The 115,343-nt window shown below is 71.7% G+C and carries 101 protein-coding genes, 4 tRNA genes and 1 pseudogene (2 of these 106 cut by a window edge); 52 read left to right on the top strand and 54 right to left on the bottom strand.

The window, feature by feature from the left end; translation table 11 throughout:
- Positions 1-454, top strand: partial view of a TSUP family transporter gene (locus tag IE140_RS06930; RefSeq protein WP_150197339.1) — the 3' portion only. 338 nt of this gene lie to the left of the window's left edge; the window shows 454 of its 792 coding nt (coding positions 339-792); the start codon falls outside the window, past its left edge; the stop codon is at positions 452-454.
- A gap of 18 nt (positions 455-472) precedes the next feature.
- On the opposite strand, the gene IE140_RS06935 is transcribed toward IE140_RS06930, so the two are convergent.
- The 4 genes from IE140_RS06935 to IE140_RS06950 form a co-directional block, all read right to left on the bottom strand.
- Positions 473-1,105 (bottom strand): class F sortase, encoded by a 633-nt coding sequence (locus IE140_RS06935; protein WP_093441837.1) that lies wholly within the window; start codon positions 1,103-1,105, stop codon positions 473-475.
- Between the two features lie 172 nt (positions 1,106-1,277).
- The gene (locus IE140_RS06940) at positions 1,278-1,823 is read right to left on the bottom strand and encodes a GVDTG sorting domain-containing protein (protein WP_032761984.1); all 546 of its coding nucleotides are present in this window, start codon (positions 1,821-1,823) and stop codon (positions 1,278-1,280) included.
- A 384-nt stretch (positions 1,824-2,207) separates the two neighbouring features.
- Positions 2,208-2,669, bottom strand: a complete 462-nt coding sequence (locus IE140_RS06945) for a DUF5990 family protein (RefSeq protein WP_032775995.1) — start codon at positions 2,667-2,669, stop codon at positions 2,208-2,210.
- 46 nt (positions 2,670-2,715) lie between these two features.
- Positions 2,716-3,519, bottom strand: a complete 804-nt coding sequence (locus tag IE140_RS06950) for an aminotransferase class IV family protein (protein WP_150193514.1) — start codon at positions 3,517-3,519, stop codon at positions 2,716-2,718.
- A gap of 73 nt (positions 3,520-3,592) precedes the next feature.
- On the opposite strand from IE140_RS06950, the gene IE140_RS06955 reads away from it, so the two are divergent.
- The 3 genes from IE140_RS06955 (at position 3,593) to IE140_RS06965 (ending at position 5,125) form a co-directional block, all read left to right on the top strand.
- A complete protein-coding gene (locus IE140_RS06955) occupies positions 3,593-4,219 on the top strand; it encodes an NADPH-dependent FMN reductase (RefSeq protein ID WP_150193515.1) in 627 nt (208 codons plus the stop codon).
- An 85-nt stretch (positions 4,220-4,304) separates the two neighbouring features.
- Positions 4,305-4,646, top strand: coding sequence for a divalent-cation tolerance protein CutA (gene cutA / locus IE140_RS06960; RefSeq protein WP_109178431.1), 342 nt, complete (start codon positions 4,305-4,307; stop codon positions 4,644-4,646).
- Between the two features lie 11 nt (positions 4,647-4,657).
- Positions 4,658-5,125 (top strand): gamma-glutamylcyclotransferase family protein, encoded by a 468-nt coding sequence (locus tag IE140_RS06965; RefSeq protein ID WP_150193516.1) that lies wholly within the window; start codon positions 4,658-4,660, stop codon positions 5,123-5,125.
- Between the two features lie 70 nt (positions 5,126-5,195).
- Here the strand turns inward: IE140_RS06965 and IE140_RS06970 are convergent, their stop codons facing one another.
- On the bottom strand, positions 5,196-5,933 hold the full coding sequence (locus IE140_RS06970) for a SanA/YdcF family protein (protein WP_229826721.1): 738 nt from the start codon (positions 5,931-5,933) through the stop codon (positions 5,196-5,198).
- Between the two features lie 237 nt (positions 5,934-6,170).
- Here IE140_RS06970 and IE140_RS06975 point away from each other — a divergent pair, with 237 nt between their 5' ends.
- The 5 genes from IE140_RS06975 (at position 6,171) to IE140_RS06995 (ending at position 13,231) form a co-directional block, all read left to right on the top strand.
- Positions 6,171-7,091, top strand: coding sequence for a sirohydrochlorin chelatase (locus tag IE140_RS06975; protein ID WP_150196553.1), 921 nt, complete (start codon positions 6,171-6,173; stop codon positions 7,089-7,091).
- Positions 7,092-7,143: 52 nt separating this feature from the next.
- Positions 7,144-8,502: a deoxyguanosinetriphosphate triphosphohydrolase gene (locus IE140_RS06980; RefSeq protein WP_150196552.1), complete on the top strand. Its 1,359-nt coding sequence runs from the start codon at positions 7,144-7,146 to the stop codon at positions 8,500-8,502.
- A gap of 145 nt (positions 8,503-8,647) precedes the next feature.
- Complete coding sequence (locus IE140_RS06985; protein WP_150196551.1) at positions 8,648-9,907, top strand: NAD(P)/FAD-dependent oxidoreductase; 1,260 nt, start codon at positions 8,648-8,650, stop codon at positions 9,905-9,907.
- A gap of 94 nt (positions 9,908-10,001) precedes the next feature.
- A complete protein-coding gene (gene dnaG, locus IE140_RS06990) occupies positions 10,002-11,933 on the top strand; it encodes a DNA primase (RefSeq protein WP_093441855.1) in 1,932 nt (643 codons plus the stop codon).
- Positions 11,934-12,139: 206 nt separating this feature from the next.
- A complete protein-coding gene (locus IE140_RS06995; protein ID WP_150196550.1) occupies positions 12,140-13,231 on the top strand; it encodes an RNA polymerase sigma factor in 1,092 nt (363 codons plus the stop codon).
- 15 nt (positions 13,232-13,246) lie between these two features.
- Here IE140_RS06995 and IE140_RS07000 read toward each other — a convergent pair whose 3' ends face one another.
- From IE140_RS07000 to IE140_RS07015, 4 genes are all read right to left on the bottom strand, one after another.
- A complete protein-coding gene (locus IE140_RS07000; RefSeq protein ID WP_150196549.1) occupies positions 13,247-15,175 on the bottom strand; it encodes an ABC transporter ATP-binding protein in 1,929 nt (642 codons plus the stop codon).
- On the bottom strand, positions 15,175-16,908 hold the full coding sequence (locus IE140_RS07005) for an ABC transporter ATP-binding protein (protein WP_032776007.1): 1,734 nt from the start codon (positions 16,906-16,908) through the stop codon (positions 15,175-15,177). The genes IE140_RS07000 and IE140_RS07005 overlap by 1 nt, the downstream gene beginning before the upstream one ends.
- Positions 16,909-17,213: 305 nt before the next feature.
- A complete protein-coding gene (locus IE140_RS07010) occupies positions 17,214-18,665 on the bottom strand; it encodes an FGGY family carbohydrate kinase (RefSeq protein WP_109178425.1) in 1,452 nt (483 codons plus the stop codon).
- Between the two features lie 59 nt (positions 18,666-18,724).
- Positions 18,725-19,030, bottom strand: coding sequence for a YtxH domain-containing protein (locus tag IE140_RS07015; protein WP_030577619.1), 306 nt, complete (start codon positions 19,028-19,030; stop codon positions 18,725-18,727).
- 182 nt (positions 19,031-19,212) lie between these two features.
- Between IE140_RS07015 and IE140_RS07020 the strand changes: the two genes are divergently transcribed.
- The 8 genes from IE140_RS07020 to IE140_RS07055 all read left to right on the top strand — a co-directional run bounded on the left by IE140_RS07020 (position 19,213) and on the right by IE140_RS07055 (position 35,977).
- Positions 19,213-19,285: transfer RNA gene (locus tag IE140_RS07020), tRNA-Asn, on the top strand.
- Positions 19,286-19,290: 5 nt separating this feature from the next.
- Positions 19,291-19,363 (top strand) — tRNA-Asn (locus IE140_RS07025).
- A gap of 235 nt (positions 19,364-19,598) precedes the next feature.
- Positions 19,599-19,672 (top strand) — tRNA-Ile (locus tag IE140_RS07030).
- Between the two features lie 1,266 nt (positions 19,673-20,938).
- Positions 20,939-24,601 (top strand): laminin G domain-containing protein, encoded by a 3,663-nt coding sequence (locus IE140_RS07035; protein ID WP_167533535.1) that lies wholly within the window; start codon positions 20,939-20,941, stop codon positions 24,599-24,601.
- A gap of 206 nt (positions 24,602-24,807) precedes the next feature.
- A complete protein-coding gene (locus IE140_RS07040; protein WP_189460196.1) occupies positions 24,808-31,245 on the top strand; it encodes an RHS repeat domain-containing protein in 6,438 nt (2,145 codons plus the stop codon).
- 18 nt (positions 31,246-31,263) lie between these two features.
- Entirely contained in the window at positions 31,264-31,695 is a 432-nt protein-coding gene (locus tag IE140_RS07045) for a hypothetical protein (RefSeq protein ID WP_229826722.1), read from the top strand.
- Between the two features lie 782 nt (positions 31,696-32,477).
- On the top strand, positions 32,478-34,265 hold the full coding sequence (locus IE140_RS07050; RefSeq protein WP_150193681.1) for an ABC transporter ATP-binding protein: 1,788 nt from the start codon (positions 32,478-32,480) through the stop codon (positions 34,263-34,265).
- Complete coding sequence (locus tag IE140_RS07055) at positions 34,262-35,977, top strand: ABC transporter ATP-binding protein (protein ID WP_150193680.1); 1,716 nt, start codon at positions 34,262-34,264, stop codon at positions 35,975-35,977. Before IE140_RS07050 ends, IE140_RS07055 begins: the two co-directional genes overlap by 4 nt.
- A gap of 55 nt (positions 35,978-36,032) precedes the next feature.
- Here the strand turns inward: IE140_RS07055 and IE140_RS07060 are convergent, their stop codons facing one another.
- The 3 genes from IE140_RS07060 to IE140_RS07070 form a co-directional block, all read right to left on the bottom strand.
- Positions 36,033-36,716 carry a TetR/AcrR family transcriptional regulator gene (locus tag IE140_RS07060; protein WP_150193679.1) on the bottom strand — a complete coding sequence of 228 codons (684 nt, stop codon included), beginning with the start codon at positions 36,714-36,716 and terminating at the stop codon, positions 36,033-36,035.
- Between the two features lie 239 nt (positions 36,717-36,955).
- On the bottom strand, positions 36,956-37,522 hold the full coding sequence (locus IE140_RS07065) for a TetR/AcrR family transcriptional regulator (protein ID WP_167533452.1): 567 nt from the start codon (positions 37,520-37,522) through the stop codon (positions 36,956-36,958).
- 90 nt (positions 37,523-37,612) lie between these two features.
- Positions 37,613-38,086: a small multi-drug export protein gene (locus tag IE140_RS07070; RefSeq protein ID WP_150193678.1), complete on the bottom strand. Its 474-nt coding sequence runs from the start codon at positions 38,084-38,086 to the stop codon at positions 37,613-37,615.
- Between the two features lie 79 nt (positions 38,087-38,165).
- Here IE140_RS07070 and IE140_RS07075 point away from each other — a divergent pair, with 79 nt between their 5' ends.
- Positions 38,166-38,582, top strand: a complete 417-nt coding sequence (locus tag IE140_RS07075; protein WP_150193677.1) for a PPOX class F420-dependent oxidoreductase — start codon at positions 38,166-38,168, stop codon at positions 38,580-38,582.
- A 70-nt stretch (positions 38,583-38,652) separates the two neighbouring features.
- Here IE140_RS07075 and IE140_RS07080 read toward each other — a convergent pair whose 3' ends face one another.
- A complete protein-coding gene (locus IE140_RS07080) occupies positions 38,653-39,237 on the bottom strand; it encodes a hypothetical protein (RefSeq protein ID WP_167533451.1) in 585 nt (194 codons plus the stop codon).
- 160 nt (positions 39,238-39,397) lie between these two features.
- Between IE140_RS07080 and IE140_RS07085 the strand changes: the two genes are divergently transcribed.
- Complete coding sequence (locus tag IE140_RS07085; protein ID WP_093441879.1) at positions 39,398-40,663, top strand: MFS transporter; 1,266 nt, start codon at positions 39,398-39,400, stop codon at positions 40,661-40,663.
- A gap of 33 nt (positions 40,664-40,696) precedes the next feature.
- On the opposite strand, the gene IE140_RS07090 is transcribed toward IE140_RS07085, so the two are convergent.
- Positions 40,697-41,437: an SDR family NAD(P)-dependent oxidoreductase gene (locus IE140_RS07090; RefSeq protein ID WP_150193676.1), complete on the bottom strand. Its 741-nt coding sequence runs from the start codon at positions 41,435-41,437 to the stop codon at positions 40,697-40,699.
- Between the two features lie 104 nt (positions 41,438-41,541).
- Between IE140_RS07090 and IE140_RS07095 the strand changes: the two genes are divergently transcribed.
- A complete protein-coding gene (locus tag IE140_RS07095) occupies positions 41,542-42,165 on the top strand; it encodes a TetR/AcrR family transcriptional regulator (RefSeq protein ID WP_150193675.1) in 624 nt (207 codons plus the stop codon).
- On the opposite strand, the gene IE140_RS07100 is transcribed toward IE140_RS07095, so the two are convergent.
- Positions 42,162-43,673 (bottom strand): carboxyl transferase domain-containing protein, encoded by a 1,512-nt coding sequence (locus tag IE140_RS07100; RefSeq protein ID WP_150193674.1) that lies wholly within the window; start codon positions 43,671-43,673, stop codon positions 42,162-42,164. The genes IE140_RS07095 and IE140_RS07100 overlap by 4 nt on opposite strands.
- Positions 43,666-45,186 carry an acyl-CoA synthetase gene (locus IE140_RS07105; RefSeq protein ID WP_150193673.1) on the bottom strand — a complete coding sequence of 507 codons (1,521 nt, stop codon included), beginning with the start codon at positions 45,184-45,186 and terminating at the stop codon, positions 43,666-43,668. The genes IE140_RS07100 and IE140_RS07105 overlap by 8 nt, the downstream gene beginning before the upstream one ends.
- Positions 45,187-45,514: 328 nt before the next feature.
- Between IE140_RS07105 and IE140_RS07110 the strand changes: the two genes are divergently transcribed.
- Both IE140_RS07110 and IE140_RS07115 read left to right on the top strand, forming a co-directional pair.
- Positions 45,515-48,004 (top strand): PQQ-dependent sugar dehydrogenase, encoded by a 2,490-nt coding sequence (locus IE140_RS07110; RefSeq protein WP_150193672.1) that lies wholly within the window; start codon positions 45,515-45,517, stop codon positions 48,002-48,004.
- Positions 48,001-50,181, top strand: coding sequence for a glycoside hydrolase family 99 protein (locus IE140_RS07115; protein WP_150193671.1), 2,181 nt, complete (start codon positions 48,001-48,003; stop codon positions 50,179-50,181). Before IE140_RS07110 ends, IE140_RS07115 begins: the two co-directional genes overlap by 4 nt.
- A gap of 60 nt (positions 50,182-50,241) precedes the next feature.
- On the opposite strand, the gene IE140_RS07120 is transcribed toward IE140_RS07115, so the two are convergent.
- Positions 50,242-51,474 (bottom strand): nitrate/nitrite transporter, encoded by a 1,233-nt coding sequence (locus IE140_RS07120; RefSeq protein WP_093441894.1) that lies wholly within the window; start codon positions 51,472-51,474, stop codon positions 50,242-50,244.
- Between the two features lie 115 nt (positions 51,475-51,589).
- Between IE140_RS07120 and IE140_RS07125 the strand changes: the two genes are divergently transcribed.
- Positions 51,590-52,021 (top strand): Lrp/AsnC family transcriptional regulator, encoded by a 432-nt coding sequence (locus tag IE140_RS07125; protein ID WP_006124231.1) that lies wholly within the window; start codon positions 51,590-51,592, stop codon positions 52,019-52,021.
- A gap of 33 nt (positions 52,022-52,054) precedes the next feature.
- Here the strand turns inward: IE140_RS07125 and IE140_RS07130 are convergent, their stop codons facing one another.
- The 3 genes from IE140_RS07130 to IE140_RS07140 form a co-directional block, all read right to left on the bottom strand.
- Positions 52,055-53,494: a sensor histidine kinase gene (locus tag IE140_RS07130; RefSeq protein ID WP_189460299.1), complete on the bottom strand. Its 1,440-nt coding sequence runs from the start codon at positions 53,492-53,494 to the stop codon at positions 52,055-52,057.
- 137 nt (positions 53,495-53,631) lie between these two features.
- A complete protein-coding gene (locus IE140_RS07135) occupies positions 53,632-54,669 on the bottom strand; it encodes a rod shape-determining protein (RefSeq protein WP_093441897.1) in 1,038 nt (345 codons plus the stop codon).
- 134 nt (positions 54,670-54,803) lie between these two features.
- Positions 54,804-55,373, bottom strand: coding sequence for a hypothetical protein (locus IE140_RS07140; protein ID WP_150198568.1), 570 nt, complete (start codon positions 55,371-55,373; stop codon positions 54,804-54,806).
- 124 nt (positions 55,374-55,497) lie between these two features.
- Between IE140_RS07140 and IE140_RS07145 the strand changes: the two genes are divergently transcribed.
- Entirely contained in the window at positions 55,498-56,409 is a 912-nt protein-coding gene (locus tag IE140_RS07145; protein ID WP_189460198.1) for an SCO2400 family protein, read from the top strand.
- Positions 56,410-56,426: 17 nt separating this feature from the next.
- On the opposite strand, the gene IE140_RS07150 is transcribed toward IE140_RS07145, so the two are convergent.
- Positions 56,427-56,858, bottom strand: coding sequence for a MarR family winged helix-turn-helix transcriptional regulator (locus tag IE140_RS07150; protein WP_032776036.1), 432 nt, complete (start codon positions 56,856-56,858; stop codon positions 56,427-56,429).
- A 139-nt stretch (positions 56,859-56,997) separates the two neighbouring features.
- Here IE140_RS07150 and IE140_RS07155 point away from each other — a divergent pair, with 139 nt between their 5' ends.
- The 4 genes from IE140_RS07155 (at position 56,998) to IE140_RS07170 (ending at position 60,088) form a co-directional block, all read left to right on the top strand.
- Positions 56,998-58,017, top strand: coding sequence for an NADP-dependent oxidoreductase (locus tag IE140_RS07155; RefSeq protein ID WP_150195245.1), 1,020 nt, complete (start codon positions 56,998-57,000; stop codon positions 58,015-58,017).
- A 107-nt stretch (positions 58,018-58,124) separates the two neighbouring features.
- Positions 58,125-58,553: an organic hydroperoxide resistance protein gene (locus IE140_RS07160; RefSeq protein WP_006124225.1), complete on the top strand. Its 429-nt coding sequence runs from the start codon at positions 58,125-58,127 to the stop codon at positions 58,551-58,553.
- Positions 58,554-58,637: 84 nt separating this feature from the next.
- Positions 58,638-59,483: an EI24 domain-containing protein gene (locus tag IE140_RS07165; RefSeq protein WP_150195247.1), complete on the top strand. Its 846-nt coding sequence runs from the start codon at positions 58,638-58,640 to the stop codon at positions 59,481-59,483.
- Entirely contained in the window at positions 59,480-60,088 is a 609-nt protein-coding gene (locus tag IE140_RS07170; protein ID WP_030577685.1) for a LysE family translocator, read from the top strand. The genes IE140_RS07165 and IE140_RS07170 overlap by 4 nt, the downstream gene beginning before the upstream one ends.
- Before the next feature lie 24 nt (positions 60,089-60,112).
- Here the strand turns inward: IE140_RS07170 and IE140_RS07175 are convergent, their stop codons facing one another.
- Positions 60,113-61,132 carry an aldose epimerase family protein gene (locus IE140_RS07175; protein WP_150195249.1) on the bottom strand — a complete coding sequence of 340 codons (1,020 nt, stop codon included), beginning with the start codon at positions 61,130-61,132 and terminating at the stop codon, positions 60,113-60,115.
- Positions 61,133-61,137: 5 nt separating this feature from the next.
- Positions 61,138-62,040 carry an SGNH/GDSL hydrolase family protein gene (locus IE140_RS07180; RefSeq protein ID WP_176741777.1) on the bottom strand — a complete coding sequence of 301 codons (903 nt, stop codon included), beginning with the start codon at positions 62,038-62,040 and terminating at the stop codon, positions 61,138-61,140.
- 400 nt (positions 62,041-62,440) lie between these two features.
- On the opposite strand from IE140_RS07180, the gene IE140_RS07185 reads away from it, so the two are divergent.
- The gene (locus IE140_RS07185) at positions 62,441-62,935 is read left to right on the top strand and encodes a DUF3145 domain-containing protein (protein WP_032761950.1); all 495 of its coding nucleotides are present in this window, start codon (positions 62,441-62,443) and stop codon (positions 62,933-62,935) included.
- A gap of 207 nt (positions 62,936-63,142) precedes the next feature.
- Here IE140_RS07185 and fabF read toward each other — a convergent pair whose 3' ends face one another.
- The 5 genes from fabF to IE140_RS07210 form a co-directional block, all read right to left on the bottom strand.
- A complete protein-coding gene (fabF, locus tag IE140_RS07190; protein ID WP_032761949.1) occupies positions 63,143-64,405 on the bottom strand; it encodes a beta-ketoacyl-ACP synthase II in 1,263 nt (420 codons plus the stop codon).
- A 76-nt stretch (positions 64,406-64,481) separates the two neighbouring features.
- Positions 64,482-64,730, bottom strand: coding sequence for an acyl carrier protein (locus IE140_RS07195; protein WP_032776045.1), 249 nt, complete (start codon positions 64,728-64,730; stop codon positions 64,482-64,484).
- A 64-nt stretch (positions 64,731-64,794) separates the two neighbouring features.
- The gene (locus IE140_RS07200) at positions 64,795-65,826 is read right to left on the bottom strand and encodes a ketoacyl-ACP synthase III (protein ID WP_093441911.1); all 1,032 of its coding nucleotides are present in this window, start codon (positions 65,824-65,826) and stop codon (positions 64,795-64,797) included.
- Positions 65,827-65,835: 9 nt separating this feature from the next.
- Positions 65,836-66,753, bottom strand: coding sequence for an ACP S-malonyltransferase (locus IE140_RS07205; RefSeq protein ID WP_109178406.1), 918 nt, complete (start codon positions 66,751-66,753; stop codon positions 65,836-65,838).
- Between the two features lie 89 nt (positions 66,754-66,842).
- Positions 66,843-68,042 carry a PucR family transcriptional regulator gene (locus IE140_RS07210; protein WP_150195251.1) on the bottom strand — a complete coding sequence of 400 codons (1,200 nt, stop codon included), beginning with the start codon at positions 68,040-68,042 and terminating at the stop codon, positions 66,843-66,845.
- 144 nt (positions 68,043-68,186) lie between these two features.
- Here IE140_RS07210 and IE140_RS07215 point away from each other — a divergent pair, with 144 nt between their 5' ends.
- Complete coding sequence (locus IE140_RS07215; protein WP_093441916.1) at positions 68,187-68,846, top strand: pirin family protein; 660 nt, start codon at positions 68,187-68,189, stop codon at positions 68,844-68,846.
- 9 nt (positions 68,847-68,855) lie between these two features.
- On the opposite strand, the gene IE140_RS07220 is transcribed toward IE140_RS07215, so the two are convergent.
- The 9 genes from IE140_RS07220 to IE140_RS07260 form a co-directional block, all read right to left on the bottom strand.
- Positions 68,856-69,563 carry a DinB family protein gene (locus IE140_RS07220; RefSeq protein ID WP_093441919.1) on the bottom strand — a complete coding sequence of 236 codons (708 nt, stop codon included), beginning with the start codon at positions 69,561-69,563 and terminating at the stop codon, positions 68,856-68,858.
- A gap of 132 nt (positions 69,564-69,695) precedes the next feature.
- Positions 69,696-70,121 (bottom strand): hypothetical protein, encoded by a 426-nt coding sequence (locus IE140_RS07225; protein ID WP_150195253.1) that lies wholly within the window; start codon positions 70,119-70,121, stop codon positions 69,696-69,698.
- A 31-nt stretch (positions 70,122-70,152) separates the two neighbouring features.
- A complete protein-coding gene (locus IE140_RS07230) occupies positions 70,153-71,568 on the bottom strand; it encodes an MFS transporter (RefSeq protein WP_150195256.1) in 1,416 nt (471 codons plus the stop codon).
- A 148-nt stretch (positions 71,569-71,716) separates the two neighbouring features.
- Positions 71,717-72,529, bottom strand: coding sequence for a serine hydrolase domain-containing protein (locus IE140_RS07235; protein WP_150195258.1), 813 nt, complete (start codon positions 72,527-72,529; stop codon positions 71,717-71,719).
- A gap of 103 nt (positions 72,530-72,632) precedes the next feature.
- Positions 72,633-73,853, bottom strand: coding sequence for a glycerate kinase family protein (locus tag IE140_RS07240; protein WP_032776058.1), 1,221 nt, complete (start codon positions 73,851-73,853; stop codon positions 72,633-72,635).
- A complete protein-coding gene (locus IE140_RS07245; protein ID WP_150195260.1) occupies positions 73,850-75,295 on the bottom strand; it encodes an SLC13 family permease in 1,446 nt (481 codons plus the stop codon). Before IE140_RS07245 ends, IE140_RS07240 begins: the two co-directional genes overlap by 4 nt.
- Before the next feature lie 97 nt (positions 75,296-75,392).
- Positions 75,393-76,052 (bottom strand): response regulator transcription factor, encoded by a 660-nt coding sequence (locus IE140_RS07250; RefSeq protein ID WP_010057476.1) that lies wholly within the window; start codon positions 76,050-76,052, stop codon positions 75,393-75,395.
- Positions 76,049-77,488 (bottom strand): sensor histidine kinase, encoded by a 1,440-nt coding sequence (locus IE140_RS07255; protein ID WP_176741778.1) that lies wholly within the window; start codon positions 77,486-77,488, stop codon positions 76,049-76,051. Before IE140_RS07255 ends, IE140_RS07250 begins: the two co-directional genes overlap by 4 nt.
- Entirely contained in the window at positions 77,478-77,738 is a 261-nt protein-coding gene (locus tag IE140_RS07260; protein WP_088574317.1) for a small hydrophilic protein, read from the bottom strand. The genes IE140_RS07255 and IE140_RS07260 overlap by 11 nt, the downstream gene beginning before the upstream one ends.
- A 158-nt stretch (positions 77,739-77,896) precedes the next feature.
- On the opposite strand from IE140_RS07260, the gene IE140_RS07265 reads away from it, so the two are divergent.
- Both IE140_RS07265 and IE140_RS07270 read left to right on the top strand, forming a co-directional pair.
- A complete protein-coding gene (locus tag IE140_RS07265; RefSeq protein WP_032762277.1) occupies positions 77,897-78,304 on the top strand; it encodes a MerR family transcriptional regulator in 408 nt (135 codons plus the stop codon).
- Positions 78,301-79,317 carry an aldo/keto reductase gene (locus IE140_RS07270; RefSeq protein WP_150195262.1) on the top strand — a complete coding sequence of 339 codons (1,017 nt, stop codon included), beginning with the start codon at positions 78,301-78,303 and terminating at the stop codon, positions 79,315-79,317. The genes IE140_RS07265 and IE140_RS07270 overlap by 4 nt, the downstream gene beginning before the upstream one ends.
- 57 nt (positions 79,318-79,374) lie before the next feature.
- Here the strand turns inward: IE140_RS07270 and IE140_RS07275 are convergent, their stop codons facing one another.
- From IE140_RS07275 to IE140_RS07305, 7 genes are all read right to left on the bottom strand, one after another.
- Positions 79,375-80,607, bottom strand: a complete 1,233-nt coding sequence (locus IE140_RS07275; RefSeq protein ID WP_150195264.1) for an acyltransferase family protein — start codon at positions 80,605-80,607, stop codon at positions 79,375-79,377.
- The gene (locus IE140_RS07280; protein WP_150195266.1) at positions 80,604-81,737 is read right to left on the bottom strand and encodes an alpha/beta hydrolase; all 1,134 of its coding nucleotides are present in this window, start codon (positions 81,735-81,737) and stop codon (positions 80,604-80,606) included. Before IE140_RS07280 ends, IE140_RS07275 begins: the two co-directional genes overlap by 4 nt.
- 140 nt (positions 81,738-81,877) lie before the next feature.
- A complete protein-coding gene (locus tag IE140_RS07285) occupies positions 81,878-82,567 on the bottom strand; it encodes a response regulator (protein WP_032761924.1) in 690 nt (229 codons plus the stop codon).
- Positions 82,564-83,940, bottom strand: a complete 1,377-nt coding sequence (locus tag IE140_RS07290; protein WP_189460202.1) for a sensor histidine kinase — start codon at positions 83,938-83,940, stop codon at positions 82,564-82,566. The genes IE140_RS07285 and IE140_RS07290 overlap by 4 nt, the downstream gene beginning before the upstream one ends.
- A 209-nt stretch (positions 83,941-84,149) precedes the next feature.
- Positions 84,150-85,118, bottom strand: a complete 969-nt coding sequence (locus IE140_RS07295) for a DUF4429 domain-containing protein (protein ID WP_093441956.1) — start codon at positions 85,116-85,118, stop codon at positions 84,150-84,152.
- Between the two features lie 86 nt (positions 85,119-85,204).
- Positions 85,205-86,413 carry an alpha/beta hydrolase gene (locus tag IE140_RS07300; protein WP_093441959.1) on the bottom strand — a complete coding sequence of 403 codons (1,209 nt, stop codon included), beginning with the start codon at positions 86,411-86,413 and terminating at the stop codon, positions 85,205-85,207.
- 186 nt (positions 86,414-86,599) lie between these two features.
- Positions 86,600-87,253 (bottom strand): TetR/AcrR family transcriptional regulator, encoded by a 654-nt coding sequence (locus IE140_RS07305; RefSeq protein ID WP_150196537.1) that lies wholly within the window; start codon positions 87,251-87,253, stop codon positions 86,600-86,602.
- A gap of 127 nt (positions 87,254-87,380) precedes the next feature.
- On the opposite strand from IE140_RS07305, the gene IE140_RS07310 reads away from it, so the two are divergent.
- Both IE140_RS07310 and IE140_RS07315 read left to right on the top strand, forming a co-directional pair.
- Positions 87,381-89,000 carry an MFS transporter gene (locus IE140_RS07310; protein WP_032761919.1) on the top strand — a complete coding sequence of 540 codons (1,620 nt, stop codon included), beginning with the start codon at positions 87,381-87,383 and terminating at the stop codon, positions 88,998-89,000.
- Between the two features lie 251 nt (positions 89,001-89,251).
- Complete coding sequence (locus tag IE140_RS07315) at positions 89,252-89,656, top strand: peptidase inhibitor family I36 protein (protein ID WP_150196536.1); 405 nt, start codon at positions 89,252-89,254, stop codon at positions 89,654-89,656.
- A gap of 63 nt (positions 89,657-89,719) precedes the next feature.
- Here the strand turns inward: IE140_RS07315 and aceE are convergent, their stop codons facing one another.
- Positions 89,720-92,452 carry a pyruvate dehydrogenase (acetyl-transferring), homodimeric type gene (gene aceE / locus IE140_RS07320; protein ID WP_088574308.1) on the bottom strand — a complete coding sequence of 911 codons (2,733 nt, stop codon included), beginning with the start codon at positions 92,450-92,452 and terminating at the stop codon, positions 89,720-89,722.
- A gap of 501 nt (positions 92,453-92,953) precedes the next feature.
- On the opposite strand from aceE, the gene IE140_RS07325 reads away from it, so the two are divergent.
- The 6 genes from IE140_RS07325 to IE140_RS07350 all read left to right on the top strand — a co-directional run bounded on the left by IE140_RS07325 (position 92,954) and on the right by IE140_RS07350 (position 97,563).
- Complete coding sequence (locus IE140_RS07325; RefSeq protein ID WP_010070596.1) at positions 92,954-93,391, top strand: DUF3052 domain-containing protein; 438 nt, start codon at positions 92,954-92,956, stop codon at positions 93,389-93,391.
- 158 nt (positions 93,392-93,549) lie between these two features.
- Positions 93,550-94,008 carry a peroxiredoxin gene (locus IE140_RS07330; protein ID WP_006124187.1) on the top strand — a complete coding sequence of 153 codons (459 nt, stop codon included), beginning with the start codon at positions 93,550-93,552 and terminating at the stop codon, positions 94,006-94,008.
- 138 nt (positions 94,009-94,146) lie between these two features.
- Positions 94,147-94,722 carry a TerD family protein gene (locus tag IE140_RS07335; RefSeq protein WP_032761916.1) on the top strand — a complete coding sequence of 192 codons (576 nt, stop codon included), beginning with the start codon at positions 94,147-94,149 and terminating at the stop codon, positions 94,720-94,722.
- Between the two features lie 130 nt (positions 94,723-94,852).
- Entirely contained in the window at positions 94,853-95,428 is a 576-nt protein-coding gene (locus IE140_RS07340) for a TerD family protein (protein ID WP_010057499.1), read from the top strand.
- Between the two features lie 69 nt (positions 95,429-95,497).
- The gene (locus tag IE140_RS07345; RefSeq protein ID WP_032776073.1) at positions 95,498-96,649 is read left to right on the top strand and encodes a DUF475 domain-containing protein; all 1,152 of its coding nucleotides are present in this window, start codon (positions 95,498-95,500) and stop codon (positions 96,647-96,649) included.
- A gap of 179 nt (positions 96,650-96,828) precedes the next feature.
- On the top strand, positions 96,829-97,563 hold the full coding sequence (locus IE140_RS07350) for a TerD family protein (RefSeq protein ID WP_032776075.1): 735 nt from the start codon (positions 96,829-96,831) through the stop codon (positions 97,561-97,563).
- Between the two features lie 37 nt (positions 97,564-97,600).
- Here IE140_RS07350 and IE140_RS07355 read toward each other — a convergent pair whose 3' ends face one another.
- The gene (locus tag IE140_RS07355; RefSeq protein WP_093443633.1) at positions 97,601-98,503 is read right to left on the bottom strand and encodes a TerD family protein; all 903 of its coding nucleotides are present in this window, start codon (positions 98,501-98,503) and stop codon (positions 97,601-97,603) included.
- Between the two features lie 221 nt (positions 98,504-98,724).
- Here IE140_RS07355 and IE140_RS07360 point away from each other — a divergent pair, with 221 nt between their 5' ends.
- From IE140_RS07360 to IE140_RS07375, 4 genes are read left to right on the top strand one after another with little or no spacing between them, the layout of a single operon-like run.
- Positions 98,725-99,942: an HpcH/HpaI aldolase/citrate lyase family protein gene (locus IE140_RS07360; protein WP_150196535.1), complete on the top strand. Its 1,218-nt coding sequence runs from the start codon at positions 98,725-98,727 to the stop codon at positions 99,940-99,942.
- Positions 99,943-99,952: 10 nt separating this feature from the next.
- Positions 99,953-102,451: a phosphoribosyltransferase gene (locus IE140_RS07365; protein WP_189460204.1), complete on the top strand. Its 2,499-nt coding sequence runs from the start codon at positions 99,953-99,955 to the stop codon at positions 102,449-102,451.
- Positions 102,448-103,272, top strand: coding sequence for an HAD family hydrolase (locus IE140_RS07370; RefSeq protein ID WP_150196534.1), 825 nt, complete (start codon positions 102,448-102,450; stop codon positions 103,270-103,272). The genes IE140_RS07365 and IE140_RS07370 overlap by 4 nt, the downstream gene beginning before the upstream one ends.
- A gap of 41 nt (positions 103,273-103,313) precedes the next feature.
- The gene (locus tag IE140_RS07375; RefSeq protein WP_032761909.1) at positions 103,314-103,973 is read left to right on the top strand and encodes an O-methyltransferase; all 660 of its coding nucleotides are present in this window, start codon (positions 103,314-103,316) and stop codon (positions 103,971-103,973) included.
- Between the two features lie 33 nt (positions 103,974-104,006).
- Here IE140_RS07375 and IE140_RS07380 read toward each other — a convergent pair whose 3' ends face one another.
- The 3 genes from IE140_RS07380 to IE140_RS07390 all read right to left on the bottom strand — a co-directional run bounded on the left by IE140_RS07380 (position 104,007) and on the right by IE140_RS07390 (position 106,584).
- Positions 104,007-104,225 (bottom strand): FmdB family zinc ribbon protein, encoded by a 219-nt coding sequence (locus tag IE140_RS07380; protein ID WP_088574303.1) that lies wholly within the window; start codon positions 104,223-104,225, stop codon positions 104,007-104,009.
- A 98-nt stretch (positions 104,226-104,323) separates the two neighbouring features.
- Entirely contained in the window at positions 104,324-105,703 is a 1,380-nt protein-coding gene (locus IE140_RS07385) for a hypothetical protein (RefSeq protein ID WP_150196533.1), read from the bottom strand.
- 71 nt (positions 105,704-105,774) lie between these two features.
- Positions 105,775-106,584 (bottom strand): DUF4097 family beta strand repeat-containing protein, encoded by an 810-nt coding sequence (locus IE140_RS07390; RefSeq protein ID WP_189460206.1) that lies wholly within the window; start codon positions 106,582-106,584, stop codon positions 105,775-105,777.
- Positions 106,585-106,778: 194 nt separating this feature from the next.
- Here IE140_RS07390 and IE140_RS07395 point away from each other — a divergent pair.
- Positions 106,779-106,850: transfer RNA gene (locus IE140_RS07395), tRNA-Val, on the top strand.
- A gap of 101 nt (positions 106,851-106,951) precedes the next feature.
- Here IE140_RS07395 and kilB read toward each other — a convergent pair.
- A complete protein-coding gene (gene kilB / locus IE140_RS07400; RefSeq protein WP_032761907.1) occupies positions 106,952-107,470 on the bottom strand; it encodes a plasmid transfer protein KilB in 519 nt (172 codons plus the stop codon).
- A 218-nt stretch (positions 107,471-107,688) separates the two neighbouring features.
- On the opposite strand from kilB, the gene IE140_RS07405 reads away from it, so the two are divergent.
- Both IE140_RS07405 and IE140_RS07410 read left to right on the top strand, forming a co-directional pair.
- Entirely contained in the window at positions 107,689-108,342 is a 654-nt protein-coding gene (locus IE140_RS07405; RefSeq protein WP_150197741.1) for a GNAT family N-acetyltransferase, read from the top strand.
- A gap of 11 nt (positions 108,343-108,353) precedes the next feature.
- A complete protein-coding gene (locus IE140_RS07410) occupies positions 108,354-109,151 on the top strand; it encodes an inositol monophosphatase family protein (protein WP_150197746.1) in 798 nt (265 codons plus the stop codon).
- A 5-nt stretch (positions 109,152-109,156) separates the two neighbouring features.
- On the opposite strand, the gene IE140_RS07415 is transcribed toward IE140_RS07410, so the two are convergent.
- A complete protein-coding gene (locus IE140_RS07415) occupies positions 109,157-109,780 on the bottom strand; it encodes a histidine phosphatase family protein (protein ID WP_150197742.1) in 624 nt (207 codons plus the stop codon).
- Between the two features lie 134 nt (positions 109,781-109,914).
- Here IE140_RS07415 and IE140_RS07420 point away from each other — a divergent pair, with 134 nt between their 5' ends.
- The 4 genes from IE140_RS07420 to IE140_RS07435 all read left to right on the top strand — a co-directional run bounded on the left by IE140_RS07420 (position 109,915) and on the right by IE140_RS07435 (position 111,419).
- Complete coding sequence (locus IE140_RS07420) at positions 109,915-110,133, top strand: hypothetical protein (protein ID WP_006124168.1); 219 nt, start codon at positions 109,915-109,917, stop codon at positions 110,131-110,133.
- A 4-nt stretch (positions 110,134-110,137) separates the two neighbouring features.
- Positions 110,138-110,482: a DUF8108 domain-containing protein gene (locus tag IE140_RS07425; RefSeq protein ID WP_150198832.1), complete on the top strand. Its 345-nt coding sequence runs from the start codon at positions 110,138-110,140 to the stop codon at positions 110,480-110,482.
- 154 nt (positions 110,483-110,636) lie between these two features.
- Positions 110,637-111,101 carry a DUF7144 family membrane protein gene (locus tag IE140_RS07430; RefSeq protein WP_098899563.1) on the top strand — a complete coding sequence of 155 codons (465 nt, stop codon included), beginning with the start codon at positions 110,637-110,639 and terminating at the stop codon, positions 111,099-111,101.
- 93 nt (positions 111,102-111,194) lie between these two features.
- Positions 111,195-111,419: a DUF2277 domain-containing protein gene (locus IE140_RS07435; RefSeq protein ID WP_006124165.1), complete on the top strand. Its 225-nt coding sequence runs from the start codon at positions 111,195-111,197 to the stop codon at positions 111,417-111,419.
- Here IE140_RS07435 and IE140_RS07440 read toward each other — a convergent pair.
- Positions 111,406-112,020, bottom strand: a pseudogene (locus IE140_RS07440) (DedA family protein); the annotation flags it as partial. The gene IE140_RS07435 and the pseudogene IE140_RS07440 overlap by 14 nt on opposite strands.
- Positions 112,021-112,217: 197 nt before the next feature.
- Between IE140_RS07440 and IE140_RS07445 the strand changes: the two are divergent.
- Positions 112,218-113,018 (top strand): superoxide dismutase family protein, encoded by an 801-nt coding sequence (locus IE140_RS07445; protein WP_150196407.1) that lies wholly within the window; start codon positions 112,218-112,220, stop codon positions 113,016-113,018.
- Positions 113,019-113,149: 131 nt separating this feature from the next.
- Here IE140_RS07445 and IE140_RS07450 read toward each other — a convergent pair whose 3' ends face one another.
- Positions 113,150-113,599 (bottom strand): DoxX family protein, encoded by a 450-nt coding sequence (locus IE140_RS07450; protein ID WP_032776104.1) that lies wholly within the window; start codon positions 113,597-113,599, stop codon positions 113,150-113,152.
- 114 nt (positions 113,600-113,713) lie between these two features.
- On the bottom strand, positions 113,714-115,343 hold the 3' portion of the coding sequence (locus tag IE140_RS07455; protein WP_150196406.1) for an alkaline phosphatase D family protein. 125 nt of this gene lie beyond the right edge of the window; 1,630 of the gene's 1,755 nt are visible here — the last part of the coding sequence; the start codon falls outside the window, past its right edge — the gene reads right to left on this strand; it ends in the stop codon at positions 113,714-113,716.

Below are 115,343 nucleotides of genomic sequence, written 5' to 3' on the forward strand. Positions count from 1 at the left end.
GCTGGGGGTGGCGGCCTTCGTGATGCTGCGCCCGTCCTTCGGCACGGCCGCGGCGGGCGACGGCACGGACCGGCCGGTGGCCCGGGGCCGGATCATCATGGCGATCGTGCTGGTCGGCGGTGGGATCGGCTTCTACGACGGACTGTTCGGGCCGGGCACCGGCACCTTCCTGGTATTGGCCCTGACCGCCGTGCTCCACCTCGACCTGGTGACCGCGTCGGCCACCGCGAAGATCGTCAACGTGTGCACCAACGCGGGGGCGCTCGCGATGTTCGCGTACCAGGGCAGTGTGCTGTGGCAGCTCGCCGCCGTGATGGCGCTCTTCAACCTGGCGGGCGGGATGATCGGGGCGAGGATGGCGCTGAGCCGGGGGAGCGGCTTCGTCCGGGCGGTGCTGCTGACGGTGGTGTTCTCGCTGGTCGCCAAGCTCGGCTTCGACCAGTGGAACGCCTAGCGGTCCCGGGCCGGGCGGTCAGCGCACGTCCGTGAGGTGCGCGTACGCCACCACGTTGCCCTGGTAGCCGGTCTCCTTCGAGAAGCCGCCGCCGCAGGTGATCAGCCGGAGCGCGGCGTGCGGCGCGTCGCCGTAGACGCGCTGGTCGGGGAAGTCGTCGTTGTCGTAGACCTCGATGGCGTCGATCGAGAACACGGCCGTGTGCCCGTCCCTGCGGTCCACCTCGACCCGGGTCCCCTTGGTCAGGGCGCCCAGGGCGTAGAAGACGGACGGGCCTTCCGCGTTGTCCACGTGCCCCGCGACGATCGCGGTGCCTTTCGCGCCGGGCGGGACGCCGTCCTCGTACCAGCCCGCGAGGTTGCGGTCCTCGTCCGGCGGTACGTCGAGGCTGCCGTCGGCGGCCAGCCCCAGCGGTGTCATCGGCGCGTCCACCTCGATCGTGGGGATGCGGATACGGACCGGGTCGGAGGGGTCGAGCGGCTCGGCGACCGGGGAGCCGGGCTGCAGCTGGGGCCCGGCGGCGAAGGCCTGGGCGCTGGAGGGCTGCGGCGGGATCAGCTGGCCGCCGGGACCGTTCTGGATGAGCCAGATGCCGCACAGCACGGCGATGCCCACCAGCCAGCCCTTGGCCTTCTGCGCGCTCGGTGACACGGCGTCGTCCTCGGTCGGTGGTCCGGGGCGGGCGGGACGCGCTCGGGGACGCGCCCCGCCCGGTCGGAGGGGAAGCGGCGGTTCGGCTTCCTGTGGCGCCTTCGGAGGGTCTTCCCGTGGCGCCCGCGGATCGGCCGGCGCCTTCGGGAGGGCGCTTCGGGGCGCCCTCGGATCAGCTTCCTTCGGCGCCCTCGGTGCGGCGGCGCAGCAGCCACAGTCCGCCGACGGCGGCCAGGCCGATCACGCCGACGCCGAGGGCGACCTGCGTGGAGTTCGGCTCGACGCTGCCGCCGACCCCGGTCCGCACATGGCCGGACGGGCGGTCGTGGATGGGCTTCTCGTGCTTGCCGCCGCCGATCACCTTGAGGTCGCCGACCGCGTCCTTGCCGTTGTCGCAGGAGACGACGATCTCGTAGACGCCGGGTCGGGTGTCGTGCGGCACGGTGAACTGGCCGACCAGGACCTCCTTGTGGGTGCCGGGGCGCATCTCGAAGTCCCCGGCGTCCAGCTCGTTCGCGTCGCCGATGCCCGAGCCCTTCTTGCCGCAGGCGGTGGTGTTCACGGTGATGGTGGCGCCGGGGGGTGCGGTCGCCGGGGTGATCTCCAGGCGGCCGAAGTCACCCGCGTACGCGGACGGAGCGGCGGCGGTGAGACCGAACGCGATGACGGTGAACGCGGCACCGACGGTGCCGGTCACGAGGCGGGCGGGACTGCGCATGGGGATCCTCCGGGCAGACGGCGCGAGCGGGTGTGTCCTGCCCCCGAGCCAACGGGGGAGCGGCCCGTCACGCCTTCTGACGCGGGATCAGCTTTCACTCGTACGGACCGGCGCGGCACCCTTGCCGGAATGGATCACCGCAGGTCGCGGCGGTGCGGCTGGGCCGTTCGGTCCGTGCTGTCGTGCCCGGTGCCGATCGGGTGAGGCGCGCATTTCGAATGTGACGCAGGTCACATGTATGGCCTCGTGGTCCCCGGGCACACGCAAGACACCCCCCACGGGACGGATCCCCGCCCCCCACGGCACCCGCCCCCACCGGTCCACCCCCCCCGGGACCGGTGGGGGCGGTGTCGGATCCGCCTCCGGCCGGCCGTCCCCCCGGGATCACGCCCCGCCCGTGGCGCTCCAGACGATCTGCGGCGGACGCACCCGGGCGCACAGCGGCTGCCCCTTGGCGTCGGTGAGCCCGAGCCGCCCGGTGAGACGCCCGGAGCGCGCGGCGGCGGCGAGCACGTCCGGATCGATGTCGCTGAACATCAGCTTCGCGCGCCGGAACATGGTGAAGACCCCGGCGTCGTCCACCGTGCCCCACGACAGATAGACGAACCGTCCGCCCAGCCGGTTCTGGACGTACGGCCCCGACACCTCGACCCCGTCCTCCGTCACGGTGGCCGTGCAGTCGAGCACCCAGGACGCGGAGGGGGCGTCCCCGGGGTGCAGGCCGAGCAGCTCGCCCGGCCGGTCCTTGCGCTGGACGCCGACATGGATGTTCTCGTAGCCGGGAAAGTCGCTGTCCGGGCCGCAGGCGCGGCCGGGGAGGGCCGAGGCCTCGATATGGATCTGCATGCCCCCATGGTCCGGCACGACCGGGCACGGCGGCTCCCGCCGGTCGTTACAAGGCGTCCTCCGGAGCGCTGTCGTACACCGCGCCCAGGTCCTTCATCAGCTCCTCGTCCACCGCGAACACGGTGTCGTCGATCCGCCGCACCGGTGCGATGCCCTGCGAGTTGCAGACGAAGGCGGCGGAGAAGCGGCCCACCCCGTCCGGCCCGGCCAGCGTCACCGGACGGCGGACCGACGGCCGTCCGGCCCGCTCCAGGCCCTGTTCCAGCAGGGCCATCGTGATGCCGGTCAGCGCCGGGGCGTCGGGCCACACCACCGAGTCTCCGTCCCGGAAACCGATGTTGGTCACCGCCCCCTCGGTCACCACGCCGCCCGGCGCGGTCAGCAGCGCGTCGTCGAACCCCGCCCGCTCCGCCAGCACCCCGTAGTACGTCTGCCCGAACTCGCCGGGCCGCTTGATGTGCGGGGCGGTGCGCGCGTACGGCACCGACATCAGGCTCCGCGCCCCGGACGGCATGACGGCGGGCTCCCGGACCGTCACCATCAGGGTCGTACGCGTCGCCCCGGGCGGCTGATAGGCGTTCACCCGCACCGAGGCGTCCCGCCGCCCCGCCCCGTCGAGGGCGTGCCGGATCAGCTCCCGCACCCGCTCACCGTCCAGCGGCAGGCCGAACAGCTCCCGGTTCGCGGCGTCCAGCCGCGCGAGGTGCAGACCCAGGCCCCGCGCCCGGCCGTCCCGCACCTGGAGTGCGGTGAAGTGACCGAAGCCGTACAGGACGGGGATCCGCAGGGTCTCCTCGGTGGCCGGACGGCCGTCGAACTCGATGTGGGGCGCGGGCGGCTGCGTCGTCATGCGGCCACCGTAGACGGCGCACGCCGGGACGGGGCTTGACCTCAACCACGGTTGAGGCTGAAAGGTCGACCCCATGGACACCACAGCCGCATCCACGCAGCCCACCGCATCCACACAGCCCGCCGCCCCCCTCAAGGTCGCCGTCATCCTCGGCAGCAACCGCGACGGCCGGTTCGGCCCCGTCATCGCCGACTGGTTCCTGGCCCGCGCGGCCGGACACCCCGGCATCGAGACCGACCTGATCGACGTCGCCGAGGCCGACCTGCCCCCCCGGATCACCTTCAGCCCCGGACCGGAGGAGGCGGCGCGGCTCGCGGCGGTCTCCGAACGGCTCGCGGCGGCCGACGCCTTCGTCGTCCTCACCCCCGAGTACAACCACTCGTTCCCCGCACCGCTGAAGACCCTCATCGACTGGCACAACGCCGAATGGCAGGCCAAACCCGTCGCCTTCGTGTCGTACGGCGGCATCTCCGGCGGGCTGCGCGCCGTCGAACAGCTCCGGCAGGTCTTCGCCGAGCTGCACACCGTCACCGTCCGCGACACCGTGTCCTTCCACAACGCGGGCGCCCTCTTCGACGACGAAGGGCGCCACCGGGACCCGGGCCCCGCCGACGCGGCCGCGAAGGTCATGCTGGACCAGGTGGTGTGGTGGGGCACCGCCCTGCGCGACGCCAGAAACGCCCGTCCGTACGGCGCCTGACGCCCAGGGGGCCGACAATCGCATCGAAGGCCCACACGCAGAGCACCCGCCGTAGTCCGCATTCCGCATCCCGAGGAGACCGACGATGACAGCGCCGCCGGCATGGCTGACCGTCCTGACCACGACCGACAGCGAGGCCAAGGCCCACGCCCTGGCCCAGTCGGCGGTGGAGGCCAGGCTGGCGGCCTGCGCGCAGATCTCCGCCCCCGTCACCTCCGTCTACCGCTGGCAGAACGCCATCGAGACGACCGAGGAATGGCAGGTGCTCTTCAAGACGGCGGCGGAGCGTTACGACGAACTGGAGGAACACATCCAGCGGGAACACGACTACGACACGCCGGAGATCATCGCCCTGCCGATCATCCGGGGCAGCGCCCGCTACCTCGGCTGGGTGACGGCGGAGACGGCGCCCCCGGCAGCCCTGTGACGGCGGCGGCCATGACCACTCCCGCCCCGGGCGGCGGCCCCTCCGACGCCGAACTGCCCTTCTTCGTGTACGGGACGCTCCTGCCGGGCGAACCCAACCACGACCTGTTCCTCCGGGGCCGTACGACGGGGGAGCGCCCGGCCGTGCTGCCCCGGGCCCTGCTCTACGAAGGCCCCGGCTACCCGTACGCCATCGAGGGCCACGGCCGCGTCCACGGCACCCTGCTCGTCGCCGCGCCCGGGATCTACGGGGAACTGCTCGGGCTGCTGGACCACCTGGAGGAGTTCCTCGGCCCCGGCCACCCGCGCAACCTGTACGAACGCGTCGTCCGCGAGGTGGAACTGCCGGGCCCGGACGGGGGCTCCGTACGGGCCTGGGTCTACCTCGCCGCCACCGCCGTCACCCGATCGCTGCGGACCGGCGGCGTCCTCATCCCCGGGGGGCGGTGGACCACCGGACGCACCCCGGGCGGCTCCTGAGGGTGCCCGGGGCCTGCCCCGGGGTTCACCCGCCCGGAGCACGGCCGGTGCCGCGCTCCGGGCGGGCCCGTCAGCCCGCCCCGGCCGCCAGCGCCTCCGCCACGCCCGGCTCCTCGGGCCCCAGGAAGCGCGGGTCGGGCCGGAGCAGGGCGTCCAGGGCCGCCTTGCCCGAGGCGGCCAGCTCCCGGACGCCGCCGTAGTACCAGACGGAATCCCGTGGTTCGTCGACCCCGACGCCGTACGCGTCGATCCCGGCCGACCGGCACAGCGTGACCGCCCGGTGGATGTGGAAGCCCTGGCTCACCAGCACCGCCCGGTCGACGCCGAAGATCTTCTTGGCCCGGACGCAGGAGTCCCAGGAGTCGAATCCGGCGTAGTCGCTCACGATCCTCTCGTCGGGCACCCCGCGCCCGGTGAGATACGTGCGCATCGCGTCCGGCTCGTCGTACTCCACCCGGCTGTTGTCCCCGGTGACGAGGACGACCTTGACCTTCCCGGTGCGGTACAGCTCGGCCGCCGCGTCCAGCCGGTGCGCGAGATACGGGGTCGGCCGGCCGTTCCACAGCCCGGCCCCGAACACCACGGCGACCTCCCGCACCGGTGCGTCGGCCGCCGTCCCCACCCGGTCACCCGCCTCCAGCCGCATCCAGGTCGCGGGCACGAGCGCCAGCACACAGGCGACCATCAGCCCCTGCACCAGACGCCGTTGCCCCCGCCGGGTACGCGGCAGCCGCAGCCGGGCCGGCCACCGGACCTCCTTCAGCCGCCACCCGAGCCGCTTCCGTCTCTCCCCGCTCTTCCCACGCACCGCAACCCCCACTCGTCCCCGCTCCTCCCCGCGCCGTACGCGCAACCGCCCCCACCCCACCTGACGACCGGGGCACCGCAAAGGTTCGCCCGCCGCCCCGGTTGTGGCATCCGACACCGGCCGCACACCGCCCCTCCGGAGCCCCGCACACCGCCCCCACCCCCGCCGTGAGGCGGCGGAAAACACTGGTGACCCTCACGCAACGGCCCGGCAACCTCCGCCCGGCACCATCGGTCCATGACGGAGCCGGCCCCGGAACAGCCCCAGCAATCCCCGCTGACCGACAGCACCGCGCACCTCCTCGCCCGCATCACCGACCAGCTCGGCGCACAGCTCAGCCTCGTCTCCCGGAACGGAACCCGCAGACCCATGCACCGCACCCGGCACCCCGACCGCCCCGCAACGGACAGCGGCACGCCCGCCCCGGCCCTGGTCGCCGTGGCGCACGGCAGCCGCGACCCGCAGGCCCTGCGCACCGTGCTGGCCCTCCTGGACCGGGTCCGCGAGCTACGGCCCGGCCTCGACGTCCGGCTCGGCCACATCGAGCTCAACGCACCGCTGCTCCCGGACACCCTGGACGGCCTGCGCGGGGCCGAAGCCGTCCTCGTACCGCTGCTCCTGGGGCGCGGCCACCACGTCAAGCGCGATCTGCCCGCCGCGACCGCCGCCGCCCCCGGCGTACGGACCCGGATCGCCGCGCCCCTCGGCCCGCACCCCCTGCTCGTCGAGGCGCTGTACGGGCGCATCGTGGAGGCCGGCTGGGACGCCGCCGACCACGGTGGCCGCCACGCCGCCGTCGTCCTCGCCGCCGCCGGGTCCCGCGACCCCGACTCCGCCCAGGACACCCGGCGCACCGCCCTCCTGCTCGCGGAGCGCCTCGGCGTGCCCGTCGTGCCCGCGTACGCCTCCGCCACCACCCCCACCGTCCCGGCCGCCCTGCGCGCGCTGGCCGCCCGGGGACGCCACCGGGCCTTCGTCGCCTCGTACTTCACCGCCCCCGGCCGTTTCGCGAGCGCCTGCGCCGACGCCGTACCGCACCGGGCCGCCGCCCCGCTCGGCGCCCACCCGGCGATGGCCCGCCTCGTCCTGCACCGCTACGACCAGGCACGAGCGGAGATCGCCCCCGCCGACGCCGTGAGCTTGCTCGCTTCCGCCTGACATCCCGGTCCGCTCACGCCCGTTGTCCGTCCCGGTCGCTACTGTCAGGACCATGGACGGCACACAGGGCGCACACGGGGCAGAACCGGCACACGGCACGCACGGCGCACGAAGCGCACAGAGCGGTACGGAGGCGAGCCCCTACGGCCCGGCCGACACCGAGCGCTTCGACACCGAGGAGGACAAGCGGCCCGGCCGCACCGCCTTCCAGCGCGACCGCGCCCGGGTCCTGCACTCCGCCGCCCTGCGCCGGCTCGCCGGGAAGACCCAGGTCGTCACCCCCGGCACCCGCTCCCACCAGTGGGACGCCAGCCCCCGCACCCGGCTCACCCACTCCCTGGAGTGCGCCCAGGTCGGCCGCGAGCTGGGGGCCGTCCTCGGCTGCGACCCCGACCTGGTCGAGACGGCGTGCCTCTCGCACGACATGGGCCACCCGCCGTTCGGCCACAACGGCGAACAGGCGCTCAACGACTTCGCCTCCGACTGCGGCGGCTTCGAGGGCAACGCCCAGTCGCTGCGCCTGCTGACCCGCCTGGAGCCCAAGCGCTTCGTCCACGACCCGCGCACCGGCGACCTGGTCAGCGTCGGCCTCAACCTCACCCGCGCCGCGCTGGACGCCGCCACCAAGTACCCCTGGCCGCGCGGCGCGCACCCCACCGACCCGCACTCGGTGAAGTTCGGGGTGTACGCCGACGACCTCCCGGTCTTCGCCTGGGCCCGCGAGGGCGCCCCCGAGGACCGCACCTGCTTCGAGGCGCAGGTCATGGACTGGTCCGACGACGTGGCGTACAGCGTGCACGACTTCGAGGACGGGCTGCACGCCGGGCACATCGACCCCAACTGCCTCTACGCCGAACCGGAGCGCGACGAGATCTGGGCGGTCGCCATCGGCCGCTACGTCCCCGCCGGCACCGATCCGCAGGAGCTGGCCGAGGCCCTGGACCGGCTGATCGACCAGGACTGGTGGCCGCACGGCTACGACGGCTCCGCCGTGGCCCAGGCCCGCCTGAAGGACGCCACCAGCCAGCTCATCGGCCGCTTCTGCACCGAGGCCGAGACCGCCACCCGCGCGGTGTACGGCCCCGGCCGCCTCGGGCGGTACGGCGCGGAGCTGGTCGTCCCGCGCACCGTCCGCAACGAGTGCGCCGTCCTCAAGGCGGTCGCCGACCGTTACGTGATGCAGCGCGCCGAGCAGGAGACCCTCCGCGCCGACCAGCGCATCGTCATCGCCGAGCTGGCCGCCGCCCTCACCGCCCGCGCCCCCGAGGGGCTGGAGCCGCACTTCCGCGCCCTGTTCGACCAGGCCCCCGACGACCACGCGCGCAAGCGGGTCCTGATCGACCAGATCGCCGCCCTCACCGACGCCTCCGCACGATCCCTGCACGCCGCACTCACCGCCCGTCGCGGCTGACCGGCAGACTGGGACCCGGAAGGGGCCGGACTTCTGACCACCGGGTGTGACCTGTCCGGGGCACACCCTCTTTCGCCATCACGCTGCGTGCGGGACGCTCGCAGCTGTGGGGGCGCCGCGCAGCACAGCACTGAGGAGGCATCACGTGGTCGACGCACACCAGACGTTCGTCATCGTCGGAGCGGGACTCGCAGGGGCGAAGGCGGCCGAGACGCTGCGCGCCGAAGGGTTCACCGGCCGGGTGATCCTCATCGGCGACGAGCGCGACCACCCCTACGAACGCCCGCCGCTCTCCAAGGGATACCTGGACGGCAAGGCCGACCGGGACAGCGTCTTCACCCACGAACGCCCCTGGTACGCGGGCGCCGACATCGAACTGCACCTCGGCCAGCCGGTCACCGCGCTCGACCGGTACGCGAAGACCGTGCAGCTCGGCGACAACACCGTCATCCACTACGACAAGCTGCTGCTGGCCACCGGCTCCGAGCCGCGCCGGCTCGACATCCCCGGCACCGACCTGGCCGGCGTCCACCATCTGCGCCGCCTCGCCCACGCCGACCGGCTGCGCAACGTGCTCGCCGCCCTCGGCCGCGACAACGGCCACCTGGTCATCGCCGGAGCCGGCTGGATCGGCCTGGAGGTCGCCGCCGCCGCCCGCGGCTACGGCGCCGAGGTGACCGTCGTCGAGGCCGAGCCCACCCCGCTGCACCAGGTCATCGGCCCCGAGCTGGGCCAGATCTTCACCGAACTGCACAGCTCGCACGGCGTCCGCTTCCACTTCGGCGCCCGCCTCACCGAGATCACCGGCCAGGACGGCATGGTCCTCACCGCCCGCACCGACGACGGCGAGGAGCACCCCGCGCACGACGTCCTCGCCGCGATCGGCGCCGCCCCGCGCTCCGCCCTCGCCGAGGCCGCCGGACTGGAGATGGCCGAGCGCGCCCACGGCGGCGGTATCGCGGTGGACGCCTCGCTGCGCACCTCCGACCCGCACATCTACGCCGCCGGTGACGTCGCCGCGGCCCACCACCCGCTGCTCGGCACCCGGCTGCGCGTCGAGCACTGGGCCAACGCCCTGAACGGCGGACCGGCCGCCGCCCGCGCCATGCTCGGCCAGGACGTGACGTACGACCGGATCCCGTACTTCTTCTCCGACCAGTACGACCTGGGCCTCGAATACTCCGGCTGGGCCCCGCCCGGCTCCTACGACGAGGTGATCATCCGGGGCGACGCCGGAAAGCGGGAGTTCATCGCGTTCTGGCTGAAGGACCGCCGGATCCTCGCCGGGATGAACGTCAACGTGTGGGATGTCACCGAGACGATCCAGGAGCTGATCCGGGCCCGCCGGCAGCACGACGCGGAGGCCCTCGCCGACCCGTCGGTCCCGCTGGGCTCCCTGCTCTGAGACGTGACGCCGGGGTGCGGGCGGCCAGGGCCCGCACCCCGCTCCGAAGCCCGCCGCGCGCCCGGCTGTCCGAGCCCACCCGTAGACTTCACACGTGGCTGGCAGGATCAACGACGACGACGTGAAGGCGGTGCGGGACGCGGTCCCGATCGACGCCGTCGTGTCCGAGTACCTCCAGCTGCGCAACGCGGGCGGCGGAAACCTCAAAGGCCTCTGCCCCTTCCACGACGAGAAGTCCCCCTCCTTCCAGGTCAGCCCCTCCAAGGGCCTGTTCCACTGCTTCGGCTGCCAGGAGGGCGGCGACACGATCGCCTTCGTGATGAAGATCGACCACCTCTCCTTCTCGGAGACGGTCGAGCGCCTCGCCGCCAAGGCGGGCATCACCCTGCGGTACGAGGAGGGCGGCTACAACCCCTCCCACCAGCGCGGCGAACGCATCCGGCTGATCGAGGCCCACCAGGCCGCCGCCGAGTTCTACGTCCGCGCGCTGGAGAGCCCCGAGGCCGAGATCGGCCGGAAGTTCCTCGCCGAGCGCGGCTTCGACCAGGAGGCCGCCACCCACTTCCGGGTCGGCTACAGCCCGGCCGGCTGGGACCACCTCACCCGCTATCTCCGCGGCAAGGGCTTCAGCGACAAGGAGCTGATCACCTCCGGCCTCTCCCAGGACGGCCGTCGCGGACCCATCGACCGCTTCCGCGGCCGGCTCATGTGGCCGATCAGCGACACCGCGGGCGACATCGTCGGCTTCGGCGCCCGCAAACTCCGCGACGACGACAACGGCCCGAAGTACCTGAACACCCCCGAGACCCCCGTCTACAAGAAGTCCCAGGTGCTGTACGGCATCGACCTGGCGAAGAAGGACATCGCCAAGGCCAGCCGCGCCGTCGTCGTCGAGGGCTACACCGACGTCATGGCCTGCCACCTCGCCGGGGTCACCACCGCCATCGCCACCTGCGGCACCGCCTTCGGCAACGACCACATCAAGATCCTGCGCCGCCTCCTCATGGACAACGGCAGCGCCCGCGTGATCTTCACCTTCGACGGCGACTCGGCCGGCCAGAAGGCCGCCCTGCGCGCCTTCGAGGACGACCAGAAGTTCGCCGCCGAGACCTACATCGCCATCGCCCCCGACGGCATGGACCCCTGCGACCTGCGGCTCGTCAAGGGCGACGACGCCGTGCGCGACCTGGTCGAGCCGCGCACCCCGCTCTTCGAGTTCGCGCTGCGCCAGATCGTCGGCCGCTACGACCTGGAGACCCCGGCCGGCCGCGCCGCCGCCCTCGACGAGGCCGCCGCCGTCGTCGCCAAGATCAAGACGAGCAGCGTGCAGCGCGAGGTCGCCGTCCAGCTCGCCGGGCTCGTCGGCATCCTCGACCAGGAGTTCGTCGTCCACCGCGTCGCCCAGCTCGCCCGCTGGGCCCGCGACAAGGGCGGCGACCAGGGGGACCGCGGCGGCCGGGGCGGACCCCAGGGCCGGGGCCCGCGCGGCGGCGCCCCGCAGCAGACCGCCCCCGCACCGGCCCCCGCCTTCTCCGGCCCCGCACTCAACCTCCGCAGCCCCGCCCACCGCACCGAGCGCGAACTGCTCAAGCTCGCCCTCCAGAAGCCCGCCCTGGTCTCCCCGGCCTTCGACGCGTACGGCGTGGACGAGTTCACCGCCCCGCCCTACGCCGCCGTGCGCCGCTGCATCGAGGAGGCGGGCGGCGCCGAGCAGGGCATCGCCGACGACCGGGCGTATCTGGGCGCGGTCCTGGACGCCGCCCCCGACAACACCGTCCGCAACCTCGTCACCGAGCTGGCCGTCGAGGTCTTCCACGGCCGCACCATCGACGAGACCTACGCGGGCATGCACCTCGTCCACGTCCGGCTCCGCGCGGTGGACCGCCGCATCGCCGACGTACAGAGCAGCCTCGCCCGCCTCGGCAACCACGTCGCCCCGCAGGACCTGGCCGCCGCGCAGAACGAGGTCTGGGTCCTCCAGCAGTACGCCCAGACCCTGCGCGCCCACGGCGCAGCCGCCCTCTGATCCGCCCGCCGGTCCACCGGGCCGGTAACCGCCCGGTGACGGACCGGAATCAGAAAGTCCCCGCACGCCCCTCGTGACAGCCGTGTGTCGTACCCCACACTGGGGAATGTCTGAGTCATCGGAGCACGCCGGTCCGCAGGGGAACACCCGGGTCCGGACAGGCCTCCACCCCGTCATCCGGCAGCGATCACCTGGAGGTCGCCCCCGTGCAGACCCGGACCGTGACGACCACGACCGTGCCCATGGCGGCCATCCCCGCGCAGAACAGGGCCCTGCACCACCCGGAGACCGCAGCCGGCCCGCCCGGACACGCACCCGAGGCAGTCATGGTGGAAGCGACGCACCTCCCCGAACCGCCGGACCCCAGGAACCGGGCGGACTCCGGCGGCCCCACCTCCGACCTGTTCCGGCAGTATCTGCGCGAGATCGGCCGCATCCCCCTGCTCACCGCAGCGGAGGAGGTCGAGCTCGCCCGCCGCGTCGAAGCCGGACTCTTCGCCGAGGAACGCCTCGCCGGCACCCCGGACCTCGACTCCCGCCTCGCCGTCGACCTCGACCGGCTGGTGGTGATGGGCCGCACCGCCAAACGCCGCCTCATCGAGGCCAACCTCCGCCTCGTCGTCTCCGTCGCCAAGCGGTACGTGGGCCGCGGGCTGACCATGCTCGACCTCGTCCAGGAGGGCAACCTCGGCCTGATCCGGGCGGTGGAGAAGTTCGACTACGCCCGGGGCTACAAGTTCTCCACGTACGCCACCTGGTGGATCCGCCAGGCCATGTCCCGCGCCCTGGCCGACCAGGCCCGCACCATCCGCGTCCCCGTCCACGTCGTGGAGCTGATCAACCGCGTGGTCCGCGTCCAGCGCCGCCTCCTCCAGGAGCGCGGCGTCGAGCCGACCGCCGAGGACATCGCCGTCGAGCTGGACCTGACGCCCGAGCGGGTCACCGAAGTCCTCCGCCTCGCCCAGGAACCGGTCTCCCTGCACGCCCCCGTCGGCGAGGAGGACGACGTCTCCTTCGGCGACCTCATCGAGGACGGCGACGCCGCGTCGCCCGTCGAGTCCGCCGCGTTCCTGCTGCTGCGCCAGCACCTGGAGGCCGTCCTCTCCACCCTCGGCGAGCGCGAACGCAAGGTCGTCGAACTGCGCTACGGCCTGGACGACGGGCGGCCCCGCACCCTGGAGGAGATAGGACGGATCTTCGGCGTGACACGCGAACGCATCCGCCAGATCGAGTCCAAGACCCTCAGCAGGCTGCGGGACCACGCCTTCGCCGACCAACTCCGCGGCTACCTCGACTGATCCCTGCCGGCGGAATCAGTCCACCTCGGCCAGCGCCTCCGCGAACTGGGCGGCGTACAACCGGGCATAGGCCCCACCGGCCGCCAACAGCTCCTCGTGCGTGCCCTGTTCGACGATCGACCCGCTCTCCATCACCAGGATCACGTCCGCGTCCCGGATCGTGGAGAGCCGGTGCGCGATCACGAACGACGTACGCCCGTGGGCCAGGCGCGCCATCGCCTTCTGGATCAGCACCTCGGTCCGGGTGTCCACCGAGCTGGTCGCCTCGTCGAGGACCAGGATCACCGGGTCGGACAGGAACGCCCGCGCGATGGTGATCAGCTGCTTCTCGCCCGCGCTGACCCCGGTGCCCTCGTCGTCGATCACCGAGTCGTACCCGTCGGGCAGCGTCCGGATGAACCGGTCCGCATGCGCCGCCCGGGCCGCCTCCTCGATCTCCTCCCGGGTGACCTCACGCGAAGCGCCGTACGCGATGTTCTCCGCGATCGTCCCGCCGAACAGCCAGGTGTCCTGAAGCACCATGCCTATGGACGACCGCAGATCGTCCCGGGACATCTTCGCCACGTCGACCCCGTCGAGCGCGATCCGCCCGCCCGTCACCTCGTAGAACCGCATCAGCAGATTGACCAGCGTCGTCTTGCCCGCCCCCGTCGGACCGACGATCGCGACGGTCTGCCCCGGCTCCACACTCAGCGACAGGTCCTCGATCAGCGGCTTCTCCGGCTCGTACCGGAAGGACACCTTCTCCAGCGAGACCCGGCCGACCGGTTGCTCCGGACGCTCCCCGCGCTCCGGGTCAGGCTTCTGCTCCTCGGCGTCCAGCAGCTCGAAGACCCGCTCCGCCGAGGCGATACCGGACTGGATGAGGTTGGCCATCGAGGCGACCTGCGTCAGCGGCATCGAGAACTGCCGCGAGTACTGGATGAACGCCTGGACGTCACCGATCGACAGCGCGCCCGAGGCGACCCGCAGCCCGCCGACCACCGCGACCAGCACATAGTTGATGTTCGAGATGAAGAACATCAGCGGCTGCATGATCCCGCTGGCGAACTGGGCCTTGAAGCCCGCCTCGTAGAGGGCGTCGTTCTGCTCGGCGAAGTCCCGCGCGGACTCCTCCTGCCGGCCGAACACCTTCACCAGGGTGTGCCCGGTGTACATCTCCTCGATATGGGCGTTGAGCTTCCCCGTCACCTGCCACTGCCGCACGAACTGCGGCTGCGACCGCTTGCCGACCTGCGTCGCCACGACCACCGACAGCGGGACCGTCACCAGCGCGACCAGCGCCAGCAGCGGCGAGATCCAGAACATCACGATCAGCACGCCGACGATCGTCAGCAGCGAGTTGATGAGCTGGCCCATCGTCTGCTGGAGCGTCTGCGAGATGTTGTCGATGTCGTTCGTCGCCCGGCTCAGCACCTCACCGCGCTTGGCCCGGTCGAAGTACGACAGCGGCAGCCGCGCCAGCTTCGTCTGGAGGTCCTCGCGCAGCTGGAACACGATCCGGTTGATCACCCGGATCGACACCCGCGTCGCCACCAGCATCAGCAGCCCGGCCCCGACGTAGACCACCAGGGCCAGCAGCAGGACGTTCCCCACCGCGCCGAAGTCGATGCCCTCACCCGGCGTGAAGTCCACACCCGACAGCATGTCGGCCATCGACCCCCGGCCGTCCTCCCGCAGCCCCTCGATCGCCTGCGCCTTCGTCGTGCCCCCGGCCATCTCCCGCCCGACGACCCCGGCGAAGACCAGGTCGGTCGCCTTGCCCAGGATCTTCGGCCCGGCCACCGACAGCGCGACGCTCACCGCCACCGCGCCCAGCATCAGCCACAGCGAGGCCTTCTCCCGGCCGAACCGCTTCAGCAGCCGTTTGCTCGACCCCTTGAAATCCATCGACCGGTCGGTGGGCGCGCCCCCGGCCATCATCCGTCCGCCCGGACCGGCCATTACGCGGCCTCCGCTTCCGTCAGCTGGGAGAGCACGATCTCCCGGTACGTTTCATTGCCGTCCATCAGCTCGTGATGGGTGCCGGTGCCCACGAGCCGGCCCTCGTCCAGCACCAGGATCCGGTCCGCGTCACGGATGGTGGACACCCGCTGCGCCACGATCACCACGGTCGCCCCGGCCGTCTCCCGGCCGAGCGCCGCCCGCAGCGCCGCGTCGGTCGCGTAGTCCAGCGCCGAGAACGAGTCGTCGAACAGATAGATCTCCGGCCGCTGCACCAGCGTCCGCGCGATCGCGAGCCGCTGCCGCTGCCCGCCGGACACATTGGTGCCGCCCTGCGCGATCGGCGCGTCGAGCCCGTGCTCCAGCGCCTCCACGAACTCCTTGGCCTGCGCCACCTCCAACGCGTGCCACAGCTCCTCGTCGCTCGCGTCCGGGTTCCCGTACCGCAGATTCGTCGCCACCGTCCCCGAGAAGAGGTACGGCTTCTGCGGCACCAGCGACACCGTCCTCGCCAGCAGCGCCGGATCCAGCGTCCGCACGTCCTCGCCGTCGACCAGCACCTCGCCGTCCGTCACGTCGAACAGCCGGGGTACGAGCCCGAGCAGCGTGGACTTCCCGCTGCCCGTCGACCCGATGACCGCGGTGGTCTCACCCGGCCGGGCCACCAGATCGACGTTCCGCAGCACCGGCTCCTCCGCACCCGGGTACCGGAACTCCGCGCCCCGCACCTCCAGATGCCCGTGCCGCCGCAGCTCGGTGACGGGGGCGACGGGCGGCACGACACTCGACTCGGTCCCGAGGACCTCCTCGATGCGCTCGGCGCAGACCTCGGCGCGCGGCACCATCATGAACATGAAGGTGGCCATCATCACGGCCATCACGATCTGCATGAGATAGGCGAGGAACGCGGTCAGCGCACCGATCTGCATCCCGCCGCTGTCGATGCGGTGTGCGCCGAACCACACCACCGCGATCGACGACAGGTTCACCACCGTCATCACGGTCGGGAACATCAGCGCCATCAGCCGCCCGGTCGCCACCGACACATCGGTCAGCTCGGTGTTCGCACCCCGGAAGCGCTTCTCCTCGTACCCGTCCCGGACGAACGCACGGATCACCCGGTTGCCGGTGATCTGCTCGCGCAGCACCCGGTTCACCCCGTCCAGCCGCTCCTGCATGGTGCGGAACAGCGGCCCCATCTTCCGCACGATGAGCCCGACCGAGACACCGAGCACCGGCACGACCGCCAGCAGCACGGCGGAGAGCGGCACATCCAGGCCGAGCGCCATGATGATCCCGCCGACGCACATGATCGGGGCCGACACCATCAGCGTGAACGCCAGCAGCACCAGCATCTGGACCTGCTGGACGTCGTTGGTGGTCCGGGTGATCAGCGAGGGCGCCCCGAAGCGCCCCAGCTCCCGGGCCGAGAAGGACTGCACCCGGTCGAAGACGGCGGCCCGCACATCACGCCCGAGGGCGGAGGCGGTGCGGGCCCCGTAGTACACGGCCCCCACATTGCACAGAACCTGGAGAACGCTGACGGCGATCATGAGACCGCCGAACTCCAGGATGTAACCGGTGTCACCCGTCACGACACCGTTGTCAATGATGTCGGCGTTCAGGCTGGGCAGATACAGGGTGGCGCAGGTCTGGAGCAGCTGGAGGAGAACCAGCAGCACGATGGGTTTCTTGTACGGGCCCAGATGGGCCCGCAGGAGTTTTATGAGCACGCGCGTCTCTCGGAATCGGCGGCAGGCAGAGGCCGAACCAGTTTCGCGTACGCCGTACTCCAGGGGCGAACCGTTTTCCTCAAGCCCGGGTCAAACCTGGAGCGCGGGGGGCTTGCACGCCAGGTCCGGACGCACGCGCGCGAGGGCCTGCGCGAGGCGCGGGGTCCTCCGGCGCTCGGGCCCACGCGGGGCGCGGGGTCCTCCGGCGATCGGGCTCACGCGGGGCGCGGGGGTCCTCCGGTGCCCGGGCCCACGCGGGGCGCGGGAGGGCGTCGGGCGCGCGCCCGCGCAGTGAGAATCGGCCCCTACGCGGGGTGCTGGCCGCCGAAGGCCCCGGGGTGGATCTGATCCCGGGTCGCCGCGTACTGCTGCCGCACCGCACCGCCCACCGCCAGCTCGTCGCCCGGCTCCAGCACCTGGGCGGCCGCGCCCTGCCAGGGCGGGGGAGTGCGCGGGTCGAGGGCGCCCTGCGAGACCCCGAGCGCCCACGCCGCCTGCCGGGCCGCGCCGATCGCCGCGTACTGGGCGGGCTGCGGCACCACGACCTGCGTACCGAACAGCGCCGGAGCCAGCGCCTGCACGGCCGGGAGCTCGGCGGCGGCGCCCAGCAGGAACACCCGCCGCACCTCCACACCCCGCCCGCGCAGCACGTCCAGGGCGTCGGCGAGCGAGCACAGCATGCCCTCGAACGAGGCGCGCGCCAGGTGCTCCGGCTTCATCGACTCACGACGGAGCCCGCAGAGGGTGCCGGCGGTGTGCGGAAGCTGAGGAGTGCGCTCGCCCTCCAGATACGGCAGCAGGACGAGCCCGGAAGCCCCGGGCGTCGACTTCAGAGCGAGCGCGGACAGCTCCTCCAGCCCGTCGAGACCCAGCATCTCGGCGGTGCCGCGCAGCGCCCGCACGGCATTGGAGAGGTGCACCACCGGAAGATGCATGCCGGTGGCGTCGGCGAACGAGGTGATCATCCCGCTCGGATCGGCGAGCGCCTCGTGGTGCACCGCCATCACGGACCCGGAGGCCCCCAGCGACACCACCGCGTCGCCCACGGCGACCCCGAGCCCGAAGGCGGCGGCCATGGTCTCGCCGGTGCCCGCGGAGATCAGCAGCCCCTCCGGGGTCATCCCCGCGGAGTCGGCAGGCCCGAGCACCTCGGGCAGCGCGGCGGAGTGCCCGAGGGCCAGCTCGACGAGGTCGGGCCGGTAGGAGGCGGACCCGGCCGACCAGTACCCGGTGCCCGAGGCGGCGCCCCGGTCCGTGGTCCGCCGGGCGGGCCGGCCCAGCAACTGCCACACGAGCCAGTCGTGCGGCTGGAGCACGGCGGCCACCCGCTGGGCGTTCTCCGGCTCGGTCCGCGCCAGCCAGCGCAGCTTCGCCACCGGCTGCGCGGCGCTCGGCACGGCCCCGACGGCTTCGGCCCAGGCCTGCCGCCCGCCCAGCCCGTCGACGAGATCGGCTGCGGCGACCTGCGCCCGCCGGTCGTTGCCGAGCAGGGCCGGGCGTACGAGATTGCCCTGCTGGTCCAGGGGGACGAGGCCGTGCTGCTGCGCGGAGACCCCGATGGCCTGCACACCTTCGAGCAGCCCGCCGGAGGCCGCCTCACCGAGCGAGAGCAGCCAGGCCTGCGGATCGACCTCGGCGGCCTTCGCCTCGACCGGATGGGCGGCGTACCCCTCCCGGAGCACGGCGCCCGAATCCGTGTCGCAGACGACGATGTGAGTGAAGGCGGAAGAACTGTCCAGCCCCGCGACTATGCCCATAGGAAGATTCTGCCGCACCGCGGGACCATCCCGGAACTCACCGGCGCCCCACGGGCCCCTCAGGTGTTGGTCGTCCCCCAGTCGTCCTCGAACCCGTTCTGGCTGCTGCGGTCCCGCAGTGACCGGACCCGCTCCGCGACCGACGCGGGGACCTTGTCCCCGACCTTGTCGCTGACCGAGTGGTACGCCTTGCCGGCGATGTCCCGCCCGCTGTGGGCGGCGCTTTCGGCGGCGTTGCGCACGGCGGGGTTCTCCGCGAACCGCTGGGCCGACTTCTTCAACTGCTCGTAACGCTCGCGCCCGGCTCGCGTGCCGAGCACGTAACCGAGGGCCACTCCGGCGATGAACGTGAGCCGGTACCGCATGGCTGCCACCCTTCCTACGCTTGGTGCGACGTGTGCAGCCCGCCTACCCGCGAGCACCCGAGATCACCCCGGGCGATACCGATTGGCGGAGCACCCCCCTGCTTGCGCTAATGTATGTGTCGCAGCGAACGCGCGCCGCCCGGCAGCCGCCAGGCAGGTACGATTTCGAAGCAACGCAGCAATCCCCTGTAGCTCAATTGGCAGAGCAGCCGGCTGTTAACCGGCAGGTTACTGGTTCGAGTCCAGTCGGGGGAGCGCGATCCCCTGTAGCTCAATTGGCAGAGCATTCGGCTGTTAACCGGAGGGTTACTGGTTCGAGTCCAGTCGGGGGAGCGGAACGGGAGAGGACCCTTCGGGGTCCTCTTTCGCGTGCACGCCCCACCGCCCTCCGGGGCCTCGGCCGGGCCCTCGGAGTGACTCTTTCGGGTCTCCTCGATCTTCCCTGCAACCGGGCAGCACGCAGCGACGTCCTCAAGATCAGGTGAAGCCGGCCAACCGAAGCGAGAGATCGTATGACCGGCTATGCTGCGGCAGACGGTGCGCACACTTGTACGCGCCACGCCGAAACGGGGCGGTAGCTCAGCCGGTTAGAGCAGCGGACTCATAATCCGTCGGCCGTGGGTTCGAGTCCCACCCGCCCCACCGAGCGTCCCCAGGCAGAATCGTTCTGGCCTGGGTAAACGCGTTTTTGGGGGAGTTTCGCGTGCAGCGTTCGCTGCACAGAGGTGCAGCGAACGTGACTCCGGGCCAGGCGGGACAGACCTTACGTGGCTGTGACCTGGGTCTTTTCCGGCGTCGTGTCTGTGGGGTGGTTGTGAACGCTCCCACGGCCTCTCAGTACGGTGTCCTGGGAGCGAGGTACGGGCTGCGGCCTCGGCGAGGTCGGCCTGTCACGCCGGCGGCGGCTCTGGTGGCCGACCGGTCTCTACCCGGCGGAGGCAGTGGAGTCGGGTCCGAGGATTGCGACATCTCCGGGGCGGCAGGGGCCTAGGCGGAACGGCCGCGGTTGGCTCGAGCCCTTGTCCGCATCGGACTCCGGGCCTCAGGCGGTCGATGTCCTGCGGATCCGTGGATCCGCAGGAGGCGCACGATGGCAGGTCTGGTCCGCCCGTCCCGCCCGGGGGCTGCCGTGGGCGTGTATGGGATGCGCGCCCGGTGTCGGGCGCGGCGGCGTCCTCGACTTCGCCAGCCCGACACTCGACGCCAGGGCGACATCGCTGCGGCAAGGACGGCACCTGCTGGCAACGCCGTTGCGCTTACCTATTGTTGCTGCCGCTGCTGGACCAACTGTTGGGGATGGCCTGTCCGTCGACCTCGTCAAAGCCCGTCCCTGCGCGCTGACGTCGTCGATCGAGGCAATGGCCGGCATACCCGGAGCCGGGGGCGGTTGGGGTAGTCCTTGGCGAAATACCGGACTGCCCGGCGGAGGACCTTCCGTTCCGTCGGCCATTCCTCGGCTTTGCTAGCGGGCTGTCTTCCTCCTGGGATCTGCTCTGCCCCGCACCTCCCGCCGCGTCCTGGCCACCGCCTCCGCCACCACTGCCAGGGCTTCGTCATCAACGGTGCCCGGCTGCCGGCTGAAGAACGGCCTCATCATCAATGCGCCATCGCTGACGTCAGCTGACACAACCTCACACTCGCGACCGTGAACTCTGCGTACCCCTCCACTGCAGCCCGTACCCGACTTCCGCGACCAGATCTCCCGCGCGCCCGGGAGGCCTCGGTGGCCTGATTATGCCGTTGACGGAGCGCGGTCAATCTTGGTTGGATCATGCATTCTTTGTGAAGTTTTCGTAAGGGGGGCTCACTGTGCGCAGGGGAGGGTGGCCGCTTCATGTGTCGGCCACACATAGGGGAAGACGAAGACTCGGGCGCTCGACCGCGGTGGCGGTTCTGACGACGGCGCTCATGACGATCGTCTGTGGCGCGCTGCCGGCGTCGGCCGCCCAGGCCGGTTCGCTCCAGAACCGAGCGGCCGACGACGAGCGGAAGGCCGAGGCGCCCGCCTCTACGGAAGAGGATCGCCTGCTGCGGGAGGCCAAGGACTCGGGGCAGCGCGTCGAGGTGACCGGGGAACGTACCGCCTATTCGACGGTGTTCGCGAATCCGGACGGAATGACCTTCACGCTGGAGCAGTCCACCGTGCCCGTGCGCGCGGCGAAGTCCGGCGGCTGGGTGGAGCCGGACGCCACCTTGGTGCGCGGGGAAGACGGAACCGTCGGTCCGAAGGCGTCCGCCGCCGCCATGTTCTTCTCGGGGGGCGGGAAGGCGAAACCGCTGGCCGCCATCGTCGACCAGGGGCGTTCCCTCGCCGTCGACTGGCCCGACCCCTTGCCGGAACCGGTGCTCGACGGCCCCACCGCGCTCTACCGCGATGTCCTTCCTGACGTCGATCTACAGGTCCACGCGACCGTGGAGAGCTTCCAGCACGTCCTGGTGGTGAAGACCCCGGAGGCGGCGAAGAACCCGCGACTGGAGGAGCTGACGTTCGGTCTGCGGACGGAAGGGCTGGCCATCCGCAAGGGTGAGACCGGGAACCTGACGGCCGTCGACGGAACGGGCCGGACCGTGTTCCGCGCGCCGCCGGCCCGGATGTGGGATTCAGCGGGTTCGGCCGACGCCGGGCAGGCGAAGTCGCTCTCCCCGAAGGCGACCGCCGAAGCAGGCACCCGTTCCGCTCCGAAGGTGACAGCCGAAGCGGCCACCGCCGCCGCTCCGGAGGCCGCCGACTCGGGCAAGGGCGTCGAGCCCGGCCAGGGCGACAAGGTGGTCCGCATGGACGTGCGCGTCGCGAAGGGCTCGCTGACCGTGGTGCCGGACGCCGCCATGCTGAGCCGGACCGAGGCGTCCGCCTTTCCGCTGTTCATCGACCCGCTCGTGACCTGGGGGGAGGGTGAGCGGACCTTGCTGCGTTCCGACGGGTACGAGTCCTACGACTGGTCGAACGGTGACGACGGCCTGGGCAAGGGCGTCGGCAAGTGCGGTACGTGGAACGGCTATTACTGCGGCCCCGGATACACCCAGCGTCTCTACTTCGAGTTCTCGCCCGCCGAGCTGAAGGGCAAGCACGTTCTCGACGCGACCTTCAAGGTCACCGAGCCCTGGGCCTTCCAGTGCGACCCGCGGTGGGTGGACCTGGTCCGCACCGACAACATCTCCGCGTCCACCACCTGGTCCTCGCGCCCGAAGGAGCGGGACCTGATGGTCGACCGGCACGTGTCCGCAGGCCGGGGATCGCTGTGCGACCCCGACTCCCCGGACGCCGCCATCGAGTTCAACGACAATCCGGAGGAGTCCAACGAGAACCTCACTCCCACGGTGCGTGATTTCGCGGCCGGCAAGTTCGCCCGGCTGACCCTCCAGCTCCGTGCCCACGACGAGGGCGACACGGCTGCCTGGAAGCGGTTCAAGAACGACGCCGTGCTGTCGGTCAAGTACGTCGGCAAGCCCGCCCTTCCCGTGAACGTCGGGATCGTCTCGGGTAACGGCACGGTCTGCTCGCCGAGCTCCGCCGACCCCGCCGTCATCAGCGATACCACGCCACAGCTGGTCGGCAAGCCGAAGACCATGGCCGGCGGCGAGTCCCAGGCCAATCTGCGGATCCGCTGGCGGACCGAGCGATGGAACGGAAGCGCCTGGGTCCTGGCGCAGACCGATATGGACAGCCCGACATCCGGATACGTGGGCAATCTGTCCCTGCAGTCCAAGAGCCTGCCGACGGCGCTGACCGCGGGCGTCGCCCATCGCCTCACGGCCGTGACGCTCTCGTACTACGAGGGGGGTACCAACCGGCTCAACACCGGCTACAGCGCCCCCTGCTACTTCAAGATTGACAACACGTCGCCCCTGGCGCCGACCGTGACCTTGCGTCCTCCTTACTCCGAGTGCCTGCCGAACGCGTGCGTGGCGGGCGGTGGGCCGGGAGTCTCGGCGAAGGCCCGGTTCACCCCGGCGGCCGGGGACACCAACATCGTCGACTTCCAGTACCGGCTCACCGAGACCGAAGCGTGGAAGACGGTGTGCACACCCGGTTCCCCCTGCCTGTTCGAAGTCGGTGTCACGCCGGTGAAGTCCGGTACGCAGCGCCTCTACGTCAAGGCGAAGGACTCACTCGGACGGTGGGGCGCGCAGCAGGTTCTGGACTTCCTGGTGGCCACGGGCGAGGGGCCCGTCGCCCGCTGGCGCTTCGACGAGACCACGGGGGTGGCGAAGAACAGCGTGGCAGGCGGTTCCGCGCACGACGCGTCCCTCGTCGGAACGGCGGTCCGTGACGACCGGGGCCGCCGAGGGCTGATCACTCACGACGCGAACGGAGTGCCGCTCCCCAGCCCGGTCACGGACCGGGGCCTGTCCCTGGACGGCAGCGGGGCGGCCGCCGCGACCGCCCGGTCGGTGGTGGAGACCCGGTCGGCCTACACGGTCTCCGCGTGGGCGCGGTTGAACACCCGTGACAAGGACGCCATCGTGCTGTCCCAGGACGGAGCGAAGTACAGCTCCTTCCTCATGTGGTACGAGACCAGCTACAACTCCTGGGTCTTCGGGGTGAAGGAGAAGGACGAGGACAACGGCCAGGCCTACTTCGGCATCGTGGGCCGGGCGCCCGCGGTGACGGGCGCGTGGACCCACCTCGCCGGCACCTACGACCCGGCCTCGAAGGAACTGAAGCTGTATGTCAACGGCGTACTCCAGGGCACTCGGGTGACGCCCAGCGGCTGGTCGTCGTCCGGCCCCTTCAACGTGGGCCGCTACCTCTGGAACGGTCAGCGGAACTGGAACTTCAACGGGTCGATCGACGAGGTCGCCGTCTGGCAGCGCCGGCTGGAGGACACCGAGATCGCGGACGAGGCCAGGCTGCTCACGTCGGAGGGCTTCGCCGGCGCCGAACTGGTCGCCGACTGGTCGCCGACGGGCGGCAGCGGCGCGGTCGTCACGGACAGCACGTCCGGCTACGGCCGAACGCTGAATCTGACCGGCGGTGCGGCGATCCAGGACGGAGAGATCGTCTTCGACGGTGTGGACGACGTCGCCACGTCCAGCGGAGCGCCGCTCGACGACACCGGCTCCTTCACCGCCACGACGACCGTCGCCCTGGACAAGGAGCGGGTGCTGTCGAAGAACGTCGGCTACACCGGCCAGGTCTTCGGGCAGCGCACGGCGAGCGGGTCGTCCTGGGGCTTCTGGTACCAGATGTCGGGCAAGGACACCGTCCTCGACCCCGAGACCGGTCTGGAAGTGACCGAGCCGGTCGGTAAATGGCACTTCGGGCGTCTCAACGCCGACGGGACCCTGACCTCGGTGGTGTCCGACGAGATCGTGTCGCTGGACAGCGTGGTCCGGCTGACCGGGACGTTCGACGCCCAGGCCGGGACGATCAGCCTGTACACGGGGCACAACCAGAACGGCGACGACAGGGCCTACACGGCACAGGCGGGCACCGGCGACCTCGCCGTCGCTGCCGCTCAGAGCGGCAGCGCCTGGAAGAACCACCTGCCGGTCCGGATCTCGGAGATCCGCCTGTGGGCGGGAGCCATGGCCGGATCGGGCCAGATCGACGCCCACGTGGGCAACTGAACCGACCCCTCTTCGAGGGCGGTGCCGCGTCTGCCGCGACACCGCCCTCGCTCTCACGGCCCGACGGCCGTACGACCGGCGCCCGGGTGGGAAGCCGGCTTCTCGAACTGGAGTGCATGGACATGTTCGGCACTGGGACAAGACGACGGGGGAGCGGGGGCCCAGGGCTCCGTCCCCGAGCTCTGGCCCTGGCACTGACTTTGGGCATGGTGGCACCGCTGGCGCTGGTTTCCAGCGCCGAAGCGGCCCAACGCGGCCTCGGCCGGCCCGATGTACAGGAACAGCGGGTCAGCAAGGTGAGGGCCGTCGACGCGGCGGCGGGCAGGAAGGCCCGCAAGCAGGTCGCGGCGGATCTGGAGGCCAACACCCGGCAGGCGGGCCGGGCCGCCACCGAGCGGCGTGACGCCGTCTGGCCGAAGCCGGGAACGGCCGAGCTGCCGGTGGCGGGAGGCGGAACGGCGGAGGCCGTCGTCGGTGGGCTGCCGCTGGCCCTGTCCCGGCGGGACGCCCGGAGCACCGGGGCGGCCGCCGTGGGACGGTCGACCGTCACCGTCCTCGACCAGAAGGCGGCCGACCGGCTCGGCATCACCGGGGTGGTGCTCACCGCCGATGTCCTGGCGGACGGCCCGGTCGATGTGACCATGGAGTACGGCGGATTCGCCTCGGCGGTGGGCGGCGGCTGGGCCGGCCGGCTGGAGCTCGTACAGCTGCCGGCCTGTGCGCTGACCACACCGAGGAAACCGGCCTGCCGTCAGCAGACGCCCCTCGGGTCCGACAACGACACGCACCGGCAGGAGGTCTCCGCGACACTGCCGTCGAAGCTCGCGTCCGCCCCGGGAGGCGCGCGGGCGACGTCCGCCGCCGGTACGGCGGTCCTGGCGCTCACCGCGGCCGGAGCAGGCGCCGGTGAGTCCCCGAAGGGCAGCGGCGACTACTCCGCCACCGAGCTCGCCGAGTCCTCGTCGTGGTCGGCGGGCAGCAGCTCCGGGGCCTTCACCTGGAACTACGACCTCAAGCTGCCTCCCGCCGCCGCGGGGCCGACGCCCACCATGTCCCTGTCCTACGACTCCGGGAGCGTGGACGGCCGCACCGCCACCACGAACAATCAGGGCAGCCCCGTCGGCGAGGGATTCGGCATCACGGAGTCCTACGTCGAGCGCAGTTACGGCAGTTGCGACGACGACGGCCACGAGGACGTCTTCGACCTCTGCTGGAAGTACGACAACGCCAGGCTGGTGCTGAACGGGAAGTCCAGCACGCTGGTCAAGGACAAGACCTCCGGGCAGTGGCGGCTGCAGGGCGACGATGCCTCGTCGGTCACCCGGTCCACGGGCGCGGACAACGGCGACGACAACGGCGAGCACTGGACCGTCGTCACGGGCGACGGGACGAAGTACGTCTTCGGCCTGGACAAGCTCGACGGGGCCGGAAGCCAGCGGACCAACTCGGTCTGGACGACTCCCGTCTTCGGCGACGACAGCGGTGAGCCGGGGTACACGGGCGGGGACTCCTTCGCGAAGCGCTCCCTGACCCAGGCGTGGCGCTGGAACCTGGACTACGTCGAGGACACCCGGGAGAACGCGGCCACTTACTGGTACACGGCGGAGGCCAACCACTACCGGAAGAACAAGGCCGACAAGGCCGACACCTCCTACATCCGCGGCGGATACCTCAACGAGATCCGCTACGGGCTGCGCAAGGGCGCGCTTTTTACCGACGCCGCCGACGCCAAGGTCACCTTCGGCCACGCCGAGCGGTGCACCGCGGCGGACTGCACGACCCTGAAGAAGGAGACGGCGCACCACTGGCCGGACGTGCCGTTCGAGTCGCTGTGCTCCAAGGACGACGCGGACTGCGAGGCCCTCGCCCCGGCCTTCTTCACGCGCAAGCGCCTGACGTCGGTCAACACCTTCTCGTGGTCCGCGGCGACGTCGGAGCACACCCCCGTGGACTCCTGGGCGCTGACCCAGAAGTACCTGGACGGTGGCGACATCGGCGATACCTCCGACCACGTCCTGACGCTCACCTCGCTCAAGCGCACGGCCAAGGCGGGAACGGCCGTCGAGTTCGACCCGGTCGGATTCACCTACCACATGCGCCCCAACCGGGTGGACGGCACGGACGACATCCTTCCGCTGACCCGGCCCCGCGTATCGACGGTCACCTCGGAGACGGGGGCGGTCACCACCGTCACGATGTCGGCGCCCGAGTGCGTCCGCAGCGAGGTCCTCGGAAAGCCCGAGGACACCAACACCCGTAACTGCTTCCCGCAGTTCTGGAACATCAACGGTTCCTCGGTGGCGTCGGTGGACTGGTTCCACAAGTACCGCGTGGTGGCCGTGGTGACGTCCGACCCGGCCGGACAGAACGACACGGTCGAGCAGGAGTACCTGTACAGCGGAGCCGCCTGGCACTACAGCGACTCGCCCTTCACCCCCAAGGACGAGCGCACCTGGTCGGACTGGCGAGGATACCGCCAGGTCACCGTTCTCAAGGGCGCCAAGGACACCACGCGTTCGAAGGTGGTCTCCCTCTACCTCCAGGGCATGGACGGTGACGCCAACAAGGACGGCACCACCAAGTCCGTGAGCACACCTGCGCTTCCGGTCACCGGCCTGAACCTCGCGACGACGACCGACTCCGGAGCCTTCGGCGGCCAGCTGCGACAGCGGATCACCTACGCGGGGACCTCCCCGATCGGCGTGGTGGTCAACCAGCCGTGGCAGAAGGAGACCGCGCGTCAGGACGTGCCCGGGGCGGGCGACCACGTCGCCCGCTACGTCCGCACGCAGAAGACCACCACGTACACCTATCTGACCGCCCCCAAGTCCTGGCGCGCCCGGACCGTCTCCACCGACCACGACGAGTACGGCATGCCGTACCAGGTGCAGGACAACGGTGACGACGCGAAGAGCGGCGACGAGATCTGCACCCGCACCTGGTTCGCCCGCAGCGACGACTCCGGCATCACGAGCCTGCCCTCGCGTACCCGGACGGTGGGGCGGACCTGTGCGACGACCGACGCGTCCCTGGACCTGCCCGCCGACTCCACCCGCCGCGGTGACGTCCTGACCGACTCGGCCATCGCGTACGACGGCGCCGCCTGGTCCGCCACGCAGAAGCCCTCCAAGGGCCTGCCGACCTGGACGGGACGCGCCGCCTCCTACACCGCGGCCGACGCCCCCGTCTGGCAGAAGACCGGCACCACGTCCTACGACACGCTCGGACGTGCCCTGACGGTCACCGACGCCGACGACAAGTCGACGGTGACCGGTTACACCCCGACCACCGCGGGCCCGCTGACCGGAACCGTGGTCACCAACGCCAAGGGCTTCAAGACGTCGACGTTCTTCGATGCCCGGCGCGGGGTGCCGCTGCGCACGTACGACGCCAACTCCCGCAAGACGGAGCTGACCTACGACGCCATCGGCAGGCTGACGGACGTCTGGCTCCCCGACCGCAACCGGGCGGCGGGCGAGAGCCCGAGCCAGAAGTTCCGCTACGCACTCAGCAACAGCAAGCCGTCGGCGGTCTCGACGGCGGTGCTGAAGAAGGACGGGGTCAGCTACAACACCACGTACACGATCTACGACGCGCTGCTGCGGCCGCTCCAGACCCAGTCACCGACCCCGCAGGGAGGCCGGCTGCTCACGGACACCCGCTACGACTCCCGAAGCCTGGCCTACGAGACGCACGCGGACATCTTCGACAGCACGGCGGCGCCCAACGGCACGTACACACGCGCGGAGTACGGCGAGTCGCCCACCCAGACCGAGATCGTCTTCGACGGCGCCGAACGGGAGACTTCGAGGTCGGTGCTCTTCTTCGGCGTCAAGCGCTGGACGACGGCCACCGAACACACCGGTGACTCCACCGGCACGAGCGCCCTCGCCGGGGGCACCGCGAACCGGGTGATCGTCGACGCCCGCGGCCAGAAGACCGAGACCCGCACGTACGCGGGCCAGCAGCCGACCGACCCCGCGTACGGGGGCGGCCTGGGCGTCCCCTACACCTCGGCAGCCACGGAGTACACCCTCGACGGCAAGACGAGCGTCTTCACCGGTCCGGACAAGGCGCGCTGGAGCTACGAGTACGACCTGTTCGGCCGCCAGACCGCCGCCGTGGACCCCGACAAGGGCCGGGCGACGACCGGGTACAACAAGCTCGACCAGGCGATCCGGGTCACGGACGCCCGACAGCGCTCGGTGCTGACGAAATACGACGAGATCGGCCGGATCACCGGCACCTGGGACGGTGCCGAGACCGATGCGAAGCGCCTCACCGAGCACCTCTACGACGGGGTGATCAAGGGCAAGCCGTCCTCGTCGATCCGGTACGTCGGCGGCAAGGCCGGTCAGGCGTACACCCGTGAGGTCCTCACGTACGACACGCTCGACCGCCCGTTGAGCAGCCGGATCAAGCTGCCGGCCGACGACCCGCTGGTCAAGGCGGGCGCCCCGGCGACCATCGATTCCACGAGCGCCTACAACAACGACGGGACGCGCCAGAACACCAAGGAACCGGCGCTCGGCGGGCTGCCCTCGGAGGTGATCGAGTACGGCTACACCGCCCTCGGGCAGGTCAAGTCCGTCGTCGGCAGCACCGGTTACCTGCTCGACACCGACTACTCGGCCCTCGGTCAGCCGCAGCAGCTCATCCTGGGCGTGGCCAACACCGAGGCGCACAAGAAGGCCTACGTCACCCACACCTACGAGGAGGGCACCGGCCGCATCACCCGCAGCCACGTCACGGACCAGACCCACCCGTACATGCTGCAGGACCTCAACTACACCTACGACCAGGCGGGGAACGTCACCGCGATCGCGGACCCGACCACTCTCGGCGGCACCGGCAAGGCGGACGCCCAGTGCTTCGCCTACGACGGCTTCCGCCGCCTGACGGAGGCCTGGACCCCCTCCTCGCAGAAGTGCTCGGATCCCCGCGACGCGTCGAAGCTGTCGGGACCCGCGCCGTACTGGACGGGGTACACCTACGACACGGCCGGACAGCGCAAGACGGAGACCCAGCACAAGCCGGGCGGGGACACCACCGACACCTACTGCTACCGGGGCGGCGACAAGCAGCCGCACACCCTCGCCGGCGTCAGCGCCAAGGGTAACTGCACCCAGCCCGAGCGTTCGTACACCTACGACGACGCGGGAAACACGGACTCACGGCCGGGAGCGGCCGGGAAGCAGGTCCTGGAATGGGGCGCCGAGGGCAAGCTCTCCAAGCTCACGGAGGGAACTCGCACCACTGACTACCTCTACGACGCGGACGGCAACCTCCTCATCCGCGGCGAGAAGAACGGCGAGCGGGTGCTGTACGCGGGCGCCACGGAGCTGCATCTCAAGAGCGACGGCACCTTCTGGGCCCAGCGCTTCTACGGATCCACCGAACTGTCCGTCGCCGTGCGTACCAACCAGAGCGGCGCCAACAAGCTCTTCTACCTGGCCGGTGACCAGCACGGCACCTCCAGCCTGGCCATCGCCTCCGACACGCAGGCGGTGACCAAGCGCTATCTGACCGCCTTCGGAGTGGAGCGGGCGGGCGCCGTCGGGTCCTGGGTGGACGACCGGTCCTTCCTGGGCAAGACACGCGACCGGTCCACCGGTCTGACCCACCTCGACGCACGCGAGTACGACGCGGAGCTGGGCCGGTTCATCAGCGTCGACTCGCTGCTGGAGACCGAGAAGCACCAGTCGCTGGCCGGTTACGGCTATGCCGAGAACAACCCCGTCACGCTGTCCGATCCCACGGGCCTCGGAAGCTTCTCCTGCACCATGGGCGTGGACTGCCCGACCGGAGCGGAAAAGGTGGAGGAGACCGTCTCCCCGCCAGTCTGGGGCGCCAGCAGCACCGGCACCTCGGGCACGTCCTGGAGCGGGCCGCTCGGCTACACCGGGATTCCCACGCTGCCGCTGGTGCAGCAGCCGCCGCTGCTCATGGGTCCTGACCCCATGCCGTTGCTGTTCACCGGTCCGGTCAGCCCCGAGATGCAGAAGTTGCAGAAGATGTTCATGGAGGCACAGGCGATGTGCCGTCTGCCGTCGGGCAGTCTCGTGAACAACGAGCACGGGGGTGACGGCAAGGTCAACAGCGACGGCCCCTGGTCGCTCGCGTTCCGCTGGGCCTGGGGCGCCGACTGGCACCCGAACTATTTCAAGCAGGCGATCACGCTGTCGGACGCAAAGTACGACGGTGACGACGCGATCACCCAGAACCTGATCGACAGCAGCAGCATGAAGGACGCACGGGTGTACGTGGCCAACACCTTCCGCGAGACAGGAGCCCTCAAGGGCAAGACCAAGTACAGCACCACCAAGAACGCCGAGGGGCAGAACAGAAACCTCGCCCAACTCGTCGGTCTCTACGCATCCGACGTCGGCGGACTGCTCATAGGAAAGAAGGACAGGAAGGCCCAGGGCGTACTCGGCTCCTACGACCTCAAGTACAAGATCACCGAGAGCAAGGGCAGCACGCTCACAGTCAAGTACACGGCCTCGACGGACATCGACAACGAGTCCTTCCTTCCGTCGCACGCCGAGTGGCAGAAGGCCACCAACTATGGTCCCAAACACATGGGAGGATTCTTCGCCGGCTACCGGGTCGAGATCCGCTGGCAAGAGACCATCTACAAGTAGGGGATAGGAAGTATGTCGGTGGGAAGAGGGCGATGCGCCGCCATATCCCTGGCCCTGGGGCTGGCGGTGGTCCTGAGCGGGTGTTCCACGGCGGGCACCACGGCCGTGGACACCGACGGGCTGCCGGGTGTCTGGACCGGGAGCGGCGGCGGCCGGGTCGAGTTCCACGCGGACGGCCGGTTCAGCATGAAGGGGATTCCCGCCGAATCCGTCGACTTCACCTGGAGCGAGCCGCGGAACGGTGCGACCAGGGTCTCGGGTGCGGGAACCTGGCAGCAGCAGGACATCGACGAGGACAGCCTGCAACTGATGTTCGACGCCGGCGGCTCGTTCCCGACCGACGAGGAGGTCGCCACCCTCATGGTCGCCGAGGACGGTCCGCCCCAGGTGCTCTACTTCAGCACGAACGTCGACAAGCCGTACGGCTACGAGATCGAGAAGAACCCGTAGCCACTTCGGACGCCTCGACAGGTTCCCCGGGCCGTAGGCCCGGGGCCTGGCAGCCCGGGTCGGACACGAGCCGGCCCGGGCCTGGCGTTTGACGCCCTGATGCGCGACCGTCCGGGGGCGTGGGGCGATGTGTTGACCGGAGACGAGGCCGCCGGCGACCCAGTAACGAGCTTGGCGCCATAAGCAGAGAGATGTCGAGGGGGTCGCACGGCCTCCGAACGAGCAATGCTCAGGACTTGTGGATCGGTTCCGGGAGGGTGCACGAGGGCCCACCTTCCCGAATGATCCTGTGATGACTACCGAGTAGGCCCCACAGGTCAGCACCTACTGGTCAGCCACCGGCACCGGCAGATGCGTCGGCCGCGCCGAATGGGCCGACCTGCGTCAACGACTTGGTCCGTCAGTAGCCCGCGCTGGATCCAGGAGGACAGCCAGGTGACGGTGACGCGCAACGTCAGCTCCGCCACTGGTGCGTTCAGCGTCAGTCCTGCAGACAATGACGTCCCCGTCGCTGGCCACCGGTCGCGCCGTACACAGACCACCGGCCTCGCCCAGCGCCTCCAGCACCCGGCGCTGCCCGTGGTGTACGGATGGGCGCGCGGCAGCGCAGCCTCTAGATCTACATCCTGCGCCAGCGGTTCCGGACGCCATGCCCGCCCACCGCGACGGCGCGCGCCTGGTGAGCGGCACCCATGCCACCGGCGCCAACTCCCTGGCCCGGCAAGCCCGTGGTCGAGTACGGTCTTATTTGTACGCGTACGAATACGGGAGGGGTCACCGACATGATCGAAGGCTTAGAAGCGGGGGAGCGGTCCGTGCCGGACTCGGATTCCGGCCCCGTCGAGGAGCGAGGTGGCCTGTCCGGGCCGCTGCGTGCTCACGTCCGCGTGTTCGCGGCCGTCGTGGTCCTGCAGGTGGTCGGAGCTCTCGCGGGACTGGCGCCCCTGCTGGCGGTGGTCGAACTGGGCCGCACTCTGCTCGCGCCGGGCCCGATCGATGAGGGGCACGTCTGGCGGGCCGTGGTCGTGGGCGCGATCGGCCTGTTCGTGCGGCTGCTGTTCACGGCCGTGTCCTCGGGGCTCGGGCATGTGCTGGACGGTCAGGTCCAACTGACGTTCCGCCGACAGCTGGCCGCGCGGCTGGGCCGCGTGCCGATCGGCTGGTTCTCCCGGCGCGGGACCGGCGAGCTGGCCAAGGTGGTGGGGGAGGACGTGAGCGCTGTGCACCCCCTCATCGCCCATGCGCCCGGTGAGCTGGTCTCCGCGTTCGTGGTGCCGTTGGTGTCGCTGGTCTATCTGTTCACCGTCGACTGGCGGCTCACGCTGATCACGCTGATCCCAGTGGTGCTGGCCATCTCGCTGGTCCCGCTGCTGATGCTTCCCGCCAGGACGCGTGAGCAGGAGGAGTTCGACGAGTCCATGGGGCGGATCGCGAGCTCCGTCGTCGAGTTCGTGCAGGGCATCTCGGTGGTGAAGGCGTTCGGCGGGTTCGGGCGCGCCCACGGGAAGTTCCTCACCGCCGTCGACGATTTCGTCGGTACGTTCTTCCGGTGGGTGCGCGGCATGTCCCCGGTCGCCGCCGGGATGCAACTTGCGCTGTCGCCGCCGTTCGTGCTGCTGGTCGTCCTGATCGGCGGTACGTCCCTGATCACCTCCGGCGGCCTCGCCCCGGCCGACCTGCTGCCTTTTCTGCTGCTGGGCCTGGGGCTGACGGCCCCGGTGGCGGCCCTGGGTCACGGCTTCGACGACCTGCAGGCCGCCGGCCGCGCGGTCGGCCGGATCAAAGAAGTCCTCGACGTCCCGTCGCTTCCGGAGCCCGCGCACCCGGTCGCGCCCCAGGGGCACCGGGTGGAACTGCGCGATGTCCGCTTCGACTACGAAGAGGACCACGAGGTGCTGCGCGGGATCGACCTGGTGCTGGAGCCGGGTACCTTCACCGCGCTCGTCGGGCCGTCGGGAAGCGGGAAGTCGACCCTGGTCCAACTGCTGCCGCGGTTCTTCGACCCCAGCCAGGGCTCGGTCACCATCGGCGGCGTCGACCTGCGCGAGATCGGCAGCCGGCAGCTCTACCGCACGGTCTCCTTCGTCTTCCAGGACGTCCGCCTGCTGCGCGCCTCGGTCGCCGACAACATCGCGCTCGCGGTGCCGCACGCCGAGCGGGACGACGTGGTGCGCGCCGCCGAACTGGCCCACATTCACGACCGGATCCTCGACATACCGAACGGCTACGGGACGGTGATCGGCGAGGACGTCAAGCTCTCGGGCGGCGAGGCCCAGCGGATCGCCCTCGCCCGCGCGCTGCTGGCCGACACACCCGTCCTGGTGCTCGACGAGGCGACCGCCTTCGCCGACCCGCAGACCGAACAGGCGATCCGCCAGGCCCTGGTGACTCCGGGCGGCGAGAGGACGATGCTGGTCATCGCCCACCGCCCGGAGACGGTCGCCGACGCCGACACCGTCGTGATGCTGGAGAACGGGTCGGTCGTCGAGCGGGGCCGGCCCGCCGAACTACTGACGCAGGAAGGAAAGTTCGCCGAGTTCTGGCGATCCCGAGGAGGACAGCCCCGATGATTCGAACGCTGCTGCGCGTGCTCGGACCCGAGTACGCCCAGGCGATGCGCCGCACCGTGGTCCTGATGACGATCACCGCGATGGTCGAGGGCCTTTCCTACGCACTGCTCGTCCCCGTGCTGCGGGAACTGTTCGGCAGCACGCCGGACGACGCCGTGTCCTGGCTGACCGCGTTCGGGGCAGCGGTCACGGTCTACGCCGTCCTGCGCTACGTCAGCGACCTCTCCGGCATGCGCGTCGGCACCAAGATGCTGCACGGCATGTACTACCGGCTGGGCGAGCACCTGGCCCGGCTGCCGATCGGCTGGTACAACTCCGCTCGGGTCGGCGAGGTCTCCGTCATGGCCGGCCGCGGTCTGCTCCGGGCGATGGGCGTCTCCGCGCACCTGCTGGCCCCGTTCATCTCCGCCCTGGTGACCCCCCTGACGATCGTCGCCGTGATGGTCGCTTTCAACTGGCAGCTGGGCGTGGCCGCGTTGATCGCCGCACCCGTCGTGGCGGCGATCCAGAAGTGGACCGCGCGCTCGACGGCCGGCGCCGACGCGGACCGCCACGAACGGGACAAGGAGGCGTCGGACCGCGTCATCGAGTTCCTCCAGGCCCAGCCGGTGCTGCGCGCCGGCGGCCGCACCGGAGAGCGCTTCGAACTGCTCGACGACTCGCTCCAGGAGGTCCAGCGCTCCTCCCGGCGCACCGTGCTGGCGATGCTGCCCGGCGCGGTGGGCCTGACGGTCGCCGTGCAGGTGGCCTTCACCGCGGTCCTGGCGCTCGGCACCTCCCTCGCGCTCGGCGGGAGCATCGGAGCCGCAGAGGTCCTGACGATCCTCGTGCTCGCGGCCCGCTGCGCCGATCCGTTGCTGTCGCTGTCGGACCTCGGCGCGGGGCTCCGCGGCGCCCGGTCCGAACTGGAGCGGCTCGACGAGGTCCTCAGCACCGCGCCGCTGCCGGAACCCCGTGAGCCCGTCCGGCCGGTCGACCACGACCTGGCGTTCGAGTCCGTAACCTTCCGGCACGGAGACCGCACGGTCTTCGACGAGGTGTCCTTCTCCGTGCCCCAGGGGCAGCGGCTCGCCGTGGTCGGACTGTCGGGTGCGGGCAAGAGCACCCTGCTCCAGCTGCTCGCCCGGTTCTACGACGTGGACTCCGGCGCGGTACGCGTGGGCGGTGTGGACGTGCGCGAGATCGACACCGAGGTGCTGATGGCACAGATCGCCATCGTCTTCCAGGACGTCTATCTCTTCGACGGCACCATCGAGGAGAACGTACGCCTCGGCCGGCCCGACGCCGACGACGCCGACGTCCGCGCGGCGGCGACCGCGGCCCGGCTCGACGAGGTCATCGAGCGGCTGCCCGGCGGCTGGGAGACGAACGTCGGCGAGGGCGGCGCGCTGCTGTCGGGCGGTGAGCGCCAACGCGTCTCCATCGCCCGGGCTTTGCTGAAGAACGTGCCGATCGTCCTGCTCGACGAGGTGACCTCCGCCCTCGACCCGGTCAACGAGACCGCCGTCCACGAGGGCATCGAGCGCCTGCTGGCCGGGCGGACCGTCGTGATGGTCGCCCACCGGATGCGAACCGTGCAGCGCGCCGACCGTGTCCTCTTCCTGGAGGGCGGCCACATCGGGGAGGAGGGCAGCCACGACGAGCTTCTCGCCCGGAACGGCCGCTACGCCGACTTCTGGAACATCTCCATGGCACCGGCAGTGAGTGACTGAGTGGGTATGCGCATCGATCCGTCGCGGGGGCCGGCGGGCCGGAGCGTTCCGCCGACTACCGGCCCTCCACGGTCTCCTCCGACCGCAGCAGCCCGTCGATGATCGCCGTCAGGCCCTGACGGTGGGTGTCCCGGCCGTTGAGCTCGGCCCATCGATCGGCGAGCTCCGCCAGCCGGGGGTGCGTACCGCTCGTCAGGCCGGCGACGACCTGGTCCTCGTAGGTCGGTCCGGTGGCCCGGGCGCGCCGCTGTTCGCCGTTCGCACGGATGATCAGGTCGCCGACGATGGCGAACCAGATCGTCCGGTAGATGTACACGGCGTGTTCCGGCGTGTGTCCGCAGTCCACGGTCGCGCCGATCATCTCCTCGACGAACCAGAGAGCCGAGGGGGCGATGAGGTCGCCGCCGGCCACCACCTGCACGATCCACAGCCGGTCGGCGAGCAGCTCGTAGAGCATGATCGACACCGCGATCAGCCGCTCCCGCGGGTCCTCCGGCAGCTCCGGTCGCGGAATGCGCCGGGCCTGAGCCTCCATCAGCAGCAGAAGCAGTTCGTCCTTGTTGCGAACGTGGTAGTAGAGCGCCATCGGCGCGCTGTCCAGTTCGTTCGCCAGACGCCGCATCGAAAGCTTCTCCGCGCCCTCGCTCCGCAGAACATGTTCCGCCGCGGTGATGATGGCGTCGAGGGAGAGATGAGGTGGCCGGCCGACGGTCTTGGTACGGGAACTTTCCGCGGTCATCTCATCCTCCACAAGGGTGAGGAGATTCTAGCCAGGTCGATCTGACGCGGGCCGCCCCGACCCGGAGACCTGAGGGCGCCCACGACCACCCCCGGCCGACGCGACCTCCCCGGCCCTACCCGAACAACGAGGACGCCGCTGGTTCGCGTACGTCGATCACCTCTACCCGGACCCCAGGCAGAATCGTTCTGACCCGGGGACATGTGTCCTCCGAGGCGCGTCACGCCGGGCGCCGCCCGTCACAGGAGGCGGCGCACGGCCTCCACGATCGCGCTCCGGCAGGCCGCCGGGTCCGATGCCAGGACACTCGTCTCAGGCGCGCTCGCGGCATTCGTCGGGCTCCAGGCCGAGGCGATGGCCAGGACGAGGGTGAGGAGCGTGGCCGGGGCGAAGCCCGGTGTGCCCCCTCGGTCCTTCCGGACCGCTTCCAGCGAGGCGAGCTTGTCCATGCGGGCCGGCTCGGCGACGGCAGGGTCCGTCTCCAGGGCGGTGCCGCGTTCCAGTCGGTGCCAGGTCGCCAGGCGGAGCACCTCGGGGTGCTCCTGGTAGTGGTCGAAAAGCCGCCCGGCGTAGTCCGGCAGGTCGTCAGGTGTGAAGGGCACCAGGTCGAGCCCTCGCCCGAGGTGTGCGTCGAAGACGGCGTCGAAGAGCCCGTCCTTGTTGCAGAAGTAGACGTAGATGAGGTTCTTGTTCGCCGAGGCGGCCTTGGCGATCCGGTCGACGCGCGCTCCCGCGATCCCGTATGCCGCGAACTCTTCGGTCGCCGCTTGGAGGATGCGCGCCTTCGTGGCCTCGGCTCGGGACATGGGGATCATGCTAACAATGCCTAACGGGTCTTGCCGGAACGGTGAGTTGTCACTGTTCGGTGATCGGGGACCGGTGCGCGGCGTGCGTCGTCACATCAGCCCGAAGGCGTCGATCACGGCCTCGGAGGCGAGCAGCATGACGGTGCACCACAGGGTGACGCCCGCCATGAGCCAGCCGATCAGCCGCCACCGGGGCAGGCCCAGCGCCGTGCCCAGCATGGCCGATCCCCAGGTGCCGAAGAGCGCCGGCCCGATGATGCCGAAGCCAATCACGCCGTACCGGTTCACCACGCGCCGGGCCCGCCGGCCGGTGGGGCTGTCGAGGCGGTTCCGGCGGTTCTCGGGCGGCGACCCGGCGGTGACGGGCCGTCGCTTCGAACGCCGGACCAGCCATTGGGTACGCAGCCACCCGGCCGCGAAGACGGCGGACAGCAGGCACCCGGCCGCGCCGAGGAGTACGGCGATGAGCGCGACGGGCGGGGCGAGGGAGACCGAGAGGCCGAAGGGTACGGCCGGGGTGCCCAGAGCGAATCCGGCGAGCACGGCCCAGGCGAAGTTCAGCACGTATGACTCCTCGACTTCGGGACGGCCGCCATGCCGGTTCGCGGCGACAATGGGTTAACTAACCAGTTATTCTATCGCGATGACCATCTCACCATCGGCCTCAGGATCCTTACCGGGCAGCCCGGTTGAGCGACTGGCGGCATCCAGGTACGTACTTCTCACGACGTTCCGCCGGGACGGGCGGGCAGTGCCCATTCCGGTGTGGGTGATGAGGGACGGGGACTGCCTGGCCGTGTGGAGCGCGGCCGACGCCGGCAAGGTCAAACGGATCCGCAACAGCGGCCGGGTCACCGTCGCCCCCTGCGACTGGCGGGGGGTCCCGAAGGGGGATTCCGTGCCGGGTGTCGCCGAGTTGCCCGCTGACCAGGACACCGTCCACTACCTCGACCTGATGAAGCGCAAGTACGGTCTCGTCGCGCGGATCGGTTTGCTGGGCAGCCGGCTGAAGGGGGCCGGGCACCGCACGGTGGGCATCCGGATCCGACTCGTGGAGTGACCTTCGCGGGTGTCGGAGCCGTATCCGGCCCGCGCTTCGGCCGAACCCTTGTTGACCTCCACCGTTCGGATCACGATCCGGCGGCAGGCTCCCGGCAGGCCGGGGATCCTTCGACGGCCTTGGTGTAGGCGACGAGGAGCTTCTCGATGGCCTCCGGGTCGTCGATGCCCGAGTCTCGGGTCTCGACCGCTGTGTAGAGGACCTGCTCCGGATGTTCCGACGTCTTGCAGGAAGGGACGGTCTTGCCGACGCCGGCTTGCCCGGAGTAAATGAAGCGTTCGTCTTCGGACAACGTCCCGCCCTTCGTACCGGGGTACGCCGGCGAGACCGCCGCCGTGTTTTGTCCCCGAGACCACCAGGCCTGGGTGAGGCTGAGAACCAGCTTGCCGTCCACGTACAGGTTGCAGCGGATCGTTCCGCCGTTCGGCCTCTGAGTGGCCGTGGTGAGCGAGTCCCCGCCGGGCAGCACGGCTTTCACCAGGGCGGGTTCCACAGCGATGCCGCACAAGGAGCTGGGCACGGTGTACGCCTTCTCGGGCGGCCCGTCGCCGGAGCATGCCGACAGGGTTACGGCGAGAGCGACGGCGGCCGACACGGGGACGGCCAGGCCGATGAACCGTTGGCGCCGGAGGGATCCTCGGAGAGGCTTGGACAACGCGGGCACCTCTCGGGGCGACGACAAGAACAGCTCCGACCGTATCCCGGTCGGTGCCTCTGCTTCCGGCCGAGTCGGCAACGTGCTCGGTTGGCCCAGCCAGTCGCGGTGCTGTCCCGGCCCCTGGATCCGTCGGGAAGGTGCGTGGCTACCATCCCCTGTGACCGAATCAGCCGAACCGCGTGCACGACGCACCCCTATACTCGCCGACCTCACGCCCCTGCGGACCTCGCCCGACTACCGGCGGCTCTGGTTCGGGAACACCGTTTCCTGGATCGGGCAGGGCATGACGGCGCTGGCGGTCTCGCTTCAGGTCTACGACATCACCGGGTCCGCGTTCTCCGTCGGGCTCATCGGGTTCTGCTCGCTCGTGCCGCTCGTCGTCTTCGGGCTCTACGGCGGGGCCGTCGCCGATACCGTCGACCGGCGCAAGCTCGGGCTGTTCAGCGCCGCCGGGTCGTTCGGGCTCTCCCTGGTCCTGGTGGCGGCGACCGTCGTCGGCGTCGAGCAGGTCGGGCTGCTGTACGCGATCGTGGCCCTCCAGGCCGTCTGCTTCGCCCTCAACGCCCCGGCCCGATCCTCGATGATCGCCCGGCTGCTGCCGGCCGAACAACTGCCCGCGGCCAACGCGTTGACGACGATGACCGGTACGACGGGCACGCTCGTCGGCCCGATGCTGGGCGGGCTGATCGTCGGCTGGTGGGGGTACCGGGCCGCGTACACCGTCGACGCCGTCTGCTTCACCGCCTCCCTGTACGCGATGTGGCGCATGCCCTCGATGCTGCCCGACCGCAAGGACGGCGAGGCGGGCAAGCGGGCCTCCGTCCTGGACGGGCTGCGGTTCCTCGGGACCCGGCCGAACCTGCGGATGACCTTCTTCACCGACCTGTGCGCCATGGTCCTCGCCCACCCCCGCGCCCTCTTCCCGGCCGTCGCCGTCCTCTGGTACGGGGGCGACGCGCGGACCACCGGCCTGCTCGTCGCCGCCCCGGCCCTCGGTGCGCTGCTCGGCGGGGTGTTCTCCGGCTGGCTCGGCCGGATCCGGCGGCACGGACTCGCGATCCTGCTGGCCGTCGGTTCCTGGGGCACCGCCATCGCCGTCTTCGGACTCACCCGCAACCTCTGGCTCGGGCTGTTGTTCCTGGCCCTCGCCGGCTGCGCGGACACCGTCTCCATGATCTTCCGCAACACGATGCTCCAGGCGGCCGTGCCCGACGAACTGCGCGGCCGCCTCCAGGGCGTTTTCATCGTCGTCGTCGCGGGCGGGCCCCGGCTCGGCGACTTCCTGGCCGGTTCGGCCGCCGACCTCGCCTCACCCGCCGTCGCCGTCACCGGCGGCGGCATCCTGTGCGTGACCGCCGTGACCCTGCTCGCGCTGAAGTGGCGCGCCTTCGCCCGCTACGACGCCCGCGACCCGCAGCCGTAGCGGACGGAGGAAGCCGTAGCGGACGACGGGCCGTCAGGCCGTGTACCCGCCGTCCACCGCCAGCGTGGTGCCGGTGATCCACTGGGCCTCCGGGCTCGCCAGGAAGGCCACCGCGTTCGCGATGTCCACGTCGGCCCCCATGACCTTCGCCGCCGTCCTCAGACGCTCCGCCTCGGCCACGTCCGTACCCGCCGGATTCATGTCGGTCACCGTGGGGCCGGGGTCCACGATGTTCGCGGTGATCCCCTTGGGCGCCACGTCGTGCGCCAGCCCCTTGGTGAAGCCGACCAGTGCCGACTTGCTCATCGCGTACAGCGCCACGTTCGGCACGGGCACGCGGGCGCCCCAGCAGCTTCCGATACTGATGACCCGTCCGCCGTGGCCCATGTGGGGGAGGGCGGCCTGGGTCGCGAGGTACACGGCCCGCACATTGACGGCGAGTGTGCGGTCGATCTCGGCCAGAGGCGCCTCTTCGACCGGGCCGAAGGGGAAGACCCCGGCGTTGTTCACCAGGATGTCGAGCCGGCCGAACGCGGCCGCCGTCTTCCCGACGGAGTCCGCGACGGCAGCCGGGTCCGCGCTGTCGGCCCGGACGGCCACCGCCCTGCGGCCCAGCGCCTCGATCGCCGCCACGACGTCCGCCGCCTTGTCGGCCGCGTTCACATAGGTCAGCGCCACGTCCGCGCCGCCCTCCGCCAGCCGGAGAGCGGTCGCGGCGCCTATGCCGCGGCTTCCCCCGGTCACCAACGCCGCTCTGCCTTCGAGCTGAGACATCTCGTTCCTTCCGTCGCCAGGGTGAGCTATTTTTAGGTTGAACGATCTAAAAATACACACCGGGCAGACTGGGTTGGCACGAACTCCCTTACGAGAAGGTGGATATGGCCGAAAGAGGACGACCGCGCGCGTTCGACCGCACGGTGGCGCTGCGGGGTGCGATGGAGGTGTTCTGGGAGCTCGGCTACGAGGGCACGAAGCTCACCGACCTGACCGGTGCCATGAACATCAACTCCGCCAGCCTGTACAACGCCTTCGGTTCGAAGGAGCAGCTGTTCCGCGAGGCCGTGGAGCTCTACGGCAGCACCACGGGCTCGGCGACCGCCCGCGCCCTGCGCGAGGAGCCGACGGCCCGGGCCGCCGTCGAGGCCATGCTGCGCGGGAACATCGACATCTTCGCCGACACGGACACGCCCAGCGGCTGCATGATCGCCCTCGCCGCCGCCAACTGCGCCCACCAGAACAGAAGCGTCGCCGAGCATCTGGCCGGCCACCGCCGGAGAACGGTTTCCGAGCTGGAGGAGAGGCTCGAACGAGCTGTCAGAGAGGGCGAGTTGGCTCCGGGGACCGATGTCCGATCCGTCGCCGACTTCTACGCGACCATCCTGTACGGACTCTCGATCGAGGCGCGCGACGGCGTACCCGTGGAGCGGCTCCGCTCCACCGTGGACCGGGCCGTAGGTCTCTGGGACGCCCTGGTGCGCCCTGATCCGAACGAAAGGCCCTAACCGACGATCGAGAGTGCGAAGCCCAGTTCCACGAGGTCCTGCGGGCGCAGCCGCAGTTGGTCGGCCGTCGCGCCCGTCTCCGACGGCGGTCGCTTGAGGATCGCCGCGGCCAGCTCCGGGGCGATGACGGAGAAGTAACTGTCCACCGTCACATGGGTGTTCTCCGGTGCCGCGAGCGCCAGTGCCCCGCCCGAACCGCCCTCTCCGATCACCAGCGTCGTCACCGGGACCCGGGCCGCGGCGATCGCCGCGAAGGTGTCCGCGATGGCCGCGCCCGCGCCCGCCCGTTCCGCCTCGGCGTCGTTGGCCGCGCCCGGGGTGTCGACCAGCGTCAGGACGGGAACGCCGAGCCGGTCCGCCAGCCGGATCGTCCGGGCCGCCGCGCGGTATCCGGCCGGGCGGGTCGGCGTACCGCACTGGGCGACGTACGCCACGGGCTGCCCGTCCGCGCGCAGCCCGAGGCCGCACAGCAGCCCGGGGTCCGTGGCGCCGGAGCGGTCCCCGTGGAGGGGGAGCCGTACGGCGAAGTAGTCCGCCAGATACGCCTCCGCGCGCGGCCGACGCGGATCGCGGGCCCGCGCCACCGCCTCCCGCCCGGTCCCGGGGAGCGGGGCCACCGCGCCTCCGCCGGCCGCCGATCCCGTACCGGCAGCCGATTCCGTACCGGCTCCCGCCGTCGTACCGACTCCGGCAGCCGATTCCGTACCGGCTCCCGCCGTCGTACCGACTCCGGCAGCCGATCCCGTACCGGCTCCCGCCGTCGGCTCGGCCCCCGCCGTCGGCAGCGCGCGCGGCACCGGAGCCGCGGGCAGATCCTCGTGCGGCCCGAGCGCGCGCAGCCACTGCGTCACCGTGGCGGCCAGCTCGTCGGCCGGGACGACCGCGTCCACCTGGCCCGCCGCGAACTGGCCCTCGGCGCTGTACGCGTACGGATCGGCGTCCGGCGGCCGTACCCGGGAACCGGCGAAGCCCACCTGCGCGCCCGGCAGCGCCAGCACCACGTCCGCGCCCGCCCCCACCGTGGCCCAGCCGCCGCCGGTCGTCGGATCCCGGACCACCGCGATCTGCGGGAGCCCGGCCGCGCGGAGCCGGGTGGAGGCGGCCGCCACCCGCTGGAGCTGGGTGAGCGCGACCATGCCCTCCTGCATCCGGCTGCCGCCCGTGGCGACGAGCGCGAGGAGCGGGAGGCGGCGGGTCAGGGCCAGCTCGTACGCGGCCGCCAGCCGGTCTCCCGTGTTCCGGCCCAACGAGCCGCCCAGGAAGCCGAATTCGAAGGAGAGCAGGGCACATGGGCGGCCTCCGACGACCCCGGTGCCGTACACCACGGACTCTTCCTCGCCGGTCCGGGCCGAGGCACGTTCCCGTGCCGCGTCGTACCCGGCCCAGCCGAGCGGGCCGTCCGGCGGCAGGGGGCGCGGCGGCGGGCGGTGCTCGGTGAAGCCGGCCGCGCCGGTGAGCAGGGTGATCGCCTCACGAGCCGTCGCGCGGGGGGAGTCGGCGTCAGGCACGGAGCGACCTCTTCATGATCTTGCCCAGGTCGTTGCGGGGCAGCGCGTCCAGGTAGCGCACGGTGCGCGGGCGCTTGTGCGGGGCCAGTTGGGCCGCCACCCGGTCCGCCAGCTCCTCGGGGGAGGGTGGGGAGCCGGGGTCCGTCGCGACCACCCAGGCCACGACCCGCTCGCCGAGGTCCGGGTCCTCCTCGCCGGTCACGGCCACTTCCCGGACTCCGGGGTGCGCGAGGAGCACGTTCTCGATCTCGCCCGCGCCGATCTTGTAGCCGCCGCTCTTGATCAGGTCGGTGGCCTTGCGCCCGACGATGGTGACGTATCCGTCCGCGTCCACCGTGCCCACGTCTCCCGTACGGAACCAGCCGTCCGCCGTGTGGGCGGCGGCCGTGGCGTCGGGCCGGTTCAGATAGCCGGTGAACAGGTTGGGGCCCCGGACCTGGATCTCGCCGATGGCGCCGGGTTCGTCGAGCACCGTGCCGTCCTCCTCGGCCAGCCGCAGCTCCACGCCCGCGAGCGGCGGCCCCACCGTGCCCGGGCGCGGTGCGCCGTCCGCCCGGATCCCCGTGTTCATCAGGGTCTCCGTCATGCCGTACCGCTCGATCACCCGCCGCCCGGTCGCCGCCGCGATGCGCTCGTGGTCGTGCACGGGCAGCGCCGCCGAGCCGGAGACCAGCAGCCGTGCCCCGCTCAACGCCCGGGTCAGGGACTCCCGTTCGGCTTTGCTCGCCGATCCGGCCAGCACCTCCGCCAGGCGGTGGTACATCGTCGGTACGCCGAACAGCATCGTTCCCCCGGACCCCAGCTCACGGGCCACGCCATCGGGTGAGAACTTCCCCAGGTGGCGCACGGAACCGCCGCGCCGCAACGGGCCGAGGACGCCCAGGATCAGCCCGTGGACGTGGAACAGCGGCAGCGCGTGGACCAGGACGTCGTCGCCGGTCCACTCCCAGGCGTCCTCCAGCGCGTCCAGGGACGCGGCGACGGCCCGGCGGGGCAGGACGGCCCCCTTGGGCGGGCCGGTGGTGCCGGAGGTGTAGACGATCAGGGCGGGGTCCTCGGGGCCGGCCTCGCCGGTCTCGTACACGTCGGGGCCCGCCGCGCCCGCCTCATGCGCCGGAGAGCCCGCCGGGGCTCCCGAGGCCGCTGCCGCCCGCGCGTCCACCGTCACCCGCCGCAGCTTCTCCAGCGCCGGGGGCAGCTCGTCGTCCGGGCCCGCCAGCACGGCCGTGGGCTCACTGTCGCCCAGGATGTGCGCCAGCTCGCGTTCGCCCGTACGAGGGTTGAGCGGCACCGCCGGAACCCCGGCCCGCAGCGCCGCCACCACCGCGATCACCGTCTCCGGCGTCGGGGTGGCCCAGACGGCGACCCGGCCCGCGTCCGCGATCCGGGCGGCGAGGGAGTCGGAGGCCCCGGCGAGCAGGCCGTAGGTCAGGGAGAGGTCACCGAAGCGGACGGCCTCCCGGGAGGCTGCCGGGCCGGTGGGGGACTGGAGCGCGGGAAGAAGGAGGGTCACGCCCGGCAGCCTAGAGCTTCGGGGCGTGCCTGCCCCGGACCCGGAGACCGATGAGGGCAGCGTCACCCCAGGTCGGCCCTTTCGGAGGGTCAGCCCCCTCCACCACATGGCTGCACGGAGCATCGAACCGCAATTTCGACACAGCATTGACAAATTAATTTTGCGTTGCCAGCATGCAAAAAGCTTGCCCAGTAGGCGAGTTGGAGCGCTCTCTCCAGGGAAAAAACCACCCGCACCCGAGCGACCGAGCCTCCCCCTGCACGTCGCAAAGCGCGACCGCGCCTTGCCTGACAGACCCCACGTACCGTCAGGAAGGAACCGCCCGGCCATGTCACCCGCACCCCCACGGTGGTCCAGATACGCCACCGCCCTCGCCGCACTCCTCGCGGCCACGCTCGCCGTCCCCACCGCAGGACCGGCCCTCGCCGCCGACCCCGAGACGCGAGCCCCACGCGTCGCGGCCGACATCCCCGCCGCCGACTACCAGCAGGTCCAACTCGCCCTCGGTGCAGCCGAACTGGGTGAAGCCATGTCGCTCGCCGTGCTGCCCGACCGGTCCGTGCTCCACACCGCCCGCGACGGCACGGTCCGGCTCACCGACGCCGGAGGCTCCACGAAGACGGCGGGCAAGCTCGACGTCTACACCCATGACGAGGAAGGCCTCCAGGGCATCGCCGTCGACCCGGGTTTCTCGACGAACCGCTACGTCTACCTCTACTACTCCCCGCTCCTGGACACCCCGCCCGGCGACGCCCCCACCACCGGCTCGGCCGCCGACTTCGAGCCGTGGAAGGGGCACCTCAACCTCTCCCGCTTCGTCCTCAAGGCCGACGGTACGCTCGATCTCGGCAGCGAGAAGGTCGTCCTGGAGGTCGAAAGCGACCGGGGCCAGTGCTGCCATGTCGGCGGAGACATCGACTTCGACGCCGCCGGAAATCTGTATCTGACCACCGGCGACGACACCAACCCCTTCGAGTCGGCCGGCTACGCCCCGATCGACGAACGCACCGACCGCAACCCGCAGTTCGACGCCCAGCGCTCCTCCGGCAACACGAACGACCTGCGCGGCAAGCTCCTGCGCATCACGCCCACGGCGGACGGCGGCTACACCGTCCCGGCGGGCAACCTCTTCGCGCCCGGCACCGCGAACACCCGTCCCGAGATCTACGCGATGGGCTTCCGCAACCCGTTCCGGATGTCCGTCGACAAGAGGACCGGAGCCGTCTACATCGGCGACTACGGCCCCGACGCCGGAACCACCGACCCGAACCGGGGCCCCAGCGGCCAGGTCGAGTTCAACCGCGTCACCGAGCCCGGCAACTTCGGCTGGCCGTACTGCACGGGCACCAACACGCCCACGGAGACGTACGGCGAGTACACCTTCCCCAGCGGTCCCGCAGGCGCGAAGTACGACTGCGCCTCCGGCCCCGCCAACAACTCCTTCCGCAACACCGGTCTCGCCACCCTGCCGCCCGCCCAGCCCGCCTGGATCCGGTACGCCGGTGACGCCGGCTCCCCGCCGGAGTTCGGCGGCGGTTCCGAGTCCCCGATGGCCGGGCCCGTGTACAACTTCGACGCGGACCTCGACTCCGCCGTGAAGTTCCCCGCCTCCCTCGACGGCCGCTTCTTCGCCACCGAGTACGGCCGCAAGTGGATCAAGCCGGTCGAGGTCGAGGCCGACGGATCACCGGGGACCATCGACACCTTCCCGTGGACCGGCACCCAGGTCATGGACTCCACGTTCGGACCCGACGGCGCGCTCTACGTCCTCGACTACGGCACCGGCGCCAACAACCAGGCCCTGTACCGCGTGGAGTACCTCGCGGGCAGCAACCGATCGCCGGTCGCCAAGGCCGCCGCCGACAGGACCTCCGGGCCCACCCCGCTCGCGGTCTCCTTCTCCTCGGCCGGCAGTGCCGACCCCGAGGGCGGAAACCTCACCTACGCCTGGGACTTCGGCGACGGGACCACCTCCACCGACCCGAACCCGAGCCACACCTACACCACCGCCGGGACCTACAACCCGACCCTGACCGTCACCGACCCCGAAGGCCTGACCGGCACAGCGAGTCTGGTCGTGACGGCGGGCAACACCGCGCCCACGGTCACCCTCACCACCCCGGCCGACGGCAGCCTCTTCTCCTTCGGTGACTCCGTCCCCTTCACCGTGACCGTCAGCGACCCCGAGGACGGCACGGTCGACTGCTCCAGGGTCAAGGTCACCTACCTCCTCGGCCACGACAGCCACCGTCACCAGATCACCTCGAAGAACGGCTGCTCCGGCACCATCGACGTCCCCGTCGACGGGGAGCACGACAGCGCCGCCAACATCTACGGGGTCTTCGACGCCGAGTACACCGACGCGGGCGGCCTCACCACGCACAGCGACTCCATCCTCCAGCCCCGCCACCGCCAGGGCGAGCACTTCGCCGCCCGGAACGGCATCGAGATCGCCCCGCACGGATCCGCCGAGGGCGGCGCGGCGGTCGGCTACACGGACGACGGCGACTGGGTCTCCTTCGAGCCGTACGTCCTGTCCAACGCCACTTCCATCACCGCACGGGTCGCCTCGGGCGGCGCGGGCGGCACCCTGGAGGTACGGGCCGGGTCCGCGACGGGCACCTTGCTCTCCTCGCTGCCCGTCGCCCCGACCGGCGGCTGGGAGAACTACGTGGACGTCACGGCCGACGTGGACAACGCCCCCGCCGGATCCACCGAGTTGTTCTTCGTCTTCACGGGCCCGACAGGTCAGGGCAGCCTCTTCGACCTGGACGCCTTCACCTTCAGCACCCAGGGAGCGCAGGTGAACGACCGATGAGACGATCCCGTACCCGTACCCGTACCCGTACCCGGCTCGCCTGCGCCGTCGCTCTCGCCCTCGGGGCCGCCTTCCTGAGCCCCGGCGTACCGAGCGCCGCAGCCGCCGACCCGTACCAGGTCCTCGTCTTCTCCAAGACCGCCGGATTCCGCCACGACTCCATCCCGGCGGGCATCGCGGCCCTTCAACAACTGGGCGCGGAAACCGACTTCACCGTAACCGCCACCGAGGACGCGACCGCCTTCACCCCGGCGAACCTCGCCGACTACGAAGCCGTCGTCTTCCTCTCCACCACCGGCGACGTCCTCAACGACACGCAGCAGAGCGCCCTGAAGGGGTACGTCGACGGGGGCGGCGGATTCGTCGGCGTACACGCGGCCGCCGACACCGAGTACGACTGGCCGGAGTACGAGGACCTGGTCGGGGCGTGGTTCCAGAGCCACCCGGCGATCCAGGAGGCCCGCCTCACCACCGAGGACCACGCCCACCCGGCGACCGCGCACCTGGACGACACCTGGACGCGGACCGACGAGTGGTACAACTACCGCTCCAACCCCCGCGACAGCGTCCACGTACTCCAGTCCCTCGACGAATCCAGCTACAGCGGCGGCGAGATGGGCGGCGACCACCCCATCACCTGGTGCCACGAACAGCAGCAGGGCCGCTCCTTCTACACCGGGCTCGGCCACACCACCGAGTCCTTCGCCGACCCGGACTTCCGCCAACTCCTGCTCGGCGGAGTCCAGTACGCGGCCGGAGCCGTCGAGGCGGACTGCACAGCCGGCGACCCGGGCCCGGACCCGGGCGACAGCGCGGAGGCGGAGGCGTACACCTCCTCCTCCGGCGTCCAGAGCGCCGCCCACGGTTCGGCGAGCGGGGGAGCCACCCTCGGCTACATCGACGACGGCGACTGGGCGGGCTACTCCTCCCTCGACACCGCCGGGGCCACCGCCTTCACCGCCACCGTCTCCTCGGCCGGCGCGGGCGGCACGATCGAGATCCGCTCCGGCTCCGCCACCGGGCCGCTCCTCGGCTCCGTGGACGTCGCCCCGACCGGCGGGTGGGAGACCTTCACCGAGGTCACCACCACGCTGACCGCCGGGACGGGCCCGCTCTTCCTGCGGTTCACCGGGGGAGCGGGCGCGCTCTTCGACGTCGACCGCTTCACCCTGACCCGCGCCCCGGCCACCGAGGACGAGGGCTCGTCCAACGTGCACCTCTTCTACTACCCCTGGTACGGCACGCCCGAGGGCCCGGCGGGCAGCTGGCGGCACTGGCAGCAGGGCGGCCACACCCCGCCCGACGCCATCGGCGCCGACCTCTACCCGAAGCTCGGCCCGTACGACTCCGGGGACATCACCGGAGCCGTTGATCAGCACATGCGGTGGGTCAAACGGTCCGGCGCGGGCGTCATCGTCTACAGCTGGTGGGGGCAGGGTGGTTACGAGGACGGCCTCGCCGGTGACGTGATGGACGCCGCCGCCCGCCACGGCATCGAGGTCGCCTGGCACATCGAGCCGTACGGCGGCCGCACCGCCGCGTCCGTCGTCGACGACATCGCCTACCTGGAAGAGAAGTTCGGCGACCACCCAGCCTTCTACCGGGACGCGGCCCACGGCGACCGCAACGCCTACTACATCTTCGAGAGCCTGAAGATCCAGGACTGGTCGGCACTCGACGCCGTGAAGGACACCGCCATCGTCCTCGCCCAGACCACCGACACCAGCAAGGTCGACCACTTCGGCGGGATCTACACCTACGACGGCATCGCCGGCGCCACCGCCCCCGGCTGGAAGAACGCGGGCGACTACGCCAAGGCCAACGGACTCGTCTGGGCCCCCTCGGTCGCCCCCGGCTACATCGACGACCGGGCCGTCCCCGGCAACACCACCCCCACCCTCGGCCGCGAGGACGGCGCCTCCTACGACCTGGAGTGGAACAACGCCCTCGCCCCGGCCATCGGCGGCGACCCAGCCTGGGTCTCCGTCACCTCGTTCAACGAGTGGCACGAGGGCAGCTCCATCGAACCCGCCTCCTCCACCCCGCCCCCGGGCCACGGGTACGAGACCTTCGAGGGGGCGTACGGAAAGACCGGGGAAGCCGCCGAGACGGCCTACCTGGACCGGACCGCGTACTGGGCGGACCGGTTCGAACAACAGCTCCGGCAGCGCCGGTAGCCCGCACACGAACGGCCGCGTTCCGGCGGGAACGCGGCCGTTCTTCCGTACCCGGTGGCGCTACTCGTCGCGCTGGATGTTCCGCATCCGCCCGTATGCGTACACACACCCCGCCAGCGCCAGATCGGACAGCAGCATGAAGCCGATCGCGTAGGAGTCCTTGGCGCTGTAGATCGCGCCCATCACCAGCGGCGGCACGAACCCGCCGAGCCCGCCCATCGCGCCGACGATGCCCGTCACACTGCCCACCTTCGGCTGCGGCGTCACCTGTGAGACCAGGGCGAACACACTGCCGCTCGCGGTGCCGAGCCCGGCCGCCATGGCCAGCAGCGCGATCGTGCCGACCGGGTTCAGCGGCGGCTCGAAGGCCTGCACGATCGCCATCAGCGCGGCCAGCAGCAGCGCCACCGAGGTCACCACCGCCGGGTGGATGCGGTCCGAGAGCCAGCCGCCGACCGGCCGGAAGACCACCGTGACCAGGGCGAACCCGGCCGCCTTGGTGCCCGCTTCGGTCGGCGACATCTCGTACCAGGTCTTCAGATACGTCGGCAGATAGACCCCGAACGCCACGATGCCGCCGAAGCCGATCGCGTACAGCGCCGACAGCTCCCACGTCACCCGCAGCTTCCCGGCCTCGCCGAGCCGGTGCGCCAGCGTGTCCGTGGGGATCTTCCGGTCGGGGTGGTCGCTGATCAGGACGGCGCCGAGCAGGGCGAACACCACCAGCGCCCCCGCCACCACCAGGAACGGCAGGTTGTCGCCGTGCTTCGCGATGCGCGGGGTGAAGTAGCCCGACAGCGCCACCCCGCCCATGCCCATGCCGAACACGCCCAGTGCGAAGCCCCGTTTGTGCGGCGGGAACCACGCGTTGACCAGCGGAACGCCGATCGCGAACGTCGTCCCGCCGAGCCCGAGGAGAAAGCCGACCGCGAGCATCGCCCCGTACGAGTTCTTCGCCGGGATCAGCAGCAGTACCGGCACGATCGTCAGCGCGGAGACCAGCGGGAACATCAGCTTCGCGCCGTACTTGTCGGTGAGCGCCCCCACCGGGATCCGGCCGAGCGACCCCACCAGCACCGGCACGGCCACCAGGAACGACTGCTGGAACGAGCTGAGTCCCAGCCGGTCCTTGTAGTCCCCGGACATCGGCGCGATCAGATTCCACGCCCAGAAGGTCAGCGCGAAGCCGACCGTCGCCAGGACGAGATTGCGGTACGCGGCCGGGGACGGCGCCGCTGCCGCCGGGGCGGGAGAGGCGGGCGGCTCGGGGGACTGCTTGACAGAGGTGTCCACACCAGCAAGTCAAGGGCTCGGGACACAGCACGGCCCGTCGGACTGCGCCGACCGGGCGACAGCGCCGCCCCGGGCTCCCTCAGCCGATATCGCCGCAAGCTGGGACAATCGCCGTATGGATCGGCTCGACAGGGAAATCCTCGGCATTCTCCAGGAAGACGCCCGGATCTCGTACCGGGATCTGGGCGTACGCGTCGGACTCAGCGCCAACGCGGCGGGTGACCGGGTCCGCCGGATGCGCCGCGACGGGGTCATCCGGGGCTTCACCGTCATCGTCGACCCGGCCGCCGACACCCGTTCGGGCCTGGTCGTCTTCATCGATGTGACGCTGCGCCTCGACACGACCAACGAGGAGTTCGAGCGCTCGGTGCTGATGCTGCCGGGGATCACGGAGGTGGTGCACGTGACCGGCGGCCACGACTACCTCCTGCGGGCCACCGCCGCCGACCCGGGGGCGCTGGACAGCCTGCTGCGCCGGCTGAAACGGGAGGCGGGCGTCGCCCACTCCAACACCCGGGTCGCGCTGCGGGCGGCGCCGAAGCACTGAGGCCGGGGCCGCAGCGCTGAGGGCGGCCCGGGATCAGATCGGGGCCTGCCAGGTCACCGTCGTCGGCCGGCCGTCGTCCTCGCCGCGCCCGTCGTCCGCGACCACCAGCCGCACCCCGCTCCGCCCGTCCGGCAGCCGGACCGGGGCGTCCACCTCCACCTCGATGGCCGAGACCCCGGGCCTGCGGTGCGCGGCGGCCAGCGCCCCGCGCAGGGCGGCCAGCAGCTCCCGGCCCGCCTCCTCGCCCACCAGCGCGTCCACGGCCCCGGTGAACTGCACCGACGGCGGAAAGCCCAGCAGGGCCGCAGCGCCCCCGGTCTCCCGCAGCACCCGGCCACGGAAGGTGCTCGGGGCCGCGGCGGGCGGCTGCTGGAGCGCGAAGATGGCGGTGCGGACCTCCTGGATGGTGGAGTCCAGCTCGTCCACGGCCCGCGCCAGCAGCACCCCGGCCTCCGCCTGCTCCTCCGCCTCCCCGCCGCCCCCGGCCTCCGCGGTGCCCCGGTTCTCCTCCTCCGACGCCGCCCGCCGCCGGGTCGACTCCAGCATCATCTCGGTGGCGAAGAGCCGCTGGACCACCAGATCGTGCAGGTCACGGGCGATCCGGTCGCGGTCCTCGTACACCGCGAGCTGCTCCCGGTCGGCCTGCGCGTCCGCCAGCACCAGGGCGAGGGCCGCCTGCGAGGCGAACTGGGTCGCCAGCAGCCGGTCCAGATCCGTGTAGGGGCGCTCGCCGCGCCGCCGGGGAAGGGCGAGGGTGCCGATGAGCCGGCCGCCGCTCTGCAGCGGCAGCATCATGCTCGGCCCGAAGCGGGAGCGTACGCCGGTGGTCATCCGGGGATCGGTGGCCGAGTCGTCGATGAAGACCGGTTCGCCGCCGAGCAACTGCACGAGCACCGGCGAACCGGGCTCGATGACCGTGCCGACGATGCCCGCCGGATCGTCCGGCGTCGAGGCGGTGACGATCTCCATCCCGCCCTCCTCCGTCGGCTGGAGGATCACCCCGGCCGACGCGTCCGCCAGCACCCGGGCCTGCTCGGCCACCGTCATCAGCGCGTCGGCCGCGTCGGTACCGGTCAGCAGGGCCGTGGTGACGGCCGCCGCGCCCGCGATCCAGCGCTCGCGCTGCCGGGCCGTCCCGTAGAGCCGGGCGTTGCCGATCGCGATGCCCGCCTGGGCGGCCAGCACCCGCAGCAGACCCAGGTCCGTGTCGGTGAACGGCCCCGGCCGCTTTCCGGCGACGTAGAGGTGGCCGAACACCTCGGTGTGGACCACGATCTCCGCCCGGAGGAAGCTGCGCTCCGTCTCCGCCGTTCCGGCGGCGTACAGCGCGTCGATCCGGTCCCGGTCGGGTTCCAGCACCGCCAGCGCACCGTGGCGGGCTTCGGTGAGAGCGGTGGCGGTCTCCACGATCTGCTGGAGGGTGGAGCCCAGATCCAGATCGCTGCCGACGCTGAGAACCGCCTCCAGCAGCATCGGCAGCCGCCCGACGACAGCGGCATCGGACTCGGCCGGTCCGGACCGGGCCGGTCCGGGCTGAGCCGGGCCGGTGTCGGCAGGGCCGGTGCCGGCCGGTCCCGGCTCCACGGTCCCGGGCGTCCGCGCCGACGCGCTCACCCCGCCAGCGGGTTGAGGACCATCGGCTGGATCTTGCCGTCCAGCATCGCGCCCAGGCCGAGCACCGAGCAGACGTCGGGGCGCTCCGCGATGTGCACCGGCATCCCGGTCGCGTCCCGCAGCATCTGGTCGAGGCCAGGGAGGAGCGCGCTGCCGCCGACCATCATGATCCCGCGGTCCGCCAGGTCGGCCACCAGGTCCGGCGGGCAGTCGCGGAGCACCTTGCCCACCCCGTCGAGCACCGCGGTGAGCGGGGTGTGGATGGCCTGCCGTACGGCGGCGGTGTCGACCTGGACCGAGCGGGCCAGCCCGGTCGCCACGTCCCGGCCGTGGATCTCGGTGAGGGCGGGGCCGGTGAGCTGGAGGCCGTTGCCGTGCAGCGCCAGCTGGAGCGGGCGCACGGACTGGCTCGGCAGCAACAGCTCGTGTTGCTGGCGCAGATGCTGGATGATCGCCTCGTCGATCGCGTTGCCGCCCACCGGGATCCGTACGGCGGTCACGATCGAGCCGAGCGAGAGCACCGCGATCTGGGTGGTGGCGGCCCCGCACACCATGATCATGGTGGCGGTCGGCTGCTCGACCGGCAGCCCGCAGCCCACGGCCGCCGCGATCAGGGTGTCCACCAGCTCGACGCGGCGGGCGCCGAGCCCGACCAGGGTCTCCACCGTCGCCCGCTGGGCCAGCGGATCGGCCTCGTGCGGGGTGCAGGCGGCGGCACGCAGCCGCGGCTTGCGGCGCAACTGGCGGCGGAGCTTGTCGCCCAGCAGATGACGCAGCATCCGCTGGGCCATCTCGATGTCGACCACGGTCCCGCCGGAGACCGGGCGGGCCACCCGGATGTACTCCGGGGTGCGGCCGGTCATCTGCTCGGCGAGCGCGCCGACGGCGATGAGGGAGCCGGTGCGGGTGTTGACGGCGGCGACGCTCGGTTCGTCGACGACGAGCCCGAGCCCCTTCACGTACACCCGGGTCCTCGCGGCCCCGAGGTCGACGGCGACATGGCAACGCTGCAACTGCTCAAGGCTGACGGTCACGGCGATTCTCCCGAGCGCGCGGATGGAGGGGGCACCGGCGGGCGGCCGGTCTCTCCTTGCATGGTCGCGCTGTCCGGCCCGTCGCGCGCGTTGAGATGCGCCGGAAGGGGAGCGGGAGCTGACGGCTCCTCAGCTCAGGGGCTCGGCAGCAGCCGCTGGAACAGCCCCCAGGTGAACTCGGCGACCCGCTCCCGGCCGGACTCGGGATCCGTGACGGCCAGCGCCCACCGGGTCGGGGCGCTGCCCTCCATCGGCCGGGCCGGGGGAAAGGCCCGGGCCGCCTCGTCCACGGTGCACGACCAGGGGAGCAGATCCGTTACGGAGGTGAGCTCCGGGCCCGCCGCGCCCGGGGCCCGGACCAGCCACTCGTTCCAGACGGCGCCACCGGGACCGGCCATCACCTCGAACCGCAGATCGGGCCAGAGCGGCACCGGCCACAGCAGCGCCTCGCACTCCAGGTCGCCGACCCGGCGCGGCAGGATCAGTTCCGGTTCGCCGAGGACCGCGCGGTAGCGCCGCAGCGATCCCCGGCCCCGGGGCGCCCGCACCATGGCCTGCCAGCGGCGGTTGGCCTCCCGCATGTCGGCGAGGGAGGCGCTCAGTTCGTGCCGGGCGTCCTCGGCCAGGCCGGGCTGGAAGTCGGCCATCCGCCGCAGCAGGACGAGCTGGAACTGGAGCGGGCCGAAGGGGGCGGGAGTGCTCATGCCGCCCATCCTCCCGCGTGTCAGGCGTATCGGACCGGCTGTCCCCGGAATCCCGGCTTCCTCACACAATCCTCACCTGGGCGGGTTCCCCGGTTGTTCCGCGCCCGCCTAACCTGCGGGCGCCATGGATTACTGCCACCCGTGCCGACGGCATCTCAACGGAGCCCTGGCCTGCGCCGGGTGCGGTACGCCCGCCGAGGCGCTGGGCCCCTACGCGATGCCCGCGGCCGCCGGTTCCGTCCCGGACGAGCCGTACGGGACGGTCGCCCCGGCCGACGAGACCGACGGCCCGCGCCGCACGCGGAGGGACGCCCGGCGCGAGGCCGGGAGGAAGTCCCGGCGCGGCCCCGCGGGCGAGGCAGGGCGGGAGCCCCGGAGCGAGCCCGATGCGGTGTCCCGCCGCAGCGTCGCAGTCGAGGCCGGCTCAGGGGCCCGCAGCGGCACCGCGGGCGAGACCGGTCGGGCCTCCCGGCGCGAGGTCGCCCGTGAGCCCCGCCCCGGCTCCCGGCGGCGGGCCCGCGGCACCCACCGCAGACGGGGCCGGACCGTGCTGCTCGGGGTTCTCGGGCTGCTCCTCGCGGCGGGCGCCCTGAGCCTGGCGGAACTGGCCCTGGAGCCCGGGCGGGACGACACCGCGGCCGACTTCGTCAGCGACGCGCCGGCCGACCCGGCCGAGCCCGAGCCCGCGGACACCTCCGCCGACGCACCCCTCGATCCCGGCCCGGTCGGCTCCCCGGCAGGGGCGGCCACCGGCCCCGGCACGGACGCGAAACCGGCGGACGCCCGCAGCGACAGCCCGGACCCGTCCGGTTCGCCCAGCCCCACCGCCTCCACCGCGGACGAGCCCACCGCCTCCCCGGACCCCGGCGAGGCGGACCCGTCCGAGGCCCCGGACAGCACGCCCGCCGACCCGCCGGGCCCGGGCGACCCGGAGGAGCCGACGACCGCGCCCGCACCCCCGCCGCCCCCGGCGGAGCCGACGCCCAGCCCGACCCCGTCCCCGACCTGCACCCGCTTCCTCTGGTGGTGCACGTAGGCAGGTGAGCGCGACGGCTACGGGGCCTCCTCGCCCAGCATCCGGCGCAGCAGATCCCGCAGCACCGTGCGCTCGTCGTCGGAGAGCCCGGCCAGCGGCTCCCGGGCGAAGTCCAGCGCGTCCCGCAGCTCACGGGCCGTGCGCCGGCCCTGGTCCGTCGCCGCGGCCAGCTTCACCCGCCGGTCGGCCGGATCGGGCCGGCGCTCGACCAGGCCCCGGGCCTCCAGCCGGTCGATGATCCCGGTGACGTTCGACGGCTCGCACTTCAGCCTGACGGCGATCTTCCGCATCGGCAGGGGCTCCAGCGAGAGCAGCCCGAGCACCCGTGCCTGCGCGCCCGTGAGGGAGTGCTCGGCGGCGGCCCGGTCGTACTCCTCGTGGTAGCGCGCCACGACGGTGCCGATGAGCTCGACGACCTCGAGGGTCAGGGTGTCTGTGCGAGTGGCCATGGACGACAGCGTACCGATTTACTTGACATCATGAAATATTCAGGAGCATGGTTGTTTCATGTCATGAAGCTTTTCGTGCCGTGCTCGCACGGCGCGGAGGCTCACCCCCCCCGTAGGACATTGAGGAGAACCCGAGCCCATGTCTGCAGCACTTCCCACGTCCAGCCGCGAATGGCACCTCGTCGCCCGCCCGCACGGCTGGCCCAAGGCCGAGGACTTCGCGCTGCGTGAGGCCGCGGTGGCCGCTCCGGCCGAAGGCCGCATCCTCGTCCGCAACAAGTACTTCTCGGTCGACCCGTACATGCGCGGCCGGATGAACGACGTGAAGTCGTACACCCCGCCCTTCAAGCTCGACCACCCCATGGACGGCGGCGCGGTCGGTGAGGTCATCGCCTCGAACGCCGAGGGCTTCGCCGTCGGCGACCACGTCCTGCACGGTCTCGGCTGGCGCGAGATCGCCTCCCTGCCCGCCAAGCACGCGGTGAAGGTCGACCCCGACGTCGCCCCGCTCTCCGCCTACCTCGGCGTGCTCGGCATGCCCGGACTCACCGCCTACGCGGGCCTCTTCGAGGTCGCTTCCTTCAAGGAGGGCGACGCGGTCTTCGTCTCCGGCGCGGCCGGGGCCGTCGGCAGCCAGGTCGGCCAGATGGCGAAGCTCAAGGGTGCCTCCCGGGTCATCGGCTCCGCGGGCTCCGACGAGAAGGTCAACCTCCTCGTCGAGGAGTACGGCTTCGACGCCGCGTTCAACTACAAGAACGGGCCGGTCCGCGACCAGCTCAAGGCGGCCGCCCCCGACGGCATCGACGTCTACTTCGACAACGTCGGCGGCGAGCACCTCGAAGCCGCGATCTCCTCGCTCAACGTGCACGGCCGCGCCACCATCTGCGGCATGATCGCGCAGTACAACGCCACCGAGCCGACCCCCGGCCCGAACAACATGGCGATGATCATCGGCAAGCGGCTGCGCCTCCAGGGCGTCCTGGTGAGCGACCACTCCGACCTCCAGCCGCAGTTCGTCCAGGAGGTCGCCGGCTGGCTGGCCTCGGGCGAGCTGAAGTTCCAGGAGACCGAGGTCGAAGGCATCGAGAAGGGGTACGACGCGTTCGTCGGCCTGCTGCGCGGCGAGAACACCGGCAAGATGATCGTCTCCCTGGTCTGACCCGCCTCCTGCCGTCTGCCGGACGCGGCCACGCGTTAGGCTCATCCGCAGGCCGTCGCGATCGTGGGCGCGAGTCGCGGCGCACCAACCGGAGGAATCGTCACACCATGACCATCCAGAAGATCGACGTCGCCTACACCGCCGTCGCCACCGCCGAGAACGGCCGCGACGGCCGGGTCTCCTCCGACGACGGTCAGCTCGACGTCGTCGTGAACCCGCCGAAGGCCATGGGCGGCAGCGGCGCGGGCACCAACCCCGAGCAGCTCTTCGCGGCCGGCTACAGCGCGTGCTTCCAGGGCGCGCTGGGCGTCGTCGCCCGCCAGGAGAAGGCCGACATCTCCGGCTCGACCGTGACCGCCTCGGTCTCCATCGGCAAGACCGAGGCCGGCGGCTTCGGCCTGGAGGTCGCGATCAGCGCCTCCATCCCGAACGTCGACGCCGCCACCGCGCAGGCGCTCATCGAGAAGGCCCACCAGGTCTGCCCGTACTCGAACGCCACCCGCGGCAACATCAAGGTCGAGCTCTCGGTCGCCTGACCGCCAGGGACTCCACGCGCGAGGACCGCACCCCACCCCGGGGTGCGGTCCTCGCCGCGTCTCCCACGCCGTACGCTGACGCCCATGAGTGATCTCGGGGCGGGTTTCGGTTACTTGATGAAGGGGCAACGGTGGGTTGCCCAGCACGGACGATGGTTCGGCTTCGGGCTGCTGCCCGGACTCGTCACCCTCGTCGTCTACGCCGGAGCGCTGATCGGACTCGGCTACGGGGCCGACGACCTCGTCGGCTGGGCGACCCCGTTCGCCGACGACTGGTCCTCACCCTGGCAGGGCATCCTGCGCACCGGGCTGACCGCGCTCGTGTTCGTCTTCGGCCTGTTCCTCGCGGTCATCACCTTCACCGCCGTGACCCTCCTGGTCGGCCAGCCCTTCTACGAGTCGCTCTCCGAGGAGGTCGACCGCAGTGAGGGCGGCGAGGTCCCCGAATCCGGACTGCCGCTCTGGCGGGAGCTGTGGATCTCCGCCCGCGACTCCGTACGCATCCTGCTGCGCGTCGCGCTGTACGGGATCATCCTCTTCGCCTGCGGTTTCATCCCGGTCCTCGGGCAGACCGTGGTCCCCGCGATCGGCTTCTGCGTCTCCGGCTTCTTCCTGGCCGAGGAGCTGACCGCCGTCGCCCTCCAGCGCCGGGGCATGGTCCTGGGGGACCGCCTCGTCCTGCTCCGCGGCCGCCGGATGCTGGTGCTCGGCTTCGGCGTCCCGCTGGTCCTCGCCTTCCTGATCCCGTTCGTCGCGGTGTTCCTGATGCCGGGAGCCGTCGCCGGGGCCACCCTGCTCGCCCGCGACCTGGTGGACCCGGCTCCGGCTCCGGCTCCGGCTCCGGCTCCGGATCCGGAGCCCGGTCCCGGACCCGGGCCCGGTACCACCGGCAGCGGTGACGCTCCGACGCCCCGGGCATGGTCCGCGTGACCGAGCTGCTGGCGGTCGCCGCCATCACCGTCCTCGCGGTCGTCTCCCCGGGCGCCGACTTCGCGATGGTCGTCCGCAACAGCTATCTCTACGGGCGCACCACCGGCGTCCTCGCGGCCGCCGGGGTCGCCGCGGGCGTCCTGGTCCACGTCACGTACACGATGCTCGGCGTAGGACTGCTCATCGCCTCGTCCACCGCCCTGTTCACCGCGGTCAAGCTGGCGGGCGCCGCCTATCTGATCTACATCGGGGTGCGCACCTTCCTGGCCCGCGCCGACCTCGACGTCGACCTGTCGGACCGGCCGGGGCTCTCCCCGTTCGGGGCGCTGCGCAGCGGCTTCCTGACCAACGCCCTCAACCCGAAGACGACCCTGTTCGTCGTCGCGACCTTCACCCAGGTCGTCGGCCCGGACACCGCGCTGTGGCAGCAGGCGGGGTACGGGCTGTTCATGTCCGCAGCCCACCTCGGCTGGTTCGCCCTGGTCGCCCTGTTCTTCTCGCACTCCCGGCTGCGCGGCGCGATGCTGCGCCGGCAGAAGGCGCTGAACCGTTCGATCGGCTCGGTCCTGGTCGGCCTCGGCGTCACCCTGGGCCTGGCCCGCTGAGCGGAGCACCGTACGAGGAGCGTCTCAGCGCACCGAGAACGCGTACACGGTGCGCGAGGCGAACTCCTCGCCCGGCCGGAGGACCGTCGACGGGAACTCCGGCCGGTTCGGCGAGTCCGGGAAGTGCTGCGTCTCCAGCGCGATCCCGGCACACGGCCCGAACGGCCGCCCGTCGAAGTGGTCGGCCGTGTACAGCTGGAGCCCCGGCTCGGTGGTCCGTACGGTCAGCACCCGCCCGGACCAGGCGTCGTACAGCTCGGCGGCGACGGCGTCCCCGCCCCGGGCCCCCTCGTCCAGCACCAGGTTCTGGTCGTACCCCGCGCCCACCGCCCGCGTCCGGCGGAAGTCGAACCGGGTCCCGGCCACCGGCGCCACCTCACCGGTCGGCACCGACGCCCCGTCCACCGGGGTGAAGTACCCCGCCGCGATCCGCAGTTGCTGCCCCAGCGCGCTTCCGCTGTCCGCGCCCGCCAGGTTCCAGTACAGATGGCTGGTCGGGTTCAGCACGGTCGGCGCGTCGGTCACCGCCCGGTAGCCGAGCACCAGGGCCCCGCCCGGCTCCAGGGTGTACGTCACCGAGAAGTCGAGCCGCCCCGGATACCCCTCGTCCCCGTCCGCCGAGACCAGGGACATCCGCACCCCGCCCGGCACCGCCACCGCGTCCCACACCCGCTTGTCGAAGCCCCTGGCCCCGCCGTGCAGATGGGTACCACCCTCGTTGGCCGTCAGCCGGTGCGTACGCCCGTCCAGCTCGAACGACGCGCCCCCGATCCGGTTCGCATACCGCCCGACCACCGCGCCGAAGTAGGGGCCCGGGAACTCCTCGTACCCGCCGACATCCGGTAGCCCCAGCGCCACCGGGGCCCGGGAGCCGTCCCGGCCCGGCGCCTCCACGGACTGCACGATCGCGCCGTACGTCAGGATCCGCACCCGGACCCCGTCCCGCTCCAGCGTCCACCGGCGCACGGGCGTCCCGTCCGCGAGAGCGCCGAAGTCCTCCGCCTGTACCGCCGTGTCCGTGTCCGTGCCGCTGGTCATGGTCATCGACCCTACGCGGGCGGCTCCGCGGCCGTGACGTTGCGGTAGGCGATCTCCGCCAGCCGGGCCTGGCCGTCGCGGCTCGGGTGGAACCAGTCCCACGGGCTGAGCTGCGTCCCGGTGAACCGGAAGTCGAACACCGCCCCGCCGTCGTAACGGCAGTATCGATCCTTCGCACAGACGTCCCGCAGCACCTCGTTGTACGCCACCACCCGGTCCTGCACCGCGTCCCGCCGGGCCACGGCGGCGGGCCCGAGATCGTCCGCGTCGGCCAGCATCGACTGGCAGATCCCGAGGTCCCAGATCTTCTTGCCCAGCTCGTTCACCCGCCCCGTCGACCAGAGCCGCTTCAGGTCCGGCACGCTGGAGACGTACACCTGCGCCTTCGGCGCCCCCGCCCGCAGCTGCCGCATCGACGCCTCGAACGACGCCCGGAAGTCCGCCACCGGCGTCATCAGCCGCACCGAGTCCCGGCACGCGTCGTTCGCGCCCGTCATCACCGTCACCAGCTCCGGCCGCTCCTTCGCCGCCCGCGCCATCTGCTCGGGCAACTGCACCATCCGCGACCCCGACACCGCGAGGTTCCAGCTCCGGTCCGCCGCCTTCGACGGGCCCAGCAGCCGCACCGCGAGACTGCGCACGGTGTCGTCCGTGCCGGTCGCCCACGACACCTCCGGGCAGTCGGCCAGCACCGAACAGGCGTCGAAGCCCCGGGTGATCGAGTCCCCGACCGCCGCGATCGACCCCGGCCGGGGGTTCCAGTCCGGGGTGGGGGAGGGGGAAGGCGAGGCACTGCGCGAGGCCGCCGGCGCGTTCTGCGACACGCCGCCCTCCGGGCCGCCACCGGAGCATCCGGCCAGCGCCGCCACGCCTAGCGACGAGAGCGCTGTCAGCGCGGCGGCAGCGGTACGCATCCGTGGGCGTGTCGCACGCTCCGGCATCGGTCGGATCCCCTCCGGTCAACCTGTGGCGTATGCCTCTGGACATGCCCCCGGCAAGCACATGATCCCCTGGTCGGGGCCGTGCGCGCCCTGCCAGGTGAAACCCGGCGAATCAGGGGCCTGAGACCGACGGTACGTCACACGGACGGCCCCGGCGCACGGTAGCTTTTTCCCGTCGAACCAGTGGTGTTCCGCCCGCCCGCGCACACACGGACGGCTCCGGTACATTACGTCACGTCACATACTGTCCCTTTTCAGGAGATTAACTCCCGATGCTGTTTACTGATGACAACCTCGGGCTCTGGCCGGAAAGAGGCGGTACGGACGCGAGGCCGCTGGGGAAGGCGTACCTCGTCCCACACGGGAGGTTCCGGTGACGACACGTGGAGTCCTGTACGTTCACTCCGCACCGCGCGCGCTCTGCCCACATGTCGAGTGGGCCGTGGCGGGCGTCCTCGGTGTGCGGGTCCAGCTGGACTGGATCAGACAGCCGGCCGCGCCCGGCACCTGGCGGTCCGAATTCTCCTGGAAGGGCCGCGCCGGTACGGCCTCGCAGCTCGCCTCCGCGCTGCGCGGCTGGGACCTGCTGCGCTTCGAGGTGACCGCCGAGCCGTGCCCCACCGCCGAGGGCGAGCGCTACAGCTCCACTCCCGGCCTCGGCATCTTCCACGCCGTCACCGGAATGCACGGCGACATCCTGGTCCCCGAGGACCGGCTGCGGGCGGCCCTGGCGCGTTCGGTGCGCGGCGAGAGCGACCTGGAGGCCGAGATCGCCTCCCTGCTCGGCAAGCCGTGGGACGACGAGCTGGAGTCCTTCCGCCACGCGGGCGAGGGCGCACCGGTCCGCTGGCTGCACCAGGTGGTTTGAGCCCCTCCGGTGTTCCTGGCCTCGCGGTGACCGGCGGGCAAATCAAGCCCTCCGGTGCTCCTGACCTCGCGGTGACCGGGGCGCATTTCAAGCCCCTCCGGCGATTGAGGAGCGGGGTCCGGGGCAGCGCCCCGAAGAACGATGAAGCCCGCCTCCCGAACACCGGGAAGCGGGCTTCACACGTAGAGGCGGCCGGAGGGCCTGGCGTCACACGGACCGGAACGCCAGCACCACGTTGTGCCCACCGAACCCGAACGAGTTGTTGATCGCCGCGATCGGCCCCTCGGGCAGCGCCCGGGGCTCACCGCGCACGACGTCCGCCTCGACCGCCTCGTCGAGGTCGTCGACGTTGATGGTAGGCGGTGCCGTGCGGTGGTGCAGCGCGAGGACGGTGGCCACCGTCTCGATGCCGCCCGCGCCACCCAGCAGGTGACCCGTCATCGACTTCGTCGCGGAGATCGCGACATGGTCCAGGTCGTCGCCCAGCACCTTCCGGAGCGCCTTGATCTCCGCGATGTCACCCTGCGGCGTCGACGTGGCGTGCGCGTTGAGGTGGACCACCTCGGACGGCTTGAGGTCGCTGGAGTCCAGCAGGTTCTGCATCGCGGCCGCGATGCCCCGCCCGGTGGGCTCGGGCTGCGCGATGTGGTGGGCGTCGGCCGACAGACCCTGGCCCAGCACCTCGCAGTAGACCTTCGCGCCACGCTTGGCGGCGTGCTCGGCGGACTCCAGGATGACGACGCCCGCACCCTCGCCGAGGACGAAGCCGTCCCGGCCGGTGTCGTACGGACGCGAGGCCTTCTCGGGCTCGTCGTTGTTCTTGGACATCGCCATCATGTTGGCGAACGCGGCGATCGGCAGCGGGTGGATCGCCGCCTCCGTGCCACCGGCGACGACCACGTCGGCACGGCCGGTACGGATCATCTCCACGGCGTACCCGATGGCCTCCGCGCCGGACGCGCAGGCCGAGACGGGCGTGTGGACACCGGCCTGGGCGTTGACCTCCAGGCCGACGTTGGCCGCCGGGCCGTTGGGCATGAGCATGGGCACGGTGTGCGGGGAGACGCGGCGTACGCCCTTCTCCTTCAGCACGTCGTACTGGTCGAGCAGGGTGATCACGCCGCCGATGCCGGAGGCGATGACCGAGCCGAGGCGCTCGGGCGCGATGGCCTCGTCCTCGCCGGCCTTGGCGGTGAAGCCCGCGTCCGCCCAGGCCTCGCGGGCCGCGATCAGCGCGAACTGCGCCGAGCGGTCCAGCTTGCGGGCCAGCGGGCGGGGAAGGACGTCGCCCGGGTCGACCGCCGCGAGGGCGGCGATCCGGACGGGCAGATCGGCGAAGCGCTCGCCTTCGAGAGGCTTGACGCCGGACCGGCCGGCCATCAGACCTTCCCAGGTCGATGCGGAGTCGCCACCCAGCGGAGTGGTTGCGCCGATACCGGTGACGACCACGGTGCGATTGGTCGAGTTCACTGGAAAATCTTCTCCACGTGTAGAGGGTCGTGAATCAGCGGCGCCACCGCCGGGTGGCGACACAGCCGGGCTGGGATCAGCCCTGGTGCTTCAGGATGTAGTCGGCGGCGTCGCCGACGGTCTTGAGGTTCTTGACGTCCTCGTCGGGGATCTTCACGTCGAAGCGCTCCTCGGCGGCGACGACGACCTCGACCATGGACAGCGAGTCGACGTCCAGGTCGTCGGTGAAGGACTTGTCCAGCTTGACGTCCTCGACCGGGATACCGGCGATCTCGTTGACGATGTCGGCGAGACCGGTGACGATCTCTTCCTGCGTGGCGGCCATCTTGGCGCTCCTTCGGTGGGTTTCTTCGGTGTTTCGTAGCTACGGACCCAAAGGTCCGGTGTGCCTAGGGGAGGGTAACGACCGTCGCGGCGTAGACGAGACCCGCCCCGAAGCCGATGACGAGCGCGGTGTCGCCGCTCTTCGCCTGACCGGTCGCCAGAAGCCGCTCCATGGCGAGCGGGATCGAGGCGGCGGACGTGTTGCCGGTGGACTCGATGTCACGGGCGACCGTGACATGCTCCGGCAGCTTCAGGGTCTTCACCATCGAGTCGATGATCCGCATGTTGGCCTGGTGCGGGATGAAGACGTCCAGGTCCTCCGGGGCGATCCCGGCCGCGTCCAGCGCCTGCTGGGCGACCTTCGCCATCTCGAAGACGGCCCAGCGGAAGACCGCCTGGCCCTCCTGTGTGATGGCGGGGAACTTGACCTCGCCCTTCGAGTCGAGCGGCAGCTGCGAAACGTCGCCGAGGCGGAACTCGTTCCAGCCGACCGTCTGCTTGATGGTCTCGGACTTGTCGCCCTCGGAGCCCCACACGGTCGGGCCGATGGCCGGCTCCTGGGAGGGGCCGACGACGACCGCGCCCGCGCCGTCACCGAACAGGAAGGCCGTCGCACGGTCCTCCAGGTCGGTGAGGTCGCTGAGCCGCTCGACGCCGATCACCAGTACGTACTCCGCCGAGCCCTCGACGACCATGCCCTTGGCGAGGGTGAGGCCGTAGCCGAAGCCCGCGCAGCCGGCCGAGATGTCGAAGGCGGCGGGCTTGCCCGAGCCGATCCGGTGCGCGATCTCGGTGGCGACGGCCGGGGTCTGCTTGAAGTGCGAGACGGTCGAGACGACGACCGCGCCGATCTGCTCGGGGTCGATACCCGCGTCGGCGATGGCCTTGCCGGACGCCTCGATCGACATCGCGGCCACGGTCTCCTCCTCGGAGGCCCAGTGGCGGGTGACGATGCCGGAGCGGGAGCGGATCCACTCGTCGGACGAGTCGATCGTCTCGAGGATCACCTCGTTCGGCACGACCCGGGTCGGGCGGTAGCCGCCGACTCCGAGGATCCGTGCGTACGGGGCGCCCTGGCTGGGCTTGATCTTCGACATGCTCGCTCCTTAGACGCCTGCGTGCTCGGAGATGAGCGCGCGGGCCGCGTCGAGGTCGTCGGGGGTCTTCAGCGCGAGCGTCCTCACACCGGGCAGCGCGCGCTTGGCGAGCCCGGTCAGGGTGCCGCCGGGGCTCAGCTCGACGAGTGCGGTGACCCCCAGGGACTGGAAGGTCTCCATGCACAGGTCCCAGCGGACCGGGTTGGCGACCTGCCCGACCAGTCGGGCGACGACCTCGGTGCCGGTGGCCACGGTGTGGCCGTCGGCGTTGGAAACGTAGCGCACGGTCGGGTCGGAGACGGTGAGGTCGCCGACCGCCGCGCGCAGCTTCTCCACGGCCGGGGCCATGTGGTGCGTGTGGAACGCGCCGGCCACCTTCAGCACGACGACCCGGCGCACGCCCTCGGGCGGGTCGGCCTCCAGGGCGGCGATCTGGGCGGCGGTGCCGGCGGCGACGATCTGGCCGCTGCCGTTGATGTTGGCCGGGGTCAGTCCGAGCTTCTCCAGGTGCGGCACCGACACGGCGGGGTCGCCGCCGAGGAGGGCCGCCATCCCGGTCTCGGTGACCGCGGCGGCCTCGGCCATGCCGAGCCCCCGGGTCCGGACGAAGCGCAGGGCGGCCTCGTCCTCGATGACACCGGCGAGCGCGGCGGCGGTGATCTCACCGACGCTGTGGCCCGCGACGACGTCGGGGGCGGCGGCGTCCAGAGCGGTCGCCGAGAGCAGACCGGCGGCCACCAGGAGCGGCTGTGCCACGGCGGTGTCGCGGATCTCGTCCGCGTCGGCCTTCGTGCCGAAGTGGGCAAGGTCGAGCCCGATGGCGTCGGACCAGGCCGCGATGCGGTCGGCGGCACCGGGGAGGTCGAGCCAGGGAGTCAGGAAGCCGGGCGTCTGAGCGCCTTGGCCGGGAGCGACGAGTACGAGCACCCTCACACTCTCTCTTGTGGACGGCTCCGCACGCCCGTGGGGACAGGGACGAAGAACCGTCGGGGGAATTGTTGAAGTCCAACAAAAGTCTAGGACTGAGGATCCGCTGCGGCCAAGCGCCCCAGGATCAGGGCGATCCGCAGCGTGAACGCGGAGCGCACATCAGAGGGTGACCATCCGGTGACGTCGGTCACACGTCGTAGCCGGTAGCGCACGGTGTTGGGGTGGACGAAGAGCATCCGGGCGGCGCCTTCCAGACTGCTCGCCTGCTCCAGATAGACACTCAGCGTTTCCAGAAGAGCCGAACCGGCCTCCTCCAGCGGTCTGTAGATCTCCTCCACCAACTGGTCCCGCGCGGCCGGGTCTCCGGCCATCGCGCGCTCCGGGAGGAGATCGTCCGCCAGAACCGGACGCGGCGCGTCCTGCCAGGCCGAGCACGCCTTCAGCCCGGCCGCCGCCGCCTGCGCGGACCGGGTCGCGGCCAGCAGGTCCGGCACGACGGGCCCGGCCACGACCGGCCCGGCCGCGTACGGCCCGATCAGGCCCTTCGCGACCTGGAGCGGATTGTCGCTGCCGCCCGCGATGACGACGAGCCGATTGCCCAGGACCCCCGTGAGGACCTGGAGCTTGGCGTGCCGGGCGGCGCGCCGGATCGCCTCCACGGTCAGCTCGCTGTCGCCGTCGGGCGCGGTGCCGAGGATGACGCAGACGTGCTCGGGGGAGTTCCAGCCGAGCGCGGCGGCCCGGGACACGGCGCCCTCGTCGGCCTCGCCGGAGAGCACCGCGTTCACCACCAGCGACTCAAGACGGGCGTCCCAGGCGCCCCGGGCCTCGGCGGCCTGGGCGTAGACCTGGGCGGTGGCGAAGGCGATCTCGCGCGCGTAGACGAGCAGCGCCTCCCGCAGCAGCGACTCGTCGCCGGGGGCGGCCACCTCCTCGATCGCGGCCTCCATGACCTCGATCGTGGTCCGCACCATCTCCACGGTCTGCCGCAGGGTGATGGCCCGGGTCAGTTCGCGCGGGGCGGTGCCGAACACATCGGTCGAGATCGCCTGCGGGGTCTCGGGATGCCGGAACCACTCGGTGAACGCGGCGATACCGGCCTGGGCGACCAGGCCGATCCAGGACCGGTTCTCCGGCGGCATCGCCCGGTACCACGGCAGCGATTCGTCCATACGGGCAATCGCGTTCGCGGCCAGCCGGCCGGAGGACTGCTCCAGCCGTTTCAGGGTCGCGGCATGCAGGTGGGCGTCGTGGGTGGCGGGCTGCTCAGGATCGGGTCGGGGCACGAGGACAAGACTGCCTTATCGGGCCGGTGGATCGGTGGGGCGGGGCGACGCTGCCCCGTACCGGCGGGTAGCGGAACACCGGGCGGGACTGCCGGGCCACCGCCTCCGGACCCGCACCGGCGTCCCCCGGGCTACCGTGGCCGGGTGATATCCGTGCACCGGTCCGAGGACCGCTACCGGGGCGGCGACGAGGCCGCCGGGATCGACACCCGGCACGCCCTCTCCTTCGGCCCCTTCTACGACCCGGACAACCTCCGCTTCGGCCCGATCCTGGCCTGCAACGAGGAGCGCCTCGCCCCCGGCGCGGGGTTCGAGGAGCACCCGCACAGCCATACGGAGATCGTCACCTGGGTCGTCGAGGGCGAGCTGACCCACCGCGACTCGGCCGGCCACTCCACCGTCGTCCGGGCCGGGGACGTGGCCCACCTGAGCGCCGCCTCCGGGGTCCGCCACGTCGAACGCAACGACGGCACCGACCCGTTGACCTTCCTCCAGATGTGGCTGGCGCCTCTGGAGCCGGGCGGCGAACCCGCGTACACCGTGGTGCCCGGCATCGCCGACTCCACCCCGTACGCCCTGCCCGGCGCGGGCGCGATGCTCCACGTCCGCCGCCTGACCGAGGACGAACGCACGGCGGTCCCGGACGCGGTGCGCCTGTACGTCCACGTGGTGCGGGGCCGCGTCGGCCTCGGCGGCGAGGAGCTGGGCCCCGGCGACGCCGCCCGGATCACCGACGCCCGGGGCCTGGCGGCGGTCGCGGTGGCGGGCCCGGCGGAGCTGCTGGTGTGGGAGCTGGCGGGCTGAGGCCCGTCGCTACCGGCGGGCCCGCCACAGGTCGCGCAGCAGGGCGATCTCGGCCATGTGGTGGATGAGCTCCAGATTGCCGTTGGCCAGCGTGCCGATGTACGCGTCGTCGGGGTCGGAGCCGTAGGGGTACTGCGAGAGGCCGACCGTGTCGAGCTGCTCCTCGGTGAGCGCGCCGATGCTCGCGCGGTGGCGGTCGAGGGTCGCCCAGAACCGCTCCAGCGCGAGCGAGGCGGACGGGGTGAAGTCGACCAGCAGATGTGGGTCCTCCCGCCGCTCGCCGAAAGTCCACTGCCAGCGGCCCTCGAAGTCGGAGTGCAGATGCCCGAGCCGCCACGCGATGGTCGTGATCGGTACGACGTCGGGCTCCGGTTCACCGGTGAACGCGAGGACCTCCTCGACCCGTTCGACGCTCACGCTCCAGTCCTCGGCGATCTTCACGACGGACATCCCGCTCGCCACCTGCCGCGCGACCTCCGCGTACTCGTTCGCCGGGATATCCGGCGCCCCCTTGTCGATGACCCAGGCGCCGGGACCGTACGCCCGGGGCGTCACCGCCTCCTCCCGGCGCCGGATCGACCAGCTGCCGGGTGCGGGCTCCCAGAGGTACTCCTCGTCGCCGAGCCCCCGCAGCCGGACCTCGGCCATCTCCCGCGCCTGGTCGAACTGCTCGATCAGAACGCCCAGTCGGTCGGTCCGTTGCTCCTGCCCGCTCATACGAAGCTCCCTCGTCGTGGCCCCGGGCATCCCCGGCGTCCGGAGGGAAGCTAACGGCTCACCCGGCGGGGCGCGACCGAATTCCCGGAGGGTTCCCCTCGGGCCTGTTCGACGACAGGCCCTGGCCTCCGGTCACCCCTGGGACCGCCCGGACTCCTCGGACTCCTTCGCGCGCCTCTCCGCCAGCCGGTCCAGCTCGCGCATCGCCTGGGCGTGCCCGCTCATCCGGCGGCTCACGCTGCCGGTCGTGAACAGCGCGGTTCCCACGAGCGCCACGGGGATGGAGAGCCCGAGGACGGCCAGCGCCTCGGGCCAGTCGCGCTCGTCCGCGCAGTAATCCCCGGCGTACACACCCTCGTTGGCGGTGCCGCCGTCCGTGAACAGCCGCGCCGCGCACTCCTTCTCGAAGCCGGAGCGCGTCTCGACCGAGTACTCGGTCATCAGCAGCACGGCACACCAGCCCCAGAGCAGGCCCGCCACCACCAACAGGATGGTGCCCCAGTCACGTATGCGGGCGGCCCGCTCCCGGAATTCGAGGTCGTAATCTCGTGATCGCATGGCGGACGAATCTAGCAGCGCACCCCGCGGCTCAGTCCTTCCGGGCGCGGGCGGCCAGGACGGCGACCAGCAGGGTCGGTACGAGCAGCAGCGAGAAGGCGATCGCGTAACCGCCGAGCCGGCTCGCCCCGGCCGCCAGACCGGCGTTGAGCACGGCGGTGGCGAACGCGAGGACCACGACCTGACCGAGGTTCATGTTGGTCTGCATCGCACCGGTGGTGTGGCCCAGCCGGTCCGGCGAGCTGTGGGAGAGCGAGAGCACCGTGACACAGGGGTCGAGCATGCCCATGCCGATCGCCGCCAGCGGCATGGCCGCCATCGCGAGGAGCGGCGACACCCCGGAGAAGCTGCCCGCCACGGCGAAGGCCACGGACACCGCCATGATCAGCGCGCCGGCCGTGACGAGCCGGTGCCGGGCGACGTCCTGCAGAAGCTTCCCCTGCACCCACGATGCACCCGCCCACAGCACCGCGGAGGCCGTGAACGCCACGCCGACCGTCACCGCGGCCACCCGCCGCTCCGTGATCAGCATCAGCGGAACCAGCGCCTCGACCGTGAAGTACGTACCCGACGTCAGCCCGCGCAGCAGCACCGCCGTGGGCAGCCCGCGGGCACTGCGCCAGGTACCGGCGGGCAGCAGCCGGGGCGCGAAGACCACGAGGAGCGCGACACCGGCGGCGACGAACAGCAGGTGGCGCAGGTCCCATCCGGACACGCCGTACTGGCCGAGGGCCGCGCCCAGGCTGAGCATCGCCGCGACCAACAGCGGGGGCCGGGCAGCGCGTTCCCCGGCGGACGGGAGGCCATCGGCCCGGGCCCCGTCCTTCGCGGGGGCCCGGCGCAGGACCGCCACCAGGGCGAGGGCGGGCAGTGCCGTCAGCGCGGCCAGACCGTAGAAGACCACCCGCCAGGACCAGGCCTCGGCGACCACCCCGGCGATCGGCGGCCCGACCAGCGACGGGACGATCCAGCTCGCGCTCATCATCGCGAGCATCCTGGGCCGCAGATACTCCGGATACGACTGCCCGATGGCGGTCGTCACGGACACCGCGACCATCCCGGCCGCCAGCCCGTCGACGAAGCGGCCGATCACCAACTGCCAGACGGACACGCTGGACGCCGACACCAGCAGCGTCACCACGGAGAGGACCATGCCGAGGGCCAGCGGGCGACGGGCCCCGGAGCGGTCCGCCCAGTGCCCGCCCAGCACCCCGCCGAGCAGACTCGCGGCAACGAAACAGCCCGCCACCAGCGGGAACAGGGCCACCCCGTCGAGATCCTCGGCCGCCGTCGGCAGCGTGGGCACCACGGCCAGGGCGGCGAACCCGGTCAGGAACATCACCGTGGCGAAGGTCAGCGTGGCCGCCGCGTGCTGCCGGGAGAAGATGTCCGGCGGGGCCTCGTCGATGTCGCTCGATGGGGGGTGGACGGCCTGTTTCGCGGTCATCGAAGTCCCGTTGACGTAGCTCGACACCCCGAGGCTTGGTCTGGACCACCCCGGGGCCAGGCGAGAAGCTATGTCAGGGCCGAGGTGCGGGCAACCGGATTTCGGTGCGAACTCGGCACGGGCGGAGGTGAGTCGGGCGGCAGCCGGTTCAGGACAGCTCGGCCAGGACCGCGTCCGTGAACGGGGTCCACGCCTCCGCCGCCCACGGGCCGAAGGCGCGGTCCGTCAGCGTGACGCAGGCGACGCCCGCGACCGGGTCGATCCACAGGAACGTGCCCGACTGGCCGAAGTGTCCGAAGGTGGCCGGGGAGGACGAGTCGCCCGTCCAGTGCGGGGACTTGGAGTCACGGATCTCGAAGCCGAGGCCCCAGTCGTTCGGGCTCTGGTGGCCGTAGCCCGGCAGGACGCCCTTGAGGCCCGGGTGCACGACGCTCTGGGCCTCCAGGACCGTCCGCGGGTCGAGCAGGCGCGGGGCCTGGACCTCGGCGGCGAAGCGGACCAGGTCGTCGACCGTGGAGACGCCGTCGCGGGCGGGGGAGCCGTCCAGGGTCGTGGAGGTCATGGCCAGGGGTTCCAGGACCGCCTGGCGCAGGTACTCCGCGAACGGGATGCCGGACGCCTTCGCGATGTGGTCGCCCAGCACCTCGAACCCCGCGTTGGAGTACAGGCGGCGGTTGCCGGGCGGGGCCGTCACCCGGTGCTCGTCGAAGGCGAGGCCGCTGGTGTGGGCGAGCAGGTGGCGCACCGTGGAGCCCTCGGGCCCGGCCGGCTCGTCCAGCTCGACGGCCCCCTCCTCGTACGCCACCAGCGCCGCGTAGGCCGCGAGCGGCTTGGTGACCGAGGCGAGGGGGAAGCGGTGGCCGGTCGGCCCGTGCGTGCCGAGGACCGTGCCGTCCGCCCGTACGACGGCGGCCGCCGCGGTCGTGACCGGCCAGGTGTCGATGATGCGCAGGCTCTCCATGCTCCCGAGCCTAACGGCCGTGCCCGGCAGCCTGCCCCGGGCCCCGGGAAGCAGGCCCCGGGCCCCGGGGAAGCCCCGGATCCGCCGCCCCGCACCGCAGCCCTCACGCTGCCACCGGGGTCACCGGCGCCCCCGAGGCCAGCCGGGTCCCCAGCGCCATGATCCGCATCGCCCGCTCCGTCGCGTCCGCCAGGAACTCGCTGCTCCGGCCGATCGCCTCTCCCAGCGTCATCGGCGCGGGCAGGATCGCGCTGTACGCGTCCACGCCCACCGCCCGTACGTCCTGCGCGCCCGGCCCGATCGTCCCGGCCAGTACCAGGACCGGGATCCCCGCCGCCTGCGCCCGGCGTGCCACCTCCGCCGGGATCTTCCCGCGTACGGTCTGGTGGTCCAGCGCGCCCTCCGCCGTGATCACGAAGTCGGCGCGGGCCAGACGGGCGTCCAGGTCGAGGCCGTCGAGGAGGACGTCGTACCGGGGAAGGAGGCGGGCGCCCACGGCCGCCAGCCCCGCCCCCAGGCCGCCCGACGCTCCCGTGCCGGGGGCCGTCCGCAGGTCGACCGGGGCACCGGCCGACGGGGCGAAGGCCGGGGCCAGGTCCCGGGTGAGGACGGCGGCCAGCCGCTCCAGGCCCGCCGACAGCAGCTCCACCTCCGCCGGGGTCGCCCCCTTCTGCGGGCCGAACACCCGGGCCACGCCGCGCTTTCCGCACAGCACGTTGTACGGGTTGCAGGCCACCAGCAGGTCGGCGTCGGCCAGCCTCGGGTCCAGGCCGGCCGGGTCGATGTGCTCCAGCTCGTGCAACGACCCGCCGCCCGGGCGGATCTCGCGCCCGTGCCGGTCGGTCAGCCGGGCCCCCAGCGCCTGGAGCGCACCCGCGCCTCCGTCCGACGTACCGGAGTCACCGCAGCCGACGAGGATGCGCCGCGCCCCGGCGTCCAGGGCCGCCCGGATCAGCTCGCCGACACCGTACGTCGTCGTCGCGCCCGGGTGGCGGCGGTCCGGCGGGACCAGGGCGAGGCCCGCGACGGCCGCCATCTCCACGACGGCGGTCAGCGGTCCGGGCCCGCCCAGGAGCGCGAAGTGCGAGGAGACCGGGTCGCCGACCGGGCCCGTCGCCGTGCACGGCACCAGCCTGCCGCCGCCCGCCAGGGCCAGCGCCTCGGCCGTGCCCTCGCCGCCGTCGACGAGGGGGATGAGGTCCAGTTCGGCGTCGGGGATCACCCGGCGTACCCCGGCGGCGATGGCCTCCGCGACCCGGGCGGCGGACAGGGACTCCTTGAAGCCGCTGGGGGCGATGGCGATGCGGTGGGTGTGACGGGTCATGGCTGGGGCCTTTCGTTCGGATCGAGGAGGACGGGCACGCCGAGCAGCGGCCAGACGACGAGGGCGAAGGCGAGGACGAGGGCCGCCGTGAGCGGCGCGAGGAAGGCGGACAGCCGCAGCAGGTCGCGCGGGGTGTACGTCGGAGTGCCGGGCACGTCCGCGAAGAGCGCGACCGGCTTGGCCGAGGACGGCAGGGTGTGGCAGAAACCGGCGGCGGCCGTGGACGCCAGCGCCGCCGTGACCGGGTTGACCCCCGCCCCGATCGCCGCCGCGACCACCAGCGGCACGAGGACGGAGGACCGGGCGGAGCGCGACTGGAGTGCCAGATGGGCGGCCGTGCTGACGACGACCACTCCGGCCAGGAACAGCCACGGGGGCGTGGAAGCCCCCAGCGGTATCCACCCCACCAGCCAGTCGGCCGCACCCGAGTCGGAGAGCGCGACGCCCATCGCCATCGTGGCGGCCATGAACAGCAGCAGCGGCCAGGGGACCGTCTTCAGGCCGTCCTTGAAGCGGACCGTCCCCAGCGCCGGCGAGGTCGCCACCAGCGCGCCGATCAGCGCGACCACGGCGGGCGACACCCCGTGCAGCGGCTCGCTGCACCACAGCAGGACGACGGTCGCCAGCAGCAACAGGCAGCGGGACTCCGCCGGGGTGAAGGGGCCCTCGACCGCCGTCTCGGAGTGCTCCTGGATCTGCGCCGCAGTGATCGTGACCGGACCCTTGCGGTCGGCCCGACGGGTCGTCGTCAACAGCACCAGCTCGGCGGCGAGATGGGACGATACGACGGCCAACGGCAGCCCGAGGACCAGCCATTGCACGAAGCTCAGCTGCTTTCCGGTCTGCTCCCACAGCACCCCGACCGTGATCAGGTGCGCGCCCGCCCCGATCAGCGTCGCGACGGCGGACAGCAGGATGACGGTCGGGAAGAGCAGCGCCAGCATGACGACCAGGCGCCTGCGCTCACGGAGCGCGGCCGCCAGCGCCAGGAACACCGGCAGGGCGAGCGCGGCCCGCCCCGACGTGGCCGGCACGGCGAATGCGGTGACGACCAGCCCCGCCGTGGTCAGATGCGTCAACTGGCGTACGGTCCTGGCCCCGCCGACCAGGAAGACGGCGGCCCGGCCGGCCAGACCGGTCCGGGTCACGGCGGCCGCCAGGACGAAGGCGCAGATCAGCAGCCACACCGTCTCGTCGCCCAACGTGGCGAACAGGGTCTCGCTGCTGATCACCCCCGTCACCGTCAGCGCCAGGCCCGCACCGAGCGCGATGTAGGCGTCGTCCACCGGGGTGGCGATCCAGGCGGCGGTGGCCAGGGCGAAGACGGCGAGCGAGAGCCGCCCGTCGGCGCTGAGGCCGGGGGCGACGCCGGGGACGGCGAGGAGTGCGCAGAGCCCGAGGACGGCACAGAGGCCGACGGTCTGCCGGAGAAGGAGAGGCACGCTGTACAGCCTCTGAAGGCGGGGTGAGCGGTCGATGAGCCGCCGGTGAAGGACTTTTCATCTCTCCGGAACCCCGACCCGGTCCGAACGAGCGGACCTACGGCAGCCGGTACCCCATGCCCCGTACCGTCTCCAGCCGTTCCGCCCCCAGCTTCCGGCGCAGCGCGCGGACGTACACGTCCACGATGTTGGAGCCGGGGTCGAAGTCGTACCCCCACACATGGGACAGGATCTGCTCGCGCGACAGCACCTGGCCGGGGTGGCGCAGGAACATCTCCAGCAGGACGAACTCGCGCGCCGTCAGATCCACCGTCCGGTCCTCCGCGCGGGCCCGGCGCGTCCGCAGGTCCAGGGCGAGGGTGCCGCTGCGCAACATGGTGACCTCGGGGGCGCGGGCGGCGGTGCGCTGGCGCAGCCGCACCCGGGCCAGCAGCTCCTCGAAGCGGAACGGCTTCGTCATCCAGTCGTCGGCCCCGCCCTCCAGACCGGCCACGGTGTCGCGGACCGAGTCGCGGGCGGTGAGCACGATCACCGGCAGCGTGACGCGCGCCTCGCGCAGCTCCCGCAGCACGGTGAAGCCGTCCCGGCCCGGCAGTCCGATGTCGAGCACCATCAGGTCGAAGCCGCCGGTCAGCGCGTGGCCGAGCGCCAGGTCGCCGTCCTCGGCGACGACCGTGGTGAAGCCGTTGGCGCGCAGGCCCTTCTGGACGAACGAGGCGATGCGCTCCTCGTCCTCGGCGATCAGGATGCGGTTCATGAGTCGGTCTCCAGCGTGAGTACGAAGGTGGCTCCGCCGCCCTCGGTGCGGCGCAGTTCGACGCCGCCGTGGTGGCCCTCCGCGATGGCCCTGACGATGGCGAGGCCGAGTCCGGCCCCGCTGGTGCGGGTCCCGCGCCGGGACGTGCCCCGGCGGAACCGCTCGAAGATGACCTCGGCGTCCTCCGGCGGAATGCCGGGCCCGTGGTCGGCGACGTACAGTTCCACGTGCCCCGCGTCCGCCCGGGAGCCGATGCGGATGCGCTGGCCGGGCACGGTGTGCTGGACGGCGTTCTGCGCGAGCTGGACCATCGCCTGCGTCATCCGCTGCGGATCCAGCCGCACTTCGCGGTCCGCGACCCCGTCGAGCACCCACTCCCGCTCGCCGAGGGTCCGCACCTTCACGAACACGTCGGCGGTCAGCTCCGCGAGCTGGACGGGCTCGGGGCGCACGAAGTCGGGGCGTTCGGCCCCCGCGAGCAGCAGCAGGTCCTCCACGATCCGGCTCATCCGGTCCAGCTCGTCCGTGACCAGCCGTACCGTCTCCTCCCGGTCCGCCGGATCGTCGCCCATCAGCTCCAGGTGGCCCCGGACGATGGTGATCGGGGTGCGCAGCTCGTGCCCGGCGTCGTCGACGAAGACCCGCTGCGCCGCGAACGCCCGCTCCAGCCGGTCCAGCATCGCGTTGAACGTCTCGGCGAGGGCCGCGATGTCGTCCCGGCCCTCCACGGGGATCCGCCGGGTCAGGTCCTGCTCGGTCAGCTCCGCCGCCGTCGTCCGCACGAGCCGGACGGGCGCGAGGATGCGCCCCGCGACGGCCCAGCCGATCCCGGTCGTCATCAGCAGGGCGATCCCGGACAGGGCGAGCAGCATCCAGAACGTCTTGTCGGCGACGGCCCGTTCGCGCTCCGGGTGGAAGGCGACGACGAACGCCCCGGGCTGCCCGCCCGCCGACGGCCCGATCTCGACCTTCGCCCAGCGCAGTTCGCCCTGCGGGCGTTGCAGCGTGCCGAAGGAGTCCTGGGAGTCGCGGATGCGGGTGAGCGAGTCCTTGTCCTTCCACAGGGCGATGTCCCGGGGCAGGTCGCGGCGCTGCCGGATGACGCCCGGCTCCTTGCCGGCCGGGCCGGTCAGTCCCAGCAGCTCCTCGTCCGGGTCGGCGTACTGGCGTTGCAGGTAGATGCGCAGCAGCCGGTCGGCGGTCTCGAACCGGCCGCCGGTGTCCGGGTCCACCCCCTGGGGCACGAAGTTCGCGAACTCGCCGGTCTCCTGCGTCAGCAGCTTGCTGATGCGGTGGTCCACGTCCCGCTGGAGGATCGACCGGACGGTGACGGCGACCGCGCCCAGCGCGACCGCCATCACGACCAGCAGCCACAGCAGGATCCGTACCCGGGCGGAGATCCTCGGAAAGCCCACGGGCGACCGGCTAACCGTCATCACCGAAGTCGTCGTCATCGTCGTCGTCGGCCGCGGAGGGGCCCGGGACGACGGAGCTGTCCGGCGTACGGGTCGGAGCGGGGGTGCCGCTCGGCGTCGGCGGTGCGGGGCGTGGACTCTCGTCCAGCTGAACGGCGGGAGGCACCTTCGGCGCCTCCGAGGTGTCGGTCATGGCGTAGCTGGTGGCCGCTATGCCCAGCGGTACGGCGACGACGGCCGCCAGGGCCGCAAGACGAGGTGAGAAAGCCATGGGTTCACCCTGACGGTCCCGGGCGGTACGAACATGAAGCCAGGATGAACATTCCTTCATCTCGGACAAAAGCGACATGTTCGTTCGAAAGGGGTTCCGGGAAGGCGACGTCGATTCCGCTTGCTTCGAGTGCACTCCAAGGATCTAGCGTGGAGGACATGACGGGCACAGGCACGGACAAACGCAGCTACAGCATCAGCGAGGTCGTCGCCCTCACCGGGCTCACCGCGCACACCCTGCGCTGGTACGAGCGCATCGGGCTCATGCCCCACGTCGACCGTTCGCACACGGGCCAGCGCCGCTTCCATGACCGCGATCTCGACTGGCTGGCCTTCGTCGGCAAGCTGCGGCTGACCGGGATGCCCGTCGCCGACATGGTGCGGTACGCGGAGCTGCTCCGCGAAGGGGAGTCCACCTTCGAGGAACGGCAGGAACTGCTGGAGGCGACCCGCCGCGATGTGATCTCGCGGATCGCGGAGCTCCACGACACCCTCGCCGTCCTCGACCGCAAGATCGAGTTCTACGCGGGCGCCCGCCGGGCGCCGGAGAGGCACAGGGTCCGATGACTGTTGACAAGATCGCCACCGTGGAGCTGGGAGCGGGCGGACCGCGGGTCGGTGTCCAGGGCCTCGGCTGCATGGGTATGAGCGAGTTCTACGGCGACACCGACGAACGCGCCGCCCGCGACACCCTCGACGCCGCCCTGGAAGCGGGCGTCACGCTCTTCGACACCGCCGACGCCTACGGGCGCGGGGCCAACGAGGAGTTCCTCGCCCCGTTCGCCGGGGCCCACCGGGACGAGATCACGCTCGCCACCAAGTTCGCCCTCGTCCGCACCGACGACCCCCACTACCGGGGCATCAGCAACGACCCCGCGTACATCCGTACCGCCGTCGAGGCGAGCCTGCGCCGGCTGAACACCGACGTCATCGACCTCTACTACATGCACCGCCGCGACCCGGCCGTCCCGCTCGCCGAATCGGTCGGCACACTGGCCGAGCTGGTCCGGCAGGGCAAGGTCAAGCAGCTCGGGCTGAGCGAGGTGACGGGCCCGGAGCTGCGCGAGGCGCATGCAGTGCACCCGATCGCGGCCCTCCAGTCGGAGTGGTCCCTCTTCAGCCGGGACGTGGAGAGGAGCGCCGTCGGCGCGGCGGCCGAGCTGGGCGTCACGCTCGTCCCGTACTCCCCGCTCGGCCGGGGCTTCCTCACCGGGGCCTTCACCGACGCGGGCAAGGACCTGGCCGAGGGCGACTTCCGCAAGCACCAGCCCCGGTTCACCGGCGAGAACGCCCGGACGAACGCGGCCCTGCTGGAGCCCGTCCACAAGATCGCCGCCGCCCACGGGGTGACGGCCGCCCAGGTGGCCCTCGCCTGGGTCCAGCAGCGCGCCGGGGTCCACGGCCTGAACGTGGTCCCGATCCCCGGCACCCGTAAGCGCGGCCGGCTCCTGGAGAACGTCACGGCGACCCGGCTGACCCTGACGCCGGACGAACTGGCCGCGCTGGAGCCGATCGCGGGCCGGGTGGCGGGGGACCGCTACCCGGACATGGGCAGTACGTCGGCGGCGCGGGAGGAGTAGCCCGGAGGGGTACGCGGTGATCGCCTGGTTCATGAAGTTCATGACGACGCCGCCCCCTCACGCCAGTCCCAGCGCGAACACCGCGAACCCCGCCGCGAGCAGCCCCGCCAGCGCGCGGCGGGCGTTCGCGGCGCGGGTGCCCGACCGCCACGGGGCCTCGAAGCGGCGCGCGTACCGGGCGATCAGCACCAGCAGCCCGGCGAACACCGGCAGCCAGGCGATCCGGGCGAGGATCCAGCCCACGGTGTCCGGTGAAGTCGTCAGCCCCGCCACCGCCGTGCCTCCCGCCCCCGCCAGCGAGGCCGGCACGGCGGCGGCCAGCATCGCGGTCTGGTGCCAGCACAGGATCGTCATCGCGGACAGGTTGACCACCACGACCGGCGCCCAGAGCAGCGGCTTGCGCAGCAGCCGCCCGAGCCGGTCGCGCAGCAGGATCGCCGCCCCGCTCTGGGCCGCCGCCAACGCCACCACCAGCAGCGACGGCGGATGCGAGTTCGTCCGCGCCTCGCCGGGCACGCCGACCATCGACGCCGGGTAGTGGAAGACCAGCAGCAGCACGGCGAACAGCACCCCGCCACCGATCAGCAGCAGCCGGGCCCCGCGCTTCTGGATCCGCCCCTCGCCCCACGACACACCGAGCTGATACGCGAACAGCCAGCCGGGCAGGACGTTGAGCACGCTCAGCCAGGACGGCATCGCCTCCGCGAACGGCCCGTAGCGCAGGAAGTCCACGACGGCGACGGAGACCAGCAGCGGGAGCGCCGCCCAGCCGCCGAGCTTCCGCGCCAGCGTGACGCAGACCGGGGTGAGGGCCGTGACCACGGTGTACACCCCGACGAACCAGAGCGGCTGGATCACCAGCGTCGACCCCGTACGCAGCGTGTCGCCCGGTACGCCCAGCGCGGAGAGCACCGCGAGCAGCACCGCCCACACGGCGCTCACCCCGAGCACCGGCCGGCCGAGCCGGGCCAGCCGGCCGCCCAGCCAGGCGGCCGTCGTCGAGGCCCGGCGGCGGTAGGAGAGGACCGAGGCGTACCCGCCGACCAGGAAGAAGATCCCCAGCATCTGGAGCACCCAGCTCGCGGGGGCCAGCGCCCCGAACACGGCCAGCGGGCTCGCGTTGTGCAGACCGTCCGAGTCCAGCCGGAACCCGCCGAGCATCCAGTGACCGAGCGGCACGGCGAGCAGCGCCAGGGCCCGCATGCCGTCGACGGCCCGGTCGCGGTGGGCGGGGGTGGAGGCGTCGATCCGGGCGGCGAGCCGCCGCGCGTTCTCCCGTACGGCGTTCACCGGGCGACCCCTTCCAGGACCGGCGCGTGCGCCAGGGTGTGCGAGCCCTGCGGCGTCTGCGCGTCCGCCGGCGTCCCGGCCTCTTCCCGCGTGGCCGTGCCCCGCGCGATCGCGGCGAAGGCCCGCAGCGAATCCGTCCCCGGTGCGAAGTAACCGGCGTGGCCCCGGGCCTCGTTCGCCGGAACGCGGCGGGCGCCGAACGCCGGGTCGGTCGGGTCCGTGCCGTGGCCGAGACCCGCGAAGCGCACGTTCGGCACGTTGTCGATCCAGTCGGTCGGGTCCTTCGCCGCCCACACCCGCGCCTTCGTCCGCAGCCCCGCCGCGTCGTCCGCCCGCATGCCGGGGGAGCCGAGGGCCACCAGGTCGGTGGCGGGGAGACGGCGTGCGGCGAGCCCGCAGACGACGGAGCCGTAGCTGTGGCAGAACACGGCGGGCTCGGGCAGCCCGTCCGCCGTCAGGCCCTCCGTGAACCGGGTCAGCCGTCCGGCGCCCGCCTCCGCGAGACTGCCGGTGGCCGCGTCGATGCCGACGCCCACCGGGGTGGTGTACCCGACCCAGGCGACGACGGCCGTGCCCGGACCGGCCGCCGTGTGCAGGGTCCTGGCCATCCCGGGCGGGGCCCCGTGCGCGGCGACCTTCCGGTCGAAGGTCCCGGCGTCGTTGTCGGACCCGGGCACCACCACGGAGACCCGCCGCGCGGCGCGCAGGTCCCCGAAGACCTCGGCGACCTGGCCGCGCCCACGCGGGTCGAAGGCGAGGATCTGCCGGCCGGGGGCGGCCAGCGAGCGGTAGCGGGGGTCGTCCTCGGCGGCCAGCGCGAGGGAGTTGGCGCGGTAGCGCAGCTCCAGCGGCACCCCGTCGAGATTCCCGACGACGGACGGATGCCGCACCAGTAGCAGTTGCCGCTCCCCGCTGCTCAACCCCGCGAAGAAGAACGCGACTTCGGCAGGCGTCGCGCGCTCCGGATCGGGCAGCTCCGCGCCCAGCACCCGGTCCGCCCGCCACTGCGCACTGCCCGGCGGCGGTCCGGTCAGCGCCTGCTGCGCATTCCCCGAAACCCAGCCCGTGGTCCCCGCCACCACACTGGTGGCCAGTGCGAACGCGACCAGCGTTCTCGCGTATCGGCGCATCGTGCCCTCCCTCTCCGGATCCGCACCGACCGGTGCGACCGGGAGGAAGGTAGGAAGAGGACGGGTGACGGGACGTCACACCGGGGAGCCAACCGCGGGGTGATACCGGGGTAGGGGGTGGACGAGCCCGGAACGGCGGGCTACGCCCCCGCGTCCCCCGGCGTCACCAGACCCGACTCGTACGCGAAGATGACCGCCTGTGCCCGGTCCCGCAGGTCCAGTTTGGCCAGCACCCGCCCGATGTGCGTCTTGACGGTCTGCTCGGCCAGCACCAGACGCCCCGCGATCTCCTGGTTCGAAAGACCCCGGGCGATCAGCTCCAGCACCTCGCTCTCCCGCGGGGTCAGCCCGTTCAACCGGAGCGCCTGCCCCGTGCGTGTCGCGCCGGCGGGCCGCTGCGCCGCGAAGTCCGCGATCAGCCGCCGGGTCACCGAGGGCGCGAGCAGCGCGTCCCCGGCCGCCACCACCCGTACCGCCGCGATCAGATCGGCGGGCGGCGCGTCCTTCAGCAGGAAGCCGGACGCCCCGGCGCGCAGCGCCTCGTACACGTAGTCGTCCACGTCGAACGTCGTCAGCATCAGGACCTTCGGCCGGTGCACCACCCCCGCCGGCGGGTTCAACAGCTCGCGCGCGGCGGCCAGTCCGTCCATCTCCGGCATCCGCACGTCCATCAGGACCACGTCGGGATGCTGGTTGCGGCTGACGTCCACGCCCTGGCGGCCGTCCGCCGCCTCGCCCACCACGTCGATGTCGCTCTGCGCCGCCAGCAGCGCCGCGAACCCGGCCCGCACCATGGCCTGGTCGTCGACGATGATCACGCGGATGGTCACAGATCCTCCGGAGAAGGTTGTACGGAAGGGGAGCCAGACGAGGACCCGGCAGCGGGGGCGCCGGCCGGGGGCAGCGGCATCCGGGCGGCCACCCGGAACCCGCCGTCGGGCAGCGGCCCGGTGTCCAGCGTGCCGCCGGTCAACCGTACGCGCTCGCGCATCCCCACCAGCCCGTGCCCGGTCCCGGCGCTCTCCAGCGGCGAAGCGGGCTTCGGGGCGGGCCCGTTGACCACCAGAACGCTCAGATGGCCCGCGGCTGCCCGGACCGAGACCTGGGTACGCGCACCCGGCGCGTGCCGCACCACATTGGCCAGCGCCTCCTGCACGATCCGGTACGCCGACAGATCCACCGCCGACGGCACCTCGCCCAGATCCGCGGCGCGCGACAGCGTCACCGGCAGCCCGGCCCGTACCGTCGCCTCCACCAACTGCTGGAGCCGGTCCAGGCCCGGCTGCGGCGCCCGGTCGCCCTCCGTGCCGTCGCTGCGCAGCACCGACAGCAGCCGCCGCATCTCGCCCAGCGACTCCCGTGCCGCCGCCGCGATGGACGCGAACTCCTCCCGCGCGGGCTCCGAGAGACCGGAGATCCGGTACGGCGCGGAGTCCGCCTGCACGGTGATCACCGACATGTGGTGCGCGACCACGTCGTGCAGCTCACGGGCGATCCTCGTCCGCTCCTCCAGCAGCGTGCGCTGCGCCCGCTCCGCCTCGCTGATCGTCTCCTGCTCGGCCAGCCGCCGGGTCGCCTCGCCCCGCTCCCGTACCGCCGCGCCGATCACCAGCACCACCGCGCCGAGGATCGGCAGCAGCAGAGCGCTGCCGGTGGCCCGGTCCGATGGTGCGATCAGATGCAGGACCGCCCCGGCCGCGGCCGTCGCCGCCCACACCGCGACGACGGTCCGCCGGGTCTCGCGCAGACCGAGGGCCAGCAGCACGAAGAGGTAGGCGACCAGGGTCGGCGGGGGCCACGGCCAGGTGTCGTGCCGCCCGGGATCGTGGGCCAGCAGCACCAGCGCGCCCACGATGTCGGCCGGGAAGATGATCCACCACGCCTGGAGAGGCCGGTGGGCGAGCATCAGCAACGGGGCCGCCTGGGCCACCCCGAGCGCCCCTGCCAGCGCGCCCGGCACGCCGTACTGCGAGGTCAGGACGGTGATGGTGACCGGGATGAAGGTCGCGGCCAGGGCGAGCACCACGACGTAGGGCAGCAGTCGCTGCCACTGCTTCGGCGCGTCGGCCAGCAGCGGGGTGGACGGATGGGAGGCGTGGGACAGCCCGTGGGCCAGCTCGCGCAGATTGCGGCGGGCGGCGCTCAGCAGACCGTCGGCGGGCGGCGGGGGCCCGGCGGGGGAGGAGGAAGGGGAAGTGGCCATGGCCCGGTCAGCCTAGGCAGGTGGAGGCTCCTCGGGCGTCATACCGGGGTTCCGACCCGGCCGGACCGCCTCATACTCCGGTACGGGGTCATGAGGCACGGCGGCCGGGCTTACGGGGGCCGAGGTACGGCGGTCCGGCCTACGGGGGCACGAGGTACGGCGGCCCGGCGCCGGGGGACAGGCCCCCGTGCCGGCTCACCGTTCACAGCTCACAGCTCCGCGAGCAGCTGGGCCTTCTTCGTCGTGTACTCGGCGTCCGTCACCAGTCCGGCCCGGTGCAGCTCGCCGAGGTGATGTATCCGCTCGGCGATGTCCGCGGGATCGCGCCGCCCGGCGTTCACCAGGGCCGGGGCGGAGGCGGCGGGCGCGGGCTGGGTCCTGCGTACGGATTCCAGGACGGCGGCGGCGAACGGCAGCGACTCGTGCACCGGCCCGTAGCCCAGGCCGAACAGCACGGCGGCCGGGTCCTGGTCCGCGGCACGGGTGAGCGGAGCCGCGGCGGGCACCCCGTCGGCAGATCCGCCGCCCGCGCTTCCGGAGCCGTCGGGACCGTGCAGATCGCCCAGGCTGCCGCCGGTGCGGTGGTCGACCGGGGCCGCCGCACGGGGCAGCAGCCGCAGATAGCCGTCGAGCGCCTCGGGCGAGCGCCATACGATTCCGGCCAACTCGCTCACCTTGAAGGTCTGGTCGCCGGCCTTCCACTTGGCGCTGGACGCCCCGGTCCAGGACCACCGGAAGGAGACCCGCTCGCCGTCGAAGCCGGCCCGGCCGTCGTACGCCTTGAAGTTCATCGGAGCCTCGGGGGCCGCCACCAGGAAGCGGTCGGCGGGCTCGTCGGACGCCGGGTCCAGCAGGGTCCGCAGCTCGTCCGCGTAGTACTCGGCGAGCACTTCCCGCTCCGCCGGAAGCACCAGGCGATAGGGGTCGCACCCCTCCTTGAGCTGCCCGGAGGCAGCCTCCACCAGAGGATCGGCACCCGCCCTCGGCACGGCACGCAGAACCACCGTGCCCCGCTTCCCCGGGGTCAGCGTCACCGACGACAGCGCCGCATACGGGATGCGGCGTTCCCGCAGGCTCTGGAAGAGCTTCGGTGTGCGGATGCCCCGTTCGAAGCGGATGAGCACGGAGTCGGTGTCGAACTCCCAGGTGGCATGAATTCCGGCCAGCACATCACCCATGTGCCTCATCGTATGCGGCACAGTCCCGCACGTCCCCCCTCGAAGTACGTCCCAATTTTTCGGCCCGGTACGGTCCTCTACGCGCGTCAGCCGTTCCGCTCGCCGGAAATACCGCTGTGGCATGCGCTGTCGGCGCTCGCGCAGCTGACCGACCCGTACGCTCCGACGCCGATCGCGGCGAAGTTGTCGAGGCTCTCGGTGCCCGGTTCGAAGTAGCCGCTGTGCCCGGCGGCCCCGGCCGCCGAGACGATCCGCGCACCGAACGCCGGGTCGACCGGGTCGGCCCCGTGACCGATCCCGCCGAACTCCATGTGCGGTACGTCCCCGATCCAGTCGTCCCCGTCCCGCGTCGCCCAGATCCGGGCCCCGGTCTCCAGCTGCCCGGCGTTGGCGGCCCGCATGCCGGGGCTGCCCGCGACCGCGATGTCGGCCACCCGGTCGGGGGCCCGGTGCGCCGCCACCCCGCACACCACGGAGCCGTAGCTGTGGCAGAACAGCGAGACCTTCGAGGTGCCGGGCAGTGCGCCGACCATCGCGTTCAGCCGGACCGCGCCGTCCGCGGCGAGCCCGCCCAGGGCCGCGTCCATGCCGAGACCGGCCGGCGAGGTGTAGTCGGCCCACGCGATGACCGCCGTACGGGTGCCCGGGGAGGCCGAACGCTCCGCCCCGTACAGGGACTCGGCCATGCCGACGGGGGCCGCGTACTTGCGCTTGCTCCGCTCCAGGGTCAGCAGATGGGTGTCGACGCCGGGAACGACGACGGAGACCCGTGCGGCCCGGTCGAGATCGCCGAACACCTCGGCCGCCCGGCCCTTCCCGGACGGATCGAAGGCCAGGATCTGCCGCTCGCCCCTGAGCAGCGACCGGAACCGGCCGAGGCGGGCCTGCGCCTCGTCGCGCCCGTCCGGTGAGAGCTTCTCGTCGTGCGCCCGCACCTTCTCCACAGCCGCGGCCTGGCGGAGCGCCACCCGGTTGGCGTGGTAGCGCAGGGTGACCGGCGCGCCGTCCAGGTTCCCCACCACCGACGGGTACTTGCCCGCGAGCGCGAACCGCTGCCCGGAGGTGAGAGTGGCGAAGAAGTGGGCCAGCCGATAGGCGGGGGCGTCGACCTCCGGCAGCGAATGGCCGGCTATCCGGTCCCGCGCCCAGGCGGCGAGCGCCAGCTCGCGCGGACCGTCGGCCTGCTGATCGCGTACGGCGCTCCAGCCCGTCGTCGCCAGCATCACGAACACCACCGCTACGGCGAGCAGCGCGCGCCATACGGTCAACGTGGGGGAGGTGTCGAAAGAAGTCACTGCGCCACACCCTAGGAGACGCGCGCCGACGACCGTGATTCGGGTGACGTACATCACCCGTCCGCGAAGGATTCACCCCGGATTCCTCACGGAGGGTCATGGTGGTCCCGAGCCCACGCCATCTCGCCTGTGCGGGCCGTGCCATCTCGTACCTGCGCGCCGCGTCGGCCTCGCGTGCGGGCCGCGTCAGTCCTGACGCCAGTCGCGGGCGAGGGCCGGGACGAGCTGGTCGAGATACTCCTCGGTCAGATCGCGCAGCGCCTCCACGCTCGGATCGACCCCGTGTCCCCACAGCTGGCCGGTCACCCGCATCACCCCGGAGAACGCGGCGACGGCCACCCGCGGCCGGGGATCCCGCTCCACGTCCAGCCCCTCGCGCTCCGCGATCAGCTGGGCGATCTGGTTCTCCAGGGCGATGCCGCGTCGCATGTGGGCGGCGAGCAGGGAGGGGGTCGACTCGATCATCTGGTAGGTCCGCATGTGGAGGTCGACGGTGATGACCTCCTCGATCGCCTCGCCGATGCTGTTCCACGCGCTCAGCACCGCCCGGCGCATGGCCTCGAAGGGCGCCTCGTGCGCGGGGCGCCGGCGCAGTTCCTCGATGAAACGGGACTCGACCATCTCCTGCACGGCGAAGGTGGTCTCCTCCTTGCTCGCGAAGTAGCGGAAGAAGGTGCGCTGGGAGACCTCCACGGCGTCGACGATCTCGTCGACGGTGGTGCGTTCGTACCCCTGGGTGGTGAACAGTTCGAGGGCGGCGCGCAACAAGGCGTCGCGGGTGCGCTGTTTCTTGCGTTCACGCAGTCCGGGTCGGGGCTCGACTGTCTGCCCGTCGGTCACGTACCGGTCCCTCTTTTCCCGTGTTTGTCCAGCTCAGCATACCTGTGAGCTTCGTGTGAGCTACGTGACAGTTACTGACTTGTGAATTGGTTTGTCAACTGTCAGAGGCTGTCACTAGTCTCCCCGTATGACTAGTCAGACCACCGTCGAGAAGGCGCCGCGGGAGCCCGAAGACAACGCAGGACCCGCCCCGGTCAAGGGGCTTCGCGGCCACCCCTGGCTGACCCTCTTCGCCGTCGCCATCGGCGTGATGATGGTCGCCCTCGACGGCACCATCGTCGCCATCGCGAACCCCGCCATCCAGAAGGACCTCGGCGCCACGCTCGCCGACGTCCAGTGGATCACCAACGGCTATCTGCTCGCCCTCGCCGTCGCCCTGATCACCGCGGGCAAGCTGGGCGACCGCTTCGGCCACCGGCAGACCTTCCTCATCGGCATCGCCGGCTTCGCCGCCTCGTCCGCCGCCATCGGCTTCTCCAAGGAGATCGGCCTCGTCGTTCTCTTCCGCGTGCTCCAGGGCCTCTTCGGCGCCCTGCTGATGCCGGCCGCGCTCGGCCTGCTGCGGGCCACCTTCCCCGCCGAGAAGCTGAACATGGCGATCGGCATCTGGGGCATGGTCATCGGTGCCTCCACCGCGGGCGGCCCGATCGTCGGCGGTCTGCTCGTCGAGCACGTCAGCTGGCAGTCGGTCTTCTTCATCAACGTGCCGGTCGGCATCGTGGCGCTCGTCTTCGGCCTGGTGATCCTCAAGGACCACCGCGCCGCCAACGCTCCGCGCTCCTTCGACATCCTCGGCATCGTGCTGCTCTCGGGCGCGATGTTCGCCCTCATCTGGGGCATCATCAAGGCCGGTGAGTCCTGGGGCTGGGGCGACGGGCGGACCTGGGCGTGGCTCGCCTCCGCCGTCGCGCTCTTCGTCATCTTCGGCCTCTGGGAGACCAGGGTCCGCGAGCCGCTCGTCCCGCTGGGGATGTTCCGTTCCATCCCGTTGACGGCCGGTGTCGTGCTCATGACGCTGATGGCCTTCGCCTTCATGGGCGGCCTCTTCTTCGTGACGTTCTTCCTCCAGGGCGTCCACGGCCTCAGCCCGGTCGACAGCGGTCTGCGCCTGCTGCCGCTGACCGCCATGATGATCGTCGCCTCGCCGGTCGCCGGCCTGCTGATCACCAAGTTCGGCCCGCGCGTCCCGCTGGTCGGCGGCATGGTCTGCACGGCCACCGCGATGTTCGGCATGACCACGCTCACCGACTCCACGGGCACCTTCGCGATGTCCCTCTGGTTCGCCCTGCTGGGCTGCGGGCTCGCCCCGGTCATGGTCGGCGCCACCGAGGTCATCGTCGGCAACGCGCCCATGGAGCTGTCCGGCGTGGCCGGAGGTCTCCAGCAGGCCGCCATGCAGGTCGGCGGCGCGCTCGGCACCGCCGTCCTCGGCGCGGTCATGTCCGCCAAGGTCAGTGCCGACTTCGCGGACAACTGGGCGGGCGCGGGCCTGCCCGGCGCGCCCGACCCGAAGCTGGAGGAGGCCGCCGAGTTCGGCATGGTCCCGGTCGACGCCCTCTCCAAGGCTCCCGGCATGACGCCGGACATCGTCGAGAGCATCGGCGGGGTCATCCACGACACCTTCATGTCCGGCATGGGCCTGGCCTTCACCGTCGCGGGCATCGTGGCGGTCGTCGCCGCCTTCGTCGCCACCCTCACCAAGCGCGGTGAGAACGCCGAGGCGGGCGCCGGGGTCGGTCACATCTGACGCGCCCCGCACGACGGCCACGACGACACGGATCGTCAACACAGCGCAGGTCACAGCCCCGCCGAATCCTTTCGGCGGGGCTGTCGCCTATCAGGGTGGAGCACCCCGGCCCCTCTTCCGTACCGCTCGCCCGGTGACTCAGAGTGAGCGACGGAAGCACAGCACCGACCAACCACGGGGGTTGATCCACCATGCGCACGAACCTGACGCGTACGAACCTGACGCGCACGAGCCCCACGCGCACGAATCCCATGCGTACGAACCTGACGCGTACGGCCGTTCTCGCGGCCGCCCTGGCCGTCTCCGCACTTGTTCCCCAGGCCCTGGCCCACGACCGGGCGGCCGCCGCACCCGAGCGGTCCCCAAGCGTCGCTCTCGGCACCTGTGAGGCGGGCAGGCTCTGCCTCTGGAAGAAGCCCGACTTCACCGGGGCCCGCCACACCTTCGAGCTCTCCGACACCGACATCGAGAGCTGCGTCCCCCTCCCGAAGGGCGGCGACGCCCAGTCCCTCGCCAACCGCACCGGGCGGCCCGTCACCACCTACCAGTCCGCCGAGTGCGCGGAGACGGGGGAGTTCGAGACGTACCCGGGCGGGGGCACCTGGACGCCCCGGTCCCCGTACCAGGTACGCGCCTTCAAGATCTGGGAGAACTGAGCCCGGACGCGCGGGAGGGGCGGCGGCGCTCCAGCGCCACCGCCCCTCCCGGCCGTTTCCCGCCTACGCGTCGCCGCCCGCCGCGCCCGGATCGGCCGCGGCCACGTCCAGGAGCTCGTAGCGGTCGACGGCCTTCTTCAGGGCCGACCGGTCGACCTTGCCCTCCTTGGCCAGCTCGGTCAGCACCGCCAGCACGATCGACTGCGCGTCGATGTGGAAGAACCGGCGGGCCGCACCCCGGGTGTCCGCGAAGCCGAAGCCGTCCGCGCCCAGCGACTGGTACGCGCCCGGCACCCAGCGCGCGATCTGGTCCGGCACCGAACGCATCCAGTCCGAGACCGCCACGAACGGACCCTGGGCCCCTTCGAGCTTCTTCGTCACGTACGGGACGCGCTGCTCCTCCTCCGGGTGCAGGAGGTTGTGGCGCTCCACGTCCACCGCGTCGCGGCGCAGCTCGTTCCAGGAGGTCGCCGACCAGACGTCCGCCTTGACGTTCCACTCGTCCGCGAGGATCTTCTGCGCCTCCAGGGCCCAGGGGACCGCCACACCCGACGCCATGATCTGGGCCGGGATCTCGCCCTTCTCGCCGGTGGAGAAGCGGTGGATGCCCTTGAGGATGCCCTCGACGTCCACGTTCTCGGGCTCGGCCGGGTGCTGGATCGGCTCGTTGTAGACGGTGAGGTAGTAGAAGACGTCCTCGTTCGCCTCGCCGTACATCCGGCGGAGCCCGTCCTGCATGATGTGCGCGATCTCGAACCCGTACGCCGGGTCGTACGCGACGCAGCCCGGGTTCGTCGAGGCGAGCAGCTGCGAGTGGCCGTCCGCGTGCTGGAGGCCCTCACCGGTCAGGGTCGTGCGCCCGGCGGTCGCGCCCAGCACGAAGCCGCGCGAGAGCTGGTCGGCCATCTGCCAGAACTGGTCACCGGTCCGCTGGAACCCGAACATCGAGTAGAAGACGTACACCGGGATCAGTGGCTCGCCGTGCGTGGCGTACGCCGAACCGGCCGCGATCAGCGAGGCCGTACAGCCCGCCTCGGAGATGCCGTCGTGCAGCATCTGACCCGTGGGGGACTCCTTGTACGCGAGCAGCAGCTCCCGGTCGACCGCCTCGTACTGCTGGCCCAGCGGGTTGTAGATCTTCGCACTCGGGAAGAACGCGTCCATGCCGAAGGTGCGGTACTCGTCGGGGGCGATCAGCACGAACCGCTTGCCGATCTCCTTGTCCCGCATGAGGTCCTTCAGGATGCGGACGAACGCCATGGTCGTGGCGATCGACTGCGAACCCGAACCCTTCTTCGCTGCCGCGTACGTCTTGTCCGCGGGCTGCGGCAGCGGCTTCGCCCGGACCACCCGGGTCGGGACGTAACCGCCCAGACCCTGCCGGCGGTCGTGCATGTACTGGATCTCCTCCGAGTCGCGGCCCGGGTGGTAGTAGGGCGGGTAGCCCTCGTCCAGCTGCTTGTCCGTGATCGGGATGTGCAGGCGGTCCCGGAAGCGCTTGAGGTCCTCGACCGTGAGCTTCTTCATCTGGTGGGTCGCGTTGCGGCCCTCGAAGTTCGGCCCCAGCGTCCAGCCCTTGACCGTCTGCGCCAGGATGACCGTCGGTTGGCCCTTGTGCGCCTTGGCCGCCGCGTAGGCCGCGTAGACCTTGCGGTGGTCGTGGCCGCCGCGGCCCAGGTGCAGGATCTGCTGGTCGGTCATGTCCTTGACCATGTCCCGCAGCCGCGGGTCGTCGCCGAAGAAGTGCTCGCGGATGTACGCGCCGGTCTCCGTGGCGTACGTCTGGAACTGGCCGTCCGGCGTGGTGTTCAGCTTGTTGACCAGGATGCCCGTGCGGTCCTGCGCCAGCAGCGGGTCCCAGGAGCGGTCCCAGACCAGCTTGATGACGTTCCAGCCGGCGCCCCGGAACTGCGACTCCAGCTCCTGGATGATCTTGCCGTTGCCGCGCACCGGGCCGTCGAGCCGCTGGAGGTTGCAGTTGACGACGAAGGTCAGGTTGTCCAGGCCCTCACGGGCCGCGATGGACAGCTGGCCCAGCGACTCCGGCTCGTCCATCTCGCCGTCGCCCAGATAGGCCCAGACGTGCGACTTGGAGGTGTCGGCGATGCCGCGCGCCTCCATGTAGCGGTTCATCCGCGCCTGGTAGATCGCGCCGAGCGGGCCGAGGCCCATGGAGACGGTCGGGAACTCCCAGAAGTCCGGCATCAGCCGCGGGTGCGGATAGCTGGACAGACCGTTCGGGGCCTTCGACTTCTCCTGGCGGAACGCGTCGAGCTGCGCCTCGCTCAGCCGGTCCAGCAGGAACGCGCGGGCGTAGATCCCCGGGGACGCGTGCCCCTGGAAGAAGATCTGGTCGCCGCCGTCACCCTGGTCCTTGCCCCGGAAGAAGTGGTTGAAGCCCACGTCGTACAGCGAGGCGGAGGAGGCGAAGGTGGCGATGTGGCCGCCGACGCCGATCCCGGGACGCTGGGCCCGCGAGACCATCACGGCGGCGTTCCAGCGGGTCGCGTTGAGGACCTTGCGCTCGATCTCCTCGTCGCCGGGGAAGAACGGCTCGTCCTTCGTGGCGATCGTGTTCACGTAGTCCGTGCTGCGCATCTCCGGCACGGCGACGCGCTTCTCGCGCGCGCGCTCGATGAGCCGGAGCATCAGATAGCGGGCCCGTTCACGGCCGCGCTCGTCGACGGCGGCGTCGAGGGAGTCCAGCCATTCCTTGGTCTCCTCGGGATCGAAATCCGGGACCTGGCTGGGAAGGCCGCCAATGATGATCGGGTTGCGATCGGATCCGGAAGCCACACTGTTCCTTCGCTGTTCGGTGGTGCTCGGGGCTGTTGCGGGGAACGCGCCCCCCGAACAGCTCTGCCAACTCTGTGCGCGCCGCCTCCATCGTGCTACCGCGACGCCCCGAACGTCATCTCTACCGAGGGGTAACCCCAGGGTTCGGAAAACTCGTCCGCGGGGCAGGCGTGTGGGCGGTGCACGGCTGGGTACGGGCAAACCGCAACCTTACGCCCAAGGCGTCCAAGTGTTCCCAAAGGCTGTTCGACTCCTATTGGCGGAGCGAAACCGCATAAGCTGAGGAAGGACGTAAACGGACGGAGTGACCGGGGCAGGCCCCGGGAAGCCGCCGGAGAGACATGCCGGAACTTGCGGCGACGTGGCAGGGAACGTCACCGTATAGGCGGTCTCGCACGCTGGGTACTTGCGCGATTCGCCGGGCCCGTGTGGACTACGGCCTACGCCCCGCGCACGCGCGTGGCTGCAGCATTTTCCGAAGACATGATCAGGAGGCAACCCGTGAGCGCGACCGCGGACCACGCGGAGGAGCGGACCAACCCGGCAGCACGCCTGGGGTTCGAGCCCGGACAAGTGGTCCAGGAGATCGGCTACGACGACGACGTCGAGCTGGAGCTCCGTGAGGGCATTGAGGCCACTACCGGCCAGGAACTCGTCGACGAGGACTACGACGACGTCGCAGACGTCGTTCTGCTCTGGTTCCGCGACGAGGACGGCGACCTTACGGACGCGCTGGTGGATGCCATTGGTCTGATCGAGGACGGCGGGATGGTCTGGCTGATGACGCCGAAGACCGGCCGTGACGGATACGTCGAACCGAGCGACATCAATGAGGCCGCCCAGACGGCCGGGCTCGCCCAGACCAAGAGCATCAGCGCGGGCAAGGACTGGACGGGCAGCCGTCTGGCCACCCCCAAGGGGGCCAAGGCCAAGCGCTGAACCGCTCTTCGCACCACCTCGAGGCCCTCACGGGCGCATCCGCACCCGTGAGGGCCTTCGTACGTCCGCGAGCGGTCTGCGTAGGGTGGGAGTCACCCGGACGGACCCGGCCCGGGTCCCCGGGGTAAGCGGAGAAGCGGCGAAGGGATGCGTGTTCCATGACGATCGAGGTCGGCAGCCAGGCCCCGGACTTCCAGCTCAAGGACAACCACGGCCGGACCGTGCGGCTGTCGGAGTTCCGCGGTGAGAAGAACGTGGTGCTGGTGTTCTACCCGTTCGCCTTCACCGGCGTCTGCACCGGCGAGCTGTGCGCGCTCCGCGACGAGCTGCCCCGCTTCGAGAACGAGGGCACCCAGCTCCTCGCCGTCTCCAACGACTCCATCCACACCCTGCGCGTCTTCGCCGAGCAGGAGGGTCTGGAGTACCCGCTGCTGTCCGACTTCTGGCCGCACGGGGAGACCTCGCGGGCGTACGGCGTCTTCGACGAGGACAAGGGCTGCGCGGTGCGCGGCACCTTCGTCATCGACAAGGAGGGCGTCGTCCGCTGGAGTGTCGTCAACGGCCTCCCGGACGCCCGTGACCTGAACGACTACGTCAAGGCACTCGAAGCGCTCTGAGACGATCTCCCGGCGACGCCCGGTCAAAAGCCTGTTTTGGCCGGGAACCGGTCACTAGGATCCAATCGTTGATCCGATGCCAACGAACGACGGGGACGCTGGTGTCTGCCGGCCCCTGAGAAAACTACTGGAGGACTCGTGGGAGTCAGCCTCAGCAAGGGCGGCAACGTCTCGCTGACCAAGGCCGCGCCCAACCTGACCGCGGTCATCGTCGGTCTGGGCTGGGACGCCCGCACCACCACCGGGGGTGACTTCGACCTCGACGCCAGCGCGCTGCTGACGAACCCCGAGGGCAAGGTCGCCGCCGACGGCAATTTCGTCTTCTTCAACAACCTGAAGAGCCCGGACGGCTCCGTCGAGCACACCGGTGACAACACCACCGGTGAGGGCGAGGGCGACGACGAGGTCATCAAGGTGAACCTCGCCGGTGTCCCGGCCGACGTCGACAAGATCGTCTTCCCGGTCTCGATCTACGAGGCCGAGGCCCGGCAGCAGAGCTTCGGCCAGGTCCGCAACGCGTACATCCGCGTGGTCAACCAGGCCGACAACACCGAGCTCGCCCGCTACGACCTGAGCGAGGACGCCTCGACGGAGACCGCGATGGTCTTCGGCGAGCTCTACCGCAACGGCGCCGAGTGGAAGTTCCGCGCCATCGGCCAGGGCTACGCCTCCGGCCTGCGCGGCATCGCCCAGGACTTCGGCGTCAACGTCTGACGTTCTGGCGCCAGGGGGGCGTCCGGCCGGTCCTGACCCGCCGGACGCCCCCGACCGGGCGCTTTCGACGCCCGACCCCGGGCGTCGAAAGCGCCCGGCAGCGTTTTTTCACGACTCGGGGAGGACACACATGGGCGTCACGCTCGCCAAGGGAGGCAATGTCTCCCTCTCCAAGGTCGCACCCAACCTCACCCAGGTGCTGGTCGGGCTCGGCTGGGACGCACGCTCCACCACGGGCGCCGCTTTCGACCTCGACGCCAGCGCGCTGCTGTGTCAGTCGGGCCGGGTGCTCGGTGACGAATGGTTCGTCTTCTACAACAACCTCACGAGCCCGGACGGCTCCGTCGAGCACACCGGCGACAACCTCACCGGCGAGGGCGACGGCGACGACGAGTCCGTCATCGTCCGCCTCGACCAGGTCCCGGCCCACTGCGACAAGATCGTCTTTCCGGTCTCGATCCATGACGCGGACAACCGGGGCCAGGCGTTCGGCCAGGTCAGCAACGCCTTCATCCGCGTGGTCAACCAGGCCGACGGCCAGGAGCTGGCCCGCTACGACCTGAGCGAGGACGCCTCGACGGAAACCGCGATGATCTTCGGCGAGCTCTACCGGTACAACGGCGAGTGGAAATTCCGTGCAGTCGGCCAGGGGTACGCGTCCGGCCTGCGGGGCATCGCTCTAGACTTCGGCGTCAACGTTTCATAACGCCGCGCACGGCGCGGGGGGCCCCGACACACCGGGGGAGACCCTTTTAACAACACGATGGGGTAGCCAGTGGTACTGAAAACCTTCGGCTGGTCGTTCGCGGTTACCGCGCTCGGCCTGGTCGCAGCGATTTTCTACGGGGGGTGGCAGGCTTTCGGCATCGTCGCGATCCTGTCCGTCCTGGAGATCTCGCTGTCCTTCGACAACGCGGTGATCAACGCCGGAATCCTGAAGAAGATGAATGCCTTCTGGCAGAAAATCTTCCTCACCATCGGCATCCTCATCGCCGTCTTCGGTATGCGACTGGTGTTCCCCGTCGTGATCGTGGCCGTGAGCGCCAAGCTCGGACCGATCGAGGCCATCGACCTGTCCTTCAACGACCCGGACAGGTACAAGGAACTGGTGACGGACGCCCATCCGTCGATCGCCGCCTTCGGTGGCATGTTCCTGCTGATGATCTTCCTCGACTTCATCTTCGACGAGGACCGGGACATCCACTGGCTGCGCTGGATCGAGCGTCCGCTCGCCAAGCTCGGCAAGGTCGACATGCTGTCGGTCTGCGTCGCCCTGATCATCCTGATGATCACCGCCATGACCTTCGCGACCCAGGCCCACCAGCACGGCGGCGGCCACGTGGACAAGTCGGCGACGGTCATGCTCTCCGGTATCGCCGGTCTCATCACCTACCTGATCGTCGGCGGGCTCTCCGGATTCTTCGAGGGCAAGCTCGAAGAGGAGGAGGAGCGTGAGCACGAGGCCGAGGAAGAGGCCAAGAAGAAGGGCAAGCCCGTCACCGGGGTCGCCCTCGCCGGAAAGGCCGCGTTCTTCCTCTTCCTCTACCTGGAAGTCCTGGACGCCTCGTTCTCCTTCGACGGCGTCATCGGCGCCTTCGCCATCACCAACGAGATCGTGCTGATGGCCCTCGGCCTCGGTATCGGCGCCATGTACGTCCGTTCGCTCACCGTCTACCTGGTGCGCGAGGGCACGCTCGACGACTACGTCTACCTGGAGCACGGCGCGCACTACGCGATCGGCGCCCTCTCGATCATCCTGCTGATCACCATCCAGCACGAGATCAACGAGCTCATCACCGGCTCGGTCGGCGTGATCCTGATCGCCCTCTCCTTCTGGTCCTCGGTCAAGCGCAACCGCGCGCTCGCCGCGGAATCCGGCGGGGGCGACGGGTCGGGCACCAAGGCGGAAGTGTCCTCCGGGGTGTGACCCGGTAAGGATTGAGGAACGCTCTCTGCGGGGCGGCCCACACGGCGACGGCTCTCCGGGAACTCCCGGACCCGGCCCGGTGGCCGCCCCGCAGTGATGTCCGGGGTGCGCGAACAGCGACGCGAACACGCAACGCGAACAGTCAGCGCGAACAGCGACGCGAACAGGTGGGGGTAGGGATGGGATTCTTCGACGGCCTGTGGCCGGGGCGCGCGGCACAGTTCGACTCGGGCAACGCGCCGTCGAGCGCCGTCGTGCTGTCCAAACGGAACGCCACGATCTCGCTGAACAAACAGGGCGCCCTCTCCGGCAACCTCCGGGTCAACCTCTCCTGGCGGATGCGGACCTCCGACATCGAGGGCCGCTCCCGCCAGAGCGGCAGGCTGCGACGCCCCCTCCAGCTCTTCAAGCCCGAGGTGGTCCAGGCGCACACCCAGGGCGTCGTCAACGTCGACCTGGACCTCGGCTGCATGTACGAGCTGATGGACGGCACCAAGGGGGTCGTGCAGCCCCTGGGCAGCCTGATCGGCGACCTCAACGGCCCGCCCTACGTCCGGCTCAGCGGCGACGACCGGTTCGGCGCGCCCTCGGGCGAGACGGTCTACGTCAACCTCGACCAGCGCGACAAGATCAAGCGGCTGCTGTTCTTCGTCTACATCTACGACCGGACTCCGGCGTTCGACCGTACGCACGCCAAGATCACGCTCTACCCGGGCCACGGCCCGCGGATCGAGATCGAGCTGGACGAACGCGCGCCGCAGGCCCGCTCCTGCGCGGTGTTCACCGTGGAGAACATCAAGGACGAGCTGATCGTGCGCCGCGAGGTGAAGTTCGTGTACGGATTCCAGTCCGAGCTGGACCGGCTGTACGGCTACGGCATGCAATGGGGGCGCGGCTACAAGTCCCGGACCTGATCCGGAGCCGCTTCCGGGGCACGGCTCAGGGCGCGACTCAGGACCGGACGAACTGCGGACCTTGCGGAGGCAGCACGAAATGGGGGTCGGGCGCGTGCGCGGCGGCTGCCGCGGGCTGCGGATAGCCGTAGGCGGGCGGCGCGGCGGCGGGCTGCGGATAGCCGTACGCCGGCTGCTGGGCCCCGGCGGCGGCAGCGGCCGGGGCGACCGGAGGCGGATAGCCGTAGGAGGGCTGCTGATGCTGCACCGTGGCCTGGGAGTCGGGCCCGGTTCCGGTGACGGCGGCCGGGACGGGTCCCGGCGGCGTGCTCGGAGGCGGTGGCACGGCGGCCGGGAGAGACCCCGCGGCGGCCGGCTCCTGCGCCCCGCCGGACGCCCGGCCCTCGTCCGCCGCTTCCGACTCGTCCACCGAGATCCCGAAGGCGGTGGCCAGGCCGATCAGGCCGGTGGGATAGCCCTGGCCGACCGCCCGGAACTTCCAGCCCTCGCCGCGGCGGTACAGCTCGCCGCAGATGATCGCCGTCTCTGCCCCGGTCTCCGGCCGCACATCGAACACCGCCAGCGGCTCGCCGTCGGCGAACGCGGCGTCGAACAGGAGTATCCGCAGGTCCGGGACCTGTTCGAAGGCTGCTCCGTCGGAGGAGGCCGCGATGACGACCTGGTCCACCGAGGCGTCGAGCGCCCCGAGGTCCGCCTCGACCGTGTCCGTCAGCCCTTCCGGAACGCTGCGCTTCGGCAGCCGCCGCACCAGGCCCGAGGGGTGCCGGGGCTGGTTGTAGAAGACGAAGTCCTCGTCCGACCTCACCCGCCCGGACGCACCGAGCAGCAGGGCGGAGGCGTCCACGTCGGGAACCCCGGCGCCCGGGGTCCAGCGCAGCACGGCCCGGACGGCCGCGGCATCGACAGGGACGTTCGAGCCCTTCAGCATCGTGTGCGTCATGACGGTCATCCTGCCTGCTGGGGGCCCGTGCGGACAACGCGGGGGGCGGCACGGACATGCCCGGCCGCGGTACGGGCCGAGCGGGACGGTACCGCGAGAGGGGGCCGGACAAGGGGCGGGTAACCGGAAATTCATGTACATGGGGAACTGTTGACACCCGTCCGTACGTACTATTACCGGCCATGCGTTGTTCGGCCGGTCAGGCAGTTCGGGGGAAAAGGATGCGTCACTTCGGGCACATATCGCCCACTGCCCGCGAGGGCCTGTTCCACAAGGAGCCCTGCACCTTCACCGCGGAGTCACCGGCGCGGATGCTCTCCGTCGCGCTGGGGGCCACGCTCTACTCCCCGGCCACCCGTCCGTCGCTCGCCGACGACGTGCTGAAGCAGGCCGCGCGCGGTGTCGTCTCCATGGTGCTCTGCCTGGAGGACTCGATCGACGACGCCGAGGTGACCGAAGCCGAAGCCAACCTGATCAGGCAGTTCGCCGCGCTGGCCGCCCGGGACGCGGCGTCCGGGCCCACTGCGGGCAGCGCGGGCGACGCCCAGGGCGCGGCCGGCGCGGACGTCCCGCTCCTCTTCATCCGCGTACGGGAACCGGCCCAGATCACCGACCTGGTGCGGCGCCTCGGCGACTCGGTCCGGATGTTGTCCGGTTTCGTACTTCCCAAGTTCACCGAGGAGCGTGGCAGATACTTCCTGGAAGCGCTCGCCGAGGCCGAGACGGCATGCGGCCGACGGCTCTTCGCCATGCCCGTCCTCGAATCCCCCGAGCTGCTCCATCTGGAGACGCGCGGCGACATCCTCCGGGGCATCGCCCGCAGCGTCGACAAGTACCGGGACCGGGTGCTCGCCCTGCGGCTCGGCGTCACCGACTTCTGCTCGGCCTACGGACTGCGCCGCGCCCCCGACATGACGGCGTACGACGTCCATATCGTCGCCTCCGTGATCGCCGACGTGGTCAACGTGCTCGGCCGGGCCGACGGCAGCGGCTTCACGATCACCGGCCCGGTCTGGGAGTACTTCCGCCGCCAGGAACGCATGTTCAAGCCCCAGCTGCGCCGCAGCCCCTTCCTGGAGGGCCGGGCCGAGGAGCTGCGTACGGCCCTCATCGAGCACGACATGGACGGACTGCTCCGGGAGATCGAACTCGACCGGGCCAACGGCCTGCTCGGCAAGACCTGCATCCACCCGTCGCACGTGGCGCCCGTCCACGCACTGTCCGTGGTCAGCCACGAGGAGTTCACCGACGCCCAGGACATCCTGAGCCCCGAGCGCGGGGGCGGCGGGGTGCTGCGCTCGGCCTACACGAACAAGATGAACGAAGTGAAGCCCCACCGGGCCTGGGCCGAGCGCACGCTCCAGCGGGCCGAGGTCTTCGGGGTGGCGAGGGAAGATGTCGGCTTCGTGGACCTGCTGGCCGCCGGCCTGACGAACTGAGCGCGCGTCGATGAGCGAGCGCGCGACGAGAGAAGAGAACGTGGACGTGGTGTGGTCGGGCGACTGGGTGGCCGAGCGGCTCGGAGTCGGCCTCGAAGGCGACGGAGAACTGCGGGAGCTGCTGGGCCTGGCCCTGCGCCGCAACCCCAAGCGGGCTCACCTGCTCGTCTCCAACGTGCTGGGCAAGCATGTGCCCCAGAAGCCGTCCGTCGTGTACGGGGCGGGATACGGGCTCGGTGAGCGGGTCCGGGCGCTCCTCGGCGAGGAGGAGGCCCGCCGCGCGGTGGTCCTCGGATACGCCGAGACGGCCACCGGCCTCGGCCACGCCGTCGCGGACGGCCTGCGCGACGCCCCGTACCTGCACTCCACCCGGCGTCCGGTGGCGGGAGTCCGGCAGGCGGGCGGCTTCGAGGAGGCCCACTCGCACGCCACCTCGCACCTGCTGCTGCCGGAGGACCCCGCGCTGCTGGCCCAGGGAGCGGAGGCCTCCGCCCTGGTGCTGGTCGACGACGAGTTCTCCACCGGCAACACGGTGCTCAACACCATCCGAGCCCTGCACGAGACGCACCCCCGCGACCGGTACGTCATCGTCGCGCTGGTCGACATGCGCTCCCCGGCCGACCGCGACCGGCTGACCGCCTTCGCCGCCGAGATCGGCGCCCGCGTCGACCTGGTGACCCGCTCCACGGGCACGGTCACGCTCCCGGACGGCGTACTGGAACGCGGCCAGGCCCTCGTCGCGGCCCAGGAGGCGGAGGCGGCGGACCCGGTCCCCGGGGCCGCCGGGCATCCCACCCCGGTCACCCGCGTCGACCTCGCCTGGCCCGCGGGCGTTCCCGACGGCGGCCGGCACGGCTTCACCCCGGCCCACCGGGCGGCGCTCGAAGCGGCGCTCCCGGACCTGGCGGAGCGCATCGCGGGCGCGCTAGGTGACGACGCCCGCCGGGGCCGGGTGCTCGTCCTCGGCTTCGAGGAGCTGATGTACGCGCCACTGCGCCTGGGCACCGCGCTGGAACGGGCGATGGGCGCGGACGCCGAGGTCCGCTACTCCACCACCACCCGCTCGCCCGTCCTCGCCGTCGACGACCCCGGCTACGCGATACGCACCCGCCTCGTCTTCCCGGCCCACGACACCCCGGCGGACGGCCCCGGCGACCGGTACGCGTACAACGTGGCCGGCGCCGGCTTCGACGCGGTGGTCGCCGTCGTCGACTCCACCGCCGACACCCCCGAACTGCACGCCCCCGAAGGGCTGTTGGCCCGCCTGGCGGCCCACACCGGCCAGGTGCTCCTCGCGGTCGTCCCCTCGTACACCCCCACACCTGTCCCTCACCCGCAGGAGTCCGCCGTGCTGCCCGAGCCCCTCCGAGGCCCCGACTTCTCCAGTTACGCGCCCGAGGACGTCGGCTGGCTGCTCCAAGACCTCTCGGACACCGAACTGGAGGCCCCCACCGAGGAGCGCGAGGAGGCGATCCAGAGCGGCGGCGCGCACTACGCGGAGTCGCTGCCCGTGGAGTACCAGCCGAGCGCCGAGTACCAGGCGCTGTTCTCCGCCGCCCTGGAGACCTCCGCCGCGCGCATCGCCCGCGCGGTCGGCACCGTCACCGAGACGGTCCTCGCCGAGCGCGGCCCCCGCCCCGTCCTCGTCTCGCTCGCCCGGGCCGGAACCCCGGTCGGGGTGCTGATGCGCCGCTGGGCCCGGCACCGGCACCGCCTGGACCTGCCGCACTACGCCATCTCCATCGTCCGGGGCCGGGGCATCGACGCCACCGCCCTGCGCTGGCTGGCTGCCCATCACGACCCGGCCGACGTGGTGTTCGTCGACGGCTGGACGGGCAAGGGGGCGATCACCCGCGAACTGGCGGCGGCGATCACCGACTTCGAGGCCTCGGGCGGACCCGCCGGATTCGACCCGGAGATCGCGGTGCTCGCGGACCCGGGCGGCTGCGTGCGGACGTACGGCACCCGCGAGGACTTCCTCATCCCCTCGGCCTGCCTCAACTCCACGGTCTCCGGCCTCATTTCCCGTACGGTGCTCCGCGCCGACCTGGTCGGACCGAACGACTTCCACGGCGGGAAGTTCTACCGCGAGCTGGCCGGCTCCGACGTCTCGGTCCGCTTTCTCGACACGATCGCCGCCCGCTTCGACGAGGTGGCGGGCCAGGTCGAGGCCGAGGCCAAGGAACTGCTCGCCGCCGACCGCGCCCCGACCTGGGAGGGCTGGGCGGCCGTCGAGCGGATCAGCGAGGAGTACGGCATCCACGACGTGAACCTGGTCAAGCCGGGCGTCGGCGAGACCACCCGGGTGCTGCTCCGCCGCGTCCCCTGGAAGATCCTCGCGAAGCGCGGCGCGGGCGCGGACCTGACCCACATCCGGCTGCTGGCCGAACAGCGAGGCGTCCCGGTCGAGGAGGTCGACGACCTCCCGTACAGCTGTGTCGGCCTGATCCACCCCCGGTACACGCGCGGCGCGACGGGCGCGGACGGAAAGGCGGTGAAGGGCGCATGAGCACGCACTCTCCGGCCACCACCCTGGTGGCGAGCGACCTCGACCGTACGCTCATCTACTCGGCCGCCTCGCTCGACCTGTCCATGCCGGACGCGGAGGCCCCCCGGCTCCTGTGCGTCGAGGTGTACGGCCACAAGCCCCTCTCGTACATGACGGAGACAGCCGCCGCGCTCCTCACCGAGGTGGCGGGCGCCACGGTCTTCGTGCCGACCACCACCCGCACCCGCGAGCAGTACGGGCGCATCCACCTCCCCGGCCCCGCCCCCCGGTACGCGATCTGCGCCAACGGCGGCCACATCCTGGTCGACGGGGTCTCCGACCGCGACTGGCAGCAGCGGGTGGAGTCCCGGATCGCGGCCGAGTGCGCGCCGCTCACCGAGGTCCGCGCCCACCTCGCGACCACCGCGGACCCGGCCTGGCTGCTGAAGGAACGCGTCGCCGAGGACCTCTTCGCCTACCTTGTCGTCGAACGGTCCCTGCTGCCCGAGGAGTGGGTGAAGGAACTGGCGGCCTGGGCCCGCCCGCGCGGCTGGACGGTCTCCCTCCAGGGCCGCAAGATCTACGCGGTCCCGGCCCCGCTCACCAAGAGCGCCGCGATGCATGAGGTCGCCCGCCGCACGGGAGCCACCCGCACGCTCGCCGCCGGCGACTCCCTGCTCGACGCCGACCTGCTGCTCGCCGCCGACCTCGGCTGGCGCCCCGGCCACGGCGAACTGGCCGACGAGGGCTGGCGGGCCCCGCACGTGGTGGCCCTTCAGGAGCGGGGCGGGGCGGCGGGGGAGGAGATCCTGCGCCGCTTCCTGGCGGCCGCCGCTGTGTGAGTTCTCCTGCGCGCGGGCGCGCGTTGCGCGAGGCTGGGGGCATGACCAAGGGCAACGACACAACGATCACCGACGAGCTCTACCAGTACATGCTGGCCCACAACCCGCCGCTGGACCCGGTCCAGCGGGAGCTGGTGGACACCACGTACGCGCAGTTCCCCGACCACGCGGGCATGGTGTCGGCCGAGGAACAGGCCCCGCTGCTGGCCTTCCTCGTCCGGCTGGTGGGCGCCCGGCACGTGGTGGAGGTCGGCACGTTCACCGGGTTCAGCGCCCTGGCGATGGCCCAGGCGCTGCCCGCCGACGGCACGCTGATCGCCTGTGACATCTCGGAGGAGTGGACGGCGTACGGCCGTGCGGCCTGGGAGAAGGCCGGCGTCGCGGACCGGATCGACCTGCGGATCGCCCCCGCCCTGGACACCCTGCGCGCCATGCCCGCCGAGCCGCACATCGACTTCGCCTACCTGGACGCGGACAAGGGCGGCTACATCGCGTACTGGGAGGAGCTGGTGCCCCGGATGCGGCAGGGCGGGGTCATCGCCACGGACAACGTGCTCTTCCACGGCGGGGTGACGGACCCGGCGGCGACGGGCCCGACGGCGGCGATCAAGGAGTTCAACGACCATGTGAGCGCGGACGCCCGCATGGACAGCGTCCTGCTGACGGTCGCGGACGGCCTGACCCTGTCCCGCAAGAGGTAGTGGCGGGCCGCTGCGGGGACGGGTTCCGGGGGCTCAGCCGCAGCATCCGCCCCCGCAGCAGCCACCGCCACCGCCTCCGCCGGAGGGCGCCGGAGCGGCCCCGGCAGCGCCGCCCACGGCCACGGCGGACAGCAGCTTGACGGTGTCGTCGTGGCCCGCGGGGCAGGAGGCGGGGTCCGAGGACTGCGCCATGGGACGGCTGACTTCGAAGGTGTCTCCGCAGGTGCGGCAGCGGAATTCGTAACGAGGCATGGACTCAGGCTAGAGCACACGTCCCTGGGGCCAGGCGTCAATCCGCAGTCGTCGCCCGGAGCGCAGCAGGCGGCAGGCGGCAGTTCGACGACAGGGCCCTACGCGCCGCCGCCGCGTGCCTCGCGGATGTCGGAGACGACCCGGGCCGCGGTCTGCCGTACGGCCTCGGTCTCGGTCAGGAAGTGCCAGTAGTCGGGGTGGCGCCCTTCGAGCCCGGCGATCGCCCGGTCCAGCCGGGCGACGGAGTCGTCGAGCGGCCGCGCGTGCCGGGGATCGGGCGTGTGCCGGCCGGCCATGGCGAGGCGCTGCGCGTCCCGCACCGCGAACCGGGTCCGCTCGATCTCCTGCTGCGGGTCCTTCGCCACCGCGTTCAGCCGCTGCAACCGGTCCCCGGCGGCGGAGACCGCCTCGTCCACCGCGTTGAGCAGGGCGCGGACCGTGGACAGCCGGGACGTGGCGTCCGCCCAGCGCTGCTCCTCGCGCGCCTTCGCCGCCTCGGCCAGCTTGTCCTCCGCCTGCCGTACGTTGACGGCGGCCTGCTCCGGGACCGGCTGGAGGTCCTGCCAGCAGGCGGCCGAGAACCGCCGCCGCAACTCGCTGAGCACCGGCTCCACCGAGCCCGCCCGGGTCGTCAGCGCCTGCGCCCGGGTCCGCAGGGACACCAGCCGCCGGTCGATCTCGGCGGCCCGCTCGGGCAGCCGCTCCGCCTCGGTGCGCACGGCCTCGGCATCCCGGAGCACCACATCGGCACGCTGGAGGGTCTCGGGGACGCCGTGCTGTCCCGCGCCCTGGTTCAGCTTGGTCAGCTCGGGAGCGAGCGCGGCCAGCCGGGCGGCGAGCTCATCGGCCCGTAGCCCCGCGGCCCGCACGGTGTCGAGGGCGTTGCTCGCCGCGAGGAGTGCCTGGCGGGCCCGCTCGACAGCCGGGGCGAGCCGGGCCAGCTGGGTCTCCGCGCTGCCCAGCAGCGGCCCGAGCCCCTGCGCGAAGCGGTCCAGCTCGCCCTTGACCCGCACGAGGTCGTCCTTGGCCCGGGTCAGCTCGGTGCGGGCCCGGGAGGCGACGGCGGGCTCCAGGTCGTCCCGGTCCAGGTCATGGCTGTCGACGGCGGTGATGTAGGCGTGGCTGACCTCGTCGATGCGCCGGCCGAGAGCGGCGAAGTCCTCGGACGCCTTGCGACCGCGCGAGGAGCTGTCCACGGCGTTGATGGTCTCGATGGAGATCCGGAGATCCCGCTGGGCGGTGTCCAGATCGTAGAACGCCTCGGCGGCGGCGTCCTTCGCGGCCTGCGCCTCGGCCCGCTGACTCTCCCCGCCGCGCCCGCCGAACCACCGGCGCGTACCGCCACCGGCGAAGGCGGCGGGCAGCACGGCCAGCGCGAGGGGCACGGGCAGCAACATCAGCGCCAGAAGATCCCGGCCACTGCGAACGGCGGACCTCGCACCCGCTCCTGCCTCCGGCCGCGCGTTGGTCGCCGTCACATCCCTCTCCCGTGCCGATTCGCCCTGCCCGGTACATTCTCCCACCAGGTAAGGACGAACACACGGGCCGGTTAGTTCGCGCTTCGCACGGTGACTTCCCCGTTGTCGCTGTAGGCCTTCACCACATGGGCGCTGTCGTCGCCGCGCGGCACGCCGACGGAGACGTCCCCGTTGTCCGCGGAGGCGTCGACCTTGTACTTCTGCCCGCCCGGCGGCAGATCGATGGTGATGCTGCCGTTGTCACTCACGGTGTCCACGAGGTCGGGCACGGAGGCGAAGCCCAGCCGGATCTCCCCGTTGTCGGCGCGGGCGGTCACGGAGGGGCCGGATATCCGCTCGGCCCGCACCTCCCCATTGTCGCTCTTGAGCTTCAGTGCGCCGCCGGCGTCCCGGACGGTGATCTCCCCGTTGTCGGACGACAGATCCAGCGCGCTGGTGAAGCCGGTGGCGGTGACCGCCCCGTTGTCCGAGGCAGCGGTCACCGCGACCCCGCGCGGCACCTTCACCCGGTGCCGGGAATCGCAGTTGGAGATGCCTTCGCACTTCACCCGGAGCGTGAGGGTGTCGCCCTCCATCTTCCACACGGCGTCGGGCCCGCTGCCGAACACCGCCCACCCGTCGAACTGCCGCTCCACCTCGACCTGCTCCACATCGGCCGGCACGAGGTCCACGACATTGCTCTCGGCGTCGATGGTCAGAGTCTTCCCTTCCAGGACGAACGACTTGCGCTCGACGGGGGCGCCTTCCACGTCCGTGCTCCCGCACCCGGTGAGAGCCAGCGCCAGCAACGCCACCCCGCCCCCGAGAGCCAGGGCCCGCCCGGCGCCCCCGAGGCGTGCCCCGGAACGGGTGCGGGTCGGTGCGCTCGTCACGATGTCCACGGTGATCGGTCCCCCAGTGCGTCCGGTGCGTGCGGTGCGTGCCACCGGGCGTCGTTGCCGGTGCACTCAAACCGTATGCACCGACGACTCGCGGCGGGATCCGGCCGGCCACCGTCTCGAGGGTGGGGTTATCCCCCGGTCCCGAACGGTTTATGAGCAGGGCCCCGGTCCATGTACGCTGTTGCCTCATCCACGGGTGCGTAGCTCAGGGGTAGAGCGCTGCTCTTACAAAGCAGATGTCGGCGGTTCGAAACCGTCCGCGCCCACCGAGGACAAACAGCAGGTGAGAGCCTGTTTCGGCCCCCCAATCGTGATCGATTGGGGGGCCTCCTCATGCCGGAAGCCCACCAGGACGCGTGGGCGCGCGTCAGGTGGACTCCGACCGGGTGTCGACGACGCGGCGGGGAGCAGACGGAGTGCCGTAGCCGGCTGCGGCCTGCCGCAGCTCGGTGTGGGTGGTGTGCGTATGCTGCCGCGCCGCTTCGAGCTTGGCCTCGATCTCCGGTGTGTAGCGGCCGTCCTGCGGTACGCCGGGGTCGATCTCGCTCAGCCCCAGAGCGCTCCAGGCCGCGCGCCCGGCCGCGCGGAGCAGGGTCTCGTCCGTGACGGCGAGGGCGAGCCGGTCCCGGGCCTCGGTCACATCACTGCGGGCCTGATAGAAATCCGCCCGGACGACGGGGTCCGGCTCGCCCGCGCGGAGGGCGTCCACCCGGAGCCAGTACAGCTGGCGGTAGCGGAGTGCGGCGCTCAGGAGCCGGCCGGTGAGGTCCGCGACGTGCTCACGGTGCTGGTCGCGCCGGCTGCGCCGGTCGGTCACCTGCTGGGTGACGGTCACGAGGAGCCCGCCGGCGAGGGTGCCTATGACGGCGATGGCGCTTTCCCACATCAGAGGTGATCCCCGTCGGTCTCGCTGCGGTCCAAGTGGTCGGGCTCGAACAGATCTTGATCGGTCATGGGGATATCGTCCCTTCTACTGTCGACCGTTGGAGGCCGATCCGCGTTTCTCCTGCTCGCGGGCGGCCTTCGTCGGGTCGGCCATCGAGCCGGGCGGTGACGCGGCGGGACGACGGCCTGACCGAACGGTGAAGGACGAGGGGGCAGTTGATGGGGCAGACACTGGCGGAGATCCTGGACGGGGCGGCGTGCGGGCGGTTTCCCAAGACCGACGGGCGAACGACCGTGGTCGCCGCGCCCAGTTGCCGTGACACCGGAGTGATCGCCTTCACCGCGCACTCGGTCGTCTTCACCGACGAGGACCCCGAGTGGGTCCATGCCACGCTGGCCGCGCTGGACTGCGACGCGCTGGCCGCGACCATGCATCCGCGCTTCCTGTCGGCCTTCCTGGAGCGTACCGGGCGGACCACCGACACGATCGACCTCCTGACCGTGGCGTCCTCGCTGCCCGGTGAACCCGGCCTGGAAGTAAGGGAGATCACCGATCCCGTGCACCCGCGGGTCGTGAGTGCCCGTCGGCGCCGGGACGGGGTGCGGATGTGGGAGGCCGACGGGGGCGTGCTGGTGCTCGGGCGTGGCGTGGCCGGGCGTTGGGAGGTGGCCGTCGAGCTGGAGGAGAACGCCCGGCACCGAGGGCTCGGGCGCGCACTCGCCACGGCCGCACGGCATCTCGTACCCCCGGGCGAACCGCTCTGGTCGCAGCAGGCCGCGGGCAACGCGCGCAGCATCAGGGCGTTCCAGGCCGCCGGATTCCGGCCCGTCGGCTCGGAAGCGCTGCTCCTCGGCCGTCGGGAGGGGGCGTGATCGACGCATCCATGAAACTGACGGACACCGAGGTCGCGGCAGCCGCCGCGCTGGCCGGGGCGGAGGTCGTACGGGTCCGGTACGGGCGGCTCCACTCCCGTATCGAGAAGGGAGCCGGGGACTTCGCAACCGACGCCGACCTGGCCGCCGAGGAGGCGATCCTCGACGTCATCCGCACCGCCCGGCCCGGGGACGCGGTGCACGGTGAGGAGGGCGGCCGGCAGGGGGCGGCCGACGCCGAGCGGGAGTGGCTGGTGGACCCCCTGTGCGGGACGCTCAACTACGCCACCGGCTCCCAACTCGTCGCCGTCAACGTGGTGTTGCGCAACGGCCCGGCCGCCGTGGCCGATCCGTTCAGCGGCGAGGTCTTCCTCGCCGACGGGAAGACCGCCCGGGTCCGGTCCGGAATGCCGGGCGAGGAGCGGCCGTTGGCACCCACGGCGGACACCCGGCTGGTGGACGTGAACCTCGATCCGCCCTTCCCGAGCGCCCCTGGCTTCCGGGCCGTCGACCTGCTCGCCCACCCCGGGTTCGGCGAGAACTTCCGCCCGCGCGTCGTCTCCACGACGCTGGCGCTGGCCTGGGTCGCGGCAGGCAGGCGGGCCGCCTACGTCACGGACGGCGGCGATCTGAGCGGGAGCGTGCACTTCGCCGCCGGGATCGCCCTGTGCCGGGCCGCCGGCTGCGTCGTCACCGGAATCGACGGCGGCCCGGTCGGACCGGGCGACCGGGGGCTCGTCGCGGCCGCGGACGCGGGGACGCACGAACTGCTCATGTCGATGATCGGCGGTCGTGGGCGGACCGGCTGAACCCCTCAGATGTGCAGTTCGGGCGGGAAGCCGGTCCAGCGGAGTTCGGCGGGCAGATGGCCCGTGTCGTTGTACAGGAGGAGCGCCGGGGGGCGGCCGGGCGCGTAACGGATCACGGTCAGCCCGGCGTTGGCGTGGTTGAGGCCCAGCCAGCGCCACTTCGGGGCGTCCAGCGCGGCCCGGACGAGCCAGCCGACGAGGAAGTTGTGGGTGACGAGGAGTTCATGGCGGGGTTCGTCACCCTCGACCGTTCCCGTGAACCGTGCGAGAGCCTCCTCGGCGATACCGGGGCCCAGCTCGCGTTCCGCCGCCGGGAATTCGGCCAGCCGCGCGAGCGTCTGATCGGCCGAATCCGCCGGCAGCTCCTCCCGCGACGGCAGGTACGGGATGTAGTCGCCGGCCGGTTCGGACCGCAGCAGGGGAACCCCCGGCAACTGCTCGCCCACCAGCCGCGCCGTCTGCTCGGCGCGGGGGAGCGGGCCGTGGTGGATCGCCGTGATCGGTGCCCCGCGCAGCCGCTCCCCGAGCAGAGCGGCCTGGCGGCGGCCGGCCTCCGTCAGGGTGGTCTCGTCCTCGGAGGCCTGACCGTGCCGGGTCACGTACAGATAGCGGGCAGCCGTTGCCGTCATGGGCGGGGTCCTCCATCGCGGTTCATGATCGTAGAGACGGCTGAGGAGACGTCCCGCCGCGCCCGGGCGGTTCCGTGGAGCGGGGCGGGGCGGCCCGGGATGCGCGGGGGCAGTGGTCGGGGCACCGTGGAGGCATGGCCGAGCACCCGCCCGTGATCGTCTACCCGCCTTCCGCGACCGGAGGACGGCGGGTCACCGTGCACGGCCAGATCGTGGGCCTGGCGCACGGCCGGGGCGAGGTGGCCGCGCTGCTGCGGGCCGCGGGGTTCGCCCCCGGGCCCGACAAGGTCGTCGAGCTGGACCGGCCGGGGCTGATCGAATGGCGCGGGGGCGACCTCGACACCTGGGGGTGATCCCGTGAAGCGTCGTCGAACGGTACGGGAGAGCGCGTCGATCGAACCGCCGCCCGGGTATTACGTGGCCGGGGCGGAGCCCCCCGACGCGGCGCAGCGGGCGCTGATCCTGGACTGGGTCGTGAGCCGGCGCATCGCGAGCAGCTGGCGCGTGGAGTCCCGCTCCGGGAGCCAGGTGGTGCTGGTGCGCGGGCAGCCGGTGAACCATGTGCTGCACGCCTTCCTCACCGTCTTCTCGTGCCTGGTGTGGGGCGTCGTGTGGGCCGGCCTCGCCCTGGTCAACCGCGTTGAGCGGGAGGCGCTCACCGTCGACGCCCAGGGACGCATCGTCACGGTCAGCGCGCCGTGACTCTTCACCCGAACGGGTGCGTCCCGCTGGCTGCGCCCGGACGCCGCGAGGAACGTCGGAGCTGATCGGCCCGCACCACCGGGGCAGGTCAGGACAGCAGGCGTCCGGCATCCGATCCGGCTGAACCGGCGCCTGTCACGGCCAAGGAGTCCTCATGTCGCAGTCCAGCACGCCCCCGCCCGCAGCCTCGCGCCCCGCCGACCCCCGTCCGGGCGGCGACCCGGGCAGCCCGTGGGCGGCCGGGGGAACGGTGTTCGCCGGTGTCCTGCTCTTTGTGGACGGTGTCCTCGGAGTGCTGAAGGGCATCGCGGGGATCGCCTCGAACGACGTGTACACGCGGATCAACGACTACGTCTTCAAGTTCAGTGTCACCTCGTGGGGCTGGATCCACCTCATCCTCGGCGTGGTCCTCATCCTCGTGGGCTGGGGCATCCTCAAGGGCGCTGCGTGGGCCAGGGGCGCGGGCGTCGCCCTCGCCTCCCTGAACCTCATCGCCAACTTCATGTGGCTCCCGTACACCCCGGTCTGGGCCATCGTCACCATCGCGATCGACGTCTTCGTCATCTGGGCCCTGTGCACCGACCGGTCGAGCGAGGACGACTGGGCGCGCAGCGGCTGAGCGACCGGCGCGCGCACCGAGCGCAGGCAGAGCGACACCCGGCCGCGGGGCGGCCGGGTGTCCGTTGTCAGTGGGGCGGTCCACACTGGAGTCATGTGCCGCAGCATCAAGACGCTCCGCCCGCCCGCCCTCCCCGAAGAGGCCACCGAGGAGGACATGAGGGCCGCCGCCCTTCAGTACGTACGCAAGGTCTCCGGGTTCCGCGCGCCCGCCGCACACAACCGGGAGGTGTTCGACCGTGCCGTCGACGAGATCACCGCAGCGACGATGAAGCTGCTCGACGGCCTGGAGATACGGGGCGCGTCGCGGGGCGCTTGACCAGGAACGCGGCCAGCGCGCCCGCCACGAACAGGGCCAGCACCGAGACCGCCGTGCCGAACCACGTCGACCCCAGCCACCGGCCGCCGAAGTAGCCGAGCCCCACGCTGTAACCGGCCCAGGCCAGGCCCGCCAGCGCGGACCAGGGGAGGAAGTCCCGCTTCCTGTGGTGGGCGGCGCCCGCGCCGAGGGAGACCACGGAGCGGCCCGCCGGGGCGAACCGGGCGATGATCACCAGCGCGCCGCCGCCGCGGCTCAGTGCCGCGCCGAGACGTTCCTGCGCGCTGGTCAGGCGCCGGGAGCGGGCGATGGCCCGGTGCAGCCGGTCGCCCCCGCGCCAGGCGAGCCGGTAGGCGACGAGGTCACCGAGCACCGACGCGGTGGCCGCGCACAGGATCAGGACGACGAGCGAAGGGACCTCTCCGCCGGTGCCCTCACCGGCGCCGTTCACGGTGGTGGAGCCCGCCGCCGCCGCAGTGGCGGCCGTGATGACGAGAACACCGCTGGGCAGGAGGGGCAGGAAGACGTCCAGGAGGACGGAGGCGGCGACCACCACGTAGATCCATGGGCTGCTGGTCAGCGCAGCCACACTCTCGAACACCGTCTACGACCCCCCGATCGTGTCGACGCCGCGACGGTCGCAGGGGAGCGGCAGGGCGGCAGGTTCAGCTGTACAGCGTACGCGTGGGGCTTCTCCCGAGATCGCCCAGGGCGGGTGATGTTGTGCAGGTCACGTACTCCTGGCGGCCATGTGCCCGTTAGGCGGGGAGAACGACCGGCACGAGCGAGGAGCAGCGCATGACGGCATGGATGGTACGGACGGGACACGGTCCGGCGCACCCGATTTCGGGAGGGCGGCCGACGGCGGGACCCGAGGGCGTTACGAGGTCGCGAGGCCGGGGGACCTCGCGGGTCTCCGGCGCGCTGGCGGGAGCAGCGGCGCTGCTGACGCTGGCGTACGGAGCGGGCGTCGGCGTCGCCGCCCAGGAGCCGGCCCCCGCCGCCCCCGGTGGCCATGGCGCCCACGATTCCCACGGCGGTCACGGCGGTCACGGCAGTCACGGCAGTCACGGGGCGCACGGGGCGCACGGGGCTTCTGCGGCAGACCCGAGCCGCGCCGATGACGTCGCCGGCGCGGGCGGCAGCTCGTGGATGCGGGCCGCTGGGGTGTTCTCGCCGCCCGGTTCGTTCGTTCCGTCCGACGCGTTGACGTACGACACCCGGCTGGTTCCGGCGGGCGCGCGGATCGAGGTCACCGAGTTCACGGATCCGTCCGGCACCCGGGTGGGGACCCGGCTGCGAGGGCTTACGCCCGGCCGGGCGTACGGGATGCACGTGCACACTTCGCCCTGCGGCGCCGACCCGGCCGCCGCGGGGCCGCACTACCAGCACCGCCCGTCCGCGACCGCGGACCCGGTCAACGAGGTGTGGCTGGACTTCCGGACGGACGAGGACGGCGACGGGCGCGCGGAGGCCGTCCAGGACTGGAACTTCCGGGAGGGCGGGGCGCGGTCGGTGATCATCCACGACCGGCAGGGCGGCGCGGGGGAGCGGGCAGCCTGCTTCACGGTGCCGTTCGGGCCCGACGACCGGGCCTGACCGAGTATCACGGCCTACGGCGAGGCGCCCCGCTCCCTCCTTGAACTCAGGGGGAGCGGGGCGCCGCCGTACGTTCCCGAGGCCACCGCGCGCCGGGTCGGCGCCGGAACGCGGGGGCCGGGGAGGGCCGGTCAGACCGACACGGCCGGGGCCTTGTCCCGTCGCGTCGCGTCCTCGGCGGTGGCCGCCGTGTTCCGCGAACCGAAGAAGCGGTCCAGGGCGACGGCTCCCGGACCGGTGAAGACCAGCAGCAGGAACGCCCAGCAGAACATCGCCGACGGCTCGCCGCCGTTCTGGAGCGGCAGGAACGCTTCCGGCTGGTGCACCTTGAAGTAGGCGTAGGCCATCGAGCCCGAGGCGAGGAACGCGGCGGCACGGGTACCGAGACCGAGGGCGACGAGCGACCCGCAGACCAGCTGGATCAGAGCGGCGTACCAGCCGGGCCAGGCGCCGGTCTCCGCCTGGTTGCCGCCGAGGATCCCGAAGAGGGAGGCGGCGCCGTGGAAGGCGAAGAGCAGGCCGACGACGAAGCGGAAGAGGCTGAGCACATAGGGCTGCGCCTGGTTCAAGCGGATGAGCATGGGGGGTGGGCTCCTTCGGTCGGGGTGGGGACGTGAACCGACTGGGCGCATCAGGTTAGGGAAACCTCACCAGTGCTTGCAACTTCAACATTCTGTCGGATGGCTGAAAATCGTCTAACCCTCAGGGGTGAGTGAACGCTCAAGAACCGCTTCGAGCTGGGCCCCCTGCTTCCCTGCTGTGGCCTGCACCAATGTCAGCGCAGACTTCCGGCCAAGGAATGTGAGCGTCATGAGCTGGTTACCGAACCAGGGGCCGCCCGCCCTGTCCCAGGTGACCGGCGACAATCCCGTGCGGCCGTGGCGCGAAAGGAACCGGCCGATCCGCCGACCCGTCCGGCTCCAGCCGAAGCGGAATCCCGCCTGGATCCACCGGGGAACCGAGTTGTGCACGGGAGAGCAGGTCAGCTGGAGGACGCGGGACACCGGGGCCCTTCCGGGGCCGGGGTCGGAGGTGGTACCGGAATCGCGTCCGTCACCGGGCGGGGTGTCCGGCCATCGGGGCTCGGTGATGTAGGCATGGTGCACATCGCCCGAGAGGACACATACCGTCGCCGGGGCGTCCGGACCGCTCGCGGCCTCCCGCAGCAACTCTGTGAACCGGTCGAACGATTCCGGGAAGGCGGCCCAATGCTCCAGGTCACCGGCGCGGCGCACCTTCTCGCCGAAGCGGGCCCAGCGGTCCCCGCGTACGCCGGCGCACAGCGAGGCGTTCCAGCGCTCCGCGTCGTGGACGAGCGGGGGCAACAGCCACGGCAGGGAACTGCCGATGAGCAGATGGTCATACGAAGCGGGGTCGTCCAGGACCGCTTCCCGCAGCCAGTCGGCCTCCTCGGGGTCGAGCATCGCCCGCCGGTCCTCGGCCAGGACGCGGGCCGCGCGGGTGTCGACCATCACCAGCCGTACTCGGCCGAAAACACGCCGGTAGCTCCACCGGGTACGGGCGGGATCCGCGTCGGTCTCGGCGGCGAAGCGGCGCAGCGCCTCCGTGCCGTCGGGCGAGGCCCTGACCGCCGCGTACACGGGGTCGGCGGCCAGCTCGGCGGGGGAGAGGTTGCCCAGGTGCTGGTGGACCCAGTACGACATCAGCCCGCTGACGATCCGTTCGTGCCACCAGGGCGTGGCGCGGATGTCCCGCTGCCAGGCGGCGCTGGTGTTCCAGTCGTCGATCACGTCGTGGTCGTCGAAGATCATGCAGCTGGGAACCGTGGAGAGCAGCCAGCGGACCTCCGGATCGCGCCACGATTCGTCGTAGAGGTAGGTGTACTCCTCGTAGTCCGCGATCTCCGCGCCGGGCGGCTCCTTCAGGTCCCGGCGGGCGGCGAGCCTGCGGCGGGTCGCGGCGGAGGTCTCGTCCGCGTACACCTGGTCGCCGAGGAGCAGCAGGACGTCGGGCCGCTCGGCCGCCGGATCCGCGGCGAGGTGGGTGGCCAGGGTGACCAGGGCGTCCGGCCCCACGGGATCGTGCCCGCCGTCCGGGGCGGCCGCCCAGCGGCACGACCCGAACGAGATCCGCACGCCGTCCGACGCCGCCCCGGCGCTCTCCGCCGCGCCCTTCCCCGGACCTGCCGGTGTCGCCACCGGCGGCGTGGTGATGGTGCTCGGCGGGAGGCGGGTGTCCTCGGGCGGCCAGACGCGCCGGGAGCCGATCAGTACCTCGTACGCCGTGGTCGAGCCGGGCGTCAGCCCCTCCACCACGACCAGGGCGTAGTGGTGCCCGGCCACCGAGAAGGTGGGCGACGTCCCC

Origin of the sequence: Streptomyces parvus (assembly GCF_014648875.1) — a bacterium.
GTDB classification, from domain to species: Bacteria; Actinomycetota; Actinomycetes; order Streptomycetales; family Streptomycetaceae; genus Streptomyces; species Streptomyces parvus.

Excerpts from the sequence above, each read along its gene's own strand:
- IE140_RS06940 (WP_032761984.1), bottom strand. The coding sequence starts at position 1,823 with ATGCGCAGTCCCGCCCGCCTCGTGACCGGCACCGTCGGTGCCGCGTTC.
- IE140_RS06945 (WP_032775995.1), bottom strand. The coding sequence starts at position 2,669 with ATGCAGATCCATATCGAGGCCTCGGCCCTCCCCGGCCGCGCCTGCGGC.
- IE140_RS06950 (WP_150193514.1), bottom strand. The coding sequence starts at position 3,519 with ATGACGACGCAGCCGCCCGCGCCCCACATCGAGTTCGACGGCCGTCCG.
- IE140_RS06955 (WP_150193515.1), top strand. The coding sequence starts at position 3,593 with ATGGACACCACAGCCGCATCCACGCAGCCCACCGCATCCACACAGCCC.
- cutA (WP_109178431.1), top strand. The coding sequence starts at position 4,305 with ATGACAGCGCCGCCGGCATGGCTGACCGTCCTGACCACGACCGACAGC.
- IE140_RS06965 (WP_150193516.1), top strand. The coding sequence starts at position 4,658 with ATGACCACTCCCGCCCCGGGCGGCGGCCCCTCCGACGCCGAACTGCCC.
- IE140_RS06975 (WP_150196553.1), top strand. The coding sequence starts at position 6,171 with ATGACGGAGCCGGCCCCGGAACAGCCCCAGCAATCCCCGCTGACCGAC.
- IE140_RS06980 (WP_150196552.1), top strand. The coding sequence starts at position 7,144 with ATGGACGGCACACAGGGCGCACACGGGGCAGAACCGGCACACGGCACG.
- IE140_RS07000 (WP_150196549.1), bottom strand. The coding sequence starts at position 15,175 with ATGGCCGGTCCGGGCGGACGGATGATGGCCGGGGGCGCGCCCACCGAC.
- IE140_RS07010 (WP_109178425.1), bottom strand. The coding sequence starts at position 18,665 with ATGGGCATAGTCGCGGGGCTGGACAGTTCTTCCGCCTTCACTCACATC.
- IE140_RS07015 (WP_030577619.1), bottom strand. The coding sequence starts at position 19,030 with ATGCGGTACCGGCTCACGTTCATCGCCGGAGTGGCCCTCGGTTACGTG.
- IE140_RS07035 (WP_167533535.1), top strand. The coding sequence starts at position 20,939 with ATGACGATCGTCTGTGGCGCGCTGCCGGCGTCGGCCGCCCAGGCCGGT.
- IE140_RS07040 (WP_189460196.1), top strand. The coding sequence starts at position 24,808 with ATGGTGGCACCGCTGGCGCTGGTTTCCAGCGCCGAAGCGGCCCAACGC.
- IE140_RS07050 (WP_150193681.1), top strand. The coding sequence starts at position 32,478 with ATGATCGAAGGCTTAGAAGCGGGGGAGCGGTCCGTGCCGGACTCGGAT.
- IE140_RS07055 (WP_150193680.1), top strand. The coding sequence starts at position 34,262 with ATGATTCGAACGCTGCTGCGCGTGCTCGGACCCGAGTACGCCCAGGCG.
- IE140_RS07060 (WP_150193679.1), bottom strand. The coding sequence starts at position 36,716 with ATGACCGCGGAAAGTTCCCGTACCAAGACCGTCGGCCGGCCACCTCAT.
- IE140_RS07065 (WP_167533452.1), bottom strand. The coding sequence starts at position 37,522 with ATGTCCCGAGCCGAGGCCACGAAGGCGCGCATCCTCCAAGCGGCGACC.
- IE140_RS07075 (WP_150193677.1), top strand. The coding sequence starts at position 38,166 with ATGACCATCTCACCATCGGCCTCAGGATCCTTACCGGGCAGCCCGGTT.
- IE140_RS07090 (WP_150193676.1), bottom strand. The coding sequence starts at position 41,437 with ATGTCTCAGCTCGAAGGCAGAGCGGCGTTGGTGACCGGGGGAAGCCGC.
- IE140_RS07095 (WP_150193675.1), top strand. The coding sequence starts at position 41,542 with ATGGCCGAAAGAGGACGACCGCGCGCGTTCGACCGCACGGTGGCGCTG.
- IE140_RS07110 (WP_150193672.1), top strand. The coding sequence starts at position 45,515 with ATGTCACCCGCACCCCCACGGTGGTCCAGATACGCCACCGCCCTCGCC.
- IE140_RS07115 (WP_150193671.1), top strand. The coding sequence starts at position 48,001 with ATGAGACGATCCCGTACCCGTACCCGTACCCGTACCCGGCTCGCCTGC.
- IE140_RS07125 (WP_006124231.1), top strand. The coding sequence starts at position 51,590 with ATGGATCGGCTCGACAGGGAAATCCTCGGCATTCTCCAGGAAGACGCC.
- IE140_RS07130 (WP_189460299.1), bottom strand. The coding sequence starts at position 53,494 with ATGCTGCTGGAGGCGGTTCTCAGCGTCGGCAGCGATCTGGATCTGGGC.
- IE140_RS07140 (WP_150198568.1), bottom strand. The coding sequence starts at position 55,373 with ATGAGCACTCCCGCCCCCTTCGGCCCGCTCCAGTTCCAGCTCGTCCTG.
- IE140_RS07145 (WP_189460198.1), top strand. The coding sequence starts at position 55,498 with ATGGATTACTGCCACCCGTGCCGACGGCATCTCAACGGAGCCCTGGCC.
- IE140_RS07150 (WP_032776036.1), bottom strand. The coding sequence starts at position 56,858 with ATGGCCACTCGCACAGACACCCTGACCCTCGAGGTCGTCGAGCTCATC.
- IE140_RS07155 (WP_150195245.1), top strand. The coding sequence starts at position 56,998 with ATGTCTGCAGCACTTCCCACGTCCAGCCGCGAATGGCACCTCGTCGCC.
- IE140_RS07160 (WP_006124225.1), top strand. The coding sequence starts at position 58,125 with ATGACCATCCAGAAGATCGACGTCGCCTACACCGCCGTCGCCACCGCC.
- IE140_RS07165 (WP_150195247.1), top strand. The coding sequence starts at position 58,638 with ATGAGTGATCTCGGGGCGGGTTTCGGTTACTTGATGAAGGGGCAACGG.
- IE140_RS07175 (WP_150195249.1), bottom strand. The coding sequence starts at position 61,132 with ATGACCATGACCAGCGGCACGGACACGGACACGGCGGTACAGGCGGAG.
- IE140_RS07180 (WP_176741777.1), bottom strand. The coding sequence starts at position 62,040 with ATGCGTACCGCTGCCGCCGCGCTGACAGCGCTCTCGTCGCTAGGCGTG.
- IE140_RS07195 (WP_032776045.1), bottom strand. The coding sequence starts at position 64,730 with ATGGCCGCCACGCAGGAAGAGATCGTCACCGGTCTCGCCGACATCGTC.
- IE140_RS07200 (WP_093441911.1), bottom strand. The coding sequence starts at position 65,826 with ATGTCGAAGATCAAGCCCAGCCAGGGCGCCCCGTACGCACGGATCCTC.
- IE140_RS07220 (WP_093441919.1), bottom strand. The coding sequence starts at position 69,563 with ATGAGCGGGCAGGAGCAACGGACCGACCGACTGGGCGTTCTGATCGAG.
- IE140_RS07225 (WP_150195253.1), bottom strand. The coding sequence starts at position 70,121 with ATGCGATCACGAGATTACGACCTCGAATTCCGGGAGCGGGCCGCCCGC.
- IE140_RS07230 (WP_150195256.1), bottom strand. The coding sequence starts at position 71,568 with ATGACCGCGAAACAGGCCGTCCACCCCCCATCGAGCGACATCGACGAG.
- IE140_RS07235 (WP_150195258.1), bottom strand. The coding sequence starts at position 72,529 with ATGGAGAGCCTGCGCATCATCGACACCTGGCCGGTCACGACCGCGGCG.
- IE140_RS07240 (WP_032776058.1), bottom strand. The coding sequence starts at position 73,853 with ATGACCCGTCACACCCACCGCATCGCCATCGCCCCCAGCGGCTTCAAG.
- IE140_RS07250 (WP_010057476.1), bottom strand. The coding sequence starts at position 76,052 with ATGAACCGCATCCTGATCGCCGAGGACGAGGAGCGCATCGCCTCGTTC.
- IE140_RS07255 (WP_176741778.1), bottom strand. The coding sequence starts at position 77,488 with ATGACGGTTAGCCGGTCGCCCGTGGGCTTTCCGAGGATCTCCGCCCGG.
- IE140_RS07260 (WP_088574317.1), bottom strand. The coding sequence starts at position 77,738 with ATGGCTTTCTCACCTCGTCTTGCGGCCCTGGCGGCCGTCGTCGCCGTA.
- IE140_RS07265 (WP_032762277.1), top strand. The coding sequence starts at position 77,897 with ATGACGGGCACAGGCACGGACAAACGCAGCTACAGCATCAGCGAGGTC.
- IE140_RS07270 (WP_150195262.1), top strand. The coding sequence starts at position 78,301 with ATGACTGTTGACAAGATCGCCACCGTGGAGCTGGGAGCGGGCGGACCG.
- IE140_RS07280 (WP_150195266.1), bottom strand. The coding sequence starts at position 81,737 with ATGCGCCGATACGCGAGAACGCTGGTCGCGTTCGCACTGGCCACCAGT.
- IE140_RS07290 (WP_189460202.1), bottom strand. The coding sequence starts at position 83,940 with ATGGCCACTTCCCCTTCCTCCTCCCCCGCCGGGCCCCCGCCGCCCGCC.
- IE140_RS07295 (WP_093441956.1), bottom strand. The coding sequence starts at position 85,118 with ATGGGTGATGTGCTGGCCGGAATTCATGCCACCTGGGAGTTCGACACC.
- IE140_RS07310 (WP_032761919.1), top strand. The coding sequence starts at position 87,381 with ATGACTAGTCAGACCACCGTCGAGAAGGCGCCGCGGGAGCCCGAAGAC.
- IE140_RS07315 (WP_150196536.1), top strand. The coding sequence starts at position 89,252 with ATGCGTACGAACCTGACGCGTACGGCCGTTCTCGCGGCCGCCCTGGCC.
- IE140_RS07330 (WP_006124187.1), top strand. The coding sequence starts at position 93,550 with ATGACGATCGAGGTCGGCAGCCAGGCCCCGGACTTCCAGCTCAAGGAC.
- IE140_RS07340 (WP_010057499.1), top strand. The coding sequence starts at position 94,853 with ATGGGCGTCACGCTCGCCAAGGGAGGCAATGTCTCCCTCTCCAAGGTC.
- IE140_RS07350 (WP_032776075.1), top strand. The coding sequence starts at position 96,829 with ATGGGATTCTTCGACGGCCTGTGGCCGGGGCGCGCGGCACAGTTCGAC.
- IE140_RS07355 (WP_093443633.1), bottom strand. The coding sequence starts at position 98,503 with ATGACGCACACGATGCTGAAGGGCTCGAACGTCCCTGTCGATGCCGCG.
- IE140_RS07360 (WP_150196535.1), top strand. The coding sequence starts at position 98,725 with ATGCGTCACTTCGGGCACATATCGCCCACTGCCCGCGAGGGCCTGTTC.
- IE140_RS07365 (WP_189460204.1), top strand. The coding sequence starts at position 99,953 with ATGAGCGAGCGCGCGACGAGAGAAGAGAACGTGGACGTGGTGTGGTCG.
- IE140_RS07370 (WP_150196534.1), top strand. The coding sequence starts at position 102,448 with ATGAGCACGCACTCTCCGGCCACCACCCTGGTGGCGAGCGACCTCGAC.
- IE140_RS07375 (WP_032761909.1), top strand. The coding sequence starts at position 103,314 with ATGACCAAGGGCAACGACACAACGATCACCGACGAGCTCTACCAGTAC.
- IE140_RS07380 (WP_088574303.1), bottom strand. The coding sequence starts at position 104,225 with ATGCCTCGTTACGAATTCCGCTGCCGCACCTGCGGAGACACCTTCGAA.
- kilB (WP_032761907.1), bottom strand. The coding sequence starts at position 107,470 with ATGTGGGAAAGCGCCATCGCCGTCATAGGCACCCTCGCCGGCGGGCTC.
- IE140_RS07405 (WP_150197741.1), top strand. The coding sequence starts at position 107,689 with ATGGGGCAGACACTGGCGGAGATCCTGGACGGGGCGGCGTGCGGGCGG.
- IE140_RS07410 (WP_150197746.1), top strand. The coding sequence starts at position 108,354 with ATGAAACTGACGGACACCGAGGTCGCGGCAGCCGCCGCGCTGGCCGGG.
- IE140_RS07415 (WP_150197742.1), bottom strand. The coding sequence starts at position 109,780 with ATGACGGCAACGGCTGCCCGCTATCTGTACGTGACCCGGCACGGTCAG.
- IE140_RS07420 (WP_006124168.1), top strand. The coding sequence starts at position 109,915 with ATGGCCGAGCACCCGCCCGTGATCGTCTACCCGCCTTCCGCGACCGGA.
- IE140_RS07430 (WP_098899563.1), top strand. The coding sequence starts at position 110,637 with ATGTCGCAGTCCAGCACGCCCCCGCCCGCAGCCTCGCGCCCCGCCGAC.
- IE140_RS07435 (WP_006124165.1), top strand. The coding sequence starts at position 111,195 with ATGTGCCGCAGCATCAAGACGCTCCGCCCGCCCGCCCTCCCCGAAGAG.
- IE140_RS07445 (WP_150196407.1), top strand. The coding sequence starts at position 112,218 with ATGACGGCATGGATGGTACGGACGGGACACGGTCCGGCGCACCCGATT.
- IE140_RS07450 (WP_032776104.1), bottom strand. The coding sequence starts at position 113,599 with ATGCTCATCCGCTTGAACCAGGCGCAGCCCTATGTGCTCAGCCTCTTC.